Annotated in this window: 88 protein-coding genes, 1 tRNA gene and 1 pseudogene; 50 read left to right on the top strand and 40 right to left on the bottom strand. The window is 37.2% G+C overall.

What is annotated here, in order from left to right; all coding sequences use genetic code 11:
- Positions 1-17: 17 nt before the first annotated feature.
- The gene (locus tag IQ237_RS16515; RefSeq protein ID WP_194057019.1) at positions 18-1,445 is read right to left on the bottom strand and encodes a phosphoglucomutase/phosphomannomutase family protein; all 1,428 of its coding nucleotides are present in this window, start codon (positions 1,443-1,445) and stop codon (positions 18-20) included.
- A 116-nt stretch (positions 1,446-1,561) separates the two neighbouring features.
- On the opposite strand from IQ237_RS16515, the gene IQ237_RS16510 reads away from it, so the two are divergent.
- The gene (locus IQ237_RS16510) at positions 1,562-2,413 is read left to right on the top strand and encodes a PD-(D/E)XK nuclease family protein (RefSeq protein WP_194057018.1); all 852 of its coding nucleotides are present in this window, start codon (positions 1,562-1,564) and stop codon (positions 2,411-2,413) included.
- A 52-nt stretch (positions 2,414-2,465) separates the two neighbouring features.
- Here IQ237_RS16510 and IQ237_RS16505 read toward each other — a convergent pair whose 3' ends face one another.
- Positions 2,466-3,830: a hypothetical protein gene (locus IQ237_RS16505; protein WP_194057017.1), complete on the bottom strand. Its 1,365-nt coding sequence runs from the start codon at positions 3,828-3,830 to the stop codon at positions 2,466-2,468.
- Positions 3,831-4,158: 328 nt separating this feature from the next.
- On the bottom strand, positions 4,159-5,832 hold the full coding sequence (locus tag IQ237_RS16500) for a transglutaminase family protein (RefSeq protein ID WP_194057023.1): 1,674 nt from the start codon (positions 5,830-5,832) through the stop codon (positions 4,159-4,161).
- A gap of 233 nt (positions 5,833-6,065) precedes the next feature.
- On the opposite strand from IQ237_RS16500, the gene IQ237_RS16495 reads away from it, so the two are divergent.
- Together IQ237_RS16495 and recF are read left to right on the top strand one after the other, a co-directional pair.
- Entirely contained in the window at positions 6,066-8,939 is a 2,874-nt protein-coding gene (locus IQ237_RS16495; protein ID WP_194057016.1) for a cation-translocating P-type ATPase, read from the top strand.
- Between the two features lie 221 nt (positions 8,940-9,160).
- Positions 9,161-10,279 (top strand): DNA replication/repair protein RecF, encoded by a 1,119-nt coding sequence (recF, locus tag IQ237_RS16490; RefSeq protein WP_194057015.1) that lies wholly within the window; start codon positions 9,161-9,163, stop codon positions 10,277-10,279.
- Between the two features lie 247 nt (positions 10,280-10,526).
- Here recF and IQ237_RS16485 read toward each other — a convergent pair whose 3' ends face one another.
- Positions 10,527-10,679, bottom strand: coding sequence for an MgtC/SapB family protein (locus tag IQ237_RS16485; RefSeq protein WP_194057014.1), 153 nt, complete (start codon positions 10,677-10,679; stop codon positions 10,527-10,529).
- A gap of 227 nt (positions 10,680-10,906) precedes the next feature.
- Between IQ237_RS16485 and IQ237_RS16480 the strand changes: the two genes are divergently transcribed.
- Both IQ237_RS16480 and IQ237_RS16475 read left to right on the top strand, forming a co-directional pair.
- Positions 10,907-13,264 (top strand): putative PEP-binding protein, encoded by a 2,358-nt coding sequence (locus IQ237_RS16480; RefSeq protein ID WP_194057013.1) that lies wholly within the window; start codon positions 10,907-10,909, stop codon positions 13,262-13,264.
- A 371-nt stretch (positions 13,265-13,635) separates the two neighbouring features.
- Positions 13,636-14,106, top strand: a complete 471-nt coding sequence (locus IQ237_RS16475; RefSeq protein WP_194057012.1) for a DUF29 domain-containing protein — start codon at positions 13,636-13,638, stop codon at positions 14,104-14,106.
- 157 nt (positions 14,107-14,263) lie between these two features.
- Here IQ237_RS16475 and IQ237_RS16470 read toward each other — a convergent pair whose 3' ends face one another.
- From IQ237_RS16470 to IQ237_RS16450, 5 genes are all read right to left on the bottom strand, one after another.
- Entirely contained in the window at positions 14,264-14,518 is a 255-nt protein-coding gene (locus IQ237_RS16470; protein WP_228020378.1) for a hypothetical protein, read from the bottom strand.
- A gap of 43 nt (positions 14,519-14,561) precedes the next feature.
- A complete protein-coding gene (locus IQ237_RS16465) occupies positions 14,562-14,795 on the bottom strand; it encodes a hypothetical protein (RefSeq protein ID WP_194057011.1) in 234 nt (77 codons plus the stop codon).
- Positions 14,795-17,431 carry a DNA mismatch repair protein MutS gene (mutS, locus tag IQ237_RS16460; protein ID WP_194057010.1) on the bottom strand — a complete coding sequence of 879 codons (2,637 nt, stop codon included), beginning with the start codon at positions 17,429-17,431 and terminating at the stop codon, positions 14,795-14,797. Before mutS ends, IQ237_RS16465 begins: the two co-directional genes overlap by 1 nt.
- Positions 17,432-17,579: 148 nt before the next feature.
- Complete coding sequence (locus IQ237_RS16455) at positions 17,580-17,738, bottom strand: type II toxin-antitoxin system HicB family antitoxin (protein ID WP_194057009.1); 159 nt, start codon at positions 17,736-17,738, stop codon at positions 17,580-17,582.
- A 127-nt stretch (positions 17,739-17,865) separates the two neighbouring features.
- On the bottom strand, positions 17,866-18,027 hold the full coding sequence (locus tag IQ237_RS16450; protein WP_194057008.1) for a hypothetical protein: 162 nt from the start codon (positions 18,025-18,027) through the stop codon (positions 17,866-17,868).
- A gap of 153 nt (positions 18,028-18,180) precedes the next feature.
- On the opposite strand from IQ237_RS16450, the gene IQ237_RS16445 reads away from it, so the two are divergent.
- The 6 genes from IQ237_RS16445 (at position 18,181) to IQ237_RS16420 (ending at position 21,128) form a co-directional block, all read left to right on the top strand.
- Complete coding sequence (locus tag IQ237_RS16445) at positions 18,181-18,384, top strand: hypothetical protein (protein WP_194057007.1); 204 nt, start codon at positions 18,181-18,183, stop codon at positions 18,382-18,384.
- A 5-nt stretch (positions 18,385-18,389) separates the two neighbouring features.
- On the top strand, positions 18,390-18,821 hold the full coding sequence (locus tag IQ237_RS16440; protein WP_194057006.1) for a hypothetical protein: 432 nt from the start codon (positions 18,390-18,392) through the stop codon (positions 18,819-18,821).
- A gap of 321 nt (positions 18,822-19,142) precedes the next feature.
- Positions 19,143-20,294 carry an XRE family transcriptional regulator gene (locus IQ237_RS16435; protein ID WP_194057005.1) on the top strand — a complete coding sequence of 384 codons (1,152 nt, stop codon included), beginning with the start codon at positions 19,143-19,145 and terminating at the stop codon, positions 20,292-20,294.
- Positions 20,278-20,436 carry a hypothetical protein gene (locus IQ237_RS16430; RefSeq protein ID WP_194057004.1) on the top strand — a complete coding sequence of 53 codons (159 nt, stop codon included), beginning with the start codon at positions 20,278-20,280 and terminating at the stop codon, positions 20,434-20,436. Before IQ237_RS16435 ends, IQ237_RS16430 begins: the two co-directional genes overlap by 17 nt.
- Before the next feature lie 4 nt (positions 20,437-20,440).
- On the top strand, positions 20,441-20,743 hold the full coding sequence (locus IQ237_RS16425; protein WP_194057002.1) for a type II toxin-antitoxin system HigB family toxin: 303 nt from the start codon (positions 20,441-20,443) through the stop codon (positions 20,741-20,743).
- The gene (locus IQ237_RS16420) at positions 20,703-21,128 is read left to right on the top strand and encodes a type II toxin-antitoxin system HigA family antitoxin (RefSeq protein WP_194057000.1); all 426 of its coding nucleotides are present in this window, start codon (positions 20,703-20,705) and stop codon (positions 21,126-21,128) included. The genes IQ237_RS16425 and IQ237_RS16420 overlap by 41 nt, the downstream gene beginning before the upstream one ends.
- Before the next feature lie 58 nt (positions 21,129-21,186).
- Here IQ237_RS16420 and IQ237_RS16415 read toward each other — a convergent pair whose 3' ends face one another.
- Both IQ237_RS16415 and IQ237_RS16410 read right to left on the bottom strand, forming a co-directional pair.
- On the bottom strand, positions 21,187-21,702 hold the full coding sequence (locus IQ237_RS16415) for a hypothetical protein (protein WP_194056998.1): 516 nt from the start codon (positions 21,700-21,702) through the stop codon (positions 21,187-21,189).
- A 21-nt stretch (positions 21,703-21,723) separates the two neighbouring features.
- Positions 21,724-22,977: an AAA family ATPase gene (locus IQ237_RS16410; protein ID WP_194056996.1), complete on the bottom strand. Its 1,254-nt coding sequence runs from the start codon at positions 22,975-22,977 to the stop codon at positions 21,724-21,726.
- A 273-nt stretch (positions 22,978-23,250) separates the two neighbouring features.
- On the opposite strand from IQ237_RS16410, the gene IQ237_RS16405 reads away from it, so the two are divergent.
- The 4 genes from IQ237_RS16405 (at position 23,251) to IQ237_RS16390 (ending at position 26,204) form a co-directional block, all read left to right on the top strand.
- Complete coding sequence (locus tag IQ237_RS16405; RefSeq protein ID WP_194056994.1) at positions 23,251-25,308, top strand: serine/threonine-protein kinase; 2,058 nt, start codon at positions 23,251-23,253, stop codon at positions 25,306-25,308.
- A 126-nt stretch (positions 25,309-25,434) separates the two neighbouring features.
- Positions 25,435-25,719, top strand: coding sequence for a BrnT family toxin (locus IQ237_RS16400; protein ID WP_194056992.1), 285 nt, complete (start codon positions 25,435-25,437; stop codon positions 25,717-25,719).
- The gene (locus IQ237_RS16395; protein WP_194056989.1) at positions 25,700-26,053 is read left to right on the top strand and encodes a hypothetical protein; all 354 of its coding nucleotides are present in this window, start codon (positions 25,700-25,702) and stop codon (positions 26,051-26,053) included. The genes IQ237_RS16400 and IQ237_RS16395 overlap by 20 nt, the downstream gene beginning before the upstream one ends.
- Before the next feature lie 7 nt (positions 26,054-26,060).
- A complete protein-coding gene (locus IQ237_RS16390; protein ID WP_194056987.1) occupies positions 26,061-26,204 on the top strand; it encodes a hypothetical protein in 144 nt (47 codons plus the stop codon).
- 43 nt (positions 26,205-26,247) lie between these two features.
- Here IQ237_RS16390 and IQ237_RS16385 read toward each other — a convergent pair whose 3' ends face one another.
- From IQ237_RS16385 to IQ237_RS16375, 3 genes are all read right to left on the bottom strand, one after another.
- On the bottom strand, positions 26,248-27,345 hold the full coding sequence (locus IQ237_RS16385) for an AI-2E family transporter (protein ID WP_194056985.1): 1,098 nt from the start codon (positions 27,343-27,345) through the stop codon (positions 26,248-26,250).
- A 125-nt stretch (positions 27,346-27,470) separates the two neighbouring features.
- The gene (locus IQ237_RS16380) at positions 27,471-27,902 is read right to left on the bottom strand and encodes an NUDIX hydrolase (RefSeq protein WP_194056983.1); all 432 of its coding nucleotides are present in this window, start codon (positions 27,900-27,902) and stop codon (positions 27,471-27,473) included.
- 3 nt (positions 27,903-27,905) lie between these two features.
- On the bottom strand, positions 27,906-28,328 hold the full coding sequence (locus IQ237_RS16375; RefSeq protein WP_194056981.1) for a hypothetical protein: 423 nt from the start codon (positions 28,326-28,328) through the stop codon (positions 27,906-27,908).
- A gap of 456 nt (positions 28,329-28,784) precedes the next feature.
- On the opposite strand from IQ237_RS16375, the gene folD reads away from it, so the two are divergent.
- The 3 genes from folD to IQ237_RS16360 all read left to right on the top strand — a co-directional run bounded on the left by folD (position 28,785) and on the right by IQ237_RS16360 (position 31,517).
- Positions 28,785-29,663 (top strand): bifunctional methylenetetrahydrofolate dehydrogenase/methenyltetrahydrofolate cyclohydrolase FolD, encoded by an 879-nt coding sequence (gene folD, locus IQ237_RS16370; RefSeq protein WP_194057021.1) that lies wholly within the window; start codon positions 28,785-28,787, stop codon positions 29,661-29,663.
- A 136-nt stretch (positions 29,664-29,799) separates the two neighbouring features.
- Positions 29,800-30,729, top strand: coding sequence for a geranylgeranyl diphosphate synthase CrtE (gene crtE / locus IQ237_RS16365; RefSeq protein ID WP_194056979.1), 930 nt, complete (start codon positions 29,800-29,802; stop codon positions 30,727-30,729).
- A 332-nt stretch (positions 30,730-31,061) separates the two neighbouring features.
- Positions 31,062-31,517: a divergent PAP2 family protein gene (locus tag IQ237_RS16360; RefSeq protein WP_194056977.1), complete on the top strand. Its 456-nt coding sequence runs from the start codon at positions 31,062-31,064 to the stop codon at positions 31,515-31,517.
- Positions 31,518-31,616: 99 nt separating this feature from the next.
- On the opposite strand, the gene IQ237_RS16355 is transcribed toward IQ237_RS16360, so the two are convergent.
- From IQ237_RS16355 to IQ237_RS16340, 4 genes are all read right to left on the bottom strand, one after another.
- A complete protein-coding gene (locus tag IQ237_RS16355) occupies positions 31,617-32,300 on the bottom strand; it encodes a hypothetical protein (RefSeq protein WP_194056975.1) in 684 nt (227 codons plus the stop codon).
- A gap of 205 nt (positions 32,301-32,505) precedes the next feature.
- The gene (locus tag IQ237_RS16350; protein WP_194056973.1) at positions 32,506-32,832 is read right to left on the bottom strand and encodes an MgPME-cyclase complex family protein; all 327 of its coding nucleotides are present in this window, start codon (positions 32,830-32,832) and stop codon (positions 32,506-32,508) included.
- 64 nt (positions 32,833-32,896) lie between these two features.
- Positions 32,897-33,625, bottom strand: coding sequence for a SnoaL-like polyketide cyclase (locus IQ237_RS16345; RefSeq protein ID WP_194056965.1), 729 nt, complete (start codon positions 33,623-33,625; stop codon positions 32,897-32,899).
- Positions 33,626-33,830: 205 nt separating this feature from the next.
- Positions 33,831-34,553 (bottom strand): pyridoxine 5'-phosphate synthase, encoded by a 723-nt coding sequence (locus IQ237_RS16340; RefSeq protein WP_194056963.1) that lies wholly within the window; start codon positions 34,551-34,553, stop codon positions 33,831-33,833.
- A 157-nt stretch (positions 34,554-34,710) separates the two neighbouring features.
- Here IQ237_RS16340 and IQ237_RS16335 point away from each other — a divergent pair, with 157 nt between their 5' ends.
- On the top strand, positions 34,711-35,352 hold the full coding sequence (locus tag IQ237_RS16335) for a Uma2 family endonuclease (protein WP_194056961.1): 642 nt from the start codon (positions 34,711-34,713) through the stop codon (positions 35,350-35,352).
- Between the two features lie 345 nt (positions 35,353-35,697).
- Complete coding sequence (locus IQ237_RS16330; RefSeq protein ID WP_194057020.1) at positions 35,698-36,171, top strand: tetratricopeptide repeat protein; 474 nt, start codon at positions 35,698-35,700, stop codon at positions 36,169-36,171.
- Positions 36,172-36,235: 64 nt separating this feature from the next.
- Here the strand turns inward: IQ237_RS16330 and IQ237_RS16325 are convergent, their stop codons facing one another.
- The 3 genes from IQ237_RS16325 to IQ237_RS16315 all read right to left on the bottom strand — a co-directional run bounded on the left by IQ237_RS16325 (position 36,236) and on the right by IQ237_RS16315 (position 38,181).
- Positions 36,236-37,315, bottom strand: coding sequence for an RNA-guided endonuclease TnpB family protein (locus tag IQ237_RS16325; protein ID WP_194056959.1), 1,080 nt, complete (start codon positions 37,313-37,315; stop codon positions 36,236-36,238).
- 61 nt (positions 37,316-37,376) lie between these two features.
- Positions 37,377-37,559, bottom strand: coding sequence for a MerR family DNA-binding transcriptional regulator (locus tag IQ237_RS16320; protein WP_375539909.1), 183 nt, complete (start codon positions 37,557-37,559; stop codon positions 37,377-37,379).
- A gap of 247 nt (positions 37,560-37,806) precedes the next feature.
- Positions 37,807-38,181 carry a cytochrome c gene (locus IQ237_RS16315; protein ID WP_194056957.1) on the bottom strand — a complete coding sequence of 125 codons (375 nt, stop codon included), beginning with the start codon at positions 38,179-38,181 and terminating at the stop codon, positions 37,807-37,809.
- A 339-nt stretch (positions 38,182-38,520) separates the two neighbouring features.
- On the opposite strand from IQ237_RS16315, the gene petG reads away from it, so the two are divergent.
- Positions 38,521-38,634, top strand: a complete 114-nt coding sequence (gene petG, locus IQ237_RS16310) for a cytochrome b6-f complex subunit V (RefSeq protein ID WP_013191177.1) — start codon at positions 38,521-38,523, stop codon at positions 38,632-38,634.
- A gap of 61 nt (positions 38,635-38,695) precedes the next feature.
- On the opposite strand, the gene rsmD is transcribed toward petG, so the two are convergent.
- On the bottom strand, positions 38,696-39,253 hold the full coding sequence (gene rsmD, locus IQ237_RS16305) for a 16S rRNA (guanine(966)-N(2))-methyltransferase RsmD (protein WP_194056954.1): 558 nt from the start codon (positions 39,251-39,253) through the stop codon (positions 38,696-38,698).
- A gap of 71 nt (positions 39,254-39,324) precedes the next feature.
- Positions 39,325-39,960 (bottom strand): imidazole glycerol phosphate synthase subunit HisH, encoded by a 636-nt coding sequence (gene hisH / locus IQ237_RS16300; protein WP_194056952.1) that lies wholly within the window; start codon positions 39,958-39,960, stop codon positions 39,325-39,327.
- A 75-nt stretch (positions 39,961-40,035) separates the two neighbouring features.
- On the opposite strand from hisH, the gene IQ237_RS16295 reads away from it, so the two are divergent.
- On the top strand, positions 40,036-40,608 hold the full coding sequence (locus tag IQ237_RS16295) for a peptidase C15 (RefSeq protein ID WP_194056950.1): 573 nt from the start codon (positions 40,036-40,038) through the stop codon (positions 40,606-40,608).
- A gap of 127 nt (positions 40,609-40,735) precedes the next feature.
- Entirely contained in the window at positions 40,736-42,094 is a 1,359-nt protein-coding gene (locus IQ237_RS16290) for a DUF3370 domain-containing protein (RefSeq protein ID WP_194056948.1), read from the top strand.
- Positions 42,095-42,476: 382 nt separating this feature from the next.
- Here IQ237_RS16290 and IQ237_RS16285 read toward each other — a convergent pair whose 3' ends face one another.
- Positions 42,477-45,836, bottom strand: coding sequence for a type ISP restriction/modification enzyme (locus IQ237_RS16285; RefSeq protein ID WP_194056946.1), 3,360 nt, complete (start codon positions 45,834-45,836; stop codon positions 42,477-42,479).
- Between the two features lie 207 nt (positions 45,837-46,043).
- On the opposite strand from IQ237_RS16285, the gene IQ237_RS16280 reads away from it, so the two are divergent.
- The gene (locus IQ237_RS16280; RefSeq protein ID WP_194056944.1) at positions 46,044-46,475 is read left to right on the top strand and encodes a type II toxin-antitoxin system HicB family antitoxin; all 432 of its coding nucleotides are present in this window, start codon (positions 46,044-46,046) and stop codon (positions 46,473-46,475) included.
- Between the two features lie 202 nt (positions 46,476-46,677).
- Here IQ237_RS16280 and IQ237_RS16275 read toward each other — a convergent pair whose 3' ends face one another.
- From IQ237_RS16275 to pdhA, 5 genes are all read right to left on the bottom strand, one after another.
- Complete coding sequence (locus IQ237_RS16275) at positions 46,678-47,070, bottom strand: type II toxin-antitoxin system VapC family toxin (RefSeq protein ID WP_194056942.1); 393 nt, start codon at positions 47,068-47,070, stop codon at positions 46,678-46,680.
- Positions 47,067-47,294, bottom strand: coding sequence for a hypothetical protein (locus IQ237_RS26345; RefSeq protein ID WP_228020376.1), 228 nt, complete (start codon positions 47,292-47,294; stop codon positions 47,067-47,069). The genes IQ237_RS16275 and IQ237_RS26345 overlap by 4 nt, the downstream gene beginning before the upstream one ends.
- A 116-nt stretch (positions 47,295-47,410) precedes the next feature.
- Positions 47,411-47,482, bottom strand: a tRNA-Lys gene (locus IQ237_RS16265).
- Positions 47,483-47,540: 58 nt separating this feature from the next.
- Positions 47,541-48,410, bottom strand: a complete 870-nt coding sequence (locus IQ237_RS16260) for an aldose epimerase (RefSeq protein ID WP_194056940.1) — start codon at positions 48,408-48,410, stop codon at positions 47,541-47,543.
- A gap of 134 nt (positions 48,411-48,544) precedes the next feature.
- Positions 48,545-49,582: a pyruvate dehydrogenase (acetyl-transferring) E1 component subunit alpha gene (gene pdhA / locus IQ237_RS16255; protein ID WP_194056938.1), complete on the bottom strand. Its 1,038-nt coding sequence runs from the start codon at positions 49,580-49,582 to the stop codon at positions 48,545-48,547.
- A gap of 1,021 nt (positions 49,583-50,603) precedes the next feature.
- Here pdhA and IQ237_RS16250 point away from each other — a divergent pair.
- The 8 genes and pseudogenes from IQ237_RS16250 to IQ237_RS16215 all read left to right on the top strand — a co-directional run bounded on the left by IQ237_RS16250 (position 50,604) and on the right by IQ237_RS16215 (position 60,511).
- On the top strand, positions 50,604-52,943 hold the full coding sequence (locus IQ237_RS16250) for an IMS domain-containing protein (RefSeq protein WP_194056936.1): 2,340 nt from the start codon (positions 50,604-50,606) through the stop codon (positions 52,941-52,943).
- Between the two features lie 120 nt (positions 52,944-53,063).
- Positions 53,064-54,821 carry an arginine--tRNA ligase gene (argS, locus tag IQ237_RS16245; protein WP_194056934.1) on the top strand — a complete coding sequence of 586 codons (1,758 nt, stop codon included), beginning with the start codon at positions 53,064-53,066 and terminating at the stop codon, positions 54,819-54,821.
- Between the two features lie 199 nt (positions 54,822-55,020).
- Complete coding sequence (locus IQ237_RS16240; protein ID WP_194056932.1) at positions 55,021-55,410, top strand: hypothetical protein; 390 nt, start codon at positions 55,021-55,023, stop codon at positions 55,408-55,410.
- A 716-nt stretch (positions 55,411-56,126) separates the two neighbouring features.
- Positions 56,127-58,451, top strand: coding sequence for a WD40 repeat domain-containing protein (locus IQ237_RS16235; RefSeq protein ID WP_194056930.1), 2,325 nt, complete (start codon positions 56,127-56,129; stop codon positions 58,449-58,451).
- Between the two features lie 15 nt (positions 58,452-58,466).
- Positions 58,467-58,750: pseudogene (locus IQ237_RS27060) on the top strand (chloramphenicol acetyltransferase); the annotation flags it as partial.
- Positions 58,751-58,832: 82 nt separating this feature from the next.
- Positions 58,833-59,531: a Uma2 family endonuclease gene (locus IQ237_RS16225; RefSeq protein WP_194056928.1), complete on the top strand. Its 699-nt coding sequence runs from the start codon at positions 58,833-58,835 to the stop codon at positions 59,529-59,531.
- 114 nt (positions 59,532-59,645) lie between these two features.
- On the top strand, positions 59,646-60,185 hold the full coding sequence (locus tag IQ237_RS16220) for a J domain-containing protein (protein WP_194056926.1): 540 nt from the start codon (positions 59,646-59,648) through the stop codon (positions 60,183-60,185).
- Positions 60,186-60,238: 53 nt separating this feature from the next.
- The gene (locus IQ237_RS16215; protein ID WP_194056924.1) at positions 60,239-60,511 is read left to right on the top strand and encodes a DUF3143 domain-containing protein; all 273 of its coding nucleotides are present in this window, start codon (positions 60,239-60,241) and stop codon (positions 60,509-60,511) included.
- Positions 60,512-60,570: 59 nt separating this feature from the next.
- Here the strand turns inward: IQ237_RS16215 and IQ237_RS16210 are convergent, their stop codons facing one another.
- From IQ237_RS16210 to lysA, 4 genes are all read right to left on the bottom strand, one after another.
- The gene (locus tag IQ237_RS16210; protein ID WP_194056921.1) at positions 60,571-61,011 is read right to left on the bottom strand and encodes a DUF29 domain-containing protein; all 441 of its coding nucleotides are present in this window, start codon (positions 61,009-61,011) and stop codon (positions 60,571-60,573) included.
- 46 nt (positions 61,012-61,057) lie between these two features.
- On the bottom strand, positions 61,058-61,807 hold the full coding sequence (locus IQ237_RS16205) for an isoprenyl transferase (RefSeq protein WP_096571097.1): 750 nt from the start codon (positions 61,805-61,807) through the stop codon (positions 61,058-61,060).
- Positions 61,804-62,742 (bottom strand): diadenylate cyclase CdaA, encoded by a 939-nt coding sequence (gene cdaA / locus IQ237_RS16200; RefSeq protein WP_194056919.1) that lies wholly within the window; start codon positions 62,740-62,742, stop codon positions 61,804-61,806. The genes IQ237_RS16205 and cdaA overlap by 4 nt, the downstream gene beginning before the upstream one ends.
- Before the next feature lie 102 nt (positions 62,743-62,844).
- Positions 62,845-64,236, bottom strand: coding sequence for a diaminopimelate decarboxylase (gene lysA / locus IQ237_RS16195; RefSeq protein WP_194056917.1), 1,392 nt, complete (start codon positions 64,234-64,236; stop codon positions 62,845-62,847).
- Between the two features lie 165 nt (positions 64,237-64,401).
- Here lysA and rimI point away from each other — a divergent pair, with 165 nt between their 5' ends.
- The 9 genes from rimI (at position 64,402) to IQ237_RS16155 (ending at position 71,220) form a co-directional block, all read left to right on the top strand.
- On the top strand, positions 64,402-64,971 hold the full coding sequence (gene rimI / locus IQ237_RS16190) for a ribosomal protein S18-alanine N-acetyltransferase (protein ID WP_375539910.1): 570 nt from the start codon (positions 64,402-64,404) through the stop codon (positions 64,969-64,971).
- A 452-nt stretch (positions 64,972-65,423) separates the two neighbouring features.
- Positions 65,424-67,895, top strand: coding sequence for an ATP-dependent Clp protease ATP-binding subunit (locus IQ237_RS16185; protein WP_096571105.1), 2,472 nt, complete (start codon positions 65,424-65,426; stop codon positions 67,893-67,895).
- Positions 67,896-68,035: 140 nt separating this feature from the next.
- Positions 68,036-68,212 (top strand): DUF6888 family protein, encoded by a 177-nt coding sequence (locus IQ237_RS27055; RefSeq protein WP_371416113.1) that lies wholly within the window; start codon positions 68,036-68,038, stop codon positions 68,210-68,212.
- Entirely contained in the window at positions 68,209-68,433 is a 225-nt protein-coding gene (locus tag IQ237_RS16180) for a DUF6887 family protein (protein WP_194056913.1), read from the top strand. The genes IQ237_RS27055 and IQ237_RS16180 overlap by 4 nt, the downstream gene beginning before the upstream one ends.
- Positions 68,402-68,650 carry a hypothetical protein gene (locus tag IQ237_RS16175; RefSeq protein WP_194056911.1) on the top strand — a complete coding sequence of 83 codons (249 nt, stop codon included), beginning with the start codon at positions 68,402-68,404 and terminating at the stop codon, positions 68,648-68,650. The genes IQ237_RS16180 and IQ237_RS16175 overlap by 32 nt, the downstream gene beginning before the upstream one ends.
- Before the next feature lie 25 nt (positions 68,651-68,675).
- Positions 68,676-68,993: a hypothetical protein gene (locus IQ237_RS16170; RefSeq protein WP_194056909.1), complete on the top strand. Its 318-nt coding sequence runs from the start codon at positions 68,676-68,678 to the stop codon at positions 68,991-68,993.
- Positions 68,990-69,358 carry an aspartyl protease gene (locus IQ237_RS16165; RefSeq protein WP_194056907.1) on the top strand — a complete coding sequence of 123 codons (369 nt, stop codon included), beginning with the start codon at positions 68,990-68,992 and terminating at the stop codon, positions 69,356-69,358. Before IQ237_RS16170 ends, IQ237_RS16165 begins: the two co-directional genes overlap by 4 nt.
- 136 nt (positions 69,359-69,494) lie before the next feature.
- Positions 69,495-70,841 carry a ParB N-terminal domain-containing protein gene (locus IQ237_RS16160; protein WP_194056905.1) on the top strand — a complete coding sequence of 449 codons (1,347 nt, stop codon included), beginning with the start codon at positions 69,495-69,497 and terminating at the stop codon, positions 70,839-70,841.
- 61 nt (positions 70,842-70,902) lie between these two features.
- On the top strand, positions 70,903-71,220 hold the full coding sequence (locus IQ237_RS16155; protein WP_194056903.1) for a Nif11-like leader peptide family natural product precursor: 318 nt from the start codon (positions 70,903-70,905) through the stop codon (positions 71,218-71,220).
- 110 nt (positions 71,221-71,330) lie between these two features.
- Here the strand turns inward: IQ237_RS16155 and IQ237_RS16150 are convergent, their stop codons facing one another.
- Together IQ237_RS16150 and IQ237_RS16145 are read right to left on the bottom strand one after the other, a co-directional pair.
- Complete coding sequence (locus tag IQ237_RS16150) at positions 71,331-71,621, bottom strand: type II toxin-antitoxin system RelE/ParE family toxin (protein WP_194056901.1); 291 nt, start codon at positions 71,619-71,621, stop codon at positions 71,331-71,333.
- 13 nt (positions 71,622-71,634) lie between these two features.
- Entirely contained in the window at positions 71,635-71,901 is a 267-nt protein-coding gene (locus IQ237_RS16145) for a type II toxin-antitoxin system ParD family antitoxin (protein WP_194056899.1), read from the bottom strand.
- Positions 71,902-72,023: 122 nt separating this feature from the next.
- Here IQ237_RS16145 and IQ237_RS16140 point away from each other — a divergent pair, with 122 nt between their 5' ends.
- Positions 72,024-72,305, top strand: a complete 282-nt coding sequence (locus IQ237_RS16140; protein WP_194057025.1) for a hypothetical protein — start codon at positions 72,024-72,026, stop codon at positions 72,303-72,305.
- A gap of 63 nt (positions 72,306-72,368) precedes the next feature.
- On the opposite strand, the gene IQ237_RS16135 is transcribed toward IQ237_RS16140, so the two are convergent.
- On the bottom strand, positions 72,369-72,596 hold the full coding sequence (locus IQ237_RS16135) for a hypothetical protein (RefSeq protein WP_228020374.1): 228 nt from the start codon (positions 72,594-72,596) through the stop codon (positions 72,369-72,371).
- Positions 72,597-72,642: 46 nt separating this feature from the next.
- Entirely contained in the window at positions 72,643-73,074 is a 432-nt protein-coding gene (locus IQ237_RS16130) for an STAS/SEC14 domain-containing protein (RefSeq protein WP_194056893.1), read from the bottom strand.
- Between the two features lie 216 nt (positions 73,075-73,290).
- Here IQ237_RS16130 and IQ237_RS16125 point away from each other — a divergent pair, with 216 nt between their 5' ends.
- Positions 73,291-73,563 carry a hypothetical protein gene (locus tag IQ237_RS16125; RefSeq protein WP_194056892.1) on the top strand — a complete coding sequence of 91 codons (273 nt, stop codon included), beginning with the start codon at positions 73,291-73,293 and terminating at the stop codon, positions 73,561-73,563.
- A gap of 107 nt (positions 73,564-73,670) precedes the next feature.
- Here the strand turns inward: IQ237_RS16125 and IQ237_RS16120 are convergent, their stop codons facing one another.
- Entirely contained in the window at positions 73,671-74,423 is a 753-nt protein-coding gene (locus IQ237_RS16120; RefSeq protein WP_194056890.1) for a TspO/MBR family protein, read from the bottom strand.
- A 201-nt stretch (positions 74,424-74,624) separates the two neighbouring features.
- On the opposite strand from IQ237_RS16120, the gene IQ237_RS16115 reads away from it, so the two are divergent.
- Positions 74,625-74,951, top strand: coding sequence for a DUF760 domain-containing protein (locus tag IQ237_RS16115; protein ID WP_194056888.1), 327 nt, complete (start codon positions 74,625-74,627; stop codon positions 74,949-74,951).
- A 175-nt stretch (positions 74,952-75,126) separates the two neighbouring features.
- On the opposite strand, the gene IQ237_RS16110 is transcribed toward IQ237_RS16115, so the two are convergent.
- A complete protein-coding gene (locus tag IQ237_RS16110) occupies positions 75,127-75,630 on the bottom strand; it encodes a pentapeptide repeat-containing protein (protein WP_194056886.1) in 504 nt (167 codons plus the stop codon).
- 246 nt (positions 75,631-75,876) lie between these two features.
- Here IQ237_RS16110 and gcvT point away from each other — a divergent pair, with 246 nt between their 5' ends.
- The 6 genes from gcvT (at position 75,877) to IQ237_RS16080 (ending at position 82,910) form a co-directional block, all read left to right on the top strand.
- On the top strand, positions 75,877-77,013 hold the full coding sequence (gene gcvT, locus IQ237_RS16105) for a glycine cleavage system aminomethyltransferase GcvT (RefSeq protein ID WP_246605589.1): 1,137 nt from the start codon (positions 75,877-75,879) through the stop codon (positions 77,011-77,013).
- A gap of 82 nt (positions 77,014-77,095) precedes the next feature.
- Positions 77,096-77,485, top strand: a complete 390-nt coding sequence (gcvH, locus tag IQ237_RS16100) for a glycine cleavage system protein GcvH (protein ID WP_194056882.1) — start codon at positions 77,096-77,098, stop codon at positions 77,483-77,485.
- Positions 77,486-77,703: 218 nt separating this feature from the next.
- Positions 77,704-78,033, top strand: coding sequence for a hypothetical protein (locus tag IQ237_RS16095; protein ID WP_194056880.1), 330 nt, complete (start codon positions 77,704-77,706; stop codon positions 78,031-78,033).
- Positions 78,024-78,401, top strand: coding sequence for an aspartyl protease (locus IQ237_RS16090; protein WP_194056878.1), 378 nt, complete (start codon positions 78,024-78,026; stop codon positions 78,399-78,401). Before IQ237_RS16095 ends, IQ237_RS16090 begins: the two co-directional genes overlap by 10 nt.
- A 110-nt stretch (positions 78,402-78,511) precedes the next feature.
- A complete protein-coding gene (gene gcvP, locus IQ237_RS16085) occupies positions 78,512-81,424 on the top strand; it encodes an aminomethyl-transferring glycine dehydrogenase (protein WP_194056877.1) in 2,913 nt (970 codons plus the stop codon).
- 118 nt (positions 81,425-81,542) lie between these two features.
- A complete protein-coding gene (locus tag IQ237_RS16080) occupies positions 81,543-82,910 on the top strand; it encodes a serine/threonine-protein kinase (protein WP_194056875.1) in 1,368 nt (455 codons plus the stop codon).
- Between the two features lie 536 nt (positions 82,911-83,446).
- Here the strand turns inward: IQ237_RS16080 and IQ237_RS16075 are convergent.
- The gene (locus tag IQ237_RS16075) at positions 83,447-83,632 is read right to left on the bottom strand and encodes a GxxExxY protein (RefSeq protein ID WP_228020372.1); all 186 of its coding nucleotides are present in this window, start codon (positions 83,630-83,632) and stop codon (positions 83,447-83,449) included.
- Positions 83,633-83,807: the final 175 nt, after the last annotated feature.

The raw sequence follows: 83,807 nt of genomic DNA, 5'->3' as shown, positions 1-83,807 counted from the left end.
CCCCAGTCCCCAGTCACCTATCCTAACTTAGCAATTTCAGTTTCCATCGTCGCTGCAATTTGACCCAGTTGATCCGGTGAGTTGGTTTCCATATACACTCTCACCAAAGGTTCTGTACCCGAAGGACGCAATAACACCCAACTACCTTCTTCTAAATACAGTTTGATCCCATCCTTTCTTCCCACTTCCTTCACCTTAATTCCCGCTACTTCCGAAGGAGGATTTTTGGTATAGGCATCAATCACAGCGTTTTTGTGAGATTCGGTAAGGTGTAAATCCAAGCGGTTGTTATACAAAGGACCATCAGCTTCAGCAATAGCTTCCTGAACTAACACACTTAAAGGTTTACCCTCATAGGCGATCGCCTCAGCCACCAGCATATCAGCCAAAACCCCATCCTTTTCAGGAATATGGCCAATAATACTCAAACCACCTGATTCTTCCCCACCAATCAAAACAGCGGTTTCCCGCATTTTCTCACCAATGTATTTAAAACCAACCGCAGTTTCATAAATTTGCAGTCCATTTTTAGCCGCAAAATTATCTAACAAATGAGTAGTCGCAACCGTTCTCACAATTGCGCCTGTTTTACCCTTATTTTTGATTAAATGTCTTGCTAAAACCAACAGCACCGTGTTGGGAGTCAGAACATTTCCCAGTTCATCCACAATCCCAAAGCGATCGCTATCTCCATCCGTTGCTAAACCCAAGTCAGCTTTATCAGCTTTTACAGCTTCCACCAACTCAACCAACTGTTCACCCTTGGGTTCTGGCATCCCACCGCCAAAAAGTACATCTCTCCAAGTGTGGAAACTTTCCAACTGAGTACCGCAATGTTGCAGCACCTCATCTAAATAGCCACGAGATGTAGAATAGAGAGCATCGTACTTAACTTTTAAATTTGCACCCTTAATTTTTTCCACATCCAGCAATGTGTAGATAAAATGCAAATAATCAGGTTTCGGATCAAAAGTAGAAATCGTCCCCGATGGGTTACTTCCTGGTAACTCATCCGATGCCGTTTCTATATTGGCCACAATAGTATCAGTAATTTCTGGAGTGGCAGGACCAGCGTAGTCTGGTATATATTTAATCCCACAATATGGTGCAGGATTATGACTAGCAGTAAACATCAAAGCCCCTGCGGAATTAAGGTGTTTCGCATTGTAGGCAATCACAGGAGTCGGGCAATCCCGATCCGTAATTTTCACATTCCACCCTAAATCTGCCAAAACCGCAGCAGATGTCCGTGCAAACTCATCAGCCAAAAATCTTGTATCGTAGGCAATTAAAACTGGTCTGTCTTTACTATAGGCAGTTTCCAGATAACTAGCGATCGCCCTAGTTACTTTCCTTACATTAGGAAAAGTAAAATCATCGGCAATAATGCCACGCCAGCCATCAGTACCGAATTTTATTTTACCAGAATTGTTAGGGTTACTCATTTTGCTACTCTCTCCCGTGCATCATCACTACTATGAGGAAGCATCCCGCAAAGCTTGTGGAACAACCACCATCCTGCAAGTATCCCCAAGGTAATTTCTCTCACTGTACCTGAGCAATGTCAATCCCTGCTAGACCCTTTGTAAGTTACCACCTTTGGTCCCTAGTTTCCCCCAAAAGAGGCCAAGAACATTGGCATTGTCAAATGCGAAGGGGATTCATTAAAGCACGACAACATGAACCAGAGGTAAAAGCTTTATTATCCCAAGCTACACCACCACAGCGGATTGGTATGCTTGCCCAAAAAGGTATCTATGAATTTCATCATCATCTTAACTGGTTAACTCAATCAGATGGTGTGGAAAAAGTAGCCCAGTTGTTAAAATTAAGCAATTTTACTTTTCAAGTCAAGCAACGGGTACTGCACATTTTACAAAAATATCAAAAATCGCCTTTGCTGTTAAATAAACGCATTCTGCAATTAACTCCTGGTGATGAAGGTTTTCCTAAACCAATTTTCATTGAAAAAGCTAATTATTGTTTTCGGTTATATGCTGCTATGGACTGTGTTTTTATTGAGTCTGATAGCACTTTGCATATTTTAGATTTTAAAACTGGTAAGTCAGATTTTGATCAAAGACAAGCTTTAGTTTATTTATTAGCTGCACGTTATCTTTATCCTGGGAAAACTGCCGTAGCATCATTTTATAATTTGGAAATTGGTAAAAAATCTGATTTAATTACTATTAATAATCATGAGTTAGCATCTTTGGAATTTGAGTTGGCTAATGTAGCAAATAAACACCAAATTGATTTACAAAACTATGCAGCTACAAGCAATAACTTTAGTAAAATCTTTCCACCTAACCCTGGTTATCATTGTAGATTTTGTCCGTTTAACTCAATCTGTGAATTTTCTCAATTTAACCCGGAAAAATCACATTCAACGCCAATAATTCCTAATTTGTAATTTAAAACATCCTGCCTTTCTACTGTCACCATGGCGTAGCACCTGTCACCTACTAACAAAATCTCTTAAAAAACGATAAATCAATATTACCAAAATGAATACTCATAGCAATATTTAATTGCTCTAAAGTTGCTACTAACCAATCAATAGCATCTGTAGTTGCATTTTCATAATGATTAAATAAAATTCCAAATCTTTTTTCTAAATATGGTTTCACTTTACTACAAATTAACACCACTTTTAGCAACAAGCCAATGGTTTCTAAAGAACCTTGATTACTAATTAAATCTAAAAAAGTTGCGTGTTGTGGTGATGCTTGGCTATTAACAACTAAAAAATTTAATAACTGACTACAAGTTCTCACCACCAAAAAATCATTTATCTTTTGATCATCAGCATCCGGTAATATATTTTGTAAATGATTTGACAAACGTTGATTAAATTGGCGTTGACCATATTTACTATCAATGGAAGATATTAGATACTCATGTAAATCTTTCTTAAAATTATGGAAATTATTGCCCCTGTGATTCATATATTGTAAGAACTGCTGCGCTCTCTCGTGATAAGTATAGTTACTATCTGTTTTACCAATAAATTGTTTTACCGTACTGTAGAGATCCCTATCACTCAATAATGTAGGATTATCAACAGGGCGTAATATCCGATTAGCTTCCGCTGGGGAAACGTTTCTTAAAACCTGAATCCGACGCACTTTATAAGTTATATATTGTGATAAATCTACTTCAAATTTTTTTTGTACCTCTGCTTGAAAATGTCTCACTGTTTCTTGTTGTTCAAAAGTAGAATCTTCACTAATTAAACAATGTTCATATAAATAGGGATAGCGCCGAATTAAATTACTCAAAGGCTGGTGTTCTTCAAGACTATTTACTCTAGGAGTTTGATTCACTAATTGCAAAAATCGCCGTAAGATTACATACTGCTCACTATTAATAAAAATCTGTATCAGTTCCCGCAAACGCCTAATTTCTCGTATCCGTAAAGAATTAATTCCCAACCTATTAGATGGTGAATCAAACAAATTGATTAAATCCACAATTGCATAATGCCAATTTGGTTGTAAATACCACCGATTAATTAAAATATGACAACAGCGATTAATGAAAAGGTTAAACTCATTTTTTTTTTGCTTAGATGCGGTAATTTTGTCTAAAATCGGAATGATTTCTGGTTCAGGATAATTTGCACGTTCCACAAAAAGAGCGCGAAAACGTCCAACCATTTGGTCTGGAGATTCCATTTGTACCAAATGCAGCAAATGTTGATATATCAACTGTTCTTCTTGATAACAGTCGTGGTAGTTGTGCAGGTATTCTCGTTTATCACCATGCACTTTTCCTGATGGTGTTTGTTCCACAGTTTTTTCAGATTCAGAACTTGTCCAATTTTTCACCTTTTATTACCGTTTACAAATTGCTTGATCCGTTATTTTCATACTTCGATAGGTGCGTGTGAACTTGACTGATACAGTTTTCACAAACAATGGTTGAATAAAGTTTATTTTCCATATTTCCTGATGAGCAGTTCATATCACCATTTTACAGCTTAAACCGAAAAATTACTGATATTTTCATTAAAGGCTACATAAAAATTTTTTACCTAAACCTTAAACTTTTGATTAACTTAGGCATATCAGTCGTATCCAGGGGCGTTAGGAGCTAATTCTGCTCCTACCTGATACCCCATTACTAAATACAATTTGTCAATTTTGAAGTCTCAAATTAAATCGGTGGTAATTCTTTAAGAATTGTAAACCGAATATGGTTAATCGCCAAATTGCCAATGGATATTTCTTCTTTGGTTAGCCTTTCACCATTACTGGTAAGAGTTTCAAAAGAAACGCCTTTGCCAATTTCAATGTGATACCAGCATAAACCCATAAAGAAGCGTGTAGGATAAGGACCATAATCACCTATATCATCGGGATTAGATTCCATTGGTAGCCAACCAAAATTAGGAATGTAAAACTCTAGCCAAACATGATTAAAGTCAGGTTGTAGGGGAACTCCCTGTTTTTCACCGTAAGGAGGGCATTTATACCTGCCGACAGTCCGACAAGGAATACCATTTAAACGACACAAACCCAGCAATACGCCTACATATTCCCCACAAGAACCAACACCTCGTTCTAAAACTATGTCTGGTGTATCTATGTGGGGTTTAATACCATATGATAACTCATCATAGACATAGTTGCGGATATTGTACATTTTTCGTAACATATTGGTTTCCGAACCAACAGCATCACGAGCAGCACGGCGGACAATGGTTGTATCCATTGCTAAATCATCATCATCCACCAAATAGCGAGTTTGTAATTCTGGTGTGAGTTCAGGGAGGTCTTCTACATCTTTGGGTGTGATGCGATACTTAATACCGCGAACTTCTAAAAGTGCCTTCCAGCCAAATATATGGCGTTCACCGGGAACGAGAGTATCAAAATTAAATACAGCTACCCGTTGTCCTTCGATAATTTCTTCTGTGAAAGGTAAACCAATGGGTTCAACTTGTTTAACCTTTTGGCGTTCTGTTTCTGATGGTAGAGCAATACGCCATTCAACATTGGGTAAATAAACTTCTTCTAAAGGTGAAATTTCTTCCACATAAGACATTTCCACCAAATAACCATTAGATAAGGCGTAGCGTTTATCTAGGTTGTAGTGATAATACAAGGGATGAATAAAAGTGATATCCCGATAAGTTAGCTCATGATTAGGATCAGCATTGGGATTATCACGAATATAAGGCTCTTCTGTAGAGTAAGCAACATAGAGCAGATCCTTAGCTGTGGTTTGCTCCTGACTGTGGATAGCAATACCTGTAGGAGAAGCAAAAGGAGTGAGGACACTAAAGCGAACTTCTCCAGTTGCCCGGTCCATAGAGTAAACTGTTTGTTCTGTGCGATCGCAAACCCAGAGAGTTTCTTCGCTGACTGCCAAATTTTCTCTCCCCACCCCAGGGGCATAAAATCTAGTAATTTCTTTGCGTGTATCTTTGTCAAAAATCAGAATATAACCTAGTCTTTGGCAGCTAACATAGACAGTAGATTCCCAAACCGCAACACCATCAGCCGCATAAGGTAAAGTAACAAAATGCTCCAAACCCCAAGAACCCAACTTACACAAATAAACGCTATTACCACGGCTGACCCAGAGTGTATTTTCCCACACAGCTAAACCAGTAACATCTGTAAATTCCTTAACTTGGTGGGGATTAAGAATTTTACTGTTATCAGAGATAGGGTCAATCTCTAGCAGATGTCCCTTGATAGAGTCAATAGCAATGAGTTTATCTTTAATGAAAGCAATACCATAGAGGGTAGCAGCAGTAAACGGTCGAATAGTTTTTTGCCCAAACATCTGGCTAACATTCAAACTAGGGAGTGTCAAACTCATATTATTAGTCATTAGTCATTAGTCATTAGATATTAGTCATTAGTCATGGGGTATGGGGCATTGGGCATTGGGCAAAATCAAGTCAAAAGTCAAATTAAATAACTCTTTTCCCCCTGCTCCCCTGCCTCTTCTTCCCCAGTCCCCAGTCCCCTATCCCCAATACATGATTGATGGAAATCCTGCCATCACTAAATTATGATCGAATTTTGTAACCATTTCCTGTAACCTACACGATGTCTGCTCATTCTTTACCTGAAAGTGCCGCAGTTTGGCATGGTTTGGAGGTTGATAAAGCTTTAGAACTGCTTGATAGCAATGCAGACAGCGGCTTAACACCCCAAGAAGTTGAACAACGTTTGCAAAAATACGGTCCCAACGAACTAGAAGAACAGGGTGGCCGTAGCCCTTGGGAGATTCTCCTAGATCAGTTCACTAACATCATGTTATTGATGCTGATCTTTGTGGCTTTTATTTCTGGTTTCTTAGATTTTTTGGCGTTGCAACAAGGTACATTAAAACCTGGTGAAGTTCCATTTAAAGATACAATTGCGATTATGGCGATTGTAATCCTGAATGGTATTCTCGGTTATGTCCAGGAAAGCCGTGCAGAAAAAGCTCTGGCGGCCTTGAAAAAACTCTCTTCGCCCTCAGTGCGCGTGATCCGTAATGGTAAACTGACGGATGTAGCGGGGAAGGATCTTGTACCTGGGGATGTGATGCTACTGGAAGCGGGGGTACAGGTTTCTGCTGATGGACGCTTAATAGAACAGTCTAATTTGCAAGTGCGAGAGTCAGCATTGACTGGTGAAGCTGAAGCTGTCAATAAGCAAGCCATACTTACATTACCAGAAGATACGTCACTCGGCGATCGCATTAATTTAGTTTTTCAAGGTACGGAAGTTGTCCAAGGCCGTGCTAAGGTGCTTGTCACCAATACTGGCATGACAACGGAACTAGGCAAAATTGCCACTATGTTACAGTCGGTGGACAGTGAACCTACTCCCCTGCAACAACGCATGACGCAACTGGGTAATGTGTTGGTATCCGGTTCTTTGGTGCTAGTTGCTCTGGTTGTCGGTGGTGGTCTGATCCATGATTTAGTGAAGGGAATAGGTTGGAAAAATTTACAAGAATTGGTAGAAGTTTCTCTCAGTATGGCAGTGGCGGTAGTTCCTGAAGGTTTACCTGCGGTGATTACTGTAACTTTGGCTTTGGGTACTCAGCGGATGGTGCGCCATCATGCTTTAATTCGTAAACTTCCAGCAGTAGAAACTCTCGGTTCTGTAACTACCATCTGTTCTGATAAAACCGGGACTTTAACTCAAAATAAAATGGTGGTGCAGTCAGTCTACACCAATCAAAAAACTTTTCGAGTCACAGGAGAAGGTTATGCTCCTGTTGGTGATTTTCAATTAGATGGTCAAAAAGCTGATTTAGAAGAACATCCAGAAATATCTGCTTTATTAGTTGCTTGTGCTGTGTGTAATGACTCGGTACTGCAAAAAGAAGCGGGAGAATGGGCAATTTTAGGCGATCCCACTGAAGGCGCTTTGATGACTTTGGCGGGTAAAGCTGGTATTGAAAAGGATCAATGGAATAGTAAGTTACCCCGTGTGTCTGAGTTTCCCTTTTCTTCTGAAAGAAAACGCATGAGTGTTATTTCTCAGGTGGAAGCAGTGGCCACAGGTGATCCAGGGATGACTGGGGTTGATCCGGTAATAGCTGGTTTTGTGGACTCAGAACAGTATTTAATGTTTACTAAGGGTTCACCAGAATTAACTTTAGCTTGTTGTACTCACATTTATTTAGGCGATCGCTCTGTTCCCATAGACGAAGAACAACACGCCCAAATTCTGGCAGCTAATGACCAAATGGCCTCTCAAGGTCTGCGGGTATTGGGTTTTGCTTATAAACCTTTAACAGAAATACCCCCCGAAGCTTCAGAAGATACTTCTGAAAATGATTTGGTGTGGTTGGGTTTGGTGGGAATGTTGGATGCTCCACGCCCTGAAGTGCGGGCGGCTGTGGCAGAATGTCGTCAGGCTGGTATTCGCCCGATTATGATTACTGGTGATCATCAGTTGACTGCTAGGGCGATCGCTCTTGACTTGGGTATCGCTGATGCAGATGCTAGAGTTCTCACTGGTCAAGAATTACAGCGCATGAGTGATCCTGAACTAGAACAACAAGTTGATTTAGTCAGTATTTATGCTAGGGTTTCTCCAGAACACAAACTGCGAATTGTTCAAGCTTTACAGCGTCGTGGTAGATTTGTGGCCATGACGGGAGACGGGGTTAACGATGCACCCGCCCTGAAACAAGCTGATATCGGTATCGCTATGGGTATCACCGGTACAGATGTCAGTAAAGAAGCCAGTGATATGGTGCTGTTAGATGATAACTTTGCCACTATTGTTGCTGCTACTAAAGAAGGTAGAGTTGTTTATACCAATATTCGGCGGTTTATTAAATACATCTTGGGTAGTAATATCGGCGAAGTTCTCACCATTGCTTCAGCGCCACTTTTGGGTTTGGGTGGTGTTCCCCTCACACCTTTACAAATTCTGTGGATGAACTTGGTGACAGATGGTTTACCTGCTTTAGCTTTAGCTGTCGAACCCCCAGAACCGGATGTCATGCAGCGTCCGCCTTTTAGTCCCCGTGAAAGTATTTTTGCTAGGGGTTTGGGTGCTTACATGGTACGAATTGGGATTGTATTTGCGATTATTACAATTATTCTCATGCAATGGGCTTATTCTCACGTCCAAATAGCCACCGGAGAAAATCTAAATCCCGAACGCTGGAAGACAATGGTATTTACTACTTTATGTCTTGCCCAAATGGGTCATGCGATCGCTATTCGTTCTAACAATCAGCTAACAATAGAAATGAATCCTCTTTCTAATAAATTCGTATTAGGCGCTGTAGTTGCCACTACGATTTTACAGTTAATGCTGGTTTATGTTCCACCTCTGCGAGCCTTTTTTGGTACTCATTATCTGCCTTTTAATGAGTTACTAATTTGTATTGGTTTCAGTGCCTTGATGTTTGTTTGGATTGAAGGAGAAAAGATTTTCTTCCGCGTTATGGGCAAGAAGAATGTTTGATTGGTAATGGGTAATTGGTAATTGGTAATAGATGATTGGTAATAATCAATCAATATTACCTATTACTATGTTTAAATTACTAAAATGGTTTACTGAATAAATTCTTTAGTAATTCGTAAATAAGAGAATATAGGAAATAGTCAAAAGTTAATTATTTTTATCCTGACTCCTGACTCCGGTTGGTGAGCGAAGTCGAACCACTGACTCCTGAATGCTTAAATATGTATCTTAAAAATCTACACCTCAGAAATTTTCGTAATTATCAAGAGCAGAAAATTGAATTTACTGCCCCTAAAACAATTTTAGTTGGTAATAATGCCCAAGGAAAATCTAATTTATTGGAGTCTGTAGAGTTGTTAGCAACATTGCGATCGCACCGCATGGGTAAAGATCGTGATTTTATTAAAGATGGTGAAGATATCTCTCAAATTAATGCTACCCTAGAAAGAAGCGCAGGAATAAGTGATTTAACATTAACCTTACGCCGACATGGCCGCCGTACTGTAGCTATAAACAGTGAAATAGTCCGCCGTCAAATGGACTTTCTCGGTGTTTTAAATGCTGTAGAATTTTCTAGTTTAGATTTAGAATTGGTGCGTGGTAGTCCTGAAGTTCGTCGTAATTGGTTAGATACTCTTTTGATTCAACTCGAACCAGTTTATGCTCACATTTTACATCAATATAACCAAGTATTACGCCAACGTAATGCTTTTTTGAAAAGGAGTCAGCAGTCAGGAGTTAAAAGCCAAAATTCGGAATTAGCTATTTGGGATGCACAGTTAGTTAACGCCGGCACAAAGGTAATTAGAAGACGCGATAGAGCTATTCAAAGATTAACACCTATTGCTGCCAAATGGCACGCTAGTATTAGTGGTAGTACAGAAATTTTAGAAATTAATTATGCTCCTAATGTGCCAATAAAAAAAGATGATAATGAAGATATTGCACAATATTTTTTCGGGAAAATTCAACAACGTTCTGTTATTGAATTACACCGAGGTACTACCCTTGTTGGACCCCATAGGGATGAGGTAGAATTAATTATTAATCAAACACCTGCTCGTCAATATGGTTCTCAAGGTCAACAACGTACTTTAGTTTTAGCTTTAAAATTAGCAGAATTACAATTAATTGAAGAAGTCGTTAATGAAGCTCCTTTACTTTTATTAGATGATGTTTTAGCAGAATTAGATTTATCCCGTCAAAATCAATTACTTGATGCTATTCAAGACCGTTTTCAGACTTTAATTACTACTACCCATTTAGGTGCTTTTGACTCTCAATGGTTAAAATCTTCACAAGTTCTCTTTGTAAAAGGCGGAGAAATATCATGTAATTGATAATTGATAATTGATAATTGATAATTGATAATTGATAATTAGTGATTGTTTATTATTCCCTATTCTCCATTGACTAACCAAAAAGATATGAAATTGCAACAAAATAACATGATATTAGAGGTTGTTTGAAAAGTATTAGATGAAACACTTTCCCTCCTTGTCTTCCAGGTCTTGCCTTAACAGATAATATTAAAAACCTACCCCTGTGAGGGTTTGGAGAGGGGTTTATTTATACATTAAAAACTTTTCAAACATCCTCTAACATCTGAGTTCTTAAACCAGCCGGTTTATGCTTGATTTGCCTTTCTAAACCGATTATTGAACCAATTAGCAATGCTAGACAGAGGCGAAAGCAGATATTCAGCCAATCATTGCTGGCAATATAGTAAGGATTTGTCAATAAATGTGTATTAACGAAAAAGTTATTATATTTTACCCTAACTTAGTCATGTAATGGCAAAAAGTCAATGTTCAATAATATTTATTTATATTTCTATTTATTTACCTGAAATTATATATTGAGGAAATAATCGAAAAATGTAGCAATTATATTTTACCATAAGGTCAGTGGGTCGATAATCGACAAATGATACGTAAAACTTGCACAAATGACACCTAACGAATTGAGTGGACAAACTCTACTGGCTAGACAACATTAAATCACAAGACCGCACCCAAGTTGGGGATAAGGCGTTTTACTTGAGTAAAATTATGCAAAGGGGCTATCCAGTAGTACCTGGTTTTGTAGTCTCTACAAATGTGTGGCAAGAATTTCTAGAAACTCTCAATAGTTCAGAGTCATTAGTGGCGGACTTACCCTATTCTTCCTTACATTTAGATGTGGGTAATTGGCAACAACTTCAACAGGTGGCTGGCCGTTTGCGTCAGGAAATTATTGCTGGTAGTTTACCAAAGTATTGGGTGAGTGAGATTTTCCAAGCTGCTAAAACCTGGGAAGGGAAATGTTTAATTTTGCGTCCGAGTTTAAGTATATCATCTGGTAATCAGTTGATAGGAAATATTTCTGGGTTGCTGGAGTCGGTGTTTTGTGTTTGTAATGAGGAAGCTATCGCTGAAGGTTTAAAACAAACTTGGAGTCAGTTATTTCGTGCTAGAAGTTTACTATATTGGCAAAGTGTCGGCATTAATTTACAACACATTAATTTTGCGGTGTTAGTGCAACCGGTAGAAAATGCGATCGCTTCTGGTTCATTCCAAGCTGATACATCAGGAGTAGAAATAGAAGCAACTTATGGATTAGGAATAGCTATTAAGAAGGGTGAAGTATTACCAGATGTTTATTACCTTGAAAAAAATACTGGAATTATTCAAGAACAACAATTAGGAAATAAAATTCTCGCCTATTCTGTTCATAATCCTATATCTGTGACTGCTGAAGAATACCCATCTAAATTAATCACAGATCACAATTGTTTATTTTCCTATCTGCTCAATGAGGAACAACAAAAACAGTATGCACTTCCCGAAGAATTTATCCAACAAATCATTATTTTAGGCAATCAATTATTTAGTGAAATAGGGACAAAATTAACGATAAAATGGACAATTACAATTAATATTCCTACCCCAAAACTTTACATTACTCAAGTTAATGTTCCACCGTCTTTAATTCCTAACTTGCTCCTCAAAGGAATAGGGGCAGCTAGAGGGCGGATAACTGCTACCGCGTATGTCATTCTTGCTTCACAACCCAAACCTACACAAATACCCAAGGGAGTAATTTTAATCGCTCCTGCTATTACTCCTGATTGGTTGCCTTTACTACATCAAGTCAGTGGTATTATTACAGAAAGAGGAGGATTAACCAGTCATGCGGCCATTTTATCTAGGGAATTGGGTATTCCTGCTGTAGTCAGTGCTAAAAATGCGACTAATTTAATTAAAACTGGTGAAAATCTATTGCTTGATGGTGATAGGGGAGAAGTTTATCGTGGTTCAAAAGAGGGTAATATCTTGAAAGATGGAGAGAAAATTTCATTAACCGAGAATAAAAAAGAACAATTTGATCATCATGCAAATCAGCCTCATTATGGGTTGAGTAATGCTAAAATATTACCGATGATTGCCACCCAATTATTAGTTAATCTTAGTCAAACAAATTTGATTGAAACAGTACAAAGTTTACCTGTGGATGGGGTGGGTTTGTTGCGTTCAGAGTTGATGATTTTGAATATTTTGCAGGGACAAAATCCTCAAGCTTGGTTGTTGGATGGTAGACAAACGGAATTATTAGAAAGTTTATCTGAGGAAATTAAAAAATTTGCCATTGGTTTTGCACCTCGACCTATTTTATATCGTTCTTTAGATTGGCGACCACAAGATTTTCCTTCATTGAGTTATGGTGTAAAATCTGCATCAAGTTCAATTTTAGGTGAACATGGTACTTGGAGTTATGTGAAAAATTCGGCGGTTTTTGAATTAGAATTAAAGGCTTTATCAAGGTTACAAAAAAATGGTTATAGTAATATTCATTTGATGTTGCCTTTTGTGAGGACTGTGGAAGAATTTGTATTTTGTCGTCGTCAAGTTGAAGAAGCTGGATTAACTGAAAATCCCCATTTTCAATTATGGATTATGGCAGAAGTTCCCAGTATATTATTTTTATTACCTGAATATATTAAAGCTGGGGTAAGGGGTATTTCTATTGGTACTAATGATTTGACACAATTAATTTTAGGCGTGGATCGAGAAAAAGGAGAATTAGCAAGTATATTTGATGAACGTCATCCAGCGGTGATGGGTGCAATTTTTCAATTAATTAAAATGGCTAAAGATGGGGGTATTCCTTGTTCTATTTGTGGTCAAGCACCTGCTTTGTATCCAGAAATTATTGATAAGTTGGTGGAATGGGGTATTAGTTCTATTTCTGTAGAACCGGAAGCGGTGGAGAGGACTTATCAAGCGATAGCTCGTGCTGAACAACGTTTGATTTTAGCAGCAGCTAGGAAAATTTTGGGGAATTGAAAATTGAAAAGTGAAAATTGAAAATTACAGTAATTTTTAGGTGTTGGGACTAAATTTTTTTATCTCACGCAAAGGCGCAAAGTAAGAAAGCAATTTCAATAATGGACAATTACAGCACTTTCCGGTGTAATTAGGTACACTTTGGGCGGGCAAGATGCCCACCCCACAAGAGTTTTATTATTATGATTTGTACCTCATAATAACGAAATCTGCTGTAAATGAAACAATTGTCAATTGTCAATTATCAATTGATAAATATGCTGTCATAGCAGGTGGATAAGATTGTTAAAAATTGTATGGAAAAATGATAAATTTTGGGATAAGTTATATAATAAAAATATCATTGCAGATAAAGATAAAATTATCTGAATATGGATCAATATCAATCTTCTTCTTTGTATCATCAAGATTTCTATTGTTGGACACAACAACAAGCTAAAGCTTTAGAAGAAAGGCTAGTTTTAGAATTAGACTGGCAACATTTACAAGAGGAAATTCAAGCTTTGGGAAGGCAGGAATATCGAGAATTAGCAAGTCGTTTGGGTGTATTATTAGGTCATCTTTTAAAATGGGAATATCAACCGGAAAACCGTTCTCGCAGTTGGTTTTTAACAATTAGAGAACAACGTCGCGCTATTCTGCGACATCTGCGACAAAACCCTAGTTTAAAATCTCGCATCGAAGAAGCTATGTTAGATGGTTTTGAAGCAGGAGTTGATTTAGCTTTACGGGAAACTAATTTACCATTAAGAACTTTTCCCGAAAATTGTCCTTATTTATTTGATGATATTATTGCTGATGATTTTGTGTGTGATACCAGTCAAGATTGGGAAGGGTGCTAAAATCACATCTTCTTTTTTGAGAGACATTACACAGGTTCCAATACTGTTCGGTTAAGGATTTTTGTAGGTTGGGTTGAACAAAGTGAAACCCAACAAATGTCTGTAAATGTTGGGTTTCGTTCCTCAACCCAACCTACCCAATTTCATGGTTTTGAGCTTAACCGAAAAGTATTGACACAGGTTCTCTATCTTCTAAAGTGTAAATATCTGGTTCATCGTGGAGAAAGTTAAATGAATTTCTCATTTCAGCTAGTTTGATTATTTCGTGAGTTGACGGTTCAGAATTATCAACAAATAGTTCTTGCTCTAACATTTTCCGTTCTTCTGGAGAAAGAGATCGAATAATTTGAATGAGAGTATTTACTAATTTTATGTTCAGAGATTTTTCTGTAACTGTTTCTATCTCATGCATCCTAAATACTCCTGTGTTTAACTAATAGCCTTATTTACTAACTTTAAGCCGCAAATTTATAAACTGGAATTTGCATAAACCGAACTGGTTGAGGTTGCTGCAAAATAATTTGCTGTAACTGTTCAACAGTGTCAGGAGAAAAGAACTGCTCACCCGTTTCTAAATTGACTCTAGCTGGTACATTTTCGACTATCAAAAATTGACCATCTTTTTCTGATGAGTAAGTAACTCTTTGCTCTACAAAGTTTTCGTTAAAGTTCAAATTTTTATGATTCATCAAAGTCCTTCCCTTAACCCCATAGCAATTTTACTGTGTTTTTCAATTTGTCCCATTACCTGTTTTGCTCGTTGAATAACCACCGCAGGTAAACCCGCCAACCTTCCCGCTTCAATACCATAAGACTTATCAGCACCACCGGGTTGAACTTGATGTAAAAAGATAATTTGATCAGGCAATTCTTTCACCGTAACTTGATAATTTGCCACATTATCAATAATACTCGCTAACTCATTTAACTCATGATAATGAGTAGCAAAAATAGTCCGAGCTTTAATCTCCACTGCTAAATATTCTGCCACAGCCCAAGCAATAGATAAACCATCAAAAGTTGCAGTTCCTCTACCAATTTCATCTAACAAAACCAAAGATTTCGCAGTTGCATGATTTAAGATGTTTGCAGTTTCATTCATTTCTACCATAAAAGTAGATTGACCAGTTGCTAAATCATCAACTGCACCCACACGAGTAAAAATGCGATCGCAAATTCCCAACCTAGCAGACTTAGCGGGTACAAAACTTCCAATTTGCGCCATTAACTGAATTAAACCCACCTGCCGTAAATAACAACTTTTACCACTAGCATTAGGACCCGTCAAAATCACCAAATCAGGATAAGATGTATCATTCTTTCTTCTCTTCTCTTCTTCCTTCGTGTCCTTCGTGTCTACCCTTCGGGAACTGCTTCGCAGAACGTGGTTCGTTTCTCCGTAATTCTTCTCACCCAACCAAGTAGAATTAGGAACAAAAAACCCAGAAGGTAAAGACTGTTCAACCACAGGATGACGGCCATCAATAACCTCAACCTCCCGGCCTTCCACCATTTCCGGCCGACAATAACCTTGATGTACCGCCAACTCAGCTAACCCACATAATACATCAGCAGCAGCCACCGCACGGGAAATATTACGAATAGTATCCGCGTGTTCAGCCACTTCATCCCGTAAAGCGGCAAAAATCTCATATTCTAGCTGATTTAAGTCATCTCGCGCCGTCAATATCCGTGCTTCTCGTTCTTTCAACTCAGGAGTAATATAACGTTCCTCATTCGTCAATGTTTGTTTACGGATATAATTCTCAGGAACTTGATCGGATTTAGAACGTGAAATACTAATATAATACCCAAAAGTCTTATTAAAGCCGACTTTTAAATTAGCAATACCTGTTCTCACCCTTTCATCAACTTCTAAAGTTGCAATCCATTGTTGATCTGCTTCTACTGTAGCTTTTCTTTCATCTAACTGCGGGTTTATACTAGGACGAATTAAACCGCCTTCTTTTAAATGATTGGGTGGTGATTCTACTATGTGTAATTGTATTTTTTTTGCTAATTCTTCAAGTACAGGGGGGACTTTTTGCAAGGCTTTTAAAAAAGGCGATCGCGCTTCCGAAGCTAGGTAAGCTAATTCCGGTAAAAGAGAGATAGAATCAGCTAGAGCGACTAAATCCCGTGCATTTGCTCTACCTGAACCTGCACGACCTGCTAACCGTTCTAAATCGTATATTTTCCTTAATAATGCTCGTAAATCCTGCCGTAAAGGGGTATTATCTACCAGTTCTTGAATACTATCTTGTCTAGCTTTAATCCCTTTAATATCCAGTAGCGGTTGTAACAACCATCTTCTTAAAGCCCGACTACCCATAGCGGTGCTGGTTCTGTTTAAAGCCCATAATAAAGAACCGTGAAAAGTACCATCCCGCACGGTTTGGGTAATTTCTAGGTTGCGACGGGTTTGATGGTCTACGATCAGATAATCAGTTAAAGTATAGGTGCGTAATAATTGCAAAGATACGGGGTTTTGTTTTTGGGTATCTTCCAGATATTCTAACAGTCCACCAGCAGCGCGGACTGCAAGGGGGAGATGTTCACAACCGATACCTTCGAGTGATCGCAATTTGAATTTCTGTAATATTTTACTTCTGGCTTCGGCTTGAGAAAAGGGAAGTTGCGATCGCAAACTATAACAAAATGTGGGTGGTAAACATTGAGGAAGGGAAGGTGAAGTTTCCCCCGGTCGTAGTAAAGTACCTAAATCCGGTGCATTGGTGGGAAAAAGCACTTCAGAAGGTTGCAATCGCATTAACTCTTGGGTAAGGTGTTCTAAATCACTTCCTTGAGTAGTGAGAAATTCCCCAGTTGATATATCAGCATAAGCTAAACCCCAATAATTGACCGCAATTACCACAGCCGCTAAGTAATTATTGCGACTAGCTTTGAGCATTCCTTCTTCTAACAAAGTTCCCGGTGTGAGGATGCGGGTAACTTCCCGTTTCACTAAACCTACCGCTTCTGATGCGTCTTCAACTTGATCACAAATAACTACAGCATAACCTTTTTCTACCAATAAAGTTGTGTAGCGTTCCCATGCGTGATGAGGTACACCTGTCATAGTTACCCGACCCACATCACCCCCGTGTTTACTGGTGAGGACTAATTCTAATTCTCTGGATACGGTTACAGCGTCTTGAAAGAAGGTTTCAAAGAAGTCACCAACACGATACAGCAGCAACGCATGGGGGTATTTATCTTTCATTTCTACGTAGTGCTGATACATTTTACTCAGCTTGCTGCGGTCTTCTACCAGTTTTGTGTCGCTGAGGGGTGTATTAGGTTGCTGGGGTTCTGGTGTGGTCATGTGTAGATGCTGCGATTTTTGGCACTATTTTTGATGATAGCGTGGGGTTGGGGGGATGGGGGTGGTTGTTTAAGGTTTTTTAATTTTTTTCTCACGCAAAGACGCAAAGACGCAAAGAGGAAAGGAAAGATTATGATTTTAATAAGGGTTATTTGTCTTCGAGCAGCATTTCAATTACTTCACGTAAATTTTGCTGTAATTCGTCTAATGTTTCTCCTTGAGAATGCGCTCCTGGAAAACCTGGAACGTAACCTACATAAAGTTTTGTTTGTACGTCTCTTTCAATAATTGCGGTGAAAGTTTTCATAGAATTTTAGTTTAGATTATTGGGTTAAATTTTACATTATTTGATCATAACTGGACGTTGAGTAAAGAGGGCGATCGCTTCTTACCTAAAGAGAAGGCAAAGGTTAATTTTATATCTGTAATTTATATCACTGTATTTCTCCTTCTTGTTTTGCTCTGGCTACATCTTGTTTAATAAGTTGTTCGATATAGTTACTCAAGGATCTACCCTGGCGATCGGCTATTTTTTCGGCTTCTTCTTTCAGGGTTTGTTGTATATAGGTTGATACTCTGATTTTGTCGGTTGCCACTGTGATTACTGATGCTACTTTATTATTTTACTGTTCTACTTTCGTGAAATATACATCTACTGTAAAACTACTTTGAATTGACTTAGGTTTATAGTGGTACTACTATGGGATAAGTTAGTTTGATTTTTTTGGAGCAGGAATTAATATACAGATATGCCAAAATCGAGATACGACGAAGAAGAAAATAAATCTCGTCATGCAGCAGCAGATGAAGACTGTTGTGATGAGATGTCTGAGAAATATGGTTGGAAGTTGGTTGATATGGAGAAAACGAGTAACGATATTTTACCTGTAGATTGTGTGTTTGAGGGTAAAACTGAATTTCCACAGTCCTATTATGACACTGATGAGGAGTAAGAATAATGCGTAAGTGGATTGTTTTTCGTGCTGAGAAGCGTCAACCGGGATGGCAAGATAGAAAGTATGCTCATACAGGTTCTTTAACTAAAACTTTAGCTGAACATTATGATTGTTCAGATCAACCATTACCAGAAGCCGGATATCGTCTACCAGAGTTTATTCGTGTTGATCAGTTTGCTGATCCACAATATCCAGAAGCGAAAACCCATTATCGTCTCAGTGATTGGGAAGTAACCCATGTAGAAACCTATACTCCTGATATTCCTGTGGGTATGGGTTTTGATATGATTGTTATTTGTTATTGCAAATATTCACCTATTAATGCTCCTTTACAACCTATGCCAGAAAGACAGGTATCTGTTGATTCTTTTGCTGGTGATGAAGTGGCTTATAGTCGGTGGTTATCAACAGTGAAAGAACCAGCTGAAGTATAGTTTATGGGGTAATGGGGGCGATAGCTTTAAATTTTTTAATGTTTTTTTCTCACGCAGAGGCGCAGAGAGAGATATCGCAACTTTACAAAAATGCTAAATTTCCTGTTGCTGAACGGAACGGACTCAGTTACTTTTGTCTTTGGGTTGTTTATCCCGTGAGGAATTGTTACAAAGATTAGGAAACAGGTAAGGATAGTATAAAATATTATTTGGTTGGTTTGAGGATATTTCTCAAACTGCGGTATTTAAGAAATTATTTTTTCTTGATTGAATTATGCGTTAGATTTAACTTTAATAATTCTGTTATGGAGAATCAACTGTATGACATTTGATCTCGCACTATTCAGTTCAAAGTTGAAAAAATATAGAGCGCAGTTTGAAAATTCATTGGATGAAATTTCAGGTTCAACTGGTATTACAGTACAATCTTTGAATGATCTTGAAAATGGAAATAGAAAACCAACAGGTGATGAGGTTTTGATATTAGCAGATTACTATAAATGTGATTACCAGTTCTTTATATCAAATGAAAAATTAGCACCTTTTGAACAAACTGATACTCTCTTTAGAAGACATGGTGATCAGTTTTCCAAAAAAGATCGTTGGTCTGTCCAAGAGTTTCTTTTTCTATGCGAGTGTGAAGAGTTTTTATTAAGTTTAATTCCCAGGAAAGATTATAAACCATTCAGTTTTATTAAAGAAGGAAACTACTTTAAAGGTCACGGAGAACAAGCAGCAAAAAAGCTGAGAGAACATTTAGGATATTCTGTCAATCAGATCAATAGTAATATCTATGATGATTTTCGACGTTTGGGATTTCATATTTTCCGTCGTGAGTTAGGCAACTCTAATATTTCAGGTTTGTATATTAGACATCCTGTAGCGGGTAAATGTGTGCTAGTTAACTACAGTGAAGATGTGTATAGGCAAAGATTTACTGCTGCACATGAATCTGCTCATGCAATTTTAGACGAAGAAAAAGATTTTGTTCTGTCTCTTGAGTCAGACAAAAAAGAACGAGTTGAAGTTAGAGCAAATACATTTGCATCTCGTTATCTCATGCCTCCAGAGTTCCTCAGCAATATTCCAGATTGTAGAAACTGGAATCCTAATAAAGCTATTGAATGGGCTAATAAATTAAAGGTCAGCACACAAGCTTTGGCTTATGCTTTAAAAAATTCTATCGTGTTTGCTAAAAAAACCAACCAAGCTTTCTTAACAGATGATAGATGTGCTAGAAATCTTGCTAGTGAAGTCATGAATCCTAGATTAGTACAAACTACTCCCCACTTATTAGGTTGGTTATTTTTTGAAAATTTTTTGGGTGATAGCGATTTACAACCAATCATTAATGAACATGAAAAAAAGTACAATCGTAAATTAGGTAAATACTTTAAAGAAATGTATCATAGGGCTTTAGAGTACAGATCAAAAAAATTTATAATTATAAATGATAATGAAGCTAATTTATAAATTAATGCCTGAACCGGAAAATATTCAGTTTTTAACTGATAGTCAAGGTCAAAAAATCGCTGTTATTCTCAACTTTCAACAACATTTAACCCTGTGGCAAGATATTTACGATCGCATAATTGCTGATTTAATGGATGAGTAATAATATGCACATTATCAGCAAAAAAAGAATAAAAGAATTTTCTCAAGAACATCCCAAAGCTGAATCAAACTTAGAAACATGGTATAAAATTGTTAGTAAAGCTAAATGGGAAAATTTTGTTCAATTACGTCAAGTATTTCCATCTGCTGATTTAGTTGGTAATTTGACTGTTTTTAATATTAGTGGTAATAATTACCGACTAATTGCATTAGTAGACTATCAATATCAAGAAGTGTATATTCGCCATATCCTTACCCATGCAGAATATGATAAACAAAACTGGAAACAAGACCCTTGGTACACCTAAAACATACTTAGAATTAATTACTTCTTTTCCACCCAGAAAAATCACATCTGAGGAAGAATTAACCAGAACTCAAAATATCATTGATGAATTATTAGATCAAGGAAATTTAACTCCTGATGAACGAGATTATCTACATTTATTAGGATTAGTGGTATCTGAATATGAGGATCAAAATTATCCCATTCGTGACATTTATGGAGTAGAATTATTAAAAGTATTAATGGCAGAATTGAATTTACAATTTACAGATTTAATATCAATTTTTGAAGATGAAACTATATTGTCTGATGTTATAGCGGGAAAACAAACCCTCACCATTGAACACATCGAGAAACTTAGTGATTTCTTTCATATTGATCCATCTGTATTTTTAAGAAATGTTTAAAATTTATGTATTAAGTAAACTTCAATTTTTCTCTATTCTGCTTCTGTATTAAGTCTTATCATATTCTGCGACTACTACGACGGGTGGGTGTGGTTGGTGGTGGTGGTTCTTGAGATTTCAATAAATCATCATCTGTGAGAAATTCTACATGAAAACCTTTTTCACTATAATAATACCACCCCAGGACAACAATACTAGCATCACCCATTGAGGTATTTTGTACAGCTTGCTTGGGAAATTTATCAGCTAACTTTTTTAATTCTTCTGCTTCCCATAATACAACTTGTTCACGAAAAGCAGCCCAAGGACTTGTTTCATCAGCAGCAAAAATCATAATTTTTTTAAATTCTTCCGCCGATGTCCATTTATCGCCGCTTTTCGCTTGTGCAATATGATTTCCTGTTTCTATTACGGTAGCTAAAGGAAGTACCAAGGTTGTTCCTTTTTTTATTTCTAATTTAATTTTATCATTAACACTTTCAAAATCCCATTTATTATTACCCGCAGTTTCTTTACCTGGAACTTGTAACCAGACGCATAATAAAGATGTATCTATTAATAAAACTTTTCTCATTTTTTTAAATTACTCCCCCAATTATACACCATGAGAAAGACTGCGTTCAATCGCGCCTTTTGTTGTCATTTGTCCCAAGGAATAGGAAGCAAATAATTTAGGAAAGTTTTCAATATCTTCTAACAAAGTAAGTTTACTTTCTCCGGTTTCTGAATCTCGATGTGCAACAACTACAAAGGGAACTATTTCTGAACCAAAAGCATCAAGTAAAGCTGGGTTATGAGTAGTTAATAAAATATCAATATTGCGTTTACTGCCAATTTCTTTTAATATTTTGACTAATAATGCTGCACGGGAAGGATGTAAACCATTGTCTATTTCTTCTATAACAATTTGACTACCTTCAGGACGGGTTAATAATGCTGTAAGAATTGCTAAAAATCGCAATGTTCCATCTGACATACTTCTAGCATCAATTTCTGTAATTTCTCCTGGTTTCCATTCTTCTTGACAGTATAACATTGCATCTGTTTTCAGTCTTCCTACTGGTTCAGCCCATACTTTTTTAATATCACCTTCTGGTAAATATTTAATATATTCAGATAGGGTATTTTCAACTTCTGTTTTTTTATCATCTGGTAATGCTGCTAATACTCCAGCAATATTTGAAGCGTCACTTTCTAGGTTTTCAGAAAGTCGAGAATAATCACGCATTGTAGATGGAAGAGGATTGAGAACTAAAATATTTTCCAACCTGGAACTCACACAATATTTAGCTTCATCTCTAGAAAAAAAGTAATTTTTATCAAACTCTTTACCTATAATAATACTACCATTAGAATCAGTCTTAAAATCGCAATTATTCATGATCATCTCTCTAAAATCAAACGTAGAGTTGAAAGATTTTATGCCACTTTTTCTTGGGAAATAAGAATCCCTAAGAGTAAATCTTTGAATATTCTCATTGTTATCAATAATACTTTGGCGTTCAATATATTCTTCAAGAGATTTAATTACAGGGATTGTTTGTGTTTTTATAATATATAAATAATCCTCCTCATTATCTTCACCTGAAACAAGTACCTTTAACTTAAACTCAGTTTCCGGTTTTCTTGCAGCCAATTCTACACCACCACGAATAGCAGGAAGTGTTTTATCTCCTGCTAAAGCTGTTTCAATATTTTCACCATTAGCTATTCTTTGTAAAAATTCCAATGCTTCCACAACATTAGATTTACCACTTGCATTAGTTCCAATAAGTACAGTTAAAGGATCAAGGGGAAGTTCTGCATAACGGAAACTTTTCCAATTTTCGAGAATCAGTTTTTTCAACATAATTAACACCAAATATATTTTAGTGATTTAATCATTGTAATATAGCTTTTCCCAGTCTGGTAAAGTATAAAACCATCTGCGTCTATCTGCGTTCATCTGCGTTTAATTATCACTGCTTTAGTGGTGATAAAATATACTTAATGGAGTAATGGGGGCGATCGCTTAAAGTTATTTAATTTTTTTCGCACGCAGAGACGCAGAGGCGCGGAGAGAGACACAAAGAGAGATTATCTGTTATTATAGATGGAAACAGGGTTAGAAAGATAACATCTTATGATTGGTAAGATTCTCCGTCAACGTTACCAGATTATCAAACAATTAGGTGCAGGTGGGTTTGGGGAAACTTACCTTGCAGAAGATTTAGATATTCCTGTAAGTCCTAAACCGGTTTGTGTGGTTAAACGGTTACAACCTACAGTTATTGATCCAGAAATTATTAGATTATTTGAACAGGAAGCACAAATATTATATCAATTAGGACAAAATCACGATCAAATTCCTAAATTATATGCTTATTTTCAGGAAGATCAAGATTTTTATTTGATTCAAGAATTTATTGAAGGTAATGATTTAACTAATGAAATATATCCTGGTAAAAAGTTGGGTGAAGGGGAAGTAATTCAACTTTTACGAGATGTTTTAGAAATATTGGTTTATGTCCATGATAATAAGGTGATTCATCGGGATATTAAACCTGCAAATATTATGAGGCGTAAGGATGGGAAGTTAGTATTAATTGATTTTGGGGTAGTGAAACAGATTAATACTACTATTGCTATGAAATCAGGGTTAACCAGTAAAACTGTAGGTGTTGGTACTCATGGATATATGCCACCAGAACAGGGTTTTGGTAAACCTAAATATAGTAGTGATATTTATGCTTTGGGTATGATGGCAATTGAAGGATTAACTGGAATTTATCCTAATAGGTTATCAGAAGATAATGATGGTGAAATTATTTGGAGTAATTTAGTTTCAGTTAGTAATAAATTAGAGAATTTTATTACTAAAATGGTGCGTTATGATTGGCGGCAGCGTTATCGAGACGCAAAAGAAACATTAGAAGAATTAAATCAGGTTTTTGTAGTTATTCAAAAACAGAATATGCAGCCAGTCACACCAGTATTAAATCAGTCAATAACAACTAATAATAAACCAAGTCAATATTATTTGGAAGAAGGGAATAAATTATTAAACATAGAAAATTATGAACAGGCTATTTTATGTTATGATAAAGCCATTGCAATTCAGCCTGACTGTTATCAAGCTTGGCATTTTCGAGGTGTTGCTTTGCATGAGTTAAAAAACTATGAAAAAGCACTGATATCTCAAAATAAAGCGATTTCTTTTAAACCTGATTATTACGAAGCTTGGGCATACAGAGGTGCTGCATTAAGTGGATTAGAAATATTTACAGAAGCAATAGAGTCCTGTAATAAATCAATTGATATTAACTCTAATTATGATATAAGTTGGCTGGCATTAGGTTATGCACTAAGCAGATTACAAAAGCATGAAGAAGCAATGGCATCCTATGACAAAGCTATTTGCATAAATCCTAATTGCTATAAAGCTTGGAATAATAGAGGTTTTTGGCTGTCTCATTTGAAAAAATACGAAGAAGCAATTACATCATATAATAAAGCTATTGCTATTAAACCTGACTATCCTAATACTTTGATTAATCGGGGTCTTGCCCTAAATGGGTTGAAAAAATACAAAGAGGCAATATTATCCTACGACAAAGCTATTGCTATTAACCCTGACTTACATAAAGCTTGGTTTGGTAGGGGATCTGCATTAGAAAAATTAGAAAAATACGAAGATGCAATCTTATCTTACGACAAATCTATTGCTATCACACCAGACTATCATGAAGTTTGGTTTTCCAGAGGTTATTGCCTGGATAAGTTACAAAAATATGAAGACGCTATCTCATCTTATGATCAAGCTATAACTATTAAACCTGACTATTATAAAGCTTGGTATAACTGGGGCGTTGCACTAAAAAATTTAAAAAAATATGAAGAGGCGATCTCATCTTTTGATAAAGTCGTTGCTATTAAACCTGATTACCATGAAGCTTGGTTTTACAGAGGTTATTGTCTAAATGGGTTAAAAAAATATGAAGAGGCGATCGCATCTTATGATAAAGCTATTGCTATTCAACCTGACCATGATTATGCTTGGAATAACCGGGGTTTGTGCCTAGAGAATTTACAAAGATATGAAGAAGCATTAAAATGTTATGAAAAAGCAATTAGTATTCAGCCAGATGATGAATTTTATATCAATAATCGCAATGATTTATTAGATCAGTTGGGGTATTGAAATTAGTCATTTACAAATTCAAAAGATTTCCAAAATTAACAGTTAATGCCAAAGAACACTTAATAGATATAGATAAAACAGGAAAAATAGTTTATTAAAATGTTTAAAATCTCTCATTAATTACAAATGACAATTAAATTTGATTGGGATAAAGAAAAGGCGAAAATTAATTATCAAAAACATGGTGTGTCCTTTATTGAAGCAGCTACCGTTTTTAGTGACCCACTAGCTATTACTCTTTATGATAATTTACACTCCCAAGATGAAGACCGCTTTATCACTATCGGTTATTCTGATAGATATAGGTTGTTAGTGGTTGTTCACACAGAAAGAGATTATAATACTCGTATCATCAGCGCACGTCCCGCAACTAATAGAGAAAGGCAAAATTATGAACAAAACCAATATTAATCAACCACAAGATACTGAAATGTTAGAAGAATATGATTTCAGTACAGGAGTCAGAGGTAAATATTATCAACAATATCAAAATAATAACTTACCTCAATTACCAGGTATTCAATTTTTAACAGACCAACAAAATAAAAGAACAGGAGTATTCATAGACCTACAACCTCATCAAACACTTTGGGAAACAGTCATTAACCAATATCCTGAACTGGAAAATATTCAGTTTTTAACTGATGGTCAAGGTCAAAAAATCGCTGTTATTCTCAACTTTCAACAACATTTAACCCTGTGGCAAGATATTTACGATCGCCTAATTGCTGATTTAATGGATTAGTAATAATATGCAAGCAGTAGAATTTGATACTAAATTTGACAATGATGAAAATATCATTGAACATTTAGATTTATCTCAAGCACGTCGTCCAGGTTGTCAAAAAACAGCAATCAATTATTCAAATGATACCATCAATCATGGTAATTCGTAGTAATTCCCAGCCAGGGAATAAATTTCCTTGCGGGTGTAGCGCATCACCTTACCTCTAAACCTTCCTTAACTTCTCCCACACTACCATCAACCTCATGCACTTTCTTCAACTCACCCACCCGCCAACTATCAGCAATATCCTTAATAAAACTAGCAATAGGAATTGCCACCAACAAACCCAAAACACCACCTAATTTAGCCCCAATTAACAAAGAAATTACCACCCAAACAGGATTTAAACCTGTCAAATTTCCTAACAATCTCGGTGCAACAATATTAGAATTAATTTGGTCAATTGTCACTGCTATTGCTGCAACTTCTACCCCTTCCCAAAAGTTCTCTAAAGCTACCAACAAACTAACAATACCAATACCTATCCCAGTACCAAAAGGGAAAAGAGAGAAAAAACCAATGCCAATTCCAAATAATAACGCCAAAGGAATCCTTAAAGCCACAAATGCTAAAGTAACTGTTACTGCTAAAATTGCCCCTAAAGTAGCTTGTCCAATAAAATAATTCTGGAAATCTTCTTTTAATAAATCTCTCACTTTTATGCTAATATGTGAAGGCAACCATTGATAAAGTCCATCCCACAATTTTTCACCATTTAAAATTAAGTAAATTGTTAAAACAATGGCTAGAATTAAATTTAGTAAAAATCCAATAGTATCAAATGCTAAACCCAGTATTTTACCAGTAAAGGATTGAAATTGATTAGATATTTTTTCCAGTAATTGTGTAGCTATACCAATAATATTTACAGGTAAATCTTGTTGTGTAGCTGCCCAATTCAAAAAAGCTTGTAACTGTTCAGTTCCCGACTGAATCCAAGCGGGGAGAATATTCACTAATTCATTAAGTTGCTGGAAAATTAACGGGACTAAAATTACACCTACAGCACCTAAAATGAACACTGCTAATAGTAAAACTCCCACAATTGCTAAATTACGTGGTATTCCGCGTTTATGAAAAAAATTGATGGGATAGTTTAAAACAAAAGATAATAAAATAGCGACAGAAACAACGCTTACCAAAGGTTGAAAATATTTGACAACCTGAATTAATAACCATCCATTAAGAATGATCAGAGGAAAAGCCAAACCAAACGTTAACCAGCGGGGAAATTTATTTATGATTTGCATAGATTTGATCAATTAAATTAGTTGCCGATGGTTCAAGAATTGTGATGATTAAACTATTTAGAAAATAGTCAAACTATAAACCCACAAAAATACTCGCAATTCTGTCACCTGTCACCTGTCACCTGTCACCTGTCACCTGTTATAAAATCAAGCATAATTTTTTGGTGAGGAATACCTAAAGGTCTAAATTCTCCAGCTATTGCCGAATAACAACTACCCCTTTCAATATCTTCCCTTGTTAATAATCCCATATCCCAACCTTCATTTAAAACCAGTTGCTCTAATCCTACTAATAATGGTGCTTGAAAAACATAACGAATAACTCTCTCATCGGAATAGATCCCAAATTTAACAAAAGAAGGTAACTCATAACTGATTTCTTCTTTTACTTCCCGCACCAGTGCTATTTCTGGGGTTTCATCAGCTTCTAAATGTCCACCGAATAAACCCCAACAACCAGCAGCAGCTATGGTAGGGATATTGTCCCGTAGCTGCATGAGATATTTATTGTCTTGGTAGAGAATAGCGATAGCTACTTGGGGTATTTGATGATTCATATATTATTCCTCCTCTAAGTAAACTTCCCCAAACTCTTGCCCAGCCAAGGGAATACTCTTGTATCTTACCTTACCCTTTAATACTACCTCTTGTCCCACCTTTAAATTACTTTGATTAGTTACAACCCAAATTTTACCAGTGGCATCAGAAATTTGATATGCTTGCTGCTTGAGCAAAGGAGCGTGTTTTTCTATCTTTCCTTGAATGTAAACAGTAGCTTGATTATCCTGTGCTGGTTTAATTTCCTGAATTGGTGTAACATTTGCGCCAATCCTCAGATTTTGTAAATTCATTTCACCAGGTTTACCGTTAGCACAACTACACAGTCCCACTACCAAAAAAAAGGCTAATCCTTGATGAAAAGATTTCCAAGAAGTACGTTGTATTTGTTGTTGAACAGTACGCAATTGAGAGAATTTTTGCATTAATCCTTACCTTGTTACCAGTTTACTCAAGTTTTTATTCATACTATCTATCCTTTATCCTTTAGTTGACGCAGTTAATCTGAGAAAATAACGGAGTAGGTGACAGGTGACAGGTGACAGGTGACAGGTGACAGTAAAAAGGCAAAAGGCAAAAGGCAAGAGAAGAAATTTTATCCCACTCCCCAGTCCCCAGTCCCTCACAGGGGTAGGTTTTTAATATTATCTGTTAAGGCAGGACCTGGAAGACAAGGAGGTATTGTAGACAAGGAAGATTTTATACAAAAAATGGTCTGTTGAGCGTCGGTTTTTGTGACCAGTTGTACATTATTTGCACGGGTTTCCTCCCTTGTCCACTGTCCTTCCTTGTCCTCCAAGTCTTGCCCTCACGACAATGTAAAATACCTACCCTTGTGAAGTCCCCAGTCCCCAGTCCCTAATAACTAATGACTAATGACAATGGAAACAAAAACAGCGAAAATCCTTGATGGTAAAGCATTAGCCGCTAAAATTCAGAAAGAATTAGGTGCTACCATCACAGAAGTACAACCGAAAATTGGCAGACCTCCTGGTTTAGCAGTGTTGATGGTGGGAGATAACCCAGCCTCAGCAGCTTATGTGAGCAACAAAGAAAAAGCCTGTGCTAAAGTGGGGATTGCTTCCTTTGGTAAACATTTTCCCACTCAAACTAGCCAAACTGAACTAGAAGAAGTAATTGCAGAACTTAACCAAGATGAACGGGTAGATGGGATTTTAGTACAGTTACCCCTACCTAATCATTTGGATGCGATCGCTCTTTTACATAAAATCGCCCCAGATAAAGACGCGGATGGACTCCACCCAGTGAACTTAGGGCGTTTGGTGCGAAGTGAAACCGGGTTAAGAAGTTGTACACCAGCGGGAGTAATGCGACTACTAGAAGAATATAAAATTCCCCTGGTGGGAAAACAGGCAGCAGTAATAGGACGTAGTATCTTAGTGGGTAAGCCAATGGCGTTAATGCTGTTAGATGCTGATGCTACAGTTACCATTGCCCACTCCCGCACCCAAAACCTCAAAACCATCACCCAAAACGCCGATATTCTCGTTGCAGCAGCAGGTATTCCCGGATTAATCACTGCTGACATGGTAAAACTAGGCGCTGTTGTGGTAGATGTGGGAATAAATCGCGTCACCGATAGCAGTGGTAAAAGTCGTTTAGTGGGCGATATTGATTTTGCGGCAACTGCTAATGTGGCAGAATATATTACCCCCGTTCCTGGTGGTATTGGTCCGATGACAGTTGCCATGTTACTGCAAAATACAGTCTCTAGCTATTTACGGACAAACAGTAACTAAGCAAATTTCAGATTTATGGAATCAATATAAAATCCAAAATCCAAAATCCAAAATCGAGAAGTGAGTGTTTCTGCTCCTCTACACCGTAAAATTGTCACACATATCACCATAAACCGAAAATTTTAGGAATTGAAGCATGGTAGTAACAGATAACTTGCAAAAGACATCAGAACCAGCCCAATTTAACCTCCCAGCCTATCTCAAAGAACGGCAAAAGCTTTGTGATACTGCTTTGGATCAATCAATTCCCGTAGTTTATCCAGAGAAGATTTACGATGCTATGCGCTACTCCCTCTTAGCAGGAGGTAAGCGTGTACGTCCGATTCTTTGCCTTGCTACCTGTGAAATGATTGGTGGCACTATTGAAATGGCCATGCCAACAGCTTGTGCTGTGGAAATGATCCACACCATGTCTCTAATTCATGATGACTTACCCGCAATGGATAATGATGATTACCGTCGTGGTAAGTTGACAAATCATAAAGTCTACGGCGAAGATATCGCCATTTTAGCCGGGGATGGTTTATTAGCCCTGGCTTTTGAGTTCGTAGCTTCCCAAAACCCCGAAAATGTCCCTACACAAAGAACTTTACAAGTAATTGCCCGTCTCGGTAAGGCTGTAGGTGCTGCCGGTTTAGTTGGTGGTCAGGTGGTAGATTTAGAATCAGAAGGTAAATCAGATATTTCCCTAGAAACCCTGAATTTTATTCATAACCACAAAACAGCCGCCCTCTTAGAAGCTTGTGTAGTCTGTGGGGGAATAATCGCCGGCGCATCCCCAGAAGATGTAAAAAAATTAACTCGTTATTCTCAAAATATTGGTCTAGCCTTCCAAATCATTGATGATATTCTTGATATCACAGCCACTCAAGAACAACTAGGTAAAACTGCTGGTAAAGACCTCACAGCCCAAAAAGTTACCTATCCCAGCTTATGGGGAATTGAAGAATCACGCGCTAAATCACAACAGCTAGTTGAAGAAGCTTGTGCAGAACTAGAAAGTTTTGGAGAAAAAGCAGTACCCCTACAGGCGATCGCTCACTTTATTATCAATCGCAATCACTAGGGAGAATTTTGGATTTTGGATTTTGGATTTTGGATTTTAGGATTTTAGGATTTTAGGATTTTGGATTGCACAATCCCAAATTTAAAATCACAACCACAAAACTGCCAAATTTTAGTTACAAAATCATCCACCACAATCATGTTATGGCGACAGTCAATGTTGTACTTCATGAACAGATGATCAAACTTAAACACATACAGACTTTAAACTCTGTCACCTGTCACCTGTCACCTGTTATACTGCTAATGGCTGAAAGCTGAAGGCTGACTGCTAAAAAAACTGTTCCTCAACACACAAGTGCTGCTCTTATTCAATCACCTAACCAAAAAACCATGCAGGACATAGGCGACATTTTCAACAACCGGGTGCTACTGGTTGCACTTGTGGCTTGTTTTGTTGCTCAAGGATTAAAACTCATCGTTGAAGTCATCAAACATCAAAAAGTGGATCTGCGTGTCTTAGTGACTACCGGAGGTATGCCTAGCGCCCATTCAGCTTTAGTAACAGCTTTAGCCGCTGGAGTTGGGCAAACTATCGGTTGGTCATCTCCAGATTTTGCTGTAGCTGCGGTATTTGCCATCATTGTTATGTACGATGCAGCTGGAGTTCGCCAAGCAGCAGGTAAGCAAGCTCGCATACTCAATCAAATGATTGATGAATTATTTCATGAAAAACCAGACTTTTTCCAAGACCGTCTCAAAGAACTACTTGGACATACACCAGTTCAAGTCATAGCTGGTTCGGCTTTAGGTATCACTATTTCCTGGTTAGCTAGAGCCGCTTATTAGTAAGGTGACAGTTGACAGGTGACAGGTGACAGTAAGAAGGAAAGAGAGGTAATAGGTAATAGGTAATTAATTATATTTGTCCCAATCACCAATCACCAATCACCTTACTGTGACAACTGAACGCAGTAACATGACTTTTCTACCATCTGCTAACAGGGCAAAAAAACCATTCTCCGTCAGTTTTTGCAATGTCCTGTATGCCTCTGTTTGGTTGGTAGTATAAACAGCCAGTAGATAGGGGCGTTGTCCATAGGAAACTAAACCAACATTACCTCCTACCGTTCTTTGTAGATTGTTAGCTAGTTCCGGGCGGTTGAAATAATCTACCAACACAGCAAAACCTTCTCCCAAAACTCTGGGATTATAACTAACTGTCTGATTTGGTAGAGTTGCTGATGGGATTATTGCTGGTGTTACCGTTGCTGCTGTTGCTGCTGTTGCTGCTGTTGGTCGAGTCGTAATAATAGCAGACAAGCCAACAACGTTGTTAACATATCTTGCCCAGCGGTTTGCATCATCAATTTTGTTGAAACCACCAACCCGCGTTACTGTTTCATTTAGATATTTACAAGTAACAGTTTTCAATTCAGACGGTAAGGCACTACGTAACTGCTGTTGATTATTAGCTGTGGGACTGACAACTAACAACAGATACTCCCCTGCACTCGGAGGTTGACAGGCAGGAATTGTTGTTTGAGATAAAACAGGACTAATACCTGCAATTATAGGAGCTACTGCTAATAATAAAGCACTTGGTAAATAATGAACTTTTGGTAAAAACATTTGGTGTATACCTAATATTGTATAATTTCTCACTTATTTTTTCTTGGGCATTGGGCATTGGTGATGCAATTTTGGATTTTGGATTTTGGATTTTGGATTGTTTTTGTCATCTCCAATCTAAAATCTAAAATCTAAAATCTAAAATTTTCCTCCCCTGTCTGCCCTACACCCTACACCCTACACCCTAATTCCTGCCTTGAATGTATTACACAGTTGTTAAAGATGCCAAAGGATTAGGAATTGTTGCCGAAGGAGCTGGAAATTCTCCAGTGATGACATACTCTAAACGTAATTTTAACCAAGTAATAAATTGAGAATTGGTAGAAATAATTGCTACCGGAGGTTTAGGACATTTAGCTTTATTTGCTGCCATTTCCGGTGCTTCCAGGAAAGCTGGGTTTTTCACTAACCAAAAATCTATCTCTTTTTCTTGTTCGTGGTAGTTACGGGTACGTTCTTTGAGAACTTCCTCTAGAGGTTCTTCTTCTAGTAAAAAGTGCTGACTAGCTAAAACGTAATAGTATGTTGTCATTTTCATCCTGTGCTTACTATCTAATAATGTATAGGGTACAGCAGCAACACTGTACCCTAATAGGTTAACTTTTCTTCACGCCCTTGAACCAAGAACCAAAGGGACAACCACTAGCCTTATTTTCAATGTTTCCAGCATTTTCCATTTTGCCACCTGCTGTCAGTTTCTCTAAAAACAGGTTGTTGTCAAAATAGTGTTCCAAAGAGATAATCTTCAAATCATCGGTAACACGAGCTACACTCATACCGACAATTTCTACTGTTTCCCCTGTGGGTGCAAAGTCTTTATATTGACCGCGAAAATGTCCCCAGTGTCTCCACTTAAATGTAACCACTGGTGGACCTGAGTAAACTTCTAGCAGTTCCCAAGGAAAACCTTGCGGAAAGGTACTATGAAAAAGTTTCGCTGATGATTCAAAAGTTTCTTCTGAAGCTTTGTAATGTTCAGAATCAGCCATAAATGTGTTATAAGTACCCTGGGTGTATACATCTGTGGCTGTAAACTCTTGTCCCCCATTTGTACTGACGCGAAACTTATCCTGCACAACAGCTAACCACTGTTTAGGGTTACTCTTAAAAGATACCTCCATTTCAAAGGTTCTCACTAAATTCTGTACAATAGCTTCTAGTGAACCTTCTGCGTGATTACAGGTACTTTCTTTGGCTAGATTTTCTTTAGAACGGGTATAATCTGGGGGTGTCTGATAGCGCCATTCGGCTTGTTTACTGTACTCAATTACAGTATCTCTATTTTGTACCCAAAGAGGTAGGTTGTTAGACTGTGTGGAAGTCATAAAAGTTTTACGTTACCAATGTGACTCTAATTTTTCAGGATTACGCAGCTACAACCCCTCTTTTGAAAGGAGATCAAGGAGTCAGGAGTCAGGAGAATTTTAGATTTTAGATTTTAGATTTTAGATTTTAGATTGGATTCATGAAATACAATCCAAAATCCAAAATCCAAAATCCAAAATTGTATCCCCAATCACCAATCACCAATCACCAATTACCCATCATTGCTTGTTTCATCTCTCGGACTGCTCTTTCCATTCCTACCAAGGCAGCCCGACTGATGATAGTATGGCCAATATTCAGTTCTTCCATACCTGGAAGCGCCGCTACTGGGTAAACGTTCCAATATGTAAGTCCATGACCGGCATTGACTCGTAAACCCGCTTTAATAGCTTGTTCACATCCCTGTGCTAATAAAGCTAATTCATGTTGGCGAGTTGTTTCATCTTGAGCTTCAGCATATTTTCCGGTATGCAGTTCAATAAACTTCGCTTGCACCTTGACAGAAGCTTCGATTTGTGCTGGTTCGGCATCTATGAACAAACTCACGGGAATGCCAGCATTTTGCAATTTATCAACTATATCCCCTATTCTAGCAATTTGTCCGACAATATCCAAACCCCCTTCTGTGGTGATTTCCTCCCGTTTTTCGGGAACTAATGTTACATAATCAGGTTTGATATCTAGGGCGATCGCTAACATTTCATCAGTAGCAGCCATTTCTAAGTTTAAGTGTGTTCTTACTGTTTGCCGCAATAACCGCACATCTCTATCTTGAATATGTCTTCTATCTTCCCGCAAATGGGCGGTAATGCCATCTGCACCCGCTAATTCTGCTAATACTGCTGCGGCGATGGGATCTGGTTCTACGGTTCTTCTGGCTTGACGGATGGTGGCTATATGGTCAATATTTACACCGAGTGTAGGCACGCCTGGGTTTCTCCTGTTTCACTGTTCTGTGATGTTGATTTTAACTAATTTCGGGACTTTGAGTATGTTTAAGTTAAAATTGTGATTGTGAGTGTGATTGTGAGCAGTGTGAAAGGGCAGAAGATAAATAATAACTATGAATTAATTTAGAGGCAATATGTTGTTAGAATTGCAACAAATTATTGTTCATCCAGGCCAACAAATGTTACTCAAAGATATTAGTTGGCAGCAACTAGAAAATATTTTAGAAGAAATGGGAGAAAAGCGTGCTGCGCGTATTTCTTATAGTGATGGTTGGTTAGAAATTATGGTGCCTTTACCTGAACACGAAAAAGATAAAGAAATTGTTGGTGATTTGGTGAAAATCTTGTTAGAAATACTCGATGTTGATTTTGAACCTTTTGGTTCGACAACTCTGAAAAATGAGAGAATGAGGCAAGCCGTAGAACCAGATACCAGTTTTTACATTCAAAATCAAGGGGCTGTAATTGGTAAAAATCGAATTGATTTAAATATAGATCCACCACCAGATTTAGCTATTGAAATTGATATTACTTCTCGGACTCAATTTGAAAATTATCAAATTTTAGGAGTTCCTGAACTTTGGCGATATAAAAAACAAGGTTTAGAAATTTTCTTGTTACAGGATGGGAAATATGTAAAATCTCCATCTAGTCCTAATTTTTCTAATATTCCCATTGTGGAATTAGTTAATGAGTATGTGCAGCAGTGTTTAACTATTGGCAGAAGTCAGGCAATGCGGAATTTTAGGAGTTGGGTGCAGGAGAATTTACAGTAAAAGGTTGCGTAAATATAGCAACCCCTGAAAAGTTACTTTTATTTTGTCCCAATGAGCGATCGCCAGCATTGCCTACATAATTTTGTTAAAAAATAGTATGAATCAATACAAAATATTGCCAGAATTTTTAATCAAGATCGGAGAATACCGTGATGACTATTAACATAAATTAGGAGATAATCTTCTGCACAAGGTAAGAATTCAAAAGTCAAAAGTCAGAATTTTTGATTAATTGCTTGATGAGCAAATAAGTATTTTTGGCGTAATTGTTAAAAAGCTGACTGCTGATGTTTGAATACTTACTGCACAAGTAACTGGCAATATCAACTTACCTATCTTAACTGCATGGATTCTTTATCTATCAATTCTTTACTGGAAGACTTGAAAAATCCTGATGCTTTAGTTCGTGAGCAAGCAACTCGCAAAATTTGGCGGTTCTGGTTTCAGCAAAAGGGTATATATGGACTAGAAAAGATTGATTATAGTCAAAAACTAATGGATGCTGGAGAAACAGCCAAAGCCGAAGAAGTTTTAACAGAACTTATTCAATCACAACCAGATTTTGCTGAAGCTTGGAATAGACGCGCTTTTTTATATTACAGTGTAGGTAATTATCCAAAATCTCTAGGTGACTGTCAAATGGTTGTACAGCTAAATCCAGTACACTTTGGCGCACTTCATGGTATGGGTTTGTGTTATGCAACACTAGGAAAGTATGGTGAGGCTATCGAAGCTTTTCAAAAAGCGTTGAAAATTCAACCTTATTCCTTGGTTAACCAGAAACTAATTCTTGAATGTACTCTGCTATATAAAACCTAGACAAAACTAGACTTTACTTTCTACTTCAACGGGAGCATGGGAGCAGTTATCCCTCGGTAGACTTTCACGCTTTAGCCAAACGCGATAAATTAATTGCAGCATTCAGATCCCTATCCATCTCAAAACTACAGTTCTCGCAGTGATAAATTCTTTCAGATAAAGAAAGACTATCTTTTCTATGTCCACAGTGAGAACAGGTTTTACTTGATGGATAAAATCTATCAGCAATTATAATTTCACAACCAAACTTTTTAGCTTTATATTCTAGCTGACGCTTAAACTCATGAAACCCACAATCGGCTACTGCTTGAGCTAATTTATGGTTTGATAACATCCCTGAAACATTCAAATCTTCTACTACTATCTGAGCGTGGTTTTTGCATAAGTAAGTAGTGATTTGGTGAAGAGTATCTTTTCTCAGGTTTGCTATTCTCGCATGATGTCTAGCTAGTTTAATTTTGGCTTTATGCTTATTGCTTGAACCTTTAGCCTTTCTAGAGTAGATATTAGATAATCTTTGCAGTTTAGCTAAGTTCTGTTTGTAGTGTTTAGGATTAGCAAAAGTAATACCAGTGCTAAGAATAGCTAGTTCCTTTACTCCCAAATCAACACCAACAGCATCATGTTTTTTAATAGTTGGCTGACATTCTTGTTCATAAGAAAAAGCTATGTACCAGCTATCAGCAGTCCTAGAAATAGTAATACTTTTGCAGGTGGTGTGAGGTAATCCTTCATAAGTTTTTACCCATCCAATTGTTGGTAGTTTTATTGATGTACCACCTACAGGAATTGGTTTACCACCATTATCAATTGTAAAACTATCATTTTTCCCTTTCTTTTTGAAGTTGGGATATTTAGACTGTCCTTGAAAAAATCTCTGGAAAGCCTCACCTAAACTATCAAAGGCGTATTGAGTGATTTTCTGACAAATACCTTTTTCTTTAATCCATGCCAATTCAGGTTTTACATGATTATTAAAGAATTTCTTGAGGATGTATTTGTTTGGCTTTAATCCATCTTTATACAAATCCTGCCAAGTAGCTAAACCCCAATTATAGGTAAACCTTGCTATACCAGCGTGTTTAGCCATTAATATTTCCTGGGTTTTGTTTAACTTGAGTTTTGTTTTGATGGATAAAAGCATTGCTCGACCTCAACACTGTATTTCTTTGCTGTCTAAAACTGACATATCTTGTACAGGTTTGTCAATTTGAGTCTACAGGTTTTAATCCCTGGGTAATCAGTAAATCATCTTCAGTATAAAAACGATGCCCCGACAATGTTCTTTTGGCTGGAAGTCTTCCTTCAACATCCCATCTTTGCAAGGTCTTGACTGAAACTCCGATTTTTTTAGCAAATTCATGAGGTTTAAACATAAAGTCACTCATAGTCTTGTCTATGAGTGTACAGGTTTGTTTATTAAATTGTCAACTTAGGACAAGCTCAAACTCAGTTGAAAATGAAATTTCCAGGAGTCAGGAGTCAGGAGTAAAACCATCTTGTAGTGGTAGTTTTATTATCCATTGATTTACTAAGCAGCCTGTCACAATTTATAACAACATATAAAAATATAAAATAACACTTTTCCCTATTTACTGTTCCCTGTTCCCTGTTCCCTGTTCTCTGTTCCCTTATTCAAAGACCTTCTAAATAACTTAAAAGGTCTGCCATTTCTTGGGCGCTGGGCTGGAATTTGGGCATGGGAGGAGTTTCACCGCTAATAACTTGATGAATCAATCCATATTGAGATTTGCGTTTGGAGACAGCTTGTAAGCTCGGTCCAACGAGTCCATGAGCTTCCCAACCATGACACCCAGCGCAGTTGGCTTGAAAGATAGCCCTTCCCTGTACTGGGTTGCCTGTCAGTGATAAAACATTTTTGACGTAAGGATCAGAGGTTTGAACTATTTGAACACCAAAAATAGTTACGGGTATGGCGATGAGTATGGCCAAAACCGACAAAGTGATCCACTGACTCCAAGTTTCAGGTTTGATAAGCTGGTTATTCAAGAGTTTACTTTTACAGTCTAGGTGTACAAAAACTGTAAGCATTCAGCTATCAGCGTTCAGCAGTCAGCTTTTTAACGGTTAAACTAACAATCACTATTTGAGTAATCGCTAGATGAGCAAATCTTCTGACTCCTGAATCCTGACTCCTGAATTCTTACAAAAAATATTTCATCTTCTACACATAGCTTAAAATTTCTTGATTCTACCTGCAACCACAGATGAAAATTTTTAGATAGTATTTATAATCCACAAACAGCTGAGGGCGCTGGATTGATGCGGGATTTGGTAAGATTAAAAACGGGAAACGAAACTTGAAAATTTGTAAAGAGGAGATTTACAGTGGTTGAACCCCTACTCTCAGGTATTGTTCTGGGTCTGATTTTCGTCACCCTTAGCGGACTGTTTTACGCTGCCTATAAGCAATACAAGCGTCCTACCGAGTTGGGCGGCTAAGGGTTAACAGCTAGTTAGCGTAGGGGTTTAGCAATGCTAAACCCCTAACCATATATATTCATCACTCGTTTTCCGGTACTTCCATCGTTCTGTAAAAAGTTAGTGCTGTGTTGCCATAAACTTTTTGGCGGCTGATTTCCCAAGTGGGGATGGTTGGTGGTGTAAAATTAGGATTATGTTCTGCTGCTATTTCCCCTTGAGGATCTAAAAGTTGATAGTGAGCGATCGCTTCTAAAACAGGCTCATATAAACCACTGGCATAAGGTGGATCAAAATATATTTTGTCAAATGTTTGACCTGATAATTTTTTTAACTGTTGCAGGATATTTCCCCGCAAGATTTGAAATTTTTGTTCATTATTAGCTACCTGCTGCCAATTTTGTTGAATAATGGCACAGGCTCGACTTGACTGTTCAATTCCTACTACTAGACTAGCTCCCCTACATAAAGCCTCTGCACCCATTGAACCGCTACCGGCACATAAATCTAACCAGCGACAATTCTCAATTTCCCCCTGCCAAATATTAAAAACTGCCTCCCGTACTCGCGCACTGGTAGGTCTAGTCTCTCGCCCTGGTAAAGTTTTTAACAGACGATTCCCGTAAATTCTTAAACTCATTAGTTATTGATGATTAGTCATTAGTTATTAGTTAACCGAAAACTAACAACTGAAAAAAATGCAAATTTTTATTAAGCAGGGATTTTTTCACGGACTTGAGCCACAAAATTAGATAAAACTTGCAATCCGATATTAGAGGATTTTTCGGGATGGAATTGAACCGCCATGAGATTTTCATGAGCGATCGCTGCTGTGACAGTTTGACTTCCATGCGTCACTGTTGCTGCTCTAATTTGCGTTTCAGTTGGTTCAACATAGTAGGAATGGACAAAATAAACCCAAGGTTGATGGGGTAAATGTTCCCACAAAATGCTTCTTGGTTGAGTCAGTTGCAGTTGATTCCAACCCATGTGGGGAATAGCTATTCCTGGTTCTGGACGAAATCGGCGTACTTTTCCCCGCACTATTCCTAGTCCTGGTTGAGTTCCTTCAGCGCTAGATTCAAATAAAATTTGCAGTCCTAGACAAATACCTAAGAACAGTTTACCAGATGCGATCACATCTTTAATTGGTTGTTCTAAACCGCGTGAACGTAAATGTTGCATGGCAGGATCAAAAGCTCCCACTCCTGGCAAAACTATCGCATCTGCTTGTTCTAACTCCTTGGCAGAATAAGTGACTTTAGGAGTTGCACCAGCTTTTTCTAAACCTTTACAGACTGAGTGCAAATTTCCCATATCATAATCTACGACCGCAATGACTGGCATTTACTTGCTCCTTGTAAATTTATTAGGGAAGCATTTATATTCTAATTCTAAATAATATTCTAAATAATATTTATTATGCAGAAAAAAATATTATTAACTTCTTTTGACACTTGGTTGAGTGAACAACAGTCAAATTCTTCCGATGACTTGTTACTCGAACTAGCCAAAATGGCTGATATCTATCATGACTTAACTTTTTTGCGGCGACTACCTGTAGATGTTGCCCTTGCCAGTTCTCGCGTCATTGCCAAAATTAATGAACTCAAACCGGATTATGTTATCTGTTGTGGTATGGCTGCTAGTCGGCAAAATTTAAGTGTGGAAGTTGTTGCTAGTAGCGAGTCTATACAGACTACTGATATTTCATTTAGAGATGGTGGGGAAAATTTTGGGATAACAACTTTGCAAACAATTGTTAATGTTGAACAATTAATAGCTGAGACAGCGGCAGTTGAGATTAGTTACGACTGTGGTAAATTTGTGTGCGAAGGTCTTTATTATTCAGTGTTGGACTACTTGAATCAATCTCAACTCCCCATTCCTTGTATTTTTGTCCATGTTCCGATTTTGCATCAAGAAAATTTGCTAGACATTCTTGCTGATTTTGTTTTAATCATTAATAATTTGGTTATTTTTGAATCAAGGTAACAGGGAATAGGGAATAGGGAATAGGCAATGGGGAACAGTAAATCATAAACTCCACTCACTAATAACTGTTAACTGTTAACTGTTAACTGTCACCTGTCACTTATAAATTTTGAATTTTAAATTTCCTATGTTACCAGTATTACTCGGTTTGACTCTCGCACAAGCAACTCCAGCTACACCACCACCGGAAGAAGTGGTAATACCTCAAGAGGTGCGGCCATTACCAGGAAAATTGGATACAATACCAGTATTTAATAGCAATAGCCCAGAATTGGTATTAAAAGAAGGAATTTTACTTTCTACTTTTCCCGGAGATGGTAAAAAAGTACCAACCGCCCATTTAAATTTTCCCTTTCAGGGAAGGTTTGATGTTTTTTCCCATCATATTGCTAGAGCAGAACCACCAGAAGATTTACGTTCCCTTTACCACGGCATAATCTTACATAACCCTGGTACTACATCGGTAACTGTGAATATTCTGCAAGGTGCAAGTTATTTAAGTCAACCAGACGCGCCTTTTTTACCATTAGATTCTTTTATTCCTAATAATTTGGGTACTGTGTTTGCAGGTCCTGGTAGTCGGGTGATGTCTGATGTTTTGAGAGGAAGACGACAAAATATTTTCCCTGCTCAAATTGTCATTCCTGCTGGGGAAAGTCGGATGTTATTAAATTTACCCATTCCCGTGCGAGAATTGACACCACCTTTAAATGGTCGTTCCACATATATGCGACTGCGGAGTAATGGCAAAATTTATGCTGCTAGTTTAGCGATGTTTGCAAAGACAAATGCTGATGGTAGTGAGCGATCGCCAAGTTTAGCAGAATGGGAAGATTTATTAAATAATGGTGATTTATCAACACCGAGAGATAAAACCCCGACTCCTATAGAGGGAACTGGTAAACCTGCTATTTATGGAAGAGTTGCTGGTGTGTCCCGTGGGTCACAATGGCGATCGCTTTTAACAGATAATTCTAACAGTAGGTATTTAACTATTCCTGAACCCGGTAAAGCGTTTTCCTATCCTTTAAGTACGCTGCACGGAGGAACTTTTGGTACAGGTCAAATTCAAACAGCACCGATGTTAGTCCGTTATCCTGATACAGCTTATTTTGCACATGGTAATTATGGCATTCAATATAGTTTAAGGTTGCCTTTGTTGAATAATTCTCAAAGTGCAAAAAATGTCACTATTTCGTTGCAAACTCCCATCAAAGAAAATGAGTTAACAAAATCAGGTTTAAGGTTTTTTACCACACCTGCGCGTCAGGTTTTCTTTCGGGGTACTGTGCGGGTACGTTATCGGGATGAACAAGGTAAACCGGCGACTAGGTTTGTACATTTGGTGCAAAAAAGAGGTGAACCTGGTCAACCTTTGGTGTCTTTAAATATGAAACCGGGGGATAATTCTTGGGTGGAAGTTGATTTTCTTTATCCTCCTGATGCTTCTCCTCCGCAGGTTTTGACGGTTGCGACGCAGGAGTAAGTTAGGTGACAGGTGACAGGTGACAGGTGACAGTAAATTCATTACCTATTACCTATCACCTAATTTGTCTGAATCAGGATTTACAGGATTTAAGGATTTACAGGATGAGAGAGAAATGAAAAATTAAAAATCCGCGTTCATCTGCGTTCATCTGCGTTTAGTTATATAAATTGTCAGAATGAGGATTTACAGGATTTAAGGATTTACAGGATGGAATGATTTTCCGATTTTTGATTGAGATGATGATGAATATAATTTCATCAGTAAATCTCAAGATGCTGGAAATTGTCAGAAGCAGATAAATTAGGAATCAATAATTCTCACAAATCACAGATCATAATTGTCAATAAAAATCCTGTACATCCTGATTCAGACAAAAAAATTACTCATCTTCTTCATCTACTTCTCCTAAATTCAAAGGAAGTGGAAATTCAGCTTCCATTTCTAAAGAGTTGGATTTTTCTAACTCTGTTGGTTGTGGAAACTCGGTAGCTGCAAATAATTCACTTTTAATCACTTCCTCAAATAAAGAAGATAACTCAGGGTATAAATCTACAGTAGCATCTAAAACCCAAAGTAAATCAAGTAATTCATGATCAAATTGCCAAATTTGAGGACGAATATCATCTAAAGGTGAAGACTTTTTACCAGCACCGTCTCTCATTCGATAAGCTAACCAAGATTTGACAACTTCTAAACCGGAAACACTAAAATTATAAACTTCAGGACGAACATTTTCAAATACACCTCTACCAACTTTTAATTCTTGTGTACCGACATCATAGGAAAATTCTGTGGGATAATCGTTTACTGTATTGGGTATTCCTATTTGACAACGAACTCTACCAATAGGAATTTTACCTGGTTTTTTACCACTGGGAACAAATCTTTCACCATAGGTATGTAACCAAACTAAACTGCGTCCTATTTCTATTACTTTAATAAATAAATCCCTATTTTTGGTAATGGGAATCCTTGGACCAGGTGTTTCTAGTTCATGCCAAAATTCTTTCACATATTTGGGAGTTGCAAGTATTCCATAACAGTAAGCAAAAAAATCCTCTGGGGAAATATTGTCATTGAGTATATTATTAATAACTTGCAAAACTCCATTAGTAATATTAGGTTCAGTAGCTTCAGAATTTTTCCACAGTGGAATAATATGTTTAGCACCAAAAGAACCACGAAAATGATCTAAATCAGGAATTAATGAAGTAGCAACTGCTGATGGACCATGACCTAAAACATTAGTTAATAAACTTGTCATATAAACCTGTCTATTACCATGAGAACGTCGTAAATTTGGTCTATGGCGATCGCACAGTCTATTATCTAATAAAGCCCATTGACGATCAAAACTTCGATAAGCATAACGAATTGGTTCTACAGGTAAATCTTTGGATAATAAATTAGCAATGGGAGCTAATAAATTTCCTCTATCTTCTAAAGATGGATACTGTTTACTAATTTTTCTAGCATCTGTTTCTTTAAACAGTTTTTTCTGTGTTCCTGGAGATTTACTAGCATTAATCAAAGTTTGCCAACGTTCTTGTAAAACTTCCTTATTTTCACCGATAGTCCATTTTCGCTTAAATTGAATCCCGTTTTCTTGCCAAGGAAATAAATCAGTTAACTTTGCCCAACTTCCATAATCTGTATCACTAACAGGTAAAAATAAATCAGTCCAATTATTTGCACATTCTCGCCATTGTAAATCTTGAAAAGAATGAATATTCTCTAAAATTTCTAATTTTTCTTCAGTTGTACCATCAATTCTGGTAAAATGAACTTGAGCAGGAACTTCAGGTTGAGGTTGATTGTAACAAACACCAATAGCAATAGCCACAGGAGTTTGAATTGCAAATACATTTTCTGTTTTTCTTGCCCCTAAATTATCACCTTCTAAATCAATAATCCAAAGTTCATCAAAAGTTTGACGCATCACTTTTCTCATTCCCGCAAATCCAGGACCACGCAAATAGGAAGAAGCAGTAATGAAACTAATAATTCCGGCTTTATTTTCTTCATTAGCTTCAAAAACTTTCCACAACGCCCATCGCCAAAAATAAACATAATCATTATATAAATTTTTGGCATGAACACCATAACCCATAGCTGTTAATGGTTCAAGAAAATCCTCTAAAATAGGACGTTTTTTGATTAATTGTTCATTTTCATCAACCTTTTGTGCATTATCTCCAAATCTTACCCATCCACCTTTTCTTTTTTGATTCATTAAATCATCTTCATCAATTGTTTGACGGTTATAAGGTGGATTTCCTAAACAAACCATCACGGGAGTATTTTGTTTAATTTTTTGAGCGCGTTTATATTCTTGTCCTAAAGATTTATAAATTAAAGGTAAATTACCACTTAATTCTGCATAGGGAGATTCTAAAGTATCACTTAAATATACATGAACACCATTTTCCGGTAAAGTTCCACCTTCACTTAAAATTTGTTGAGTTAAACGTAAATGGGCAACAGCATAAGGACCTACTAAAATTTCAAAAGCGTGAATATTTGCCGCCGCATTTGTAGCAGCAGAAACTTTCATTCCTTTTCCTCGTAAATTACTAATTTGATCCAGTCCATGTTTAATAGCTGTTAAAATATAAGTTCCTGTACCACAAGCAGGATCTAAAGTAATAACTTTATCATCTACAAAAGAAAATTCAGCATCAAAATGTTCTGCTAATAATTCAGCTACTAATCTGACTTGGGTTTTAATTACAGGAATAGGAGTATAATAAACACCTCTTTCTTTTCGCATTTTTGGATCATATTTAGCCAGAAAATCCTCATAAAAATATAACCAAGGATCTTCAGAACCATCTTTATTTAGTGCTGTAGGATCAATAGCTGCAATTATTCTTTCTAATAAATTTACAGAAACTTCTATTTGTTCCCGTGCTGCTTCATCACCTAATATTTTTAAAGCATCAGCTAGTAAATTATGACCTGTTCTAATAGTTTTAACAGCTTGTGGTAAAGATAAATCATCAGCACCGGAAAATCTGGCTAATAAAAGTGCATAGGTTAAAGTTTGAGCATAAGCATCTGCAAATTGTTGATTATCTGCATCAGGAAACAAATAATGTCGCCAATCTTTAGCTACTTGACTTAAATTAGATTCAGGATCTTCAAGAGCAGTTAAAACATCTTTTCTTAATAACCGACAAATAGGAGCAAGCATTTCTGCTAAAGCTTTAGGTGTTGAAGGGACAATAGGTTGCCAATTTAAAAAATCACGTAATAATATTAGTAAATCATTAGCATTTTGAGCAGTGATAGCTGATGCACCCTTAGCAGTAATATCTCCTGAAAATTTAATTGTTTTTCCTACTTTTTCACCTGTGCGATAAAGTCCCCAACTATTACCATCTGTATAAATCAAATTTGGCAGACTTTTAAATTTTTCCCATTGTTGTTTATCATCTGCTTTCAATTTATTAGGATCTGCGCCTTTTCCTGGTGCTTTTAATTCAATATGTCCCATTAACAGACCATTAATAGTTATTCCCATATCTGGTCTTCCTGAAAGTACCTTTTCGCGCACTTCAGTAACTACTACAATAGGCAAATTTAAAATATTTGCTGCTGATTTTAACAAATTTTCAATAGGTGATTTTAGTTGATCTTCTGCACCAAAAGAAACAGAAGAAAGTGAAAATTTAGTAGTTAAATCTTTTGCATAGTCTTGAAGACTGGATAAAAATTGGTTTTCAGAATTACTAGACATATTACAACACCCCTAATAATGATTGACGCAGGATATATGTGTCTAATCATCTTAGTGTATATTTGTTTGTAGGCTGTTATTAATACTGAAAACTATATTAAAATTAACATTTAGAAAATTAAGAATGTAAAATTTAACACTAAATATCAAAAACATCCTGTAAATCCTTAAATCCTGGACATCCTGATTCAGACAAGGGGTATAATTATGAACAAATTTGTATATCCAGTATTATTAACTGAAGACGAAGATGGCGGTTTTGTCGTTACATTCCCAGATTTACCAGAAGCAATTACTCAAGGAGATACAATAGAACAAGCATTAAATGAAGCTGCTGATTGTTTAGAAGAAGCGATCGCTTTACGCATTGATGATCAATTAGATATTCCCCAACCATCATTATCTAACACTGGAGAGTATTTAGTACCAGTTCCTATTCAAACAGCATTGAAAGCAGCATTATATTTAGCAATGCGTGAACATAAAATGACTCAAGTACAACTTGCTTCTATTCTGAATATTGGTGAACAAGAAGTAAAAAATATGCTTGATCCTCACTATGATACCAAACTATCTATTATCGAAAAAACTTTAACAGCATTAGGAAAAAGAATAGAGTTACAAATTACAGCATCATAGAATATTGTGGAATATTTTGATAATTCCTAAAATTGGATGAGTGGGAAAATAGCGATCGCCTAAATTATCCTACAATTAGCTTAACCCCATCCTCACAAATCAACATCCTGTAAATCCTTAAATCCTGGATATCCTGATTCAGACAAAATATAACATCCTGTAAATCCTTAAATCCTGAAAATCCTGATTCTGACAAACAAATTTACCAAATAACTGACTCGTAAAATCCGATGATTATTTTATCTCCCGTCACTAAACCTGCATGATATTTTTTAGCTAAAGCAACAATAACCCTATCTGCGGGATCTTTATGACTCCATTCTAAAGCAACACTTTCCAACCATAAATTTTCATCAATAGGAATTATCGTAATTACATCAGATTTTCGCAAGGTTTCCAAATAAGTGGTTAAGGGTACTCCTAAATCTAACTTTTGGTTTTTAATTTTAATAGCAATTTCCCACAGCGAAATAGAAGCGACTAAACCATTTTTTTCTACTTCCATTTTTTCACAAGCTAATTTAGCTGGTAAAGAAAGTTTATCTGGATCAAGACTCCACCATATTAAAGCGCAAGTATCTAAAACAATTGTCATATTTCACGCCATTCTTCCGTTGTGGGTGTGGTGATATCTTCAAAATATTTGATTTTACCTCGTAAGGGAGCAAATAATTCTTCTGTGGAACTTTTGATGGTTATATTTTCTGGAGTTGGAGTTTCTATAAAAGTTATTAAAACTGGACTTTCTATGATATTGGCTGGAATTTCCGTTAGCTCGATTTTACCATTCCGGTAGATTCCTTGAACAGTTTTTAGCATAGTTCATTATCTCCAATATTAATCCTTAAATCCTGGAAATCCTGATTCAGACAAAATATAACATCCTGTCAATCATTAAATCCTGATCCAGACAAACATCATTGTTTGGCTTTTTATGGGTCGCCCGGGATTCGAACCCGGAACTAATCGGTTAAAAGCCGAGTACTCTACCGTTGAGTTAGCGACCCTTTTGTGTTTCGCAACTTTTTTAATATAGCAAACTCTCTCTAGGTTGTCAACTGTTTTTTAGAAAAAATCCGCAGTTAATTTCACAGAGGAAGTTTTGCTTGCTCCTGGCTCTAACACAGTTAGATTTTCACCAGTATTGAGCGAGTTGCGTCCAGCCGTCCAAGGTTCAAGACAATAAAAATCCTTGCCCTTCAACGTCCAGAAAACCAGCATAGCATAGATATCATCATAGTTAAGAGTCAACTTCAACTTGCGGCTATGATCTGTCACCGCAGCAGACTGACTCCGCAAATGACCAAAAGCAAAATCTATCTCATCCCGTGCAAAATCGAAATTACCGTTAAACGGGTGCATTTCCTTAGTTTTCTGGTCTAGATACTGTCCAGAGGGAATTTCAAACTCTAACTGCGACTTATCACCACACAGAAAATAAGGATGAAACCCAGCCGAAAACGGCATCTGCACACTAGACAGATTTTGATAAACCTGCTCAATGATCAAAGAGTTACCCTGTAGCGTATAGGTAAAAGTTAGCTGAAAATCAAAAGGATAAGCAGCGCGTGTTACCTCATTACTCTTGAGAACTACGCTTAAACTAAGCTTACCTTGAGTAACTTGGTTTGTCACTTCCCAAGGTAAATCTCGCCCAAAGCCGTGCTGTTTGAGAGTATATTGTTTACCGTTATAGGTGTAAGTATTATCCGGCAAATTCCCACAGATCGGAAACAAAATAGGTACACCACCGCGAATACTTAACTCCGGGTTAGCGAACCTTTCCGTATCTAAATAGAGAATTTCCTGACCTTTCAACCGCCAACGGGTGATAATACCCCCTCTTTCTGGTACTACTTCCAGATGAGAACCAGCAGTAGTATCCGCGAGGATGTAGGTTTTGTATTGTTGTTGTTGTTCAGTAATGGTAAACATATTTGGTGATTGGTGATTGGTTATTAGAGTCAGGAGTCAGGAGTCAGGAGTCAGGAGTCAAGAGAAAGAATTAATTTTTCAACTTTTGCCTCTTGCCTCTTGCTTTCTTACTGTCACCTGTCACCTGTCACCTGTTACACGTCTTCTGCAAAGATAAAGCGATATAATTCGCTCGCATCTGGTTCGGGACTGCTTTCTGCGAATTTCACCGCATCGTCGATCACAGCCTGAATTTTCTTTTCAACGTCTTTGAGTTCTGCTTCTGTGGCTAGGTTGTGTTCTACCAAATAAGCACCTAGCTTTTTAATGGGATCACGAGAGAACCAAAAATCTTTTTCTTCTTTGCTGCGGAGTTCGTCGGGATCTGCTAAGGAGTGACCACGGAAGCGATAGGTGAGGGCTTCAATGAGGGTTGGTCCTTCCCCTGCACGGGCGCGGGCTACGGCTTCTTGAGCGACTTGGCGCACTGCTAAAATATCCATCCCGTCTACTTCTACGCCTACCATGTTAAACACGCTGGCTTTTTTGTAGATTTCTGGATCTGATGTAGCGCGATCGTGAGCCATGCCGATCGCCCACTTATTATTTTCTACCACAAATATAATCGGCAGTTTCCAAAGTGCCGCCATATTTAATGTCTCGAAAAATTGACCATTGTTAGCAGCACCGTCACCAAAGAAACAAGCTGTTACTTGGTCTGCTGTTTTGTCTCCCAAGACTTCCCGACGGTATTTACTTTGAAAAGCTGCCCCAGATGCAACAGGAATACCTTCAGCTACGAAAGCATAACCACCTAATAAACGATGTTCAGCAGAAAACATATGCATGGAACCACCGCGCCCTTTACTGCATCCTGTGGCCTTACCAAATAATTCTGCCATTACCTCTCTAGCTGGTACTCCCGCACTCAAAGCGTGAACGTGGTCACGGTAGGTACTGGAAACGAAGTCTTCACCAGGTCGCATTGCTCCCCGAATAATACCACTGGAAACGGCTTCTTGTCCGTTGTATAGGTGGACAAAACCAAACATTTTTCCACGGTAGTACATTTCGGCGCATTTGTCTTCAAAAAAGCGCCCTAAAGTCATGTCTTCGTATAATTCCAGCCCTTCTGCTTTGGTAATCTGGACTGTAGAAGTATCAAATTTGGGTAACGTGCGTTCTTGAACCATTATTGTGAAGTATCCCTGTCGTAAAAGTTAAAGCTACAGTGTTAAAGTTATAGCAGGAGTCAAGAGTAAAACGGCCTTAGTATCTGACCTTGAAATTAGATTCTCCACCTCATTTCTCTGTAATCTGCTGTAAGCAAGTCTTAATAATGTTAGCTGGAAATAGGACAGCCTTGGCAAAAATCAACCTGCCAACTATAAAATCTTCATTTGTGACTTAAAAAAGATTGATATGGAATAGTTAAGGTGTAATTTTGCCATTTTTTAATGTTTATTGCCTATTTTTGGTCTTTGGTGTCGTAACTGTGGCTTTTTATGTTCGCTCTTTAAGTTAGCAATCAGAATAGTCGTTTTTCTGCATAGCCATTAACAATTTTCTGATGTTAGCTCAGGTCTAGCTCAAAAATTTTCTTCTCTGTTGTTTATTGCTTTTTCTACACTCATTGGGATTTTTTGTGTAAAAATTTACTTTTTATTAAGTAATGGTCATGAAAAATTAATCGTGCTATATTGTGTTATTCAGTTATCAGGATTAATCGGTTGTAGTGCAGTTTTATCGCTAACGCACTGTAAACAACCAAAACCAATTAATAATTTTATATTATAATTGGCAAAACATCTATAGCAATAGCTTTAGTTGTGTGTTAAAATGTGCAACTCTTATCAGAGTATATATATAATTTAGTAATATATATACAATTTGGCAGAGATACATTAAACATACATAAGATAATGATAACCGAAAGCTAATTTACTTGAGGTTAATTAACGGCTAATGCATCCGGTAATATCTTGGGGGAGATATCGATGCTGTGCTAAATCAACAGCTGAAAATAATTCTTGGGATATATTTATTCTTAGCAAGAAACAAAAAAACTGTTACGATATACACTCAACTGGTATATTATACACGGTATTATTAAAGCTATGATTATGGCACGGTTTTACAAGCCTGGAATGCTCTAGGTTAATCATGTCCGTCTCTGGGAGATGCCACGTAAACACAGTGCAGGGGAAGTAGGCTGTGCGAATTCCGCTTGATTACTACCGAATTTTAGGATTACCGTTGGCGGCAAGTGAGGAACAATTGCGGCAAGCTTATGGCGATCGCATTGTTCAATTGCCAAGACGGGAATATTCCATTGCAGCTATATCCTCTCGTAAACAACTCATAGAAGAAGCTTACGTGGTTTTATCAAATCCCAGAGAACGCAGTACCTACGATCAGGCTTATCTAGCCCACGCCTACAACCAAGATCGGCTTGGGGAGACATCCCTATTAGAAAACAGCACCGAAACCATTAACCGTAACCACGATGTTCAAAGTCTCAGCATCGAAATTGCCCCAGATGAATTAGTGGGTGCTTTATTGCTGCTTCAAGAGTTGGGAGAATACGAACTGGTGCTGAAGCTAGGCCGTCCACACCTAGTAAATAGAAATAAACCCGCAGGGGTGAAAGTAGGATCTCATCTTAACAGTGAGGAATTTTTTGTTAGTCCTGAACTACCAGATATTATTCTCACAGTGGCCTTAGCTTGTCTGGAACTGGGACGGGAGCAATGGCAACAAGGTAACTATGAAAATGCTGCTATATCCTTGGAAACTGGGGAAGAATTAATAATGCGTGAGGGTTTGTTTCCTAGTGTGCAAGCGGAAATTGCCGCAGACCTGTGTAAGCTAAGACCATATAGAATCCTGGAATTATTGGCACTACCTCAAGAGAAGACTAAAGAACGCCGTCAAGGTTTGGAATTATTACAGACGATTTTGGAAGAGCGCGGTGGGATTGATGGTAGTGGTAATGACCAATCTGGTTTAAATATAGATGATTTTCTGAGATTTATTCAACAGTTACGCAACCATTTGACAGTTGCAGAACAGCATAAATTATTTGAAGCTGAAAGTAAGCGTCCTTCTGCTGTGTCTACATATTTAGCGGTTTATGCCCTAATCGCCAGGGGTTTTGCCCAAAGTCAACCAGCTTTAATTCGTCAGGCAAAGCAAATGTTAATTCGTCTTGGTAAACGCCAAGATGTGCATTTAGAACAGTCTCTCTGTGCTTTGTTACTTGGGCAAACGGAAGAAGCAACTCGTGTTTTGGAACTAAGTCAGGAATATGAAGCTTTAGCTATTATTCGGGAAAAATCTCAAGATTCCCCAGATTTGTTACCAGGATTGTGTTTGTACTGTGAACAGTGGTTACAACAAGAGGTATTTCCTAATTTTCGAGATTTAGTCAAAAAACAAGCTTCTTTAAAAGAATATTTTGCTGATAAACAGGTACAAGCTTATTTAGAAGCTTTACCAAAAGATCTACAAGCAACTGATGAATGGACTACAATTAATAAACAGTCTTTTCTCTCACCACAAATCAATAGTACCCGTTATCACAGCTATCACAATGTTAGTAATGAGATTAATCATGGGGTTAGTAATGGGACAGTAAATCACAACTATACACCTGATCCTGAGTTTTACACCTCAGCACCCAGCGAAGTACCCGAATCTGCTAACTATTCTCCACCAGAATGGCATTCTAGGAGATACAGCAACAGTCACACCCCAGAAATGGCAGAACTGTCGGCGACAGCAGAAGAGGCAGGAACTGAATATTACCAGCAAATCAATGCCGGTTATGATGTAACGAGTCAAAGTAAAAAGCGTAGAAGACGCAAGCCCGTTGTAGTTAATAGTCGAGGTTTGGTTTCGGAACATCAACATTCTCATGCTCGACGACGGCGCACTTTTGCTAACTCATTAGATGCAAAAACTCGCTTAGTTTGGCTGGTGTTTCTATCTATGGGAGGGTTGCTAGTTTTTTGGTTGTTAGTTTCTACAGTCTGGGGATGGTTTAACAATGTGTTTTTCCCCCAACCAACTGTGCAGGGAACTCCCTTGGCTATAGAATTGAATCAACCACCAGTCACTATTCCTGAACCCAATAGCAGCAAACAAGAAGTACCTGAAGGTCAACTGACACCAGCGATCGCCCAGGACGTGATTGAAAAGTGGTTATCCACTAAAGCTGCTGTTTTAGGTCCAGATCATCAAATTAATCGTTTAAATGAAATTTTAACTGTTTCTGCAATACCACAATGGCAATCAATTGTCAAGCAGGATATAGCAGAAAAACGCTATCGCAAGTATGAACATGATGTCAAGGTAGAATTTGTCAATCAAACCAGCAATATGTCAGATAATGCCGTGGTAGAAGCTACAGTGAGGGAAGTTACCCACTTTTATCAACAAGAAAGATTTCAAAAGACTTCTCAAGACAGACTGAGGGTTCGTTATGATTTAGTTCGTAAGCAAGGTTCTTGGCGGATTCAAGGAATGACAGTTGTTAAAACACTAAACAGTTAAAATAATTCGTAATTCGTAATTAACTGTTGTCAGGTTAAAATAATCAAGCATTTGGCAATATAACAATTTCTGGCAGCCGATCGCACCTTTAATACAGATCAGAACAAATAAGATTTGAACATGAAAGCTACACAAGAACAACTAAAAATTAAACTACAACAAGCTTTGGCGGCTGCATTTGGAGCAGATTATACTCAAGTAGATCCCATTTTAGTACCTGCAAGTAATCCTAAATTTGGTGATTTTCAAGCCAATGTTGCTTTATCCCTGAGTAAACAATTAGCAATGCAGCCAAGAGCGATCGCCACTGCTATAGTAGAAAAATTAGACGTATCTGATATTTGTGAATCACCAGAAATTGCAGGACCTGGTTTTATTAATTTAAAATTACAAACATCCTATCTCGAAGCACAACTCAATGCTATTAAAACAGATCCCCGTTTAGGAGTTCCCAAAGCGAATAACCCACAAAAAGAAATAGTGGATTTTTCCAGTCCCAACATTGCCAAAGAAATGCACGTAGGACATTTACGTTCTACAATTATCGGTGATTGTATAGCCAGAATTTTAGAATTTCGAGGACATGACGTATTAAGATTAAATCATGTCGGTGATTGGGGTACACAATTTGGGATGTTAATTGCTTATTTGCGGGAAGTTTACCCCGAAGCACTTACCACCGCTAACGCCTTAGATATAGGAGATTTAGTCAGTTTTTATCGCCAAGCAAAACAAAGATTTGATGCAGACGAAAACTTTCAAGAAACCGCACGTCAAGAAGTCGTAAGATTACAAGCAGGAGCAGAAGATACCCTTCATGCTTGGAAATTATTATGTGAACAATCACGGCGAGAATTTCAAGTAATTTATGATTTACTCGATATCAAATTAATTGAAAGAGGAGAATCTTTTTATAATCCATTATTACCCAAAGTAGTAGAAGATTTAGAAACAGCAGGATTATTAGAAGAAAACCAAGGAGCAAAATGTGTTTTCTTGGAAGGTTTTACTAACAGAGAAGGAGATCCTTTACCATTAATTGTGCAAAAATCAGACGGTGGTTATAACTATGCCACCACAGATTTAGCAGCACTACGTTATAGAATTGAAGAAGATCAAGCAAAACGGATAATTTACGTCACCGATGCAGGACAAGCAAACCACTTTGCTCAGTTTTTCCAAGTTGCAAACAAAGCAGGATGGATACCTGAAAACGTTGAATTAGTTCACGTTCCCTTTGGATTAGTATTAGGTGAAGATGGCAAAAAATTTAAAACTCGTTCTGGGGATACAGTCCGATTAAAAGACTTATTAGATGAAGCAGTTTCTCGCACTCGTGCAGATTTAGAAGCGAGATTAAAAGCAGAAGATAGAGAAGAAACTGAGGAATTTATTAATAATATTGCTGATGTGGTTGGTATTAGTGCTGTGAAATATGCAGACCTCAGCCAAAATCGCACTAGCAATTATGTTTTTAGTTATGATAAAATGCTTTCTTTAAAAGGCAATACAGCACCTTATATGCTATATGCTTATGTAAGGACTCAAGGCATTAGTCGAGAAGGCAATATTGACTTTGCAAATTTAGAAACAGATGCCAAAATAATCCTCAAAGAAGATACAGAATTAACCCTAGCCAAACACATATTACAACTAGATGAAATAATTGCCGAAGTAGAACAGGATTTATTACCAAATCGCCTGTGTGAGTATTTATATAACCTCAGCGAAAAATTTAATAAATTCTATGACAAATGTCCGGTTTTAAAATCAGAAGAACCCATCAAAACATCACGTTTAATGTTATGCTATTTAACCGCAAGAACCCTAAAACTAGGATTAGATTTGCTGGGAATTAAAGTTTTAGAAAGGATGTAGTAAGTAAAAGCTATTGATAGCGAAAAGACGCCGAGAGAAATTATCTTGTTTTGCGTCTTGTTCAATTTCAGGAACTTATATGATTTAACTACGTCTTGTCAGGTGTGAGAGATTTACAGCATTTTTCATATATTTGTATTGTACAATCCCTTGTTTTTCTTGTCCTTCCTTTCTTTGCGTCTTTGCGTGAGATATAAAAATGAAACCAATATTTAAGATCAAAACACTCATCACATCCTTGGGTTTATTAGTATTATTAAACCCCAGTCAAGCATCAGCACAAATAGTACCCCAACCTTGGGTTTCCGTCGGTGAAAAAGATGGAAATATTACTTATGCTGTAGGTGCTAAAGCATTAAGTTTAGGTGTAGAAGTAGGAACAGGTGAAGACGGTGCTACAGGTGCAGATGTCTTAAAATTCATCAATTTACCTGTAATTTCTCCTTATGTTGGAGTTGGTTACTATTCAGAAGATAAAGGTGTAGCTTTTTCCGGTGGGGTACAAGCAAACGCAACTAAACACATTTTTCTCGGTGCGGGATATCATTCTGTACGTGGTTTCAATGGACAACTAGGAATAAAATTTTAATTGTAAGCATTCAGCTATTAGCTGTCAGCAATCAGCTATGTAACTGAAAGATGGAAATAAAAATAATGACGAGAAACAGATGTAGATAACATTCCTAAACTTAAAACGTCTGAATCCTGGTTATTAGCTGATTACTGATAGCTGAATACTTACTTTGAGACAATAATCATAGCCAAAAAATAGCAGCTATTAGCTGAAATATAGAGTTTACATTAGTCTAAATTGAATCACGCCGATTTATCCGAATAACAAACTAAATTCCTCAATATACATGGTAATTTGCTAGTCAAACATTAGCTAGGTTTTTCATTTAGCCGATGTTTGACATTCTTATGGTTGCCATCAATTCATTTATATTGTAATCTTTAGATAGTCATTAAAAACTATGCCCTAAGATAGTAGTATAGGGATTATCTATTAATTTTCTCTATCATCAAAGGTAGAAGTAAGTCAAGAAAATTACCGGGAGCATTCCAAATGTGTAAGTTGATTTTTATCTAGTAATAAAAAATTATCCCAGGCTTGATATGATTCAACCGCAAAGGACGCAAAGGACACAAAGGTAAGAGAGTTTTAGAGATTTTTTAGTGTTGCTGTGCTTATTTTTTCAAAATTGCGATGCTCCCAAATAACCATTCTGTAAATTTCATAGTTATTGGAATTAAGTTAACAAAGGATTTGGATTAATTGTATTAGATAGTCATTAGGATTTTTTTATGCAACCAGGATTAAATCTACTCATTCAACTGGTATTAGAGTTTGCACCTCTGATGGTAAACATCATCCAAAAGCAAACATCAAATAATTCAAAAACCGACAATTCGCCAATTTTCCCAGTAATTCAAGATTTCATTCACACAGTAGATAATGTGACGAAATTAGATATTACTAAAGCTGAATTGAACCAGCAACAGCAGTTAGCAGTTTACCATCATGCCACACAATTAAAAATAGCTAATCAAGAAAAAGAAACAGCAATTAGACTACCAGAAGTGCATAAAATTCTGGATAGTTGGCCATTGAGATTATACCCTTCCCAACTTTTAGAATCTTCTGTTAATTATCAACGCACACCGTTAAAAGTTTTTTTAGCAGCACCACAAATACAGTTTGATAAATTTGATTTACAAAATTCAAAACTTACTGATGAAATTGAACTAAAATTGGCTGAAGGTTTGCGTGAATTTATTAATAATCATTATTCTTTGCATCATCCAGAAAGACCCATAGAATTTTTAGCTGGTGCTTGGGATAGTAAGCGGTTTCATAGTGAATCTAGCATCAAGGCTTTATTTAGTGCTTTAAAAACCCAACCTACTTTAATTTTAGAATCGGAAAAAGATGGAGATTATCTAAATTTACGCATTGGTTATTGGGGATTAGGACAAGAGAATTATTACTATAAAACTATTTCTAAATTACCCTATAAGCAGATTTTACAAGATTCTGCTAGAAATCGGGCTTTAGAATGGAGAAATGTTAAAAATCAACTGTTAGAATTAGGAGAAGATTTAGAAGTAATTAATGATTTAGGTAAAGAGAAAAACCGCAACTTGGCAATTTTAGAAAAAGTAGAAAAATGGCAATCTCAAGGAATAGATGTTAGTCATTTATCAGTAGAATATGAAACTTCTTCCCAAGACTGGGAACATCTTTATCAAGTTTTAATTACTGCCCATTGTTTAGTTACAGCTTGGGTGACAGATGCTTATCATCTGGTTAATTATGACATACCTCCCTTGTTACCCAAATTGCTACCAAGTTTAATTAATGAAGGAATAGATTTACAATCATTAGAGGTAATTACTAATAGTTATAAACAACTTTACGAAGCTTTCAAAAATGAACGACGTTTAAAAGTTCCAGAAATTGCTTTACAATTAGCTCAAAGTTTATCTCATGTTTCTAGTTCTTTTTGGTTACAGGAACAAATTGATTACTCTATTAATACCTGGTTGCAACTACGGCAAGTATCAATAACAGAAGTTTCTCACCCATTAAAGGCAATGCAACTAGCATTGAAAATAGAGGATGAGAATTATATCACTATTTTAAAACAATATTTTGCCGCCATTGGTGATAGTGATAATCTGGTTTATGCAGAGAGTCTTTTAGAAGAAATAGCCATTCTAAAAAATAATCGTAATTTGGGAATGGCGAATCTTAACTATACTTTCAATGGACATTCTGGGAAAGTTTCTTCTGTAGCTATCAGTCCAGATAATGAGATTTTAGTTAGTGGATGTGCAGACAAAAGTATCAATATTTGGAATTTACAAACGGGTAAATTAATTCGTACTCTCACAGGAAATTTAGGTGCTATTTCTTCTGTAGCTATCAGTCCAGATAGTAATTTTCTCGCTGTGGGTAGTTGTGAACATCCACAAAGTAATGTCAAAGTATGGGATTTGAAAACTGGTAAACTAATTCATACACTTTTGGGACATCAGAAACCAGTTAATGTAATCACAATTAGTCCCGATGGTACAATTCTCACTAGTGGTAGTAATAAAATCAAAATTTGGAATTTACAAAAAGGAGAAAGAATTTGTACTTTGTGGCATTCTTCAGAGGTTCATGCGGTTGCCATAAGTCCAGATGGTAAAATTCTGGCTAGTGGCAGTTCAGATCACAAAATTAGATTGTGGAATCCTCGTAACGGAGATCCTTTACGTACTATTGCAGGTCATTTAGGAGAGGTGACATCAATCGTTATTAGTCCAAATGGAGAATATTTGTTTAGTGGTAGTGCTGACTCTAAAATTAAAATTTGGCAGTTAAGTACAGGCAAATTGCTAAAAACTTTAAATGGACATACAAATAAAGTAAAATCTTTGGCTGTAAGTCCAAATTGTGAATTTATTTGTAGTGGTAGTGCTGACTCTACTATTAAAATTTGGCATATTTCTACCGGGGAAGTTTTACAAACTCTTACCGGACATTCTGGGGTAGTAAATTCTATTTCCCTCAGCGTAGATGGTAAAGTTCTCGCTAGTGGTAGTTCAGATAAAACTGTTAAAATTTGGCAGTTGATGAAATAGGAATGTGAGAATTTAATGGAATTAATAGAACAATTTAGACCAAATCTTCAAAATCCCTATCCAATAGCAGAACATCATTGGGTTTGCTTTATTAAAACTGCATCAAATCACCCAATATTATTGGTGAATACACTTATTATGATGATCCAGTGAAACCGGAGGAGTTTGAAAAAAACGTTCTTTATAACTATGGTGGTGATTCATTAATTATTGGTAATTTTTGTGCGATCGCCACTCATTTTAAATTCATCATGAACGGTGCAAATCACAAACTTGATGGAATTTCTACTTACCCATTTGTGGAAATTTGGCTAATTTTAACTACTGTCACCTGCGATATTCTGTTAACCTAAAAACAGAACCTCTCACCCACTCACACCTATGACTGTCACCCAAGACACTGCACCAGATTTAGATGTATTATTTCCCATAGTTAATATAGAAAGTGACGAACCACCCTTGGAATCATCATTACATCTAGAACAAATGCTACTACTAATTAAATGTTTGAATTGGTGGTGGCAAGATTTAATTAAGTTTAATAACTATTTTATTGCTGGGAACATGAGTATTTATTACAGTCCTCAGCAGATCAAAACTAAAGACTTTCGTGGGCCAGATTTTTTCTTAGTGCTGGATACAGAAAACAAACCCCGTGATAGTTGGGTAGTTTGGCAAGAAGGCGGTAAATATCCTAACCTAATTATAGAATTGCTTTCTCCTTCCACTGCGACCACTGACAGAACTATAAAAAAACAAATTTATCAAGATATTTTCCGTACCCCTGAATATTTTTGGTTTGATCCTAAAACCTCAGAGTTTGCTGGTTTTATCTTACTTGGTGGCACATATCAACCTATAGAACCCAACCCCCAAGGTTTATTGTGGAGTCAGCAGCTAGATTTATACTTGGGAGTTCATGAGGGAAAATTGCGTTATTTTACTGCCGAATGTCAGTTAATTATGACACCTGAAGAATACGGCATCCAAGCTAAAGAAGACGCTAAACAGGAAAAACAACGGGCTGAACGTTTAGCAGCTAAACTGAGAGAATTGAATATTGATCCTGATAGTTTGTAAAATCTAATTCTCATCATCATCAAATGTAATCCTGCTATTTTTTTAATGGACAGGTTCACCACCCAAGGGATTTAAAATAGAAAAAAACAAAGTTGATCAAAATAAATCAAAACCGTGAGTCAAACTGGGACACAACCACAAAGCAGCAACACTACAACATATTACACCCTATTAGGACTGCATCCCTCAGCGTCAGTCATAGATATACGTCGCGCGTATCGGGAACTAAGTAAACAGTATCATCCAGATACAACAGAATTACCTGATACCGTTGCTACTGCCAAATTTCAACAAATTAACGAAGCTTACGCCACTCTCAGTCATCCAGAACGCCGTTTAAGTTATGATTTAAAGATTGGTTATTCTAGATTTGGGGTAATTCAAACACCAACAGATTTAAACCATCCAGTACATAAACCCCATGATTATTCAAAATCAATGTATCTGGATGCAAGCGATCGCCCTCTATCATCGGGCGAAATCTTTGTATTATTTGTGTTAAGTTTAACTATTGTCGGTTGTTTACTACTAGCGATCGCTGTTGCTGTGTTGCGTGGTGAACCGACTTTACAAACTCAACTTTCATCAGATTTGAATACACAACAAATTTACCAAATCTACCAAATTAATACACAAACAGCAAGAATAACTTAAACATTCAATCAAACAACTGTCAATTATCTAACATCCAAAATCTAAAAATTGTTATGTCTATTTTGTCTTCCGACACACCACTGTATAATCATTCACTACCACAAATTGAACAATGGCTAAAAGAGCAAGGTTGTCAACAAGATGAAACTGAGTTACATTGTTGGCGCGTGCAAAAACCAACTTGGCAAGCCGAACTTTGGCTAGATATCGAACAAATTACCGTTAGATATGTTCAAGCCGGAGAAAAAGGTCAAGATATCCAACGTTCCTTTAAATATTCTCTCAGTCGGCAAGATATTCAAGCAGCAGTTTTTTCTGGTCCATAAGTCCAATTCCAACATTGCTTTTGTATCCTACAAACAAACTCATGACAGAAATATTCAGCTTAATTATTCTCCCAAAAGTTAGAATTTAGGAGTATTTCTAACTCCGATGAATACGGCCATTCCGAAGGAAAATTGACTGATTTATACTCACTCCTGACATTAGTTAAACTTCGTCGCCAAGCCTCTTTAAAACTCGTATCCCATAGAGAATTGAGACTGGGTACTTGGGTAATTAATACATCAAGTTCAGTTCGTTGTGTGCGAATTGTGCGTTCCCAGTCATTATAATCGTAGGGTAAGTCAACATATAATCGCTTGAGTAAATGTTCTAGTAATACAATTAAACGACTCAATAGTTCTCTTTTTTGCGAAGTTCCCAAAGCCTCTACTTCCTCAATCAGATTTTCAATATCCAAAGTTTCAAAATCCCGTGCTTTGAGCTTCGCAACAGTATCTTCAACCCAGAGTAAAATATCTTGATCATAGAGAGATAGTGTCATATTTAATTTTTCTCCCAAATCTTACTATTGAATATAGCATTACTTCTTAAACCTTCCCAAACCGCCGTTCTCGTTGTTGATAAGCACATAAAGCGCGGTGAAATTCCTTTCTATCAAAATCTGGCCAGAGAGTATCAGTAATATAAATTTCACCATAGGCCATTTGCCAAAGTAAGAAATTAGATAAACGCATTTCTCCACTGGTGCGGATTAGCAAATCTGGATCAGCGATACCAGCTGTATATAAATGACTTTCAAATAACTGTTCAGAAATTTCATCTGGTTTTAATAAACCTTCCTCTACTTTTTGGGCGATCGCTCGACAAGCTTGTAAAATTTCCTGTCTACCGCCATAATTAGTAGCTACTGTAAACTTAATACTTTGATTATCCTTAGTTTCTGCCATAGAGCGAGAAATTTCTTCTTGTAGCGATTTTGGTAAAGCTTGCAAATTGCCCACAAACTGAATCTGCACATTTTCCTCCACCATTTCCCGCAGTTCTTGACGCAGAACCCGTTGGAAAAGACTCATTAAAAACTCCACCTCTTCCTGTGGCCTTTTCCAATTTTCCGTAGAAAAAGCGTAAGCAGTGAGAGCTTTAATACCCCAATCTTTACAACAGCGTAACAAATCCTTGAGGGCATCAACTCCCCGCTTATGCCCCATAATTCGAGGTAGACCTTGACGTTTAGCCCATCGACCATTGCCATCCATAATCACCGCAACGTGCTGGGGGAGTAATTCTCGTTTTAAATCAGAAGGCAAATATTGCAGTTCAGTATGTTGTGTAGTCATTTTTCGGTCTTATTTTTTTGGCGAGAAGCAGTCGATGGTAATCTAAGTAAACGTGAAACCAGTGCTAATATTTGACCACCTAGTTGACGACCTAAACTGAAAAGACCAGGTGCTACAGCTTCTCGGTCTACAGTTGGCGAAAATCTTTCCTCTAAAGACTCTTTTAACTTTCTAATCGTCAGTGGTCTATATAGAGTTCCCCTTTCAGCTAAGGAAATAGAACCCGTTTCTTCTGATACAACGACACAAATACAATTTTCGACCCGTTCCGTAATTCCCATAGCTGCCCGATGGCGTGTACCCAACTGGCGTGAAGCTGTGCGTCCCGAAAGTGGTAAAATTATACCGGATGATACAATCCGCGAACCACGGATCAAAGTTGCCCCATCATGCAATAAAGTTTTGGGCTGAAAAATTGTCTGTATCAGTTCCTTAGACACCTCTGCATTTAACTTTACACCAGGTACAGAAAAGTCTCGCTCATCCATTGGTCCGGTAGTTTCCAAAATCAGCAAAGCACCAATCCGATTTTTTGACAGTTCTTTCACAGCATCGACAATTTCATCAATCACGCTATCAGATTTAGGCACTGTCAAGCGGTTAGGTTGAAACAACTGCCGAAACTCACCCCGTCCCAATTGTTCCAAAAATCGGCGAAACTCTGACTGGAGTGCTACGGCCATAGCTACAGCACAACCAATTACCAACTTTTCCAAAACGAAATTGAGCAAAGGTAGCCCCAAATTCCCACTCAATGCTGAGGCCAGCATCAAGATTATAAATCCTCGCACCATCCATAGTATCCGGCGTTCACTAATAATCACCAGGATCATGTATGTCAACGCTAGCACTAACAGAATATCCAGAGTCCCAAGCAGCAAGGACTGTGACCATCCCAGGTTTGTCGTCAGCCATTGCTTCCACCAATCTCTCATGACATCTGGATTCTAATAGTCATTAGTCATTAGTCATTAGTCATTAGTTATTAGTCATTAGTCATGATTCTTAGCTAATGACCAATGACCAAGAAAAAATAACTATTTCAATCTTTCAGGTAGGCAATCTTGGCGAATGATGTCTTGATAGGTTTCCCTCTGCAAAATTAAATTTGCTTCACCGTTAGCCACTAACACAGCAGCCGGTCGGGGTAGACGATTATAGTTAGATGCCATACTGTAATTGTATGCTCCAGTTGCCATAACTACGAGAACGTCGCCTGGTTCAGTTTTGGGAAGTGGGGCGTTTTTAATCAGAATATCTCCTGATTCGCAGTGTTTACCCGCTACTGTGACTGTTTCTGTCAAAGGAGCAGACATTTTATTAGCTACTACTGCCCTGTAAACTGATTGATATGTTATGGGGCGAGGATTATCAGACATTCCCCCATCAATTGTGACATAAGTACGAATATCGGGAATGGTTTTAGCTGAACCAATAGTGTAGGCGGTAATGCAAGCTGTGGCAATGAGCGATCGCCCTGGTTCACAAAGTAGCTTGGGAAGGGGCAAGTTTTCAGCAGCGCAAGCTTCTTGCACCACTTCACAAATCGCCTTTGACCATTCTTCAATGCTTGGGGGATCGTCTGATTCGGTGTACTTAATCCCTAAACCACCACCGACATTTAACTCTGTCAATTCTAAATTATATTTAGCTGCATCTCGCAACCACTGTACCATCACAGCCGCTAAATCACGATGAGGTTGAAGTTCAAAAATTTGTGAACCAATATGAGCGTGTACACCCACACAGTTTAAAGCGGGTTCTTTGCTCGCAAAGGCAAATACCTCTTCTAAATCATTGGGGTCAAAACCAAATTTACTATCTAAATGTCCGGTGCGAATATACTCATGGGTATGACATTCAATCCCCGGAGTTAACCGCAGCATAATACGGATAGCTGTATTTGTGGTTGCCAGTTCTACCAAAGTATGTAATTCATACCAGTTATCAACAACAATGGTACAACCTGATTCAATGGCTAAAGTTAGCTCATCACGGGATTTATTATTTCCGTGGAGGTAGATTTTCTCTGGACTCACACCAGCTTCTAAAGCTGTGTAAAGTTCGCCACCAGATACTACATCTATTCCTAAACCTTCTGAAGCGACAATGGCGCAAACTGCTAAACAATTCCATGCTTTAGAGGCGTACAATACTTGAGATTCACCTTTGTAGTATTTTTTAAAGGTATCCCGGTATTGTTGGCAAGCTATCCGCAAGGTTGTTTCATCCAAAATATATAAAGGTGAACCAAACTGCTGAACTAGCTTTGTGACATCACACCCACCGATTTCTAGAAAATCATCACGATTAACTCTAGCAGTCAAGGGTAGGAGTTGTTGATTAGGATAAATATTTGTACTATCTTGGCTGGGAGATAGATATTGATTGCCAGAAGGTTGAACCTTGACGGGGTAAGTCGATACCATAACTAATAAAATCTGTCCTTGTTAAATTTACGAACGTGAGTTAAGCTCCCGATTCTAAGTTTACAGCTTTATTGGTGATTGGGGATTGGTGACCGGTGACTGGTGATTGGGTTATTAACTTCCCTTTCCTCCCCTGCTATCTATTCCCTATTCCCTGTTCCCTTCATCGTGAAACTATTAAATTTAAAAATTCAATCCTTGACTTTAGAGCATTTAACTGATTTGCTGGAACTTGATAAAGCCTGTTTTGATGGTTTGTGGACTATAGAAGGCTACCGTCGAGAGTTGGAAAGTCCTAATAGTCATTTTTTGGGTTTATTTACACCATTTTCCAAATCTGGTTTGTTGGCAATGGGTTGTTTTTGGTCAATTTTAGAAGAAGCGCATATTACAATTTTGGCGGTTCATCCTGAATATCAGGGTCAAGGTTTAGGACAGGCTTTGTTATATGCTCTACTGAAAACAGCAAGCGATCGCGGTTTAGAAAGGGCAACTTTGGAGGTTAGGGTTTCTAACCAAAAGGCAATTTCTCTGTATGAAAAATTTGGCTTTAAGACTGCGGGTAAAAGACCACGCTATTACCAGGATAATAATGAAGATGCTTTAATTTTGTGGACTTCTAACCTACAACAGCCCAGTTTTCTCAAAAATTTGGATGATTGGGAAGTGATGATTAGCGATCGCCTAAAGAAATCTTCTTGGAGTTTTATAATTTGTGAAGAAGGTGACAGGTGACAGGTGACAGGTGACAGTGTAAGAGAGAATAGGGAAGAGGGAGGTGGGGTGATGGGGTGATGGGGAGGTTAACAACCCAATGCCCAATGCCCAATGCCCAATGCCCAATTTATTAATATTTCAAAATAAATATTTTTGTTTGATAAATATTTTTTATACTTAAACTTTTTATATTGACAATGTACCATTATATATGATAATTAAGTTTGTTTGGGAATAGATTAACAAAATCTAAAAATTAGTGGTGTCCTGTTAGTCGTAATTTCCAGGAAAGCTAGTAAATTCAACCTCCTCATCAAACTAGCGATAGAGAAAGTAATAAAAATTAATGAATGAACCCATCAACTTGTGTGATGGCTGGGGGATATCTATTTTTTTGATAGAGATATCCAAAATTTTAGCCTGTGCTAAAATCAGCATACCGGCACGACGCAGGTGATGGGAAAAATGCCATGTTTGAACGCTTCACAGAAAAAGCCATTAAGGTAATCATGCTGGCCCAAGAAGAGGCCCGCCGTTTAGGTCACAACTTTGTGGGAACTGAGCAGATCCTCCTGGGTCTGATCGGGGAAGGCACGGGGGTGGCAGCCAAGGTGCTAAAGTCAATGGGTGTCAATCTTAAAGATGCCCGGATTGAAGTTGAAAAAATCATAGGTCGGGGTTCCGGCTTTGTGGCTGTGGAAATTCCGTTTACGCCACGGGCAAAGCGGGTTTTAGAACTATCCTTGGAAGAAGCACGCCAACTAGGGCATAACTACATTGGCACCGAGCATCTGCTGTTGGGTCTCATCCGTGAAGGGGAAGGCGTAGCAGCCAGGGTGCTAGAAAACCTGGGTGTAGATTTGTCTAAGGTGAGAACCCAAGTGATTAGGATGTTGGGAGAAACTGCGGAAGTGACTCCTGGCGGTTCTTCGGGTCGCACAAAAACCCCAACTTTGGATGAATTTGGCTCGAATTTGACCCAAATGGCTGTGGATAACAAACTCGATCCTGTGGTGGGACGCGCCAAGGAAATCGAGCGTGTGATTCAAATTTTGGGTCGCCGGACTAAAAATAATCCAGTGCTGATTGGTGAACCTGGGGTGGGTAAAACAGCCATTGCTGAAGGTTTAGCCAGTCGCATCGCTAACAAAGATATCCCGGATATCCTGGAAGATAAACGGGTGGTAACTCTGGATATTGGTTTACTGGTTGCAGGAACTAAGTACCGGGGTGAATTTGAAGAACGTCTAAAGAAAATCATGGATGAGATCCGCCAAGCGGGTAATGTCATCCTGGTAATTGACGAGGTTCATACTTTAATCGGTGCTGGTGCTGCTGAAGGGGCGATTGATGCTGCGAATATCCTCAAGCCAGCTTTGGCACGGGGTGAGTTACAGTGTATCGGCGCTACTACTTTGGATGAGTACCGCAAGCACATTGAACGGGATGCAGCGTTGGAAAGACGTTTTCAGCCTGTGATGGTTGGTGAACCTACCGTTGATGAAACAATAGAAATTTTATATGGTTTGCGCGATCGCTATGAAGCGCACCACAAGTTAAAAATCTCCGATGAAGCTTTAGTGGCGGCGGCGAAGTTGTCTGATAGATATATTAGCGATCGCTACCTTCCAGATAAAGCTATTGACTTAATTGATGAAGCTGGTTCTCGCGTCCGTTTGATTAATTCTCAGCTACCCCCAGCAGCGAAGGAGTTAGATAAGGAACTGCGGCAAATCTTAAAAGAAAAAGATGATGCTGTCCGTTCTCAAGACTTTGACCGTGCTGGAGAACTGCGCGACAGAGAAATGGAAATTAAAGCGGAAATTCGCTCCATTGCTCAAAACAAAACTAATGCAGCCGGTGGTGATGGTGTTGAACCTGTAGTTACAGAAGAGGACATCGCTCACATCGTTGCTTCTTGGACCGGTGTACCAGTGAACAAACTCACTGAGTCTGAATCTGAGAAGTTGCTGCACATGGAAGACACCTTACATCAGCGCCTCATCGGTCAAGATGATGCTGTGAAAGCTGTTTCCCGTGCGATTCGTCGCGCTAGAGTTGGTTTGAAGAATCCTAACCGACCCATTGCGAGTTTTGTCTTCTCTGGTCCGACTGGGGTAGGTAAAACCGAGTTGGCTAAATCCTTGGCTTCTTACTTCTTCGGTTCTGAAGAAGCAATGATTCGCTTAGATATGTCCGAGTACATGGAGCGTCACACCGTCAGTAAGTTGATCGGTTCTCCTCCAGGTTACGTTGGTTATAACGAAGGTGGTCAGTTAACAGAAGCTGTACGCCGTCGTCCTTACACTGTGGTGCTGTTTGACGAAATCGAAAAAGCACACCCCGATGTTTTCAATATGCTGCTGCAAATTTTAGAAGATGGTCGTTTGACTGATGCTAAAGGACGCACAGTGGACTTTAAGAACACTTTGTTAATTTTGACTTCTAACATTGGTTCTAAGGTAATTGAGAAGGGTGGTAGCGGTATTGGTTTCGAGTTTGCTGAGGATCAAACTGAGTCTCAATACAACCGGATTCGTTCTTTGGTGAATGAGGAACTGAAGCAATACTTCCGTCCTGAGTTCTTGAACCGTTTGGATGAAATTATCGTCTTCCGCCAGTTGAATAAGGCTGAAGTGACTGAAATCGCCGACATTATGCTTAAAGAAGTGTTTGGTCGGTTGACAGAAAAAGGCATTACTTTAGAAGTGAGCGATCGCTTCAAGGACCGCTTGATTCAAGAAGGTTACAGTCCCAGCTACGGTGCAAGGCCATTACGTCGGGCAATTATGCGCTTGTTGGAAGATAGTTTGGCGGAAGAAATTCTGTCTGGACGCATCAAAGACGGTGATGTTGCTTACGTTGATGTGGATGAAAATGGTGTTGTCCAAGTTACAGCTAGAGAAAGTCGGGAGTTGTTGACTCCTGGTGTTGAGTTGTAGTTAGGATTTTTTCAATAATAAATAAACGGTGGAGGATGTTGGTTCTCTGCCGTTTTTTTTGTTTTTTCTCACGCAGAGGCGCAGAGAGAGGGAGGGAGTGATATATTTTTGGTATTGAGTGGTATTGAGGAGTACAGGTCATTCCTACATCTGAGCAAAAAACGCAGTTATTTATTCTGTGTTGTTGGTTAACTAAGCTTTATTTACCTATAAATCTGGTTCGAGTTGATAAACGTACAGGTAATGTGTTTATCCTCGCGGGTGAAGAGAATATGATAGAAATATATCCTAATGGTAAATGGAGGTATGTGGTATGAGTCAGCCTAACTTCCAAAGTATGAGTACAAAGGAATTACGTGCTTATGTTTTATCTCATCGAGATGACCAAGAGGCATTCTACATTTATGTTGATAAATTGAATGCTGAGGCAAATTGGGTAGAAATGCCACCATCAGAATCTGTTGATGATTTGATGAATTATCCTGAGTTTTTGCAGCGTTTTAGTAATGAAAACGGGGTTTTGGGAAATCAAGAATAATTGGGAATTGACAGAAGTATGGATAGATTCGATGTTATCACCTCCATACATTCTGTTATTACTTTGTGATAAAGAGGGGAATTGTCAAGTTTATGATCCTAAACAGGGTAATAAGGTTGTATTTTCTAGTAATAATTATGAAGCAGCTAAGTTATGGTTATTAGAAGATGAGTATGAACCATTTGAAGGTAGGCTTTTAGCTGCTGAATTAGTGTGAGTTAGTATATGAGGTAGGGAAAATAATGACTAATACAAAATCTGTTCGTCGTCGTCAACAAGGTAGAATATTTCCAGAATTTACAATACCACCGGAAGAATTAGCTAGACGACAAGCTGAAAAAAATGCTCGTGGACAAAAAGCGCGTGTTGTGTTTGATCAAGTTTGTCCACAATTAATCGCCGATCATTACAATTGGTTTATTGTAATTGAACCAAATAGTGGTGATTATTTTATTGATCCAGATATAGCAATTGCTGAAAAGAAAGCACGTCAAAAATATCCTAGTGGCTGGATTATTACTTTTCGCATCAATGAAACAGGTGCTTGTGACAGAATATGATTTTAGGTAAGTTTGGTGAAATTGGGGAGTTAATTTTTGAAATAGATTTAATAACTCTTGATGAAGAAGAATATTCGATTGAACTGTTATTAGATACTGGGTTTACAACAGGTTGGTTAGCGATTGATATTCAAGATATTGCTGGTCTGGGATGGAATATCATTGAACAAAATCGCACTATGCGAATGGCGCGGGGTGAGGCTTTTTTTGATATCTATGAAGGTAAGGTGAAATTAGATGGACAGGAGTATATTATTCCTGTTTTAGCAGGGGAAGGTATTCCTGAACCTTTGCTGGGGTTGCAGTGGTTGAAAATATTACCGTTAACTGTTAATTTTTCAACAGGGATATTGACATTAGGGTAATATTAAGTTGATTAACTGCAAATGGGTTTAAGCAGTAAAGAAGTATAAGCTAACGAATGATAGTATTAAATCAAACAAATTTACTGTTATATTAAAATAATGCGTCTAATAAATCCTGTTTTTGCCATTCAATTCAATGTCTAATATTCAGATCATCAAGAAGAGAAAAGTTGCCGAACTCAAGCCTCATCCAAAAAATGAAAGTATTTATGGTGATGAAGATATACAAGAACTCGCTCAATCCATTAAAGAAAATGGTTTAAGCGACGCTCTCATTATCACACCTGATGGTAGGATTATTAGTGGACATAGACGCTGTAAGGCAGTTAAACTCTTGGGTTGGGAAACCGTTAATGTCATAGAAATAGAATTTCCTAATGAAGCAGAAGAATTAAAAGCTCTGCTACTCAAGAATCAAGTCAGACGAATAACAATCGAGCAAATATGCAGAGAAGGAATAATGTGGGAAGCGATTTTGTCACCTAAATCACTTCAGCGTAGGAGAGATAAAAATGGGAGTCAGGGAACAACTAGGGATAAAGTTGCAGCATTGATTGGTTTGGAATCTGGTTCTACTTTTTACAAAGGTAAGAGAGTAGTACAAGCTATTGATGAAGCAGAGAAAAATGGTGACATTGCCAAAGCAACCCGATTAAGAGAAGCATTGAATAAAAAGATTAATTCAGGTGATGAATTACGTGAAGTCTTATCATATATTGATAAGGCAGATAAATTTGGTTATATTGATGAAGCAGAAGCATTAAAAAAGGTATATGAAGAAAACGGTATTCATGCTGCTTTCACAAGTCCTGTTTTGACAATGCTCAAGAAAAATATAAAAAGCGGCAAAAAACAAGCTTTACCAACACAAACCAATAAAGAAAATGGCAAAAAGCAAGCCTCACAAACACAGAGCGATAATAATCAGAAAGAAAGTGATGTAAAGCAAAGTCAAACTCAACACACACAAACACAATGGGTATTAGCTAAATTAGGTCAAAAAATCTGTGGTTCAGTCTGGATAGCGTCTGATAATCGCTCAGATATATGGGACAATGAAAAATTAGGCGGCTTTAGTATTGATGCTTTACCAAATTTAGGAATCGGTAATCAATCACAAAAAATTGTTAAGTATATTGATGTAGTTTGGTTGAGTGGTGATAACCATGTGAATGCTGCTTTTGAGGTTGAATGTACCACATCTATATACTCAGGATTATTACGTTTAGCAGATTTAATTGCTCTTTCTCCAAACCTAACTTTTCCAGTTTATATCGTACTTCCTAAATCTCGTGTCAATAATGTGATAAAAGAGCTATCCAGAGCTTGTTTTAAAGGGTTGAAACTAGATAAAAAATGCCGATGGATATTTATTGAAGATTTATTAAAAGAATGGGAGGCTATTTTGAAATATGGTACAGTAGAGTCAATAATTGAAATTGCTCATAGTATTGACTCATTTAAAGTTGATAATGATGATTAATATAGTATTATTACAATATGAAACACATTTATGATTTAGAGAAGGTATTATGGAGTTTTGTATGAATACAGAGATAATTCAATTTTTGGAAGAAATCGAAAATGATCCAATTTGTCAAGAAGAAGCAAAACAAGCAGAAAAAATTGAAGATATTTTGCAAATTTGTGTAAACTTAGGTTATAAACTTACAATACAAGATTTGACAATTGGTATTAAAGAAAAATTAGAAGCTAAAAAAGAATATGATACTAAAAAATTCTACATTGGTTTTATTGAAAACCATAATTTTAAATTCAAAAAAATACCAGAAGGTATAGGAGGTTTAGATTACTTAAACACAAATATTATAACTGTCTGCCAGAAAAATGTTCTTGGTTAGCTTTTAGTTTAAGGTGTGTGATCGCTCTTAGTTAGATCATAGTGGAGGGAGTGCGTTAGCGAAGCTTACCGAAGGTATCGCTTCTAGTTAACAGTAAAAATAATGCGTATTTATTCAAACAAATTTTGAATATCTCTTGCACCATGAATTACCCTTACAAGTTCAATTCCATCAACCACGGAACGGTAAAACAAAAGATATTTACCAACAGAAAAACTTCTAAGTGATGGTGCTAATTCCTCACAAAGTTTCCCCATTTGTGGTGATTCTGATAAAAGTATCAACTTCTCATTAATAGCATCTATAATTCTATCAGCAGCAATTTCATTATCCTGACGAATATAGAGCCAGATTTCAATGAGGTCATTTTGAGCTTCTGGGGATTGAAAAATACTTGCCATATCTTAAATACTGCTAACTAATGCGCTTTGCAGCTTGTCTTTTTCTCCCTTCAGCTTTGATTTTTTCAGCATCAAAAGCTACACCTTCACCCCTATCAAGTTGGTCTATTCCTATTTGTATTTCCTTCCGCAATTCTTCCATTCTCAACTTCCGTAAATCTTCCCGTTCTTTTAATAACCGCAAACCTTCACGAATGACCTCGCTTTGTGACTGATATAGTCCACTATCAACGAGTTCAGCAACAAACTGGTCAAATGTAGAACCCAGATGAACATTCATAGATTCACCTTTGAATTAATTACATAGTCTTTTCTTTAGAATTGCACACCTGTCAATAATTGTCAATTTTTGTTAGTAGTGAGATGATCTAAATAATAAAAAACCATTCAAATACTTCAACCATGACAGAATTACTACAGCGTGCGATCGCAGAAATTGAGAAATTACCAGCAGAAGAACAAAATGCCATTGCTACCCGTCTTCTGGGTGAACTCAAAGACGAACAAGATTGGAAAATTCGTTTTACAGCTACAACAGATAGTGATGAATTGAAACTACAAAATATCAGCCGTCATGAATTGATGAAATTACCTAGAGAGGAACGGCAAAAAATTTTAGCTGCTCAATCTGAAGTCATGTTAGAGCATTATAATTTGGAAGAAATGCGTTGCTTTTACTCTTGAGAAATATGAATTAACTCCCCAGGTAAAATCACTGGAATTTCTGAACCTAAAAATGCAAATATATCACGAGTCACAATAATCTCCATTAATATTGTTATCACTAGAGGTATTTGCACCTTTAGCAATACCACGCAGTCGAGATAGATTACCTTTCTTAACAACTAATTGCGTTTCTTTCTGTGTTGATTCTAATACAGTTTGTACCAATTGCCAGCGTTCGTTCAGAGGTAATTTTAATACTTGTTTTTGCAATTCTTTTAATGTCATAATCAAAAATTTAAGAATATTCATTTTAATTATACATCAATATTAAGTTGGGTTACAGGTTATCAATAAATTATATATTAATCTGTATGAAATTATGACTCTTCAACCGGAGGAGCGTCTGAATACCTAAATTTTCCATCAATGTATTTAGTGAAATACCCCTTAATTTTGCTAACTCTATCAAATATTCTATCCGTTTCGCTTGCTGTTTTTCTATTATTGCAGTTAAGTGCAGTAACTCTTTATATTCATCATCTGTGATAATTTCTGCATCTCTTTTATCTATTAAATCGCTGTAAGATTTTTGAATATTTAAAGGAATACCTTGATTGATTTTCAATAATAATTCGGACTCCTGTTGCTGCAAACTCGGAGCATTTCTTTGTGCTTGTAAAGCGATGACTTGAGAAATAAACTGTTTTAAATCATCGTGATTAAACTGCTCAACTACTTTGAGCAAATCTTCTGAAGATAATTGCAGTTCAACTTGCATTTTTGGCATATTTCTATCTTACCAGCTATTTGAGTTGATTGTATTTCAATTATACCTGAATTTGCGGCTGGATACCCAATTTACAAAATTATTTAGCAAATTAACTTTGACGATAACTAACTACAGCAAATATGAAAGTGAATTTTCGTGTAACCAGACAATATTGAAAACTAACAACAAGTTCTGAATTATAATAAATATAATCACAAACCAAGGATTAACAAAATGCAAGCCATTCTACTCAGCAGCGAAGAAGTTGCCAAACGTGCTAAAGAATTATATGAAAATAGCATTCGTTCACAGGTGGAAACTGAAAAAAACATTGGTAAAATGGTGATTATTGATATCGAAACTGGTGAATATGCAGTTGATAAAATAGGGATAGAGTCAGCGCGTTATTTACGTAGTAAAAACCCCTTGGCTCGACTTTTTGGGATTCGTATTGGTTACAAATTCGCTGTTTCTTTCTGTGGGGATATGGAGCGTGATTATCGGTGATAAAATTATGGGTAAAATGTGCGATCGCTCTTATTTTTTATAAACTAAAAAAGAGCGATTGCGCGGAGCGCAGCGCCAGAGGCGATCGCCTATCTCAAATTACCCCTCTACTCCTCCACAGATGCTAACTTTAAAGGATACAATGGCTCAGATCCATTTAATTGCCAAATCCTAAACACCAACGCAGAAGCTACAGTTAACCACACACAAGAAAAAGATAAAATTATCCCCGCTAAAGGTACTGTTTGCCAATAAATTGCTGTGACAATAATTGCAGATAACCAAGGTCCTAAAATCACTACAGGAACAGCAGCACCTAATCTGCGTTCTACGGTAAAAATTGTATTCCAAGTATCACCGACAGCTAAATGAATCACAAATAAAATGAATGGTAATACTAAGAATTGATGATTTAATTCTTGCCAAATTAACACAGAAGAAATCACTCGTAAAACTGCAATTAGCATCCAAACTATAGGAAATGCTAAAGGTGGGGGCGACCATCTAGGTCTAATGACTTGAACATAAGTTGTTTGAGAACGGGTATTATCTAAAAGTGAAAAAATCCGAGAACGAATACTTAATAAGGCAAAAAATAAGGCAGTAACTACAGTGCTAACCCAACTAGGAAAGGAATAATTACTATCAATTAAATTGACTAACTTTTCCATTCCTAGTAATACTAGAATCATCGTTCCTATTTGTAGAATAGTCCCTAGTTTATAAACGATGACTGCTTTGATGTCTAGTTCTTGTGTTGCTGCTGATGTGTTGAGGGACTGTTTTTGATTCCCTGGTTTTACTCCCATTACCGTGTTGACAAACTTTTCCAGAATGCCGATATTATTAGTTTGATTCATGGTTGATATATTGCGAGTATTTTTTAGTAGTATTCATAAATTATTATATGATATAATTCACAATCAGCCGTAGTTATAAATAGTTATATTTTTTTACTTCCTGCTGTAGAATAAACCCATCTTCTCATGTTCGGTTTCTTTGACAATCAATTCAGACATATCTTGATAAATTGATAATCAAGCGAGTTGAAAGTAATTGCAATGAGTAATCTTTCCCATTCTCAGCCTGAGTATTTCGCACCACAAGAAAATAATGATCAGTTTTGGCAATACATACAATCTTTAAACCCAGAAGCAGTATCCCAACTATCTAAACCTAACTCACCAGAAGTATTAGAATTGATTCAAAAATCTATTGTTGCCATGTTAGGTAATTTGCCTCATGACAGATATAATACTATGATTACCACTAGCCGAGATGAATTAGGAAAACTTTTAGGTTCAGCGATGATTGATGGGTATTTTCTACGAAATGCAGAACAAAGATTAGAAATGGAAAAGACTTTTCAATTAGTAGATATTCAGTAAAAATTAAGGTTAAAAAGAGTTATCTGTTAGCTTCCATACCCGCCCAGAAATGAATTTCTGGGCTAATAACCAAAGTAAACTAAAGTTTACTAAAAATTTTCGGGTTATTTAGTCATCTTTAGATGACTTTTGCTATGAGACTGGGAATTAATTCCCAGGCGGGTTATGGTTTTACTTATCTACATCCTAAAGATTCACGAGTATCTACACCAGTTTTAGAATTAATACCACTAGCTTTAGCACAAAGTTTTTTAATCTCTACTCCATCTAAAACCGCGTTGGTAAAGTCCGCACCAGTAACATCAACTTTATCAAATATGGAACGCAACATCATCGCATCTGTTAATACTGCATCACTTAAATCAGCATTTTTGAACTTGGCTAAATAAGCAATACCTTGACTAAAATCTACACCATGTAAATTTACACCTTCTAATAGAGTACCATTAAACACAGCACCCCGTAAGTCAGCGTTGCTAAAGTTAGCGTTTTCTAGTTTAATGTTGGTAAATTCTTTACCTATTAAACTTTGTCCAGAAAAATCTTGACTTTCGACTTCATACCCCGCAGAACGGGTAATACTGGAAGAACTTGCTGCTTGTGCGGATAAGGGAGATACAAACAACACCACAGCTAAAACCACACTAGCGAGTATTTGCCAAATTTGCCCACGCTTCATAATTTTTGTTTAATAAATCTCAACAATTACACTATTAATTATTAACCCAAGTTGCTAGTTAGGAATAGGAGTCAGGAGTCAGGAGTCAGGAGTCAGGAGTCAGGAGTCAGGAGTCAGGAGTTACAGGAGTTCAGGAAGCAGAAGTTATTAGTTTTGACTTTTGAGTGCATGACTTTTGACTTAATACTAGGATGGATAAATGTTGACTTGCGATCGCCCAAAATACCTAAAATACCAAAAAAACCTGTGGCTAAACCAGAAAATAATACCCAAACTCTAGCGCAAACTTCTTTATATCACATCGGTGTTGAACTCAAAGCCCGCTTTACCAGCTTCGGTGGGTGGGAAATGCCGGTACAATATAGCGGTATTACCCAAGAACACCAAGCTGTTAGAAATGCTGCGGGGATGTTCGATATTTCCCACATGGGTAAATTTACTCTCCAAGGTCAAAACCTCATTTCCCAACTAGAAAAATTAGTTCCTTCCGATTTAAGTCGTATGCAACCCGGTCAAGCTCAATACACAGTATTGTTAAATGAGCAAGCGGGAATCATTGACGATATCATTATTTACTACCAAGGTAGAGAAAATACAGATAGCGAAAAAGCGGTAATTATCGTTAATGCTGCCACAACAGAAAAAGACAAAACATGGTTATTACAACATCTTGACCTGGATACAGTGCAGTTTCAAGACCTGTCACGGGACAAAATTTTAATTGCTGTTCAAGGTCCAAAAGCTACTAACATTTTACAATCTTTTGTATCCGATGATTTAACCCCAATTAAAGCCTTTGGACATCTAGAAACCAGTATTTTTGATCAACCTGCTTTCCTCGCTCGTACAGGCTACACTGGGGAAGATGGCTTTGAAGTGATGGTAGATCCTGAAGTGGGAATACAATTGTGGCAAAGTCTCTATGATGCTGGTGTCATTCCTTGTGGACTTGGTTGTAGAGATACATTGCGTTTAGAAGCTGCAATGGCACTTTATGGCCAAGATATTGACGATAACACCACACCCCTAGAAGCTGGTTTAGGATGGCTGGTACATTTAGATACTAAAGGCGATTTTATCGGGCGGGAAATTTTACAACAGCAAAAAACCGGGGGAGTACAACGTAAACTTGTAGGTTTGCAAACCCAAGGGCGAAATATTGCCCGTCATGGCTACCCCGTATTATCATCAGGTCAGGTAGTGGGAGACGTAACAAGCGGTACTTTATCACCTACCCTTGGTTATCCCATTGCTTTAGCTTATGTTTCCAGCCCACTGGCAACCGTTAAACAGCAGTTAGAAGTGGAGATACGCGGTAAAGCTTATCCAGCAGTCGTGGTAAAACGTCCTTTTTATCGCTCAAAAAATCGTGTTACTAACTGACAAGTTTTGAGATTTTTGAGGAATAATGTTGTTTGGGTTACTCTTGTAACTCCATTTTTTTTAACGTGGAAGAGGAAGTGTTATGGCTTTTGAATATCCCGATGATCTACGCTATCAAGATACTCATGAATATGTACGTCTAGATGGGGAAATAGCCACGATTGGTATTACTGAGTTTGCTATAGATCAACTGGGTGATATTGTATTTTTGGAACTGTCAGAAATTGGTGAGGCAGTCGAAGTAGGAAAAAAATTCGGTACAATTGAATCTGTTAAAGCGGTGGAAGACCTCAATTCACCAGTTACAGGTACAGTAGTAGAACGCAATGAAGATTTGATTAACTCTCCTGAGTCAATAGTTGATGATCCTTATGGGGAGAGTTGGTTGGTCAAAGTGCGTGTTAATGATCCTGGTGAAGTTGAAGATGGGATGACAGCTAGTGAGTATAGTGCTTCAGTAGAAGGTTTGTAAACCTGGGGACAGGTGACAGGTGACAGGTGACAGAGTTGAAATGTTCTTTGGATCTGTTTCTTGTCATCTGTTGATATACAGCAGGAGTCAGGAGTCAGGAGTCAGGAGTCAGGAGTCAGGAGTAAAACTTGCTTTGTGTATAGGTTTCAATTTAGATTTTGTACCTCATTGATCTGCAATCTGCTGTAAATTAAAACAAATCCCAAAAAATTTTTCTCATGAGACAGGTATCTTCTCCCCGTCGCAGTCGCATCCTTTCATCAGCAACTACAAAAACTGCACAGTTATCAGACATACATCATTCTCAAGCAAAACGTCAGGAAATAGCTAAACGGTGTCGTGTTATTTTTGAACGTCTTCGAGAACAGCTAATAGTAGATCATCATAACTGGTTTATTGCCATTGACCCCGATATGGAAGAATATTTGATTAATCCTGATCTACAAGGGTTAATACAGCAAATTCGTCAAAAATACAGCGATAACGACCTGAAACTAACTATATTTCGCCTCAATGATACGGGAAACTGCGGTAGATTATGGGTATAGGTTCTTTTGGTGACAATGGTGAGTTATGGTTAGAAATTCAGTTAGTTGCTACCAATAGCGAAGTATTTTCCGTTGAAGCTCTTTTAGATACTGGTTTTACTGGTGGGTGGTTAGCTATCAACTCCCAAGACTTAGCAGTTTTGGAGTGGCCAAGAATTGCAGCACAAATTGAAATGCGAACAGTAAGAGGTGAAGATTATTTTGATTTGTATGAAGGTAGAGTCATAGTTGATGAAACAGAGTTGATCATTCCTGTTCATGTTGGAGATGATATACCTGATACTCTCATGGGTTCAGCATGGTTGGATATCATGGAACTATTCATCAATAAATCTAAAAGTATATTTACGCTAAACAAAGTGGAATAATCTATTTTCTTAGATTCTATTCGTCAACTATGATAATTAATTTTCCTATTCCCTAATATTTCCAAGTAATCATTACAATATATTAAACTGTGACATCTGGAGCATAATTTGTGGTATCTAATCCCCCACGTCCTCAAGTTTCCGCTAAAATCAACCAAATAAGTGAGTTTGCTAAAAGACACATCGGACCAAAATCCGATGATGTTCAGCAAATGTTAAATTTCTTGGGTTTGTCTAGTTTAGATGACTTAATTGATAAAACCGTACCTTCATCTATTCGCTTTAACCAAGATTTAAAATTACCATCAGCACAAAGCGAATATGCAGCATTAGCAAAATTAAAACAAATCGCTGACAAGAATCAAGTTTACCGTTCTTACATCGGTATGGGGTATTACGATTGTATCACTCCCCCGGTGATTCAACGGAACATCTTAGAAAATCCCGGTTGGTATACAGCATACACCCCTTATCAGCCAGAAATCGCTCAAGGACGTTTAGAAGCGTTGCTAAATTTCCAAACCATGATTATTGATTTAACTGGTTTAGAAATTGCAAACGCATCTTTATTAGACGAAGCGACAGCAGCAGCAGAAGCAATGAGTATGAGTTATGGTATCTGTAAAAATAAATCACATAACTTTTTTGTTTCTAGTGCGTGTCATCCCCAAACTATTGATGTATTGCATACTCGCGCTAAACCTTTAGGCATTAATATCATTATCGGTGATCATCAAACTTTTGATTTTTCCGAAACTATCTTTGGGGCAATTCTGCAATATCCCGCAACTGATGGTAAAATTTACGACTATCGCAACTTTATAGAACTGTCCCATGCTCAGGGTGCATTGGTGACAATAGCAGCAGATCCTCTCAGTTTAACATTACTCACACCACCCGGTGAATTAGGCGCAGATATAGCAGTAGGAAGCACCCAGAGGTTTGGTATTCCGATGGGATTCGGTGGACCCCATGCGGCGTATTTTGCTACTAAAGAGGAGTATAAACGCTTAGTTCCAGGGCGGATCGTGGGTGTATCAAAAGATGTTCATGGTAAATCTGCTTATCGGTTAGCTTTACAAACCCGTGAACAGCATATTCGCAGAGATAAAGCCACCAGTAATATTTGTACAGCGCAGGTATTGTTGGCAGTGATGGCGGGGATGTATGCAGTGTATCATGGACCCGATGGTTTAAGGGGAATTGCTCAAAATATCCATGAACTTACCGCAACTTTAGCCGCAGGTTTGCAAAAGTTAGGTTATAAAATTGTTAGTGACAACTTTTTTGATACTCTGCGGATAGAGTTAGGAAATACCAGTTTACAGGCAATTTTAGAAGCTGTGGATGCCAGAAATATCAACTTGCGAATTTTTGATAATTCTGATGTGGGTATTTCCTTAGATGAAACGACAACGGAAGCAGATGTAATTGATTTATTGCAAGTTTTCGCACTGCAAGATCAGCTACCTTTTAATATTGCAGAAATCACTTTTTCAAGTTCTCAGATTTCCCAACTTCGTGAAAGTAAATATCTCACTCATTCCATTTTCAACCGCTATCATTCAGAAACGGAATTATTACGTTATTTACATCAACTAGAAACCAAGGATTTATCATTAACAACATCAATGATTCCTTTGGGTTCTTGTACCATGAAGTTAAACGCAACTTCAGAAATGATTCCCGTAACTTGGGCAGAATTTGGGAAAATCCATCCTTTTGCACCAATTTCTCAAACCAGAGGTTATCAAATTCTCTTTCAAAAATTAGAAACCTGGTTAGGAGAAATTACAGGTTTTGCCGGAATTTCTTTACAACCAAATGCAGGTTCTCAAGGTGAATATGCGGGACTTTTGGTAATTAGAGACTATCATGAAAATCGGGGAGAAGGACACAGAAATGTTTGTTTAATTCCTCAATCTGCACATGGTACAAATCCTGCAAGTGCGGTAATGTGTGGAATGAAAGTTGTAGGAATTGCTTGTGATGATCAGGGTAATATTGATGTTGCTGATTTAAAAGCGAAAGCTGAAAAACATAGCAATGAATTAGCAGCTTTAATGGTGACATATCCATCAACTCATGGTGTGTTTGAAGAAGCAATTCAAGAAATTTGTGCCATAGTTCATGAACACGGTGGACAAGTTTACATGGATGGAGCTAATATGAATGCTCAGGTGGGTATTTGTCGTCCTGGTGATATTGGTGCAGATGTCTGTCACTTGAATTTACACAAAACTTTCTGTATTCCTCATGGTGGTGGTGGTCCGGGAATGGGTCCTATTGGTGTCGCTTCCCATCTCGTACCCTTTTTACCAGGTCATTTTGTGACAACAATACAGCAAAATAATCCAAAATCCAAAATCCAAAATCCAAAATTCTCTGGTGCGGTTTCTGCTGCACCTTGGGGAAGTGCGAGTATTTTGGTAATTTCTTGGATGTATATTGCAATGATGGGTGCAGAGGGGTTAACGGAAGCTACCAAAATTGCGATTTTAAATGCTAATTACATCGCTAAGAAATTGGAGTCATTTTATCCGGTTTTGTATCAGGGAAAAAATGGTTTTGTGGCACATGAATGTATTTTAGATTTACGTGCTTTGAAAAAATCAGCAAACATCGAAATTGATGATGTTGCGAAGCGGTTAATGGACTATGGTTTTCATGCTCCTACCGTTTCTTGGCCTGTGGCTGGTACAATTATGGTAGAACCAACGGAAAGCGAATCTAAGGAAGAATTGGATCGTTTTTGTGAGGCGTTAATTGCGATTAGAAAGGAGATTTCTGAGATTGAATCTGGTAAGATGGATCTGCAAGATAATCTGTTGAAAAATGCGCCTCACACTGCGGAAAGTTTGATTGTTGGTGAGTGGAATCATGGTTATTCTCGTGAACAAGCTGCTTATCCTGCAAGTTGGAGTAAGGAATTTAAGTTCTGGCCAAGTGTGGGTAGGATAGATGCTGCTTTTGGGGATCGGAATTTTGTTTGTTCTTGTTTACCGATGGAGGCTTATAGTTAGTTAATTGTAGGGTGCGTTAATGAAATGTAACGCACCATTTTGATTGTGATTTGTTAATTATCTTTTAGAAGTCCGGTATCTAAATTTTATAACCTAGCTTATCTACTAAGACCTACCCATGAAACAGATATGTTGTCTAAACCCAGACTGTGATAACCCCTTACAACCCGATACTGAAAAATTTTGTTTTAACTGTGGTGTTCCCTTAGTTATCCTCAGAAGTCGTTATCGTCCTATTAAACCATTAGGTGGAGGAGGTTTTGCCAAAACCTATTTAGCAGAAGATATTGATAAATTAGAGGAAAATTGTGTTATTAAACAACTAGCACCACAAACTCAGAGTAGCTATGCTTTAAAAAAAGCTCAAGAATTATTTGAACAAGAAGCAAAACAATTACAAAAAATTGAACATCTCCAAATTCCCAAACTAAAAGCCTATTTTGAAGAAAGAGGCTATTTATATTTAATTCAAGATTTTATTGATGGAGAAGATTTATTAATAGAATTAACAAATCAAGGAAAATTTAATGATAAAAAAATCAAAGCCTTATTACTAGAATTATTGCCAGTTCTCATAATAGTTCATAATCAAAATATTATTCATCGGGATATTAAACCTGAGAATATCATGCGTCGCTACAGTGATGGTAAATTATTTTTAATTGATTTTGGGGCTTCTAAACAAATTCATGGAACATTGCAGTCAAGTACAAGAATTGGTACTTTTGGTTATGCTGCTGTTGAACAAATGGATGATGGAGAAGTTTATCCTGCTAGTGATTTATTTAGTCTAGGTGCAACTTGTTTTCATTTGCTCACTGATGTTCATCCTTGGCATTTATGGAAAAATCAAGGTTATGCTTGGGTAAATAATTGGCGTGATCATGTACAACAATCCGTTAGTGTAGAATTAGGAGAAATTTTAGATAATTTATTAAAATTCAACTATGAAGATCGTTATCAGTCAGCACAGGAAGTTTTAAAGGTTTTACAAAGTTCTATACAAAGTCCCAGTTTCCAACCTCCCAACTCAAAAATTTCTAATTTCCCACAGTCTAACCAACAATTAGCATTTTCACGTCGTAGTCTTATTCAAACTGTGGGGTTACTAATTTGTGTTTTTAGTTTAATAATTATTGGACAAAATATATTGATGAATAAAAACAATAAACCAGTTACAGAAAATCCTCCAATTTTAGACAATATTAGAACTTTGAGCAAAGATAATAAACTAAATCCAGAAAATTCTCTCAAGCCAAATAATATTATATCTTTGAGAAAAGTAAAAATATCTAGTGTTGAGGTGACTACTAGTCCACTTTACAGTATTATCAATTTATTAACAGAAATGATAATCTATATCTTTAAAATAGCCTTTCGTATTACATGGGAATCAATCATTTTTACATGGAAAATAACCCTTGCTTTTTGGGAAATTTTACTTCGTATTTTCAGTTTAATAATATCTTTTTTGAAAATATGGTAATTTTGCATTTGCCCACCCCACAAGATTTAACCATTTTAGGATTATAAAATTTAGGTGCGTAATAGCTTATCCAGGATTTGAGGATTTTCAGGATTGTTATTTGTAGGTTATTGGTGGGATGCTGAAATTTTTATTGTCTGAATCAGGATGTCCAGGATTTGAGGATTTTCAGGATTGTTATTTGTAAATTATTGGTGGGATGGGGAAATTTTAATTGTCTGAATCAGGATGTCCAGGATTTGAGGATTTTCAGGATTGTTATTTGTAGGTTATTGGTGGGATGCTGAAATTGTCATTGTCTGAATCAGGATGTCCAGGATTTGAGGATTTACAGGATTGTAATTGATGAATTGTCTGTAAATATTGAAAGATGATAAAATACAGTTACACCAACAGTCAAGAAGTAACAGCAGATAATTTAATAATTTAACAGATAATTTATCTTATCAATCATCCCAAAGTCTCTATTTCTCATAGACAATAAAACAACAACATCCTGTAAATCCTATAATCCTGCTTATCCTGATTCTGACAAATTAAACATGATATCTAGAATTAAAAACCTTCCTATATTCCAACTTCAACGCACCAAAATTAATCAACAACCCCACAGGAAAATTATAAGCAACCAAATAATTTTTCGCTTGCGCTAAATGGACATCTTCTAAATTAATTATCGCTTTCAACTCCACAACAACCTGATTTTCAACTATAACCCACATTCCGCACTTCAAAATGTAGTACATATACAAGTATCATAAGCAGCATAGAGGCTTAAATATAAATACGCAATAAAGAAAGTAAAAATATAGACTTTAATTCCCATTTGACTACTAAAGAGAAATTCATAGGGCATTGAGAATAAATTCAGGAAAAAATGAGAGAATGAGACTGAAT

The organism is Sphaerospermopsis sp. LEGE 08334 (genome assembly GCF_015207205.1).
Classification (GTDB): Bacteria; Cyanobacteriota; Cyanobacteriia; order Cyanobacteriales; family Nostocaceae; genus Sphaerospermopsis.
The sequence above is the reverse complement of the archived record's forward strand: the minus strand, read 5'-3'. Positions and strand labels throughout refer to the sequence as shown.

Bases quoted from the DNA above. Each gene is read 5' to 3' on its own strand.
- IQ237_RS16515 (WP_194057019.1), bottom strand. From the start codon at position 1,445: ATGAGTAACCCTAACAATTCTGGTAAAATAAAATTCGGTACTGATGGC.
- IQ237_RS16510 (WP_194057018.1), top strand. From the start codon at position 1,562: ATGTCAATCCCTGCTAGACCCTTTGTAAGTTACCACCTTTGGTCCCTA.
- IQ237_RS16500 (WP_194057023.1), bottom strand. From the start codon at position 5,832: ATGAGTTTGACACTCCCTAGTTTGAATGTTAGCCAGATGTTTGGGCAA.
- IQ237_RS16495 (WP_194057016.1), top strand. From the start codon at position 6,066: ATGTCTGCTCATTCTTTACCTGAAAGTGCCGCAGTTTGGCATGGTTTG.
- recF (WP_194057015.1), top strand. From the start codon at position 9,161: ATGTATCTTAAAAATCTACACCTCAGAAATTTTCGTAATTATCAAGAG.
- IQ237_RS16475 (WP_194057012.1), top strand. From the start codon at position 13,636: ATGGATCAATATCAATCTTCTTCTTTGTATCATCAAGATTTCTATTGT.
- IQ237_RS16470 (WP_228020378.1), bottom strand. From the start codon at position 14,518: ATGCATGAGATAGAAACAGTTACAGAAAAATCTCTGAACATAAAATTA.
- IQ237_RS16465 (WP_194057011.1), bottom strand. From the start codon at position 14,795: ATGAATCATAAAAATTTGAACTTTAACGAAAACTTTGTAGAGCAAAGA.
- mutS (WP_194057010.1), bottom strand. From the start codon at position 17,431: ATGACCACACCAGAACCCCAGCAACCTAATACACCCCTCAGCGACACA.
- IQ237_RS16455 (WP_194057009.1), bottom strand. From the start codon at position 17,738: ATGAAAACTTTCACCGCAATTATTGAAAGAGACGTACAAACAAAACTT.
- IQ237_RS16445 (WP_194057007.1), top strand. From the start codon at position 18,181: ATGCCAAAATCGAGATACGACGAAGAAGAAAATAAATCTCGTCATGCA.
- IQ237_RS16440 (WP_194057006.1), top strand. From the start codon at position 18,390: ATGCGTAAGTGGATTGTTTTTCGTGCTGAGAAGCGTCAACCGGGATGG.
- IQ237_RS16435 (WP_194057005.1), top strand. From the start codon at position 19,143: ATGACATTTGATCTCGCACTATTCAGTTCAAAGTTGAAAAAATATAGA.
- IQ237_RS16430 (WP_194057004.1), top strand. From the start codon at position 20,278: ATGAAGCTAATTTATAAATTAATGCCTGAACCGGAAAATATTCAGTTT.
- IQ237_RS16425 (WP_194057002.1), top strand. From the start codon at position 20,441: ATGCACATTATCAGCAAAAAAAGAATAAAAGAATTTTCTCAAGAACAT.
- IQ237_RS16420 (WP_194057000.1), top strand. From the start codon at position 20,703: ATGATAAACAAAACTGGAAACAAGACCCTTGGTACACCTAAAACATAC.
- IQ237_RS16415 (WP_194056998.1), bottom strand. From the start codon at position 21,702: ATGAGAAAAGTTTTATTAATAGATACATCTTTATTATGCGTCTGGTTA.
- IQ237_RS16410 (WP_194056996.1), bottom strand. From the start codon at position 22,977: ATGTTGAAAAAACTGATTCTCGAAAATTGGAAAAGTTTCCGTTATGCA.
- IQ237_RS16405 (WP_194056994.1), top strand. From the start codon at position 23,251: ATGATTGGTAAGATTCTCCGTCAACGTTACCAGATTATCAAACAATTA.
- IQ237_RS16400 (WP_194056992.1), top strand. From the start codon at position 25,435: ATGACAATTAAATTTGATTGGGATAAAGAAAAGGCGAAAATTAATTAT.
- IQ237_RS16395 (WP_194056989.1), top strand. From the start codon at position 25,700: ATGAACAAAACCAATATTAATCAACCACAAGATACTGAAATGTTAGAA.
- IQ237_RS16390 (WP_194056987.1), top strand. From the start codon at position 26,061: ATGCAAGCAGTAGAATTTGATACTAAATTTGACAATGATGAAAATATC.
- IQ237_RS16385 (WP_194056985.1), bottom strand. From the start codon at position 27,345: ATGCAAATCATAAATAAATTTCCCCGCTGGTTAACGTTTGGTTTGGCT.
- IQ237_RS16380 (WP_194056983.1), bottom strand. From the start codon at position 27,902: ATGAATCATCAAATACCCCAAGTAGCTATCGCTATTCTCTACCAAGAC.
- IQ237_RS16375 (WP_194056981.1), bottom strand. From the start codon at position 28,328: ATGCAAAAATTCTCTCAATTGCGTACTGTTCAACAACAAATACAACGT.
- folD (WP_194057021.1), top strand. From the start codon at position 28,785: ATGGAAACAAAAACAGCGAAAATCCTTGATGGTAAAGCATTAGCCGCT.
- crtE (WP_194056979.1), top strand. From the start codon at position 29,800: ATGGTAGTAACAGATAACTTGCAAAAGACATCAGAACCAGCCCAATTT.
- IQ237_RS16360 (WP_194056977.1), top strand. From the start codon at position 31,062: ATGCAGGACATAGGCGACATTTTCAACAACCGGGTGCTACTGGTTGCA.
- IQ237_RS16355 (WP_194056975.1), bottom strand. From the start codon at position 32,300: ATGTTTTTACCAAAAGTTCATTATTTACCAAGTGCTTTATTATTAGCA.
- IQ237_RS16350 (WP_194056973.1), bottom strand. From the start codon at position 32,832: ATGACAACATACTATTACGTTTTAGCTAGTCAGCACTTTTTACTAGAA.
- IQ237_RS16345 (WP_194056965.1), bottom strand. From the start codon at position 33,625: ATGACTTCCACACAGTCTAACAACCTACCTCTTTGGGTACAAAATAGA.
- IQ237_RS16335 (WP_194056961.1), top strand. From the start codon at position 34,711: ATGTTGTTAGAATTGCAACAAATTATTGTTCATCCAGGCCAACAAATG.
- IQ237_RS16330 (WP_194057020.1), top strand. From the start codon at position 35,698: ATGGATTCTTTATCTATCAATTCTTTACTGGAAGACTTGAAAAATCCT.
- IQ237_RS16325 (WP_194056959.1), bottom strand. From the start codon at position 37,315: ATGCTTTTATCCATCAAAACAAAACTCAAGTTAAACAAAACCCAGGAA.
- IQ237_RS16320 (WP_375539909.1), bottom strand. From the start codon at position 37,559: ATGAGTGACTTTATGTTTAAACCTCATGAATTTGCTAAAAAAATCGGA.
- rsmD (WP_194056954.1), bottom strand. From the start codon at position 39,253: ATGAGTTTAAGAATTTACGGGAATCGTCTGTTAAAAACTTTACCAGGG.
- hisH (WP_194056952.1), bottom strand. From the start codon at position 39,960: ATGCCAGTCATTGCGGTCGTAGATTATGATATGGGAAATTTGCACTCA.
- IQ237_RS16295 (WP_194056950.1), top strand. From the start codon at position 40,036: ATGCAGAAAAAAATATTATTAACTTCTTTTGACACTTGGTTGAGTGAA.
- IQ237_RS16290 (WP_194056948.1), top strand. From the start codon at position 40,736: ATGTTACCAGTATTACTCGGTTTGACTCTCGCACAAGCAACTCCAGCT.
- IQ237_RS16285 (WP_194056946.1), bottom strand. From the start codon at position 45,836: ATGTCTAGTAATTCTGAAAACCAATTTTTATCCAGTCTTCAAGACTAT.
- IQ237_RS16280 (WP_194056944.1), top strand. From the start codon at position 46,044: ATGAACAAATTTGTATATCCAGTATTATTAACTGAAGACGAAGATGGC.
- IQ237_RS16275 (WP_194056942.1), bottom strand. From the start codon at position 47,070: ATGACAATTGTTTTAGATACTTGCGCTTTAATATGGTGGAGTCTTGAT.
- IQ237_RS26345 (WP_228020376.1), bottom strand. From the start codon at position 47,294: ATGCTAAAAACTGTTCAAGGAATCTACCGGAATGGTAAAATCGAGCTA.
- IQ237_RS16260 (WP_194056940.1), bottom strand. From the start codon at position 48,410: ATGTTTACCATTACTGAACAACAACAACAATACAAAACCTACATCCTC.
- pdhA (WP_194056938.1), bottom strand. From the start codon at position 49,582: ATGGTTCAAGAACGCACGTTACCCAAATTTGATACTTCTACAGTCCAG.
- argS (WP_194056934.1), top strand. From the start codon at position 53,064: ATGAAAGCTACACAAGAACAACTAAAAATTAAACTACAACAAGCTTTG.
- IQ237_RS16240 (WP_194056932.1), top strand. From the start codon at position 55,021: ATGAAACCAATATTTAAGATCAAAACACTCATCACATCCTTGGGTTTA.
- IQ237_RS16235 (WP_194056930.1), top strand. From the start codon at position 56,127: ATGCAACCAGGATTAAATCTACTCATTCAACTGGTATTAGAGTTTGCA.
- IQ237_RS16225 (WP_194056928.1), top strand. From the start codon at position 58,833: ATGACTGTCACCCAAGACACTGCACCAGATTTAGATGTATTATTTCCC.
- IQ237_RS16215 (WP_194056924.1), top strand. From the start codon at position 60,239: ATGTCTATTTTGTCTTCCGACACACCACTGTATAATCATTCACTACCA.
- IQ237_RS16210 (WP_194056921.1), bottom strand. From the start codon at position 61,011: ATGACACTATCTCTCTATGATCAAGATATTTTACTCTGGGTTGAAGAT.
- IQ237_RS16205 (WP_096571097.1), bottom strand. From the start codon at position 61,807: ATGACTACACAACATACTGAACTGCAATATTTGCCTTCTGATTTAAAA.
- cdaA (WP_194056919.1), bottom strand. From the start codon at position 62,742: ATGAGAGATTGGTGGAAGCAATGGCTGACGACAAACCTGGGATGGTCA.
- lysA (WP_194056917.1), bottom strand. From the start codon at position 64,236: ATGGTATCGACTTACCCCGTCAAGGTTCAACCTTCTGGCAATCAATAT.
- IQ237_RS16185 (WP_096571105.1), top strand. From the start codon at position 65,424: ATGTTTGAACGCTTCACAGAAAAAGCCATTAAGGTAATCATGCTGGCC.
- IQ237_RS16180 (WP_194056913.1), top strand. From the start codon at position 68,209: ATGAGTCAGCCTAACTTCCAAAGTATGAGTACAAAGGAATTACGTGCT.
- IQ237_RS16175 (WP_194056911.1), top strand. From the start codon at position 68,402: ATGAAAACGGGGTTTTGGGAAATCAAGAATAATTGGGAATTGACAGAA.
- IQ237_RS16170 (WP_194056909.1), top strand. From the start codon at position 68,676: ATGACTAATACAAAATCTGTTCGTCGTCGTCAACAAGGTAGAATATTT.
- IQ237_RS16165 (WP_194056907.1), top strand. From the start codon at position 68,990: ATGATTTTAGGTAAGTTTGGTGAAATTGGGGAGTTAATTTTTGAAATA.
- IQ237_RS16160 (WP_194056905.1), top strand. From the start codon at position 69,495: ATGTCTAATATTCAGATCATCAAGAAGAGAAAAGTTGCCGAACTCAAG.
- IQ237_RS16155 (WP_194056903.1), top strand. From the start codon at position 70,903: ATGAATACAGAGATAATTCAATTTTTGGAAGAAATCGAAAATGATCCA.
- IQ237_RS16150 (WP_194056901.1), bottom strand. From the start codon at position 71,621: ATGGCAAGTATTTTTCAATCCCCAGAAGCTCAAAATGACCTCATTGAA.
- IQ237_RS16145 (WP_194056899.1), bottom strand. From the start codon at position 71,901: ATGAATGTTCATCTGGGTTCTACATTTGACCAGTTTGTTGCTGAACTC.
- IQ237_RS16140 (WP_194057025.1), top strand. From the start codon at position 72,024: ATGACAGAATTACTACAGCGTGCGATCGCAGAAATTGAGAAATTACCA.
- IQ237_RS16135 (WP_228020374.1), bottom strand. From the start codon at position 72,596: ATGAATATTCTTAAATTTTTGATTATGACATTAAAAGAATTGCAAAAA.
- IQ237_RS16130 (WP_194056893.1), bottom strand. From the start codon at position 73,074: ATGCCAAAAATGCAAGTTGAACTGCAATTATCTTCAGAAGATTTGCTC.
- IQ237_RS16125 (WP_194056892.1), top strand. From the start codon at position 73,291: ATGCAAGCCATTCTACTCAGCAGCGAAGAAGTTGCCAAACGTGCTAAA.
- IQ237_RS16120 (WP_194056890.1), bottom strand. From the start codon at position 74,423: ATGAATCAAACTAATAATATCGGCATTCTGGAAAAGTTTGTCAACACG.
- IQ237_RS16115 (WP_194056888.1), top strand. From the start codon at position 74,625: ATGAGTAATCTTTCCCATTCTCAGCCTGAGTATTTCGCACCACAAGAA.
- IQ237_RS16110 (WP_194056886.1), bottom strand. From the start codon at position 75,630: ATGAAGCGTGGGCAAATTTGGCAAATACTCGCTAGTGTGGTTTTAGCT.
- gcvH (WP_194056882.1), top strand. From the start codon at position 77,096: ATGGCTTTTGAATATCCCGATGATCTACGCTATCAAGATACTCATGAA.
- IQ237_RS16095 (WP_194056880.1), top strand. From the start codon at position 77,704: ATGAGACAGGTATCTTCTCCCCGTCGCAGTCGCATCCTTTCATCAGCA.
- IQ237_RS16090 (WP_194056878.1), top strand. From the start codon at position 78,024: ATGGGTATAGGTTCTTTTGGTGACAATGGTGAGTTATGGTTAGAAATT.
- IQ237_RS16080 (WP_194056875.1), top strand. From the start codon at position 81,543: ATGAAACAGATATGTTGTCTAAACCCAGACTGTGATAACCCCTTACAA.
- IQ237_RS16075 (WP_228020372.1), bottom strand. From the start codon at position 83,632: ATGTGGGTTATAGTTGAAAATCAGGTTGTTGTGGAGTTGAAAGCGATA.